Source organism: Faecalicatena fissicatena, assembly GCF_016900595.1.
GTDB lineage: Bacteria > Bacillota > Clostridia > Lachnospirales > Lachnospiraceae > Claveliimonas > Claveliimonas intestinigallinarum.
The window spans coordinates 1-115,343 of record NZ_JACLYY010000009.1 but is presented as its reverse complement, the minus strand read 5'-3'; the positions used below and the strand labels follow the sequence as shown (position 1 = coordinate 115,343).

113 protein-coding genes, 2 tRNA genes and 1 other RNA gene are annotated in these 115,343 nt (G+C 52.1%); 100 read left to right on the top strand and 16 right to left on the bottom strand.

The window, feature by feature from the left end; all coding sequences use genetic code 11:
* The first annotated feature begins 78 nt into the window (after positions 1-78).
* The 8 genes from rpmH to rsmG all read left to right on the top strand — a co-directional run bounded on the left by rpmH (position 79) and on the right by rsmG (position 7,021).
* Entirely contained in the window at positions 79-213 is a 135-nt protein-coding gene (gene rpmH / locus H7U36_RS10440) for a 50S ribosomal protein L34 (RefSeq protein WP_021859823.1), read from the top strand.
* A gap of 46 nt (positions 214-259) precedes the next feature.
* Positions 260-604 carry a ribonuclease P protein component gene (gene rnpA / locus H7U36_RS10435; protein ID WP_033126063.1) on the top strand — a complete coding sequence of 115 codons (345 nt, stop codon included), beginning with the start codon at positions 260-262 and terminating at the stop codon, positions 602-604.
* A gap of 21 nt (positions 605-625) precedes the next feature.
* Positions 626-838 carry a membrane protein insertion efficiency factor YidD gene (yidD, locus tag H7U36_RS10430; RefSeq protein ID WP_033126064.1) on the top strand — a complete coding sequence of 71 codons (213 nt, stop codon included), beginning with the start codon at positions 626-628 and terminating at the stop codon, positions 836-838.
* Positions 839-910: 72 nt separating this feature from the next.
* Positions 911-1,984 (top strand): YidC/Oxa1 family membrane protein insertase, encoded by a 1,074-nt coding sequence (locus H7U36_RS10425; protein WP_033126065.1) that lies wholly within the window; start codon positions 911-913, stop codon positions 1,982-1,984.
* A 67-nt stretch (positions 1,985-2,051) separates the two neighbouring features.
* Positions 2,052-2,936 (top strand): RNA-binding cell elongation regulator Jag/EloR, encoded by an 885-nt coding sequence (gene jag, locus H7U36_RS10420; protein ID WP_033126066.1) that lies wholly within the window; start codon positions 2,052-2,054, stop codon positions 2,934-2,936.
* Between the two features lie 58 nt (positions 2,937-2,994).
* Positions 2,995-4,392 carry a tRNA uridine-5-carboxymethylaminomethyl(34) synthesis GTPase MnmE gene (gene mnmE, locus H7U36_RS10415; protein WP_191493541.1) on the top strand — a complete coding sequence of 466 codons (1,398 nt, stop codon included), beginning with the start codon at positions 2,995-2,997 and terminating at the stop codon, positions 4,390-4,392.
* Complete coding sequence (gene mnmG / locus H7U36_RS10410; protein ID WP_191493542.1) at positions 4,358-6,280, top strand: tRNA uridine-5-carboxymethylaminomethyl(34) synthesis enzyme MnmG; 1,923 nt, start codon at positions 4,358-4,360, stop codon at positions 6,278-6,280. The genes mnmE and mnmG overlap by 35 nt, the downstream gene beginning before the upstream one ends.
* A 24-nt stretch (positions 6,281-6,304) precedes the next feature.
* Positions 6,305-7,021 (top strand): 16S rRNA (guanine(527)-N(7))-methyltransferase RsmG, encoded by a 717-nt coding sequence (gene rsmG / locus H7U36_RS10405; protein WP_138304823.1) that lies wholly within the window; start codon positions 6,305-6,307, stop codon positions 7,019-7,021.
* Positions 7,022-7,076: 55 nt separating this feature from the next.
* Here the strand turns inward: rsmG and H7U36_RS10400 are convergent, their stop codons facing one another.
* Entirely contained in the window at positions 7,077-8,033 is a 957-nt protein-coding gene (locus H7U36_RS10400; RefSeq protein WP_033126070.1) for an alpha/beta fold hydrolase, read from the bottom strand.
* A 270-nt stretch (positions 8,034-8,303) separates the two neighbouring features.
* Here H7U36_RS10400 and H7U36_RS10395 point away from each other — a divergent pair, with 270 nt between their 5' ends.
* The 7 genes from H7U36_RS10395 to H7U36_RS15590 all read left to right on the top strand — a co-directional run bounded on the left by H7U36_RS10395 (position 8,304) and on the right by H7U36_RS15590 (position 13,290).
* On the top strand, positions 8,304-9,068 hold the full coding sequence (locus H7U36_RS10395) for a ParA family protein (protein WP_033126071.1): 765 nt from the start codon (positions 8,304-8,306) through the stop codon (positions 9,066-9,068).
* Positions 9,069-9,091: 23 nt separating this feature from the next.
* Positions 9,092-10,009: a ParB/RepB/Spo0J family partition protein gene (locus tag H7U36_RS10390; protein ID WP_033126072.1), complete on the top strand. Its 918-nt coding sequence runs from the start codon at positions 9,092-9,094 to the stop codon at positions 10,007-10,009.
* Entirely contained in the window at positions 10,009-10,584 is a 576-nt protein-coding gene (locus tag H7U36_RS10385) for a DUF4446 family protein (protein ID WP_033126073.1), read from the top strand. Before H7U36_RS10390 ends, H7U36_RS10385 begins: the two co-directional genes overlap by 1 nt.
* A 3-nt stretch (positions 10,585-10,587) precedes the next feature.
* Positions 10,588-11,874 (top strand): serine--tRNA ligase, encoded by a 1,287-nt coding sequence (gene serS / locus H7U36_RS10380; RefSeq protein WP_033126074.1) that lies wholly within the window; start codon positions 10,588-10,590, stop codon positions 11,872-11,874.
* A 9-nt stretch (positions 11,875-11,883) separates the two neighbouring features.
* Positions 11,884-12,759: a DUF3881 family protein gene (locus H7U36_RS10375; protein WP_191493543.1), complete on the top strand. Its 876-nt coding sequence runs from the start codon at positions 11,884-11,886 to the stop codon at positions 12,757-12,759.
* Positions 12,760-12,843: 84 nt separating this feature from the next.
* A tRNA-Arg gene (locus tag H7U36_RS10370) sits at positions 12,844-12,915 on the top strand.
* A gap of 93 nt (positions 12,916-13,008) precedes the next feature.
* Complete coding sequence (locus tag H7U36_RS15590) at positions 13,009-13,290, top strand: DUF7724 family protein (RefSeq protein ID WP_456298514.1); 282 nt, start codon at positions 13,009-13,011, stop codon at positions 13,288-13,290.
* On the opposite strand, the gene H7U36_RS10365 is transcribed toward H7U36_RS15590, so the two are convergent.
* Complete coding sequence (locus H7U36_RS10365) at positions 13,193-14,041, bottom strand: pyridoxamine kinase (RefSeq protein WP_191493499.1); 849 nt, start codon at positions 14,039-14,041, stop codon at positions 13,193-13,195. The genes H7U36_RS15590 and H7U36_RS10365 overlap by 98 nt on opposite strands.
* A 190-nt stretch (positions 14,042-14,231) precedes the next feature.
* Here H7U36_RS10365 and H7U36_RS10360 point away from each other — a divergent pair, with 190 nt between their 5' ends.
* Complete coding sequence (locus H7U36_RS10360; protein ID WP_205156102.1) at positions 14,232-15,620, top strand: glutamate synthase-related protein; 1,389 nt, start codon at positions 14,232-14,234, stop codon at positions 15,618-15,620.
* Positions 15,621-15,736: 116 nt separating this feature from the next.
* The gene (locus tag H7U36_RS10355; protein WP_205156101.1) at positions 15,737-17,419 is read left to right on the top strand and encodes a phospho-sugar mutase; all 1,683 of its coding nucleotides are present in this window, start codon (positions 15,737-15,739) and stop codon (positions 17,417-17,419) included.
* Positions 17,420-17,566: 147 nt separating this feature from the next.
* Here H7U36_RS10355 and H7U36_RS10350 read toward each other — a convergent pair whose 3' ends face one another.
* Entirely contained in the window at positions 17,567-18,241 is a 675-nt protein-coding gene (locus H7U36_RS10350; protein WP_191493497.1) for a Crp/Fnr family transcriptional regulator, read from the bottom strand.
* Positions 18,242-18,366: 125 nt separating this feature from the next.
* On the opposite strand from H7U36_RS10350, the gene H7U36_RS10345 reads away from it, so the two are divergent.
* The 10 genes from H7U36_RS10345 (at position 18,367) to H7U36_RS10300 (ending at position 31,731) form a co-directional block, all read left to right on the top strand.
* Positions 18,367-19,239: a DUF3100 domain-containing protein gene (locus tag H7U36_RS10345; protein ID WP_033126110.1), complete on the top strand. Its 873-nt coding sequence runs from the start codon at positions 18,367-18,369 to the stop codon at positions 19,237-19,239.
* Positions 19,240-19,686: a hypothetical protein gene (locus H7U36_RS10340; protein WP_033126111.1), complete on the top strand. Its 447-nt coding sequence runs from the start codon at positions 19,240-19,242 to the stop codon at positions 19,684-19,686.
* Between the two features lie 62 nt (positions 19,687-19,748).
* Complete coding sequence (locus H7U36_RS10335) at positions 19,749-21,074, top strand: amidohydrolase family protein (protein WP_033126112.1); 1,326 nt, start codon at positions 19,749-19,751, stop codon at positions 21,072-21,074.
* Between the two features lie 33 nt (positions 21,075-21,107).
* Entirely contained in the window at positions 21,108-21,854 is a 747-nt protein-coding gene (locus H7U36_RS10330; protein ID WP_033126113.1) for a sulfite exporter TauE/SafE family protein, read from the top strand.
* A gap of 143 nt (positions 21,855-21,997) precedes the next feature.
* Complete coding sequence (locus H7U36_RS10325; protein ID WP_205156100.1) at positions 21,998-23,353, top strand: D-alanyl-D-alanine carboxypeptidase family protein; 1,356 nt, start codon at positions 21,998-22,000, stop codon at positions 23,351-23,353.
* Positions 23,354-23,824: 471 nt separating this feature from the next.
* Positions 23,825-26,971 (top strand): isoleucine--tRNA ligase, encoded by a 3,147-nt coding sequence (ileS, locus tag H7U36_RS10320; protein ID WP_205156099.1) that lies wholly within the window; start codon positions 23,825-23,827, stop codon positions 26,969-26,971.
* Between the two features lie 23 nt (positions 26,972-26,994).
* On the top strand, positions 26,995-29,475 hold the full coding sequence (locus tag H7U36_RS10315) for a glycogen/starch/alpha-glucan phosphorylase (protein ID WP_205156098.1): 2,481 nt from the start codon (positions 26,995-26,997) through the stop codon (positions 29,473-29,475).
* Between the two features lie 43 nt (positions 29,476-29,518).
* Positions 29,519-30,415 (top strand): SpoIID/LytB domain-containing protein, encoded by an 897-nt coding sequence (locus H7U36_RS10310; RefSeq protein WP_138303669.1) that lies wholly within the window; start codon positions 29,519-29,521, stop codon positions 30,413-30,415.
* A 42-nt stretch (positions 30,416-30,457) separates the two neighbouring features.
* Entirely contained in the window at positions 30,458-31,258 is an 801-nt protein-coding gene (locus tag H7U36_RS10305) for a M23 family metallopeptidase (protein ID WP_033126118.1), read from the top strand.
* A gap of 161 nt (positions 31,259-31,419) precedes the next feature.
* Positions 31,420-31,731, top strand: coding sequence for a GIY-YIG nuclease family protein (locus H7U36_RS10300; protein WP_205148695.1), 312 nt, complete (start codon positions 31,420-31,422; stop codon positions 31,729-31,731).
* Here H7U36_RS10300 and trhA read toward each other — a convergent pair.
* Positions 31,726-32,379 carry a PAQR family membrane homeostasis protein TrhA gene (gene trhA, locus H7U36_RS10295; RefSeq protein WP_033126181.1) on the bottom strand — a complete coding sequence of 218 codons (654 nt, stop codon included), beginning with the start codon at positions 32,377-32,379 and terminating at the stop codon, positions 31,726-31,728. The two genes, H7U36_RS10300 and trhA, sit on opposite strands and share 6 nt — an antisense overlap.
* Before the next feature lie 230 nt (positions 32,380-32,609).
* On the opposite strand from trhA, the gene H7U36_RS10290 reads away from it, so the two are divergent.
* Positions 32,610-33,227, top strand: a complete 618-nt coding sequence (locus H7U36_RS10290) for an ECF transporter S component (RefSeq protein ID WP_138303665.1) — start codon at positions 32,610-32,612, stop codon at positions 33,225-33,227.
* Positions 33,228-33,315: 88 nt separating this feature from the next.
* Here H7U36_RS10290 and rbr read toward each other — a convergent pair whose 3' ends face one another.
* The 3 genes from rbr to H7U36_RS10275 form a co-directional block, all read right to left on the bottom strand.
* On the bottom strand, positions 33,316-33,852 hold the full coding sequence (gene rbr, locus H7U36_RS10285) for a rubrerythrin (protein ID WP_033126119.1): 537 nt from the start codon (positions 33,850-33,852) through the stop codon (positions 33,316-33,318).
* A gap of 156 nt (positions 33,853-34,008) precedes the next feature.
* On the bottom strand, positions 34,009-34,551 hold the full coding sequence (locus tag H7U36_RS10280; protein ID WP_033126120.1) for an NADH peroxidase: 543 nt from the start codon (positions 34,549-34,551) through the stop codon (positions 34,009-34,011).
* Between the two features lie 92 nt (positions 34,552-34,643).
* Positions 34,644-35,039 carry a Fur family transcriptional regulator gene (locus H7U36_RS10275; protein ID WP_033126121.1) on the bottom strand — a complete coding sequence of 132 codons (396 nt, stop codon included), beginning with the start codon at positions 35,037-35,039 and terminating at the stop codon, positions 34,644-34,646.
* A gap of 305 nt (positions 35,040-35,344) precedes the next feature.
* On the opposite strand from H7U36_RS10275, the gene H7U36_RS10270 reads away from it, so the two are divergent.
* Both H7U36_RS10270 and H7U36_RS10265 read left to right on the top strand, forming a co-directional pair.
* A complete protein-coding gene (locus tag H7U36_RS10270) occupies positions 35,345-36,286 on the top strand; it encodes a C40 family peptidase (RefSeq protein WP_033126122.1) in 942 nt (313 codons plus the stop codon).
* Between the two features lie 550 nt (positions 36,287-36,836).
* Positions 36,837-37,037, top strand: a complete 201-nt coding sequence (locus H7U36_RS10265) for a DUF1858 domain-containing protein (protein ID WP_033126123.1) — start codon at positions 36,837-36,839, stop codon at positions 37,035-37,037.
* 109 nt (positions 37,038-37,146) lie between these two features.
* Here the strand turns inward: H7U36_RS10265 and H7U36_RS10260 are convergent, their stop codons facing one another.
* Positions 37,147-37,878, bottom strand: a complete 732-nt coding sequence (locus tag H7U36_RS10260) for an adaptor protein MecA (RefSeq protein ID WP_138303663.1) — start codon at positions 37,876-37,878, stop codon at positions 37,147-37,149.
* A gap of 475 nt (positions 37,879-38,353) precedes the next feature.
* Between H7U36_RS10260 and H7U36_RS10255 the strand changes: the two genes are divergently transcribed.
* The 6 genes from H7U36_RS10255 to H7U36_RS10230 all read left to right on the top strand — a co-directional run bounded on the left by H7U36_RS10255 (position 38,354) and on the right by H7U36_RS10230 (position 43,567).
* Entirely contained in the window at positions 38,354-38,575 is a 222-nt protein-coding gene (locus tag H7U36_RS10255) for a hypothetical protein (RefSeq protein WP_033126183.1), read from the top strand.
* Between the two features lie 121 nt (positions 38,576-38,696).
* Entirely contained in the window at positions 38,697-40,496 is a 1,800-nt protein-coding gene (locus H7U36_RS10250; protein ID WP_138303659.1) for a glycosyl hydrolase family 18 protein, read from the top strand.
* A 133-nt stretch (positions 40,497-40,629) separates the two neighbouring features.
* A complete protein-coding gene (locus H7U36_RS10245) occupies positions 40,630-41,313 on the top strand; it encodes an N-acetylmuramoyl-L-alanine amidase (protein ID WP_243127212.1) in 684 nt (227 codons plus the stop codon).
* 25 nt (positions 41,314-41,338) lie between these two features.
* Positions 41,339-42,388: an L-threonylcarbamoyladenylate synthase gene (locus tag H7U36_RS10240; protein ID WP_138303657.1), complete on the top strand. Its 1,050-nt coding sequence runs from the start codon at positions 41,339-41,341 to the stop codon at positions 42,386-42,388.
* Positions 42,389-42,408: 20 nt separating this feature from the next.
* Positions 42,409-43,038, top strand: coding sequence for a uracil phosphoribosyltransferase (gene upp / locus H7U36_RS10235; RefSeq protein WP_138303654.1), 630 nt, complete (start codon positions 42,409-42,411; stop codon positions 43,036-43,038).
* A 40-nt stretch (positions 43,039-43,078) separates the two neighbouring features.
* The gene (locus tag H7U36_RS10230) at positions 43,079-43,567 is read left to right on the top strand and encodes a deoxycytidylate deaminase (RefSeq protein WP_138303652.1); all 489 of its coding nucleotides are present in this window, start codon (positions 43,079-43,081) and stop codon (positions 43,565-43,567) included.
* Here H7U36_RS10230 and H7U36_RS10225 read toward each other — a convergent pair.
* On the bottom strand, positions 43,564-43,806 hold the full coding sequence (locus H7U36_RS10225; protein ID WP_138303650.1) for a YaaL family protein: 243 nt from the start codon (positions 43,804-43,806) through the stop codon (positions 43,564-43,566). The genes H7U36_RS10230 and H7U36_RS10225 overlap by 4 nt on opposite strands.
* 122 nt (positions 43,807-43,928) lie before the next feature.
* Here H7U36_RS10225 and H7U36_RS10220 point away from each other — a divergent pair, with 122 nt between their 5' ends.
* The 12 genes from H7U36_RS10220 to H7U36_RS10165 all read left to right on the top strand — a co-directional run bounded on the left by H7U36_RS10220 (position 43,929) and on the right by H7U36_RS10165 (position 53,667).
* Positions 43,929-44,159 (top strand): pro-sigmaK processing inhibitor BofA family protein, encoded by a 231-nt coding sequence (locus H7U36_RS10220; RefSeq protein WP_033126130.1) that lies wholly within the window; start codon positions 43,929-43,931, stop codon positions 44,157-44,159.
* Between the two features lie 249 nt (positions 44,160-44,408).
* Positions 44,409-45,383 (top strand): P-loop NTPase family protein, encoded by a 975-nt coding sequence (locus H7U36_RS10215; protein ID WP_191493580.1) that lies wholly within the window; start codon positions 44,409-44,411, stop codon positions 45,381-45,383.
* Positions 45,310-46,527 (top strand): TadA family conjugal transfer-associated ATPase, encoded by a 1,218-nt coding sequence (locus H7U36_RS10210; RefSeq protein ID WP_138303646.1) that lies wholly within the window; start codon positions 45,310-45,312, stop codon positions 46,525-46,527. Before H7U36_RS10215 ends, H7U36_RS10210 begins: the two co-directional genes overlap by 74 nt.
* A complete protein-coding gene (locus tag H7U36_RS10205) occupies positions 46,409-47,230 on the top strand; it encodes a type II secretion system F family protein (RefSeq protein WP_138303644.1) in 822 nt (273 codons plus the stop codon). The genes H7U36_RS10210 and H7U36_RS10205 overlap by 119 nt, the downstream gene beginning before the upstream one ends.
* Positions 47,167-48,453 carry a hypothetical protein gene (locus H7U36_RS10200; protein WP_243127208.1) on the top strand — a complete coding sequence of 429 codons (1,287 nt, stop codon included), beginning with the start codon at positions 47,167-47,169 and terminating at the stop codon, positions 48,451-48,453. Before H7U36_RS10205 ends, H7U36_RS10200 begins: the two co-directional genes overlap by 64 nt.
* Before the next feature lie 56 nt (positions 48,454-48,509).
* On the top strand, positions 48,510-48,686 hold the full coding sequence (locus tag H7U36_RS10195; RefSeq protein WP_081958039.1) for a Flp1 family type IVb pilin: 177 nt from the start codon (positions 48,510-48,512) through the stop codon (positions 48,684-48,686).
* Positions 48,667-50,166: a DUF5702 domain-containing protein gene (locus H7U36_RS10190; RefSeq protein WP_330637095.1), complete on the top strand. Its 1,500-nt coding sequence runs from the start codon at positions 48,667-48,669 to the stop codon at positions 50,164-50,166. Before H7U36_RS10195 ends, H7U36_RS10190 begins: the two co-directional genes overlap by 20 nt.
* Positions 50,167-50,283: 117 nt before the next feature.
* Entirely contained in the window at positions 50,284-51,132 is an 849-nt protein-coding gene (locus tag H7U36_RS10185) for a TadE/TadG family type IV pilus assembly protein (protein WP_191493582.1), read from the top strand.
* A 2-nt stretch (positions 51,133-51,134) separates the two neighbouring features.
* Positions 51,135-51,623 (top strand): prepilin peptidase, encoded by a 489-nt coding sequence (locus H7U36_RS10180; protein WP_191493583.1) that lies wholly within the window; start codon positions 51,135-51,137, stop codon positions 51,621-51,623.
* A gap of 49 nt (positions 51,624-51,672) precedes the next feature.
* Positions 51,673-52,104, top strand: coding sequence for a TadE/TadG family type IV pilus assembly protein (locus H7U36_RS10175; RefSeq protein ID WP_033126132.1), 432 nt, complete (start codon positions 51,673-51,675; stop codon positions 52,102-52,104).
* An 18-nt stretch (positions 52,105-52,122) separates the two neighbouring features.
* Positions 52,123-52,950 (top strand): DUF6382 domain-containing protein, encoded by an 828-nt coding sequence (locus tag H7U36_RS10170; RefSeq protein WP_243426750.1) that lies wholly within the window; start codon positions 52,123-52,125, stop codon positions 52,948-52,950.
* Between the two features lie 111 nt (positions 52,951-53,061).
* Entirely contained in the window at positions 53,062-53,667 is a 606-nt protein-coding gene (locus H7U36_RS10165) for a rhomboid family intramembrane serine protease (RefSeq protein WP_205156097.1), read from the top strand.
* Here the strand turns inward: H7U36_RS10165 and H7U36_RS10160 are convergent.
* Entirely contained in the window at positions 53,620-54,345 is a 726-nt protein-coding gene (locus tag H7U36_RS10160; protein ID WP_205156096.1) for a sensor histidine kinase, read from the bottom strand. The genes H7U36_RS10165 and H7U36_RS10160 overlap by 48 nt on opposite strands.
* Positions 54,346-54,435: 90 nt before the next feature.
* Between H7U36_RS10160 and H7U36_RS10155 the strand changes: the two genes are divergently transcribed.
* A complete protein-coding gene (locus H7U36_RS10155; protein ID WP_033126135.1) occupies positions 54,436-54,855 on the top strand; it encodes an HIT family protein in 420 nt (139 codons plus the stop codon).
* 21 nt (positions 54,856-54,876) lie between these two features.
* Positions 54,877-55,446, top strand: coding sequence for an RNA polymerase sigma factor (locus H7U36_RS10150; RefSeq protein ID WP_191493585.1), 570 nt, complete (start codon positions 54,877-54,879; stop codon positions 55,444-55,446).
* Positions 55,447-55,488: 42 nt separating this feature from the next.
* On the opposite strand, the gene H7U36_RS10145 is transcribed toward H7U36_RS10150, so the two are convergent.
* Positions 55,489-56,556 carry an undecaprenyldiphospho-muramoylpentapeptide beta-N-acetylglucosaminyltransferase gene (locus H7U36_RS10145; RefSeq protein WP_191429390.1) on the bottom strand — a complete coding sequence of 356 codons (1,068 nt, stop codon included), beginning with the start codon at positions 56,554-56,556 and terminating at the stop codon, positions 55,489-55,491.
* A gap of 114 nt (positions 56,557-56,670) precedes the next feature.
* Between H7U36_RS10145 and H7U36_RS10140 the strand changes: the two genes are divergently transcribed.
* Both H7U36_RS10140 and H7U36_RS10135 read left to right on the top strand, forming a co-directional pair.
* Complete coding sequence (locus H7U36_RS10140) at positions 56,671-57,582, top strand: DUF4367 domain-containing protein (RefSeq protein ID WP_205156095.1); 912 nt, start codon at positions 56,671-56,673, stop codon at positions 57,580-57,582.
* 79 nt (positions 57,583-57,661) lie between these two features.
* Positions 57,662-58,153 carry a DUF6147 family protein gene (locus tag H7U36_RS10135; protein ID WP_205156094.1) on the top strand — a complete coding sequence of 164 codons (492 nt, stop codon included), beginning with the start codon at positions 57,662-57,664 and terminating at the stop codon, positions 58,151-58,153.
* 345 nt (positions 58,154-58,498) lie between these two features.
* Here H7U36_RS10135 and H7U36_RS10130 read toward each other — a convergent pair whose 3' ends face one another.
* Both H7U36_RS10130 and H7U36_RS10125 read right to left on the bottom strand, forming a co-directional pair.
* A complete protein-coding gene (locus H7U36_RS10130; protein ID WP_033126194.1) occupies positions 58,499-58,747 on the bottom strand; it encodes a TIGR03905 family TSCPD domain-containing protein in 249 nt (82 codons plus the stop codon).
* 151 nt (positions 58,748-58,898) lie between these two features.
* Positions 58,899-59,798 carry a hypothetical protein gene (locus H7U36_RS10125; protein WP_191493587.1) on the bottom strand — a complete coding sequence of 300 codons (900 nt, stop codon included), beginning with the start codon at positions 59,796-59,798 and terminating at the stop codon, positions 58,899-58,901.
* A gap of 453 nt (positions 59,799-60,251) precedes the next feature.
* Here H7U36_RS10125 and H7U36_RS10120 point away from each other — a divergent pair, with 453 nt between their 5' ends.
* The 16 genes from H7U36_RS10120 to H7U36_RS10045 all read left to right on the top strand — a co-directional run bounded on the left by H7U36_RS10120 (position 60,252) and on the right by H7U36_RS10045 (position 77,779).
* Complete coding sequence (locus H7U36_RS10120; protein ID WP_205148421.1) at positions 60,252-60,959, top strand: 5'-methylthioadenosine/adenosylhomocysteine nucleosidase; 708 nt, start codon at positions 60,252-60,254, stop codon at positions 60,957-60,959.
* Between the two features lie 126 nt (positions 60,960-61,085).
* On the top strand, positions 61,086-62,129 hold the full coding sequence (locus H7U36_RS10115) for a cell envelope integrity TolA family protein (RefSeq protein WP_033126141.1): 1,044 nt from the start codon (positions 61,086-61,088) through the stop codon (positions 62,127-62,129).
* A gap of 123 nt (positions 62,130-62,252) precedes the next feature.
* Entirely contained in the window at positions 62,253-63,602 is a 1,350-nt protein-coding gene (locus tag H7U36_RS10110) for a glucose-6-phosphate isomerase (protein ID WP_191493589.1), read from the top strand.
* 18 nt (positions 63,603-63,620) lie between these two features.
* Positions 63,621-65,045 (top strand): aminotransferase class I/II-fold pyridoxal phosphate-dependent enzyme, encoded by a 1,425-nt coding sequence (locus tag H7U36_RS10105; protein ID WP_205156093.1) that lies wholly within the window; start codon positions 63,621-63,623, stop codon positions 65,043-65,045.
* The gene (locus tag H7U36_RS10100) at positions 65,038-65,625 is read left to right on the top strand and encodes a guanylate kinase (RefSeq protein WP_205148424.1); all 588 of its coding nucleotides are present in this window, start codon (positions 65,038-65,040) and stop codon (positions 65,623-65,625) included. Before H7U36_RS10105 ends, H7U36_RS10100 begins: the two co-directional genes overlap by 8 nt.
* Positions 65,612-66,601, top strand: a complete 990-nt coding sequence (gene holB / locus H7U36_RS10095; protein ID WP_033126145.1) for a DNA polymerase III subunit delta' — start codon at positions 65,612-65,614, stop codon at positions 66,599-66,601. Before H7U36_RS10100 ends, holB begins: the two co-directional genes overlap by 14 nt.
* Positions 66,602-66,606: 5 nt before the next feature.
* On the top strand, positions 66,607-67,518 hold the full coding sequence (locus H7U36_RS10090) for a PSP1 domain-containing protein (protein ID WP_033126146.1): 912 nt from the start codon (positions 66,607-66,609) through the stop codon (positions 67,516-67,518).
* On the top strand, positions 67,508-68,275 hold the full coding sequence (locus tag H7U36_RS10085; RefSeq protein ID WP_138303615.1) for a tRNA1(Val) (adenine(37)-N6)-methyltransferase: 768 nt from the start codon (positions 67,508-67,510) through the stop codon (positions 68,273-68,275). The genes H7U36_RS10090 and H7U36_RS10085 overlap by 11 nt, the downstream gene beginning before the upstream one ends.
* 9 nt (positions 68,276-68,284) lie before the next feature.
* Positions 68,285-69,136 (top strand): 16S rRNA (cytidine(1402)-2'-O)-methyltransferase, encoded by an 852-nt coding sequence (gene rsmI, locus H7U36_RS10080; protein WP_033126148.1) that lies wholly within the window; start codon positions 68,285-68,287, stop codon positions 69,134-69,136.
* Between the two features lie 169 nt (positions 69,137-69,305).
* Positions 69,306-70,418: an ABC transporter ATP-binding protein gene (locus tag H7U36_RS10075; RefSeq protein WP_033126149.1), complete on the top strand. Its 1,113-nt coding sequence runs from the start codon at positions 69,306-69,308 to the stop codon at positions 70,416-70,418.
* 197 nt (positions 70,419-70,615) lie between these two features.
* Entirely contained in the window at positions 70,616-71,047 is a 432-nt protein-coding gene (locus H7U36_RS10070) for a helix-turn-helix transcriptional regulator (RefSeq protein ID WP_033126150.1), read from the top strand.
* Between the two features lie 85 nt (positions 71,048-71,132).
* Positions 71,133-71,288 (top strand): hypothetical protein, encoded by a 156-nt coding sequence (locus tag H7U36_RS10065; RefSeq protein ID WP_156111852.1) that lies wholly within the window; start codon positions 71,133-71,135, stop codon positions 71,286-71,288.
* Between the two features lie 4 nt (positions 71,289-71,292).
* A complete protein-coding gene (locus H7U36_RS10060) occupies positions 71,293-72,387 on the top strand; it encodes a PucR family transcriptional regulator (RefSeq protein ID WP_033126151.1) in 1,095 nt (364 codons plus the stop codon).
* 461 nt (positions 72,388-72,848) lie between these two features.
* Complete coding sequence (locus tag H7U36_RS10055) at positions 72,849-75,128, top strand: hydratase (protein WP_191428372.1); 2,280 nt, start codon at positions 72,849-72,851, stop codon at positions 75,126-75,128.
* 157 nt (positions 75,129-75,285) lie between these two features.
* Positions 75,286-75,768 carry an RNA polymerase sigma factor gene (locus tag H7U36_RS10050; RefSeq protein ID WP_033126153.1) on the top strand — a complete coding sequence of 161 codons (483 nt, stop codon included), beginning with the start codon at positions 75,286-75,288 and terminating at the stop codon, positions 75,766-75,768.
* 16 nt (positions 75,769-75,784) lie between these two features.
* Positions 75,785-77,779, top strand: coding sequence for a beta-propeller domain-containing protein (locus H7U36_RS10045; protein ID WP_191493595.1), 1,995 nt, complete (start codon positions 75,785-75,787; stop codon positions 77,777-77,779).
* A gap of 34 nt (positions 77,780-77,813) precedes the next feature.
* Here the strand turns inward: H7U36_RS10045 and H7U36_RS10040 are convergent, their stop codons facing one another.
* On the bottom strand, positions 77,814-78,374 hold the full coding sequence (locus H7U36_RS10040) for a biotin transporter BioY (protein ID WP_033126155.1): 561 nt from the start codon (positions 78,372-78,374) through the stop codon (positions 77,814-77,816).
* A gap of 1,111 nt (positions 78,375-79,485) precedes the next feature.
* Between H7U36_RS10040 and H7U36_RS10035 the strand changes: the two genes are divergently transcribed.
* The 8 genes from H7U36_RS10035 to H7U36_RS10010 all read left to right on the top strand — a co-directional run bounded on the left by H7U36_RS10035 (position 79,486) and on the right by H7U36_RS10010 (position 89,449).
* On the top strand, positions 79,486-82,647 hold the full coding sequence (locus H7U36_RS10035) for a hypothetical protein (protein ID WP_243426749.1): 3,162 nt from the start codon (positions 79,486-79,488) through the stop codon (positions 82,645-82,647).
* 124 nt (positions 82,648-82,771) lie between these two features.
* Positions 82,772-84,691, top strand: coding sequence for a 1,4-alpha-glucan branching protein GlgB (gene glgB / locus H7U36_RS10030; RefSeq protein ID WP_033126157.1), 1,920 nt, complete (start codon positions 82,772-82,774; stop codon positions 84,689-84,691).
* Positions 84,692-84,704: 13 nt separating this feature from the next.
* The gene (locus H7U36_RS15315; RefSeq protein WP_275951602.1) at positions 84,705-84,836 is read left to right on the top strand and encodes a hypothetical protein; all 132 of its coding nucleotides are present in this window, start codon (positions 84,705-84,707) and stop codon (positions 84,834-84,836) included.
* A gap of 61 nt (positions 84,837-84,897) precedes the next feature.
* Positions 84,898-85,581: a tRNA (guanosine(46)-N7)-methyltransferase TrmB gene (gene trmB / locus H7U36_RS10025; RefSeq protein WP_205156091.1), complete on the top strand. Its 684-nt coding sequence runs from the start codon at positions 84,898-84,900 to the stop codon at positions 85,579-85,581.
* Positions 85,582-85,636: 55 nt separating this feature from the next.
* Positions 85,637-85,771, top strand: a complete 135-nt coding sequence (locus tag H7U36_RS15310) for a hypothetical protein (protein WP_255349848.1) — start codon at positions 85,637-85,639, stop codon at positions 85,769-85,771.
* Positions 85,765-86,112, top strand: a complete 348-nt coding sequence (locus H7U36_RS10020) for a thioredoxin family protein (RefSeq protein ID WP_205156090.1) — start codon at positions 85,765-85,767, stop codon at positions 86,110-86,112. The genes H7U36_RS15310 and H7U36_RS10020 overlap by 7 nt, the downstream gene beginning before the upstream one ends.
* Before the next feature lie 471 nt (positions 86,113-86,583).
* Positions 86,584-87,975: a group II intron reverse transcriptase/maturase gene (gene ltrA / locus H7U36_RS10015; protein ID WP_205156089.1), complete on the top strand. Its 1,392-nt coding sequence runs from the start codon at positions 86,584-86,586 to the stop codon at positions 87,973-87,975.
* Positions 87,976-88,201: 226 nt separating this feature from the next.
* The gene (locus H7U36_RS10010) at positions 88,202-89,449 is read left to right on the top strand and encodes a DUF1002 domain-containing protein (protein ID WP_243426748.1); all 1,248 of its coding nucleotides are present in this window, start codon (positions 88,202-88,204) and stop codon (positions 89,447-89,449) included.
* A 186-nt stretch (positions 89,450-89,635) separates the two neighbouring features.
* On the opposite strand, the gene H7U36_RS10005 is transcribed toward H7U36_RS10010, so the two are convergent.
* On the bottom strand, positions 89,636-90,151 hold the full coding sequence (locus H7U36_RS10005; RefSeq protein WP_205156088.1) for a DUF6512 family protein: 516 nt from the start codon (positions 90,149-90,151) through the stop codon (positions 89,636-89,638).
* 177 nt (positions 90,152-90,328) lie between these two features.
* Between H7U36_RS10005 and H7U36_RS10000 the strand changes: the two genes are divergently transcribed.
* The 23 genes from H7U36_RS10000 (at position 90,329) to tadA (ending at position 113,009) form a co-directional block, all read left to right on the top strand.
* Positions 90,329-90,401: transfer RNA gene (locus H7U36_RS10000), tRNA-Lys, on the top strand.
* A 134-nt stretch (positions 90,402-90,535) separates the two neighbouring features.
* On the top strand, positions 90,536-91,660 hold the full coding sequence (locus H7U36_RS09995; RefSeq protein ID WP_191428378.1) for a YncE family protein: 1,125 nt from the start codon (positions 90,536-90,538) through the stop codon (positions 91,658-91,660).
* Positions 91,661-92,316: 656 nt separating this feature from the next.
* Positions 92,317-94,269, top strand: a complete 1,953-nt coding sequence (locus H7U36_RS09990) for a MerR family transcriptional regulator (RefSeq protein ID WP_205156087.1) — start codon at positions 92,317-92,319, stop codon at positions 94,267-94,269.
* 1 nt (position 94,270) lies between these two features.
* Entirely contained in the window at positions 94,271-94,951 is a 681-nt protein-coding gene (locus H7U36_RS09985) for an ABC transporter ATP-binding protein (protein ID WP_191428380.1), read from the top strand.
* Between the two features lie 139 nt (positions 94,952-95,090).
* Positions 95,091-96,812 carry an FtsX-like permease family protein gene (locus tag H7U36_RS09980; RefSeq protein ID WP_205156086.1) on the top strand — a complete coding sequence of 574 codons (1,722 nt, stop codon included), beginning with the start codon at positions 95,091-95,093 and terminating at the stop codon, positions 96,810-96,812.
* 281 nt (positions 96,813-97,093) lie between these two features.
* Positions 97,094-97,600 carry a DUF2798 domain-containing protein gene (locus tag H7U36_RS09975; protein ID WP_205148431.1) on the top strand — a complete coding sequence of 169 codons (507 nt, stop codon included), beginning with the start codon at positions 97,094-97,096 and terminating at the stop codon, positions 97,598-97,600.
* A 394-nt stretch (positions 97,601-97,994) separates the two neighbouring features.
* Positions 97,995-98,657, top strand: coding sequence for a F0F1 ATP synthase subunit A (locus tag H7U36_RS09970; RefSeq protein WP_033126163.1), 663 nt, complete (start codon positions 97,995-97,997; stop codon positions 98,655-98,657).
* Between the two features lie 37 nt (positions 98,658-98,694).
* The gene (atpE, locus tag H7U36_RS09965) at positions 98,695-98,922 is read left to right on the top strand and encodes an ATP synthase F0 subunit C (RefSeq protein ID WP_033126164.1); all 228 of its coding nucleotides are present in this window, start codon (positions 98,695-98,697) and stop codon (positions 98,920-98,922) included.
* Positions 98,923-98,973: 51 nt separating this feature from the next.
* Positions 98,974-99,477: a F0F1 ATP synthase subunit B gene (gene atpF / locus H7U36_RS09960; protein WP_033126165.1), complete on the top strand. Its 504-nt coding sequence runs from the start codon at positions 98,974-98,976 to the stop codon at positions 99,475-99,477.
* The gene (gene atpH, locus H7U36_RS09955; RefSeq protein ID WP_191429105.1) at positions 99,455-99,991 is read left to right on the top strand and encodes an ATP synthase F1 subunit delta; all 537 of its coding nucleotides are present in this window, start codon (positions 99,455-99,457) and stop codon (positions 99,989-99,991) included. The genes atpF and atpH overlap by 23 nt, the downstream gene beginning before the upstream one ends.
* Positions 99,992-99,996: 5 nt before the next feature.
* Positions 99,997-101,502: a F0F1 ATP synthase subunit alpha gene (gene atpA, locus H7U36_RS09950; protein WP_033126166.1), complete on the top strand. Its 1,506-nt coding sequence runs from the start codon at positions 99,997-99,999 to the stop codon at positions 101,500-101,502.
* A 12-nt stretch (positions 101,503-101,514) separates the two neighbouring features.
* The gene (atpG, locus tag H7U36_RS09945) at positions 101,515-102,408 is read left to right on the top strand and encodes an ATP synthase F1 subunit gamma (RefSeq protein ID WP_033126167.1); all 894 of its coding nucleotides are present in this window, start codon (positions 101,515-101,517) and stop codon (positions 102,406-102,408) included.
* An 11-nt stretch (positions 102,409-102,419) separates the two neighbouring features.
* On the top strand, positions 102,420-103,817 hold the full coding sequence (gene atpD, locus H7U36_RS09940; RefSeq protein WP_205156085.1) for a F0F1 ATP synthase subunit beta: 1,398 nt from the start codon (positions 102,420-102,422) through the stop codon (positions 103,815-103,817).
* Positions 103,818-103,863: 46 nt separating this feature from the next.
* Entirely contained in the window at positions 103,864-104,280 is a 417-nt protein-coding gene (atpC, locus tag H7U36_RS09935) for an ATP synthase F1 subunit epsilon (RefSeq protein ID WP_033126169.1), read from the top strand.
* Positions 104,281-104,634: 354 nt separating this feature from the next.
* A complete protein-coding gene (locus H7U36_RS09930) occupies positions 104,635-104,973 on the top strand; it encodes a hypothetical protein (protein WP_205148433.1) in 339 nt (112 codons plus the stop codon).
* Entirely contained in the window at positions 104,934-105,650 is a 717-nt protein-coding gene (locus H7U36_RS09925) for a hypothetical protein (protein ID WP_138303587.1), read from the top strand. The genes H7U36_RS09930 and H7U36_RS09925 overlap by 40 nt, the downstream gene beginning before the upstream one ends.
* A gap of 22 nt (positions 105,651-105,672) precedes the next feature.
* On the top strand, positions 105,673-107,418 hold the full coding sequence (locus H7U36_RS09920) for a glycoside hydrolase family 2 protein (RefSeq protein ID WP_205148434.1): 1,746 nt from the start codon (positions 105,673-105,675) through the stop codon (positions 107,416-107,418).
* Entirely contained in the window at positions 107,399-107,947 is a 549-nt protein-coding gene (locus H7U36_RS09915; protein ID WP_191493627.1) for a M48 family metallopeptidase, read from the top strand. The genes H7U36_RS09920 and H7U36_RS09915 overlap by 20 nt, the downstream gene beginning before the upstream one ends.
* Complete coding sequence (locus H7U36_RS09910) at positions 107,925-108,551, top strand: 4'-phosphopantetheinyl transferase family protein (protein ID WP_191429108.1); 627 nt, start codon at positions 107,925-107,927, stop codon at positions 108,549-108,551. Before H7U36_RS09915 ends, H7U36_RS09910 begins: the two co-directional genes overlap by 23 nt.
* A gap of 185 nt (positions 108,552-108,736) precedes the next feature.
* Positions 108,737-109,909: a hypothetical protein gene (locus tag H7U36_RS09905; protein ID WP_205148435.1), complete on the top strand. Its 1,173-nt coding sequence runs from the start codon at positions 108,737-108,739 to the stop codon at positions 109,907-109,909.
* Between the two features lie 16 nt (positions 109,910-109,925).
* Positions 109,926-111,344, top strand: coding sequence for a deoxyguanosinetriphosphate triphosphohydrolase (locus tag H7U36_RS09900; protein WP_191493629.1), 1,419 nt, complete (start codon positions 109,926-109,928; stop codon positions 111,342-111,344).
* A gap of 96 nt (positions 111,345-111,440) precedes the next feature.
* Positions 111,441-112,406, top strand: a complete 966-nt coding sequence (locus tag H7U36_RS09895) for a hypothetical protein (RefSeq protein WP_243426747.1) — start codon at positions 111,441-111,443, stop codon at positions 112,404-112,406.
* A gap of 102 nt (positions 112,407-112,508) precedes the next feature.
* Complete coding sequence (gene tadA / locus H7U36_RS09890; RefSeq protein ID WP_307875385.1) at positions 112,509-113,009, top strand: tRNA adenosine(34) deaminase TadA; 501 nt, start codon at positions 112,509-112,511, stop codon at positions 113,007-113,009.
* Positions 113,010-113,117: 108 nt separating this feature from the next.
* Here the strand turns inward: tadA and ffs are convergent.
* Positions 113,118-113,379: signal recognition particle sRNA large type (gene ffs, locus H7U36_RS09885), an RNA gene on the bottom strand.
* Between the two features lie 86 nt (positions 113,380-113,465).
* On the opposite strand from ffs, the gene H7U36_RS09880 reads away from it, so the two are divergent.
* Positions 113,466-115,238, top strand: a complete 1,773-nt coding sequence (locus H7U36_RS09880; protein WP_243425717.1) for a B12-binding domain-containing radical SAM protein — start codon at positions 113,466-113,468, stop codon at positions 115,236-115,238.
* The last annotated feature ends 105 nt before the right edge of the window (positions 115,239-115,343 follow it).

Genomic DNA, 115,343 nt, shown 5'->3' with positions numbered 1-115,343 from the left:
TATTGAATATAATCAAAACTGATGTCTAAGAAAAGTGCGGGAGTATTCCTGTGTAAAATATAAGGGAGGTGGATATCTATGAAAATGACATTCCAGCCAAAAAAGAGACAGAGAGCCAAGGTTCATGGTTTCAGATCCAGAATGAGCACAGCAGGCGGAAGAAAGGTTCTTGCTGCAAGAAGAGCTAAAGGAAGAAAAAAATTATCAGCGTAGGCCGCATTATTGTGGCCTTTTCTTCTCTTAAAATCAGGAGATGAAAATGAAATTTTCCGAATCACTGAAAAAGAACAGAGATTTTCAGCATGTCTACAAAAACGGAAGATCCAATGCCAACCGGTATCTGGTCATGTATGTAACAGATAATGGTCTTGAAAAAAACAGATTGGGGATCTCCGTCAGCAAGAAGGTTGGCAACAGTATTGTCAGGCACAGACTGACAAGGTTGATACGTGAAAGCTATCGTCTGAATGAAGAATTGTTCCCATGCGGTAAAGATATAGTGGTCATAGCCAGAGCGGCGGCGAAAGGGAAAGGCTGCCGTGAAATTGAAAGCGCACTCCTGCATCTGGGGCGCCTTCACAGGATGATACAGATAAATCAATAAAATAAAACGGAGTGATGTATCGTGAAAAAGATTTTGATAGGTCTGGTGAGAGTTTATCAGAAATATCTGTCTCCTCTCAAGGGACATTCCACTTGTATCTATTTTCCTACATGCTCCCAGTATGCGGTGGAGGCAATCGAAAAGTACGGGGCGCTCAAGGGAGGGCTTCTGGCTGTCTGGAGGATACTCCGCTGCAATCCTTTTTCAAAAGGAGGCTACGATCCGGTTCCGTAGCCAGCACAAAATAACAGGTAAGAAAATGCAGGCCGGGGTGATTTGACCCTTGCGAACGGAGGAAAAGAAAATATGGAAGGTGTAGTATTGACAGCCGCGAACTGGCCCATCATAGGGCAGATCGCGGATCTGCTCGGTATAGTCATGAATTTTATCTATGAGATACTGGATAAAATTCTCCCCTCAGACGTAGGTCTGGTAGGATTGTCGATCATTCTGTACACAATACTCGTGTATATGATCATGATGCCGCTTACCATTAAGCAGCAGAGAACATCCAAGATGACTACGGTCATGAACCCTGAACTTCAGGCAATCCAGAAAAAGTACAAGAACAAGAGAGATCAGGCATCCCAGATGAAGATGCAGGAGGAGATGCAGCAGGTATATGACAAATACGGAACATCCATGACAGGAGGATGTCTCCCCATGCTCCTGCAGATGGTACTGCTGTTCTCACTGTACCCGGTGGTTTACCAGATGGAGAAATATGTACCTGCCATCAAGGACGCTCCGGCGGATGTGCAGAAATTCCTGACCATTCCGGATTTGTCCCTGTCACCTATGCAGATGTTTGCTGACAGAGCGCAGATCTCTGAGCAGTTCGGCGTGTCGGCAGTGGTACTTGTCATCACAGCTATCGCCCTTCCGGCTATATCTGTCCTGACACAGTTCCTGAGCATGAAGCTCTCACAGGCTCTCTCTGGACAGGCTATGGACAAGGACAACCCGATGTACAGCACCATGAGGACAATGAACATTACGATGCCTCTGTTCTCACTGTTTGTCGTTGTATCACTTCCGGCTGGTCTCGGTCTTTACTGGATCATCAGCGCCGTGGTAAGATGTCTGCAGCAGATATTTATCAACAAACACCTGAAGAAGATATCTGTGGACGAGCTCATCGAGAAAAATAAAGAGAAGGCTGCCAAGAAGCGTGAGAAGAGGGGCGAAAGGGCAGAGAAGATCAATGCCATGGCCCAGACAAACACGAGAAGCATCCAGAGCAAGGCAAAGACATCTGTACAGACAGACAAGGCGAAGGAAGAGAAGCTTCAGAAGGCTGCCAACAACAAAAACACGGCAAAAGAAGGAAGTCTTGCTTCCAAGGCAAATCTGGTCAAAAAGTACAACGAAAATAATTAGAACATAAGAAGGGACTTTTTCTTAGATGAAGAGGTCCCTCTAAGTGGATATAGGGAGGGAGAACATAATGGAAGGCAGACGCACAGAAGAGATTACAGTATCGGCAAAGACACTGGATGATGCCATCACAGAGGCTCTTGTTCAGCTTGGAGTGACAAGCGACAGACTGGAATATGATGTCATTGAAAAGGGAAGTCCCGGATTTCTCGGAATTGGCATGAAGCAGGCTGTGATCCGGGCCTGGAAAAAGGAGGATCCCCAGGAGGAGACTGTGGACGAGATCGCGGAGGAGCTTATAAAAGAGGCGGTTCCAAGCGATATCACTCTGGACGTAAAAGAGGAAAAGGAGTCGAAGAAGCCTGGAAGAGAAAACAGAGAGCCAAAGAAAGCCCCTCAGAAAACAGGCAAGAAGGAAACAAAAAAAGAGTCAAAGAAAGAAAATAAATCCGAAGATAAGCCGGCGATCAAACGCGAGACAGAGCTTGCAAAGGTGGAGGACGTTACCATCAGTGAGTGTGAGAAATTCCTTCACAGCGTTCTTGAGGCTATGCACATGGATGTGGAGCTCCACTCTGAGCTTGACGAGGAGGGCGCTCTTGCCATTGATATGAAGGGTGACAACATGGGAATTCTCATCGGTAAGAGAGGACAGACGCTTGACTCCCTCCAGTATCTTACAAACAGGGTTGCCAACAAGATGCAGGCCGGCTATGTGAGAGTGAAGCTGGACACAGAGGATTACAGAAGGAGAAGAAAAGAGACTCTTGAAAATCTGGCAAAAAACATTGCCCACAAGGTGAAGAGAACAAGAAAGCCGGTTACTCTTGAGCCAATGAATCCCTATGAGAGAAGGATCATCCACTCTGCTCTGCAGGGAGACAAAAATGTAACAACACACAGCGAGGGCGAGGAGCCTTACCGCCGCGTAGTAGTGACACTGGTGAGAAAATAAAAAGAAGGCAGAGGTTTTAACCTCTGCCTTTTTAACTCCGGGGAAAGGAGAAACGAGGATGTACAGTGAAAGCAGTACCATCGCCGCCATATCCACCTCCATGTCCGAGGCTGGCATAGGGATTGTAAGGATGAGCGGGGAGGAGTCATTTGAGATTGCGGACAGGATCTACAGAGGAAAAAGGAACAAGAAGCTCTCAGAGCAGAAATCCCACACGATCCACTACGGGTATATAGAGGAAGACGGGGAGACCATAGACGAAGTCCTTGTCATGCTCATGAGAGGGCCTCACACCTTTACCGGCGAGGACACAGTGGAGATCAACTGCCACGGCGGAGTCTACGTCCCCCGAAGAGTGCTGGAGGCGTGTCTGCGGGGAGGGGCCAGGCCGGCCCAGCCGGGTGAATTTACAAAGAGAGCCTTCCTGAACGGCAAGCTGGATCTCTCCCAGGCGGAGGCGGTCATCGACGTGATCCAGTCCCGGAATGACTACGCTCTGAAGAGTTCTGTCAGTCAGCTGAAGGGAAGCGTGAAGAGGAAGGTGGAGGAGATACGCAGCAAAATCCTCTATCACACTGCCTTCATTGAGTCTGCCCTGGATGACCCGGAGCATATCAGCATAGACGGGTACGGACAGACTCTGGAGAGGGATGTTGAGGAGCTGCTGGATGAAATTCAGAGACTTCTGGACTCTGCGGACGACGGCCGTATCATGAAAGAGGGAGTGCAGACCGTGATCGTGGGAAAGCCCAACGCGGGAAAGTCCTCCGTACTGAATATGCTCCTGGGAGAGGAGAGGGCCATCGTCACAGATATAGCCGGAACTACCAGGGATATCCTGCAGGAGCACATGAATCTGCACGGTATTTCCCTGAACATTGTGGATACGGCGGGGATCAGAAAGACCGACGACAAGGTGGAAAAAATCGGTGTGGACAGAGCCCTGAGCCAGGCCAGGGAGGCGGATCTCATCATTTACGTGGTGGATTCCTCCCTGCCCCTGGATGAAAACGACCGGAAGATCTTCCGGTTTATCGCCGGAAAGAAATCCATCATTCTTCTCAATAAATCGGACCTGGCACGAAGGACAGGAGATGAGGAGATCCGGCAGATGTGCAGGGAGCAGGGAATGGAAGAGCCCCCTGTCCTGTCTGTCTCCGCAAAGGAGGAAGAGGGGATAGAGGAGTTGGAGCAGGCTGTGAAGGAGATGTTCTATCACGGCGACATTTCCTTTAACAGTGAAGTGTATATCACAAACGCAAGGCAGAAGCATGCGCTGGAGAGCGCACGCCAGAGCCTGGAAAAGGTATTGGAGAGTATTCATATGGACATGCCGGAGGATTTTTATTCTATAGATCTGATGGATGCCTATGAGTCTCTTGGAACGATCACAGGAGAGACAGTAGGAGAGGATCTTGTCAATGAAATTTTCAGTAAATTCTGTATGGGAAAATAAGGATCACTATGACGTGGCGGTTATCGGGGCCGGCCATGCCGGCTGTGAGGCTGCCCTTGCCTGCGCGAGGCTCGGGCTTCGGACCATTGTGTTCACGGTCAGCGTGGACAGCATTGCCCTCATGCCCTGCAATCCGAATATAGGGGGAACCTCAAAGGGACATCTGGTGCGGGAGGTGGACGCCCTGGGAGGAGAGATGGGAAAGGTCATTGACCGCACTTTTATCCAGTCCAAGATGCTCAATAAGTCAAAGGGCCCTGCCGTTCACTCTCTTCGGGCTCAGGCCGACAAGGCCCTCTACAGCAGGACTATGCGCCAGGTTCTGGAAAATCAGGAGAACCTGGAGATCAAGCAGGCGGAAGTGGTGAACATCCTGACAGAGGATGTGGATGGCAGAAAAAAAGTGACCGGCGTGCAGACCTACTCCGGCGCCATTTTCCGGTGTCAGGCAGTCGTGCTCTGTACAGGCACCTACCTGAAGGCCAGGTGTATCTATGGGGATGTGAGCACCAACACAGGCCCCAATGGCCTCCAGGCCGCCAACTATCTGACAGAGTGCCTGAAGGAGCTGGGCATAAGGATGTATCGCTTCAAGACAGGGACTCCTGCAAGGATTGACAAAAATACAGTGGATTTCAGCAGGATGGAGGAGCAAAAAGGGGATGAGAGGATTGTTCCCTTCTCCTTCACGACAGATCCGGACAGCATCCAGAAGGATCAGGTCTCCTGCTGGCTCACCTACACGAATGAGAAGACGCATGAGATTATCAGGAAAAATCTGGACAGATCACCCCTGTTTTCCGGCATGATAGAGGGAACCGGACCAAGGTACTGTCCCTCCATCGAGGACAAGGTGGTGAAATTTGCGGACAAAAACCGGCATCAGGTCTTCATAGAGCCGGAGGGACTGGAGACAAACGAGATGTATATAGGCGGTATGTCCAGCTCTCTGCCGGAGGATGTGCAGTATGAGATGTACCGCTCTGTCCCCGGACTTGAACATGCCAGGATCGTGAGAAACGCCTACGCCATTGAGTACGACTGCATTGACGCCAGGCAACTTCGTCCCACCCTGGAATTTCGCGCCATAGACGGACTTTTCAGCGGCGGTCAGTTCAATGGCAGTTCCGGCTACGAGGAGGCGGCGGCGCAGGGACTTCTGGCGGGCATCAATGCGGCCAGGAAGCTGCAGGGGAAAGAGGGCATTATCCTGGACAGGGCGGAGGCCTACATCGGTGTGCTTGTGGATGACCTTGTCACCAAGGAGAGCCATGAGCCCTACCGGATGATGACCTCCAGGGCAGAGTACCGCCTTTTGCTCAGGCAGGATAACGCGGACCAGAGACTGACCAGGAAGGGCTACGAGATCGGTCTCATAGACAAGGCGAGATACGACAGGCTGCTGAAAAAGGAAGAACTTATCCGCAAGGAGACGGAGCGCCTGAAGAAGACCTATGTGGGAACTACGGAGGAGGTACAGAATCTTCTGGAGGAACACGGGAGCACACCCCTCACATCCGGCTGCAACCTGGCGGAGCTCATACGTCGGCCAGAGCTGTCCTACGAAATCCTCACTCCTCTGGACAGTGACAGACCAGAGTTCCCCGATGACCTTAGAGAAGAGGTACAGGAACAAGTTAACATAAATATAAAATATGAGGGATACATCTCCAGACAGAAAAAACAGGTAGAGCAGTTCAAAAAGATGGAGAACAAGAAAATACCGGAAGATATCGACTATGACAAGGTGAAAAGCCTGCGCATAGAGGCCGTGCAGAAGCTGAAGGAGTATCAGCCCGTGTCATTAGGACAGGCATCCCGCATATCCGGGGTCTCGCCGGCGGATATTTCCGTGCTTCTTGTCTATATGGAGCAGTTGAAAAGATAGAGAGTAATAACAGCAGGAGATTTTATGGAAGAGAGAATATTTGATAGAAAACTGAATCAGCTTGGGATCGTCCTGACGGAGGAAATGAAGGAGCAGTTTGACAGGTATTATGAGATGCTTGTGGAGTGGAACAAAGTGATGAATCTTACAGGGATCACGGACTATGACGAGGTAAATGACAAGCATTTTCTTGACAGCCTGGCTATCGCGAAGGTGCAGGATATGGGGAAGATATCCACAGTGATTGACATTGGAACGGGAGCCGGCTTTCCGGGGATTCCCCTGAAGATCGTTTATCCCCACCTGAAGGTCACACTTCTGGACTCTCTAAACAAGAGAATTAAATTTTTGAACTGTGTGATCCAGGAGCTTTCTTTGGAGAATATCACTGCTCTTCACGGAAGAGCGGAGGATTATGCGAAAAAGGCAGAGTACAGAGAAAGCTATGATCTCTGCGTGTCCAGGGCAGTCGCCAATCTGGCAACTCTCTCAGAGTACTGCCTTCCCTATGTAGAGAAGGGAGGGCTCTTTATCTCCTACAAATCCGGGGAGATCGATGAGGAGCTGCAAAGGTCGGAAAAGGCGTTTTCCATCCTTGGAGGAAAGGTTGAGTCGGTAGAGAAATTCTGCCTGCCGGACAGTGATATTGCCCGATCCTTTGTGAAAATCAGAAAAGAAAGAAATACTCCCGGTAAGTTTCCCAGAAAAGCCGGACTTCCTGCAAAAGAACCGCTGCACTAGCAGCGGTTCTTTTTATATCTATACTTATATATTTACCTCTATCCTATACTTTTCTCTATTCTATATTGAGGCAGATCTTTATTTGTTCCAGCAGCTTGTCTGGCGTCTCAAGCTGCGGCAGATACCCGGCTTCTGAAAGGCTGAATATCTCGATTGAGGGGAGAAGCTTTTGATATTCTTCAGCTTCGCTTTTATTCTTCTCGTCTGTCCCTGTTATAATAAATATGCTGTTGGAGAGATCCTTCAGATACAGCATTATATTTGCAGTCAGATAATTTCCGCTGAGGCTTGCAAACAGATACTTGGATGATGAATTTCCATAGTGAGCGGTCTCGTAGTAAGTCATAATATCTTCGTGTCTGATTTTACTCTTATCGAAGAAGTAGTGTTCTCTGAAAAGCTTCTCTATATTATCCTTTCTGACAAGTATGTTGTAGAGAAGGGTTCCAACAAGAGGCAGGAGAATGAGTTTTGTCAGTATACGACTCCTGTTGGTAGGAATATGGGCTGTCGTATATATATCAGCTGGGTTTATCATAATAATATTGCCGATGATATTGCTGCTGTTTTGACAGGCACCCAGAATAAAGGAGGAGGATTGTCCGGTTACAATCACATCACTCTTCTCTTTTATAATGTTTTTGATAAAGTCGTTAACGAGTTGCACATACAGATAGTTTGTGTATGTGAGATTGGGCTTTTCAGAGCGCCCGCACCCAAGGAGATCCAGTGTATAAACAGTCCTGCTCTCTGAAAGAGTCTTGACAATATTTTTCCACTCGTACTCTGAACTTGAGGTGTTTAAATCATGTATAAGCAGTACAGGAGTACCCTGTCCCTGTTTTGTGTAAAATATTTTGCCAAATTTCCAGTCATAATAAGTCTCGGTTTCGGGTTTAAGTAAATGATCTATTGTAGCCGAAATATATATTGCCTTATTTATAAGATGTATGCCAACGGAAGTTGCCCCGGCAAGAACAGTTGTAATAGTAAGGACCTTTTTCCAACTCATGAGAATTCTCCTTTCCATGATTATACTAATAGTTTATCATATCTCAGGACAGAACTAAAGGAATATCTGAATAAAATGTTTCACGTGAAACATCAGAACCTGCTGTTTGAATTTTAGACTTAACCAGAAATAAAAAATATCCAAAAGCAATATGTTTCACGTGAAACATTTATGGAAAACAGAAAAAATATGTTTCACGTGAAACATATTCTGGAATATGGAAGAGAAAGGTGATATACTATTAATAATCACTGAGAGAGGTAAAACAAAATGGGAAGAATAATAGCAATCGCCAATCAGAAAGGCGGAGTTGGAAAAACAACAACAGCCATCAATCTTTCAGCATGTCTTGCGGAAAAAGGAAAAAAAGTTCTTTCAATCGATATGGATCCCCAGGGGAATATGACCAGCGGATTGGGCGTTGACAAAGACAGCGTTGAAAAGACAGTGTATGATCTCATTATAGGTGAAGCACAGATAGAAGAGATAATCTGCAAGAATGTATTGGAAAATCTGGATGTTCTGCCGACAAATATAGATCTTTCAGCTGCTGAGATAGAATTGATAGGTATTGACAACAAGGAATACATCATTAAGAATGAAGTTGATAAAGTAAAAGACAACTATGATTTTGTTATTATCGATTGTCCGCCTTCCCTGAGTATGCTGACGATCAATGCGATGACGACGGCAGACTCGGTACTTGTACCTATTCAATGTGAATACTATGCACTGGAAGGTTTGAGCCAGCTCATACATACGATAGAGCTTGTGAAAGAACGTTTGAATTCAAACCTGGAAATAGAAGGTGTCGTATTTACAATGTATGATGCCAGGACAAATCTTTCTCTTCAAGTTGTTGAAAACGTGAAGGATAATTTAAACCAGAATATCTACAAGACGATTATACCAAGAAATATTCGGCTGGCAGAGGCGCCCAGCTATGGTATGCCTATCAATCAGTATGACCCAAAATCATCCGGAGCTGAGAGCTACAGACTTCTTGCGGATGAAGTGATAGAGAGAGAAGAGTAGCACTAAAAAAGTGGAGGAAACATATGGCGGCAAAAAGAATGGGGCTGGGAAAAGGGCTGGATAGTCTGATCCCAGATAACAAATCTGCGAAGACGCCGAAGACGGAAAAAAAGAAGGCAGAGGAGACCGCAGAACTGAAAAGCGGCGAGCAGATGATGAAGATCAATATGGTGGAGCCTAACAGGGATCAGCCGAGAAGAAATTTTGAGGAGGATGCGCTCCTTGAACTGGCTGACTCCATTAAACAGTACGGTGTGCTCCAGCCTCTGATCGTCAGAAAGAGAAATGATTACTATGAGATCATTGCGGGCGAGAGAAGATGGCGGGCCGCAAAAATGGCGGGAGTAAAGGAAGTTCCTGTCATTATAAAAGAATATAATGAGCAGGAAATCCTGGAGATCGCGCTCATTGAGAACATTCAGAGAGAAAACCTCAATCCCATCGAGGAAGCTATGGCCTTTAAAAAACTCCTTGAGGAGTTCAACCTGAAGCAGGATGAGGTGGCGGAGAGAGTCTCAAAGAGCAGAACGGCTGTCACAAACTCTATGCGTCTTCTGAAGCTGGATCAGAGAGTACAGCAGATGATCATAGACGATATGATCAGCACAGGGCATGCGAGAGCGCTTCTCGCCATCGACGACCCGGAGCAGCAGTATGCACTGGCCAACAAGATCTTTGATGAGAAGTTGAGCGTCCGTGAGACTGAAAAGCTTATCAAGGAGATCAAAAACCCGAAAAAGCCCAAAGAAAAGAAGGCTGTTGAGAACGCCTTCATATATGAAGACATAGAAGATAAGATGAAGCAGGTACTGGGAACAAAGGTTCATGTGGCGTCAAAGGGAAAAGGAAAAGGAAAAATAGAAATAGAATATTATTCGGACAAGGAATTAGAACGCATGTTCGACATGATCATGTCCATAGGAAAAGGAGAACAGATTTAATGGAAAGCGCAATCTTGGCAAAATTGGGGATTGATCCGGCATTTATCTTTCTTTTTATGCTGATACTGATCATTGCCCTTTTTGTACTGTACGTGAATGTCAGTATGAAATATGACCGGCTGAAAAACAGCTACAACTCGTTTATGAAGGGGAAAGATGGAAAGACTTTAGAGGAGAGTCTCCTCTCCAAATTTTCTGAGATAGACGGGCTTGCAAAGCTCACTAAGCAGAACAGACAGGATGTCAAGGACATTTACCGCAAGATGGAGAAGGACTTCAAAAAAGTCGGCATCGTCAAGTATGACGCATTTAACGAGATGGGCGGCAAACTGAGCTTTGCCCTGGCCATGCTGGACGGGAACAACAGCGGATGGGTGATCAACGCCATGCACAGCAGAGAAGGCTGCTATACCTATATAAAAGAGATCGTCAAAGGAGAGAGCTACGTGGAGTTGGCAGAAGAGGAGACGGAGGCTCTTGACCGCGCGATCTTCAGCGAGGCCTACAGCATGGATGTAAAGGAAACAAAGGACAACAAGAAGAGAACGAATAAGAGTGAAAAGGATGAGGTGTAAGAAATGCTTGATATCAAATTTGTAAGAAATAACCCGGATGTAGTAAAAGAGAATATAAAAAAGAAATTCCAGGATGAGAAGCTTCCCCTTGTGGATGAGGTTCTGGAGCTGGATAAGAGAAACAGGGAGATCAAGCAGGAGGTAGAGGCCCTGCGAGCTGAGAGAAACAAGATTTCAAAGGAAATCGGCGCCTGCATGGCACAGGGAAAGAAGGAGGAGGCCGAGGAGCTGAAGAAAAAAGTCCAGGTCAACGCCGACAGAGTGGAAAGCCTTTCTGCTGAGGAGAAGGATGTGGAGGCAAACATCAAAAAGATCATGATGACTATTCCGAATATCATCGATCCCTCTGTACCTATCGGAAAGGATGACAGCGAGAATGTGGAGATTGAGAAGTTCGGCGATCCGGTAGTTCCGGATTTTGAGATTCCTTACCATACAGATATCATGGAGAGCTTTAATGGCATCGATCTGGAGAGCGCCGGAAGAGTGGCCGGAAACGGTTTCTACTATCTAATGGGAGACATCGCCAGACTTCACTCCGCAGTCCTGGCCTATGCCAGAGATTTCATGATTGACAGAGGATTTACCTACTGCGTTCCTCCTTTCATGATCAGAAGCAATGTAGTGACAGGCGTTATGAGCTTTGCCGAGATGGATTCCATGATGTACAAGATCGAGGGAGAGGATCTGTACCTCATCGGTACAAGCGAGCACTCCATGATCGGAAAATTCATCGACACGATGCTGGAGGAGGATCAGCTTCCGCAGACCCTCACATCCTACTCACCCTGCTTCCGCAAGGAGAAGGGAGCACACGGCATCGAGGAAAGAGGTGTCTACAGGATCCATCAGTTTGAGAAGCAGGAGATGATCGTTGTCTGCAAGCCCGAGGACAGCATGATGTGGTATGATAAGCTGTGGCAGAACACAGTGGATCTGTTCCGCTCTCTTGATATCCCCGTGCGCACGCTGGAGTGCTGCTCCGGCGACCTGGCGGATCTGAAGGTGAAATCCTGCGACGTGGAGGCGTGGTCCCCGAGACAGAAAAAATATTTTGAGGTAGGAAGCTGCTCCAACCTTGGAGACGCTCAGGCCAGAAGACTTGGCATCCGCGTAAAGGGAGCAGACGGAAAATATTTTGCCCACACACTGAACAACACAGTAGTAGCGCCGCCGAGAATGTTGATCGCCTTCCTGGAAAACAACCTGCAGGCAGATGGCTCTGTGAGAATTCCGGAAGTGTTGCGTCCCTACATGGGCGGCCATGATAAGATTGAAAAGAAAAAATAAAGGTGACAGATGCATAAATATTTAAGGTCAATTGGTTATGGCTGTATCAGGTCAAGGACAGAATTAAATGAATTTCTGAAGAGGATAGAAAGCGACTATACCTGCCATGAACTGGTTTCTCTTGACGAGGAAGCAGACTTCTGCGAATATCAGAGAGAATGTGGGGCAGGTATAGGAGTTGCCGTGTGCGGGGATATGGATATGCGCGAGACATTTTACAGACAGTACTATTATCCCTATTTCATCGGAAGCGGCATCTCCTCCTACGCGGACATCGTCGTCGAGAAGCGGATGGACCGGGAGGCCTATGTGGGAATCTGCGAGGATGTGAAGGTGGGCGTCAGCCTGATCTTCCACCTGCAGAACACTGTGGAGTACATCGAAGAGAGACAGCTCTCCGGAGACAGACTGAAGTTTGGCTCCGTGACGCTGGCGGGACTTTGCAATTCCGGCACCGTCCTTCTTCCTGTCATGAAGAGCAAGGAGATGGAGCAAAGAAGGCGGGAGGAGTCCCGAAACCGGATGATGCTCCTGAGCGCGGCCAGAAACGGAGACCAGGCCGCCATGGAGAGTCTGACTCTGGACGACATTGACATCTATACAAAGGTTTCCAGGCGGCTTGTGACAGAGGATGTGTTCAGCATCGTGGACACCTATTTCATGCCCTACGGGGTGGAGTGTGACAGATACTCCATCCTGGGGGAAATCCTGAGTGTACATAGGATCCAGAACCAGGAGACAGGGGAAGACCTCTATGTCATGAAGCTGGATGTGAACGAGCTGGAGTTTGACGTCTGCGTGCCGGCAAAGAATGTCTTCGGCGAACCGGCCCAGGGACGCCGGTTTAAGGCGAACATGTGGCTCCAGGGAAGGATCAATTTCTAGAAATTGATCCGGAAATTGAAAATAACTGTTGATTTTAGACCTGCAAGATGCTAAAATATCTAAGTACGGTATAAATACAGTTATGTTCCCTTAGTAAAATGGATATTACGGATCCCTCCTAAGGATCAAGTGCAGGTTCGATTCCTGCAGGGAACGGGATGAGGACAGAGCTTCTGCGTTTGTGGGGGCTCTGTTTTTTTACAGTAGGGAAAACTTCTTTGTTCCCGGAAGAAAAAAGTTTGACTTCACATTCCTATTACAGCAAAATACAAACATAAATATATTGATCTTGAACCCATTTTAAACAACTCATATTTTGATGCTGACAAGGTGCTGGACAGTATGAAGAAAGTGAAGATGAGTATGATTAATATAAAAAATTTTAAATCTAAAAATAACCTGGTCAGGTTCCGAAAAACCGACCAGGTTATTTTTATTTCTCTTTTCCAAGTCTCTCCTCCAGTTCCCTGCACAGCCAAGGGATCTGGGACTCGAACTCCGCGCCGTACCATCTGGCCTCGGACGACCTAGCGGTGACTTCAATGCAGGCCACCACATAGTCTGCTGACAGGGAAAGGGCATCGCCCAGGGAGAGCCCCCGCATCAGTCCGCCGAAGGCGGTGGAGGAATAGAGATCCCCTGTACCGTGATAGCTCTGAGGACATTTTTTTGTAAAGTAGGAAAAGGCGTTCCCCTTGCTGTCCAGGCTGGCCACCCCGAGTCGGTCCGGCTCATAGCTGACTCCCGTGAGGACCGCTGCGCCGCATCCCAGCTCCAGGAGCCGCTGCAGAAGCTCTGTGATGTAGGAGTCATCATACTCGGTCCGGTAGGGCATGCCGGTGAGAAGGCATCCCTCGGTGATGTTGGGGAGGATTACATCCGCACCTGCGCAGACCTTTGCCATGGAGGCAGGGAAGCTCTCGTCAAAGGCAGGGTAGAGCTTTCCGTTGTCCGCCATGGCAGGATCCACAAGGATCAGGTTCTTCTCTGTGCGGAACCGATTAAAGAACTCTCTGACCTGACCGCACTGCTGGCCGGAGGCCAGGTACCCGGTGTAGATCCCGTCAAAGAAGATGCCCTCCTTCTCCCAGGCATCGGAGATGGGATCGATCTGGTCAGACAGATCCTTGCAGGTGAAATTCCGGAACATGGTGTGGGTGGAGAGAACCGCCGTGGGGAGGATGCCGCACTCCACGCCCATAGCTGAGATGACAGGGAGGGCCACTGTGGTTGAGCAGCGCCCCACACAGGAAATATCCTGAAGAGTAACAATTCGTTTCATGACTAAATACCGCCTCCTGATCTGTAGATTGTATTGGAAATATAACAGAAAGTGAACTGGTCAGCAATAGCCAAAACTGTAAAAAGTGACCAGTCCAGTTTGCGGCAGGGAGAAATCATGCTATACTGAAGCTATCAGAGATAAAAGACGAAATGAGACAGAAACAAATACATTTCAGGAGGTGGAAGGAATGGCAAAGTACAGATGCACGGTGTGTGGGTATATTTACGATGAGGAGCGGGAGAAAGCGCCTTTCTCCAGGCTGAAGGAGTGTCCTGTCTGTCACCAGCCCACGGAGAAGTTTGCGGTCTACGAGGAGGAGCAGGGTGCGGAGCCGCCCCGGGAAAAGGAGCTGAAACTGGACTATCCGAAGGAGTTTGTGCGCAGGGACGAGTCCTGCAGGTACATGAAGGAAATTCACGAGATGGCAGTGACTGGGAAGAGCATCTCAGCTTCCATGGGAACGGAGCTGCCTATGCCGTCCTGGGAAGATATTCTCATTCTGGGAGCCCAGCTGGATCCCATGCCTCTGGATGAGAACGCGCCTGTCCGGACGACCACAGTGATCGGAAAGCATGCGGCCAGGCCTCTGATGCTGGAAAATCCGGTCTATGTATCCCACATGTCCTTTGGCGCCCTCTCCAGGGAGGCAAAGGTGTCCCTGGCAAGAGGCTCGGCCATGGCAGGAAGCGCCATGTGCTCAGGAGAGGGGGGCATACTCCCGGAGGAGATGGAGGCAGCCGACAAGTACATCTTTGAGTATGTGGGCAACCTCTACAGCGTAACGCCGGAAAATCTGAGAAACGCGGATGCCATAGAGATCAAGATCGGGCAGGGGACAAAGCCGGGCATGGGGGGCCATCTCCCGGGGGAAAAGGTGACCCGTGAGATCAGTCAGGTGAGGAATAAGCCTATGGGAAAGGATGTGATCGCGCCATCCAGATTTCCCGGCATTGAGACAAAGGAGGATTTGAAAAATCTGATCACTCAGCTGCGATATGCCTCCGAGGGGCGGCCCATCGGCGTGAAGATAGCGGCCGGAAGGATCGAGAGGGATCTGGCCTTCTGCGTGTACGCGGAGCCGGATTTCATCACCATAGACGGGAGAGGCGGGGCAATCGGATCCTCTCCGAAGCTCCTGAGAGACTCTGCCAGTGTGCCTACCATCTATGCCCTCCACAGGGCGAGAAAATACCTGGACAGCATCCACTCGGACATCAGCCTTGTCATCACCGGCGGACTGAGGGTGTCCTCGGATTTCGCCAAGGCTATCGCCATGGGAGCGGACGCGGTGGCAGTGGCGTCCGCGGCCCTCATTGCCATGGCTTGTCAGCAGTATAAGATCTGCGGAACAGGCATGTGTCCCATGGGCATCGCCACCCAGGATCAGGACCTGCGGGCACGGCTCCACGAGGATGCGGCGGCAGCCAGGGTGGCCAACTTTCTGAACGTCTCCCTGGAGGAGCTGAAGATGTTCGCCCGGATCACAGGGCATGCGGATCTCCATGACCTGTCTGTGGAGGATTTGTGCACCATCAGCCGGGAGATCAGCGAGTACACAGACATCCCCCACGCATAATTTCCTGCCAGGGGGCGATATATTGATTGCCGTTCAGCGGTAAACATGGTATATTATTACTAAGTGTTGTAATTTTTACACAAAAAATCAATAAGCAAGTAGTAGGAGTGGTAAAAATGTATCAGGAAGATTACAAGCGTTGGCTGGAAGCGGACCTGGAGGATGCAGATCTTCATCCTGAGCTGGCCCGGATCGAGGGAAATGACGAGGAGATAAAGGAGCGCTTTGCAGTGGCGCTGAAATTCGGTACAGCCGGACTTCGGGGTGTGCTGGGAGCCGGGACGAACCGCATGAACATCTATGTGGTGCGCCAGGCTACGCAGGGACTTGCAAACTGGGTGAAGACACAGGGGGGCACACAGACTGTTGCCATCAGCTATGACAGCCGTCTCAAGAGCGATGTGTTCGCAAAGAACGCGGCGGGAGTCCTGGCCGCAAACGGTATCAAGGTGCGGATCTACGACGCGCTCATGCCTGTGCCGGCGCTCTCCTTTGCGACTCGTTATTATAACTGCAATGCGGGCATCATGGTGACAGCCTCACACAACCCTGCAAAATACAACGGATACAAGGCCTACGGGCCGGACGGCTGCCAGATGACAGACGATGCGGCGGCCATCGTATACGAGGAGATACAGAAGACGGACGTGCTGACAGGCGCAAAGTATATGTCCTTTGCAGCCGGCGTGGAGGAAGGACTGATCCGCTTTGTGGGCGATGATTGTAAGAGGGCCCTCTATGACGCTATCGAGTCCAGACAGGTCCGTCCGGGACTTTGCAGTACAGCAGGGCTGAAGCTTGTGTACAGCCCCCTGAACGGCTCCGGACTTGTGCCGGTGACACAGGTGTTAAAGGATATCGGTGTGACAGATATCACGATCGTCCCGGACCAGGAGTACCCCAACGGATACTTTACCACATGCAGCTACCCCAACCCTGAAATTTTTGAGGCCCTTGAGCAGGGACTGAACCTGGCGAAGGAGACAGGTGCGGATCTGATGCTGGCCACAGACCCGGACGCAGACCGGGTGGGCATTGCCATGAAGTGCCCGGACGGTTCCTATGAGCTGGTGAGCGGAAATGAGGTGGGCGTGCTGCTTCTGGATTACATCTGCGCGGGACGCATTGAGAAGGGAACCATGCCTGAGAAGGCAGTTGCTGTGAAGTCCATCGTATCCACACCGCTGGCAGATGCAGTGGCAGAGCACTACGGCGTGGAGCTGCGCAGCGTGCTGACAGGATTTAAGTGGATCGGCGACCAGATTGCGCAGCTGGAGGAAGCAGGAGAAGTGGACCGCTTCATCTTCGGATTTGAGGAGAGCTACGGATATCTGGCAGGCCCCTATGTGCGTGATAAGGACGCAGTCATCGGCTCTATGCTGATCTGCGAGATGGCAGCCTACTACAGGAGCATCGGAAGCTCCCTGAAGCAGAGGATGGAGGAGATCTATGCTCAGTACGGCCGCTACCTCAACAAGGTGGACAGCTTTGAGTTCCCGGGACTGAGCGGCATGGACAAGATGGCAGGCATCATGCAGAGCCTGAGGGACAACCCGCTGACAGAGATCGCGGGGTACAAGGTAGCCTCTGTGACGGACTACACAAAGCCGGAGGAGACAGGACTTCCCTCAGCCAACGTGCTGATCTACAAGCTGGAGAACAGCGAGACAGTCATCGTCCGCCCCTCCGGAACAGAGCCGAAGATCAAGATCTACTACACAACGCTCGGAAAGGATCTGGCAGAGGCCCAGGCCGAGAAAGACAAGCTGGCAGAGGCTATGAAGTCTGTGATGGCATAGGAGCGGGAAAAGAAATATACGCAGCATAAAAATACATAAAGAGCAGCTAAGAAAGGGACAGGGAGATCTGTCCCTTTCCTGGCTGTTGGGAAGAAAAAGCTGAAGCCCACATTTGAGTGCGGGAAGCAGTTTGTGGACATGATCTGTCTACTCTCTCTTCAGATATTCCCTGGCCATCGCCTGCTGCTCCCTGGTCATGGACACCTTCCCCTTGGTGATTCCCACAAGCCCCTCCTCCTTCAGCTTTCGGATGGTCCGGTTCAGCGTCTTCACGGAGATGCCGGTCTCCTCGTGTATTTCCTCCCGGGTCCTTTTTACAACGCAGGAGCCGTATTCCTCTATGTACTGGAGAATATAGGCCAGAAGAAGATGCTGGGGCGGGTAGAACAGGCGGTTGCCCCGGTTGTAGGAGGAGCGGTACAGCTTGTAGGCCACCTTCTGGGACACCAGCCGCAGAAAATGAATGTCCTTTGAGATCCAGTTCTCGAAATCCTTTCTGGAGAAATACAGAACCGTGCACTCTGTGGTGGTCTCTAAGGTGACGGAGGTGCGGGGCTTTCCGGCAAGGATGGACACCTCCCCCACAAAGTCAATGGGATCGTTTCTTTCGATCATAAAAACATTTCCATTTTCAAATTCATTGATGACCCGGTGATAGCCCTCGCAGACAATGCCGAAGTAGTCCAGCTCGGCGTCCTTCTGGTGGATGATGGTTCCGGGCGGATAGGTGCGGACCGTACAGCGGTCCCGCAGCTCATCGGGCATATAGCGGATATAATTTTCCAGTTCCGGTACTCTTATGAGCAGTTCTGACAGTGTCATGACAAATCCCCCTCTTTTTTTACAGTATACATCAAAAACAGCCCATTTGTCCTTTTTTTATACAAGTTATTCTTATATAATACGTGGATGTTATAAGAATTCTTAATAGAACGAGGAGAAATGAGATGAAAAAGGAGACCTACGCTTATCCATCTACCATGGCCAGACTGAAGGCGGAGTACAAGATCTTTATTCTGGCATTTGTGTTTATCGTGATCGCGGACAGCATCGGACAGATCCAGGTTCCGCTTGGACCGGGGACGCTGATCCTGTTCCCGATCTTTTACTCCCTCATCATGGGAGTGATCTCAGGGCCGGAGGTGCTGAAGATCTTTAATAAGAAGGAGGTAAAGGCGGCGTCCAAGCTGGTCATCGTGGCCATCTGTCCCTTTATCGCTAAGCTGGGCATCAATGCAGGAGCCAGCATTGAAGTGATCCTCTCGGCAGGGCCTGCCCTGATTCTGCAGGAGATCGGCAATCTGGGAACCATTTTTCTGGCCCTTCCCTTTGCCCTGCTCCTGGGCCTGAAGAGGGAGGCCATCGGAGCCACCCATTCCATCAACAGAGAGTCCAACCTGGCTCTGATCACGGACATGTTCGGTCCGGACTCGCCGGAGACGAGAGGAAGCCTGTCTATCTATGTAGTCGGGGGCATGGTGGGAACGATCTACTTTGGCTTCATGACCACCATGGTGGCGGCGCTTCACATTTTCCATCCCTACGCTCTGGGCATGGCCTCAGGTGTGGGAGCCGGCATTCTCATGGCCAGCGCTACAGCCAGCCTGGCTCTCATCTACCCGAATATGGCGGCGGAGCTGTCCGCTCTGGCGAGCACCAGCGAGACCATATCCGGAATCACCGGCATCTATGTGGCGATCTTTGTGGGCATACCGCTGACGAAGAAGCTGTATCAGCTGCTGGAGCCGCCCATCGCTCGGCTGCGTCGGGAGCCAAGCGAGGTGCTGGAGAGCAGAAAAAAGACAGAGGAGGAAAGATAGATGAGATACGCAGAGTGGGGAATTTTATTAGTTATATCAGGACTTGGCATTGCCCTGGCCAACTTTATCGGGTTTGATGTGGGCTTTATGGAGTCCCTTCCGGGAATCCTCATCTTACTAGGCATCTCCGCTGCCGCAGTGGTAGTCAGCAAGCTGGTGCCTCTGCGCCTGCCCATCGTGGCCTACTGCTCCATCATCGGGCTGCTCGTGGCAAGCCCCTTATGTCCGGCCAGGGAGTTCGTCATCGCGTCGGCGAACAGCATCAATTTTACAGCGCCCCTCACACTGGTGGGAGCCTACGCGGGCATCTCCATCGGGGATCAGATCAAATCCTTTGTAAAGCAGGGCTGGAAGATGATCATAGTGGGCGTACTTGTCATGACAGGCACCTTTCTAGGATCAGCCTGCATTGCGCAGATCGTCCTGTCACTGACCAACGCTATATAGATGGATGATACTGAAAAACTATTGCGGACCATTGCAAGTGTGAGTTTGATAGGGAGAAAGAAATGGATAGGAAAATAGAAGCGGATCTTCTGATCCGGGACAGCGATTATCTGGATGAAGATTTTGAGCTGGTGGAAGGAAAAAGTATCCTCATAAAGGACGGAAGAATAGAAGCAATTGACACGGCCGAAAGGCTGAGGAAAAGCTATGACTGGAAGGAGGAGCTGGACGGGAGAGGCTGCGTGTACATGCCCGGGCTTGTGGACAGCCACATGCACACAGGGCAGCAGCTCCTGCGGGGGAGAGTGCTGGATGAGATGCCCATGATCTGGACACGTATCATGCTGCCCTACGAGAGTACCCTGACACCGGAGAAGATGAGGCTCAGCGCCCGGATGGCGGCAGTGGAGATGATCCACGCGGGGACAACGGGATTTATCGACGCGGGCAGCTATTTTATGGAGGAGGCAGCAGGCGTCTATGCCCGCAGTGGGCTGCGGGGAGTCCTCTCCTACTCCACCATGGACCAGAAGGGTCTGCCTGCGTCCATCGCCATGGATGCGGAGACAGCTATTCGAAAAACGGATGAACTATATAAAGAATTTCATGGACAAGAAAATTTAAAAGTTTACTATTCTCTCAGATCTCTTATATCCTGTTCGGAGGAACTGATCCTCATGGCGGCTGAGAGAGCGAAGGAAAACCAGACCATGCTGCAGGCCCACATGAACGAGTACCCGGGAGAGATCAATTTTTACATGGAAAGAAAGCAGCTGCGCCCCTACGAGTATCTGGACAGCCTGGGTGTGCTGGGGCCGGATTTCCTGGGGGCACACAGCCTGCTCCTGTCGGAGAGTGAGATCCGTCTGCTGGAAAAGCGGGGAGTGAAGGTCTGCCACTGTCCCTTCAGCAACTGCGGCAAGGCCGCGCCCCGGACACCGGAGCTCCTTGAGAGAGGTATTACGGTGGGGCTGGGGACAGACGGGGCTGCCCACGGGGGCCTGAGTCTGTTCCAGGAGATGAAGATCTTCCGGTCCGTCATGAACCTGACCTGGGGCGTGCCCCTGTCGGAGCCCGCCATCATGCCGGCCAGGACCATACTCGACATGGCCACCCGGGGCGGACAGGCATGCCTGGGAGGAGACCCGGACAGAGACGGGAGGATTCTGCCTGGAGCCAGGGCCGATATCATAGGAATTGACAGGAAGCGGATCTACATGGCTGTGTACGGGCACATGGCCAACACAGTGCTGGAGAGCGTGGGGGCCGGCGACGTGAGGGATTCAGTGTGTGGGGGAAAGGTACTCATGAGAGACTACCAGATTCAGACGTTGGATGAGGAGGAGATTTACCGGGAGGCAGTCTCCTACAGAAATAATTTTGCATAAAATCCTGCAAAAAACAGAAAGGATACAGACCTAATGGTGGAATATTTGATCGTTATTCTTGCAAATCTTCTGGTGGGAGGTATGATCGGGCTGACAGGAATTGCCGGATTTCTCCTGCCCATGCTGTACTCCGGGTTCATGGGCATGCCGGCGGCCCAGGGGATGGCGCTCAGCTTTTTTGCTTTCCTCATCTCCGGCGTGCTGGGAGCGTGGAATTATCACAGAGCGAAAAATCTGGATGTCAGGCTGGGACTTCTGATCAGCGCCGGGAGCCTTATAGGGGCGTCTCTTGGCGTCTGGCTGAACCTTCTGATGGACGAGTCGTTGGTCAAGAGGATCCTCTACCTCGTAGTGCTGGCCTCCGGCATCTCCATTCTGCTTCGAAAGGACAGGGACAGGAAGACAGGGGGGAGGGAAAAGCTTCCGGCGTGGGGAATGGTCGCCTTTGGACTTGTGACCGGAGCCCTGTGCGCTCTCTCCGGTGCGGGAGGTCCCATTCTTGTGATGCCTCTGCTGGTAGTGCTGGGCGTGCCTGTGAAGACCGCGGTGGGTGTGGCTCTTTTTAACTCTATTTTCATCGCCATTCCCTCCTGCATCGGATACAGCCTCCAGTGTGATCCGGGAACCTTTCTTTCCCTCCTGGCGGTCTCCATGATCAGCCACGGCGCCGGGGTCTGGGCGGGAAGCAGAAATACCTCCTTCCTGAAGCCGGAGCCTCTAAAAAAGGGCGTAGCCGTATTTTCTGTATGTATCGCGGTTTTTAAGCTGATCACCGGGTAAGCGGATTTCCGGCGGGGACGGAGAAAGGTTTTCTGTCGTATTGGAGTAAGCGGCAAATACGGGATGGGCTGTTTTTCTGGTTGTAGAAAAAGAAAAAATAGCCTATAATAATAGACGCAAATTCTTTTAGGAGACTGTTGAAGATGAAAAAAGGTTTACGGACAGCGGGCTGTCTGCTCATGTCAGTAATGATCGCTATAACAGCAGTGCCGCATACAGCCTGCGCCACTGCCCCGGCGGACACAGCTCAGCCCCAGGACGGAGCTCAGGCCGAAGAGGGGAAGGATCCCTATCAGAAGCAGCTGGAGGACACCTACAAGCAGGAGGTACAGACAAACCATCTGAAGGAGTGGCCCCAGGGACCCGGCATTTACGGTGACGCGGGAATTGTGATGGACGCAGAGACAGGGGCTGTATTATATGGAAAGAATATTGATCAGCAGGAGTACCCGGCCAGCATCACCAAGCTTTTGACTGCCCTGCTGGCCTTTGAATACTGTGATATGACGGAGGACGTGGTGATCACGGCGGAAAGCCTGACCTGCTTAGGGAGCGGCTATGCCTCCATCGGCCTGAAGGAGGGAAATGTCATCTCCATGGAGCAGGCCCTCTACGCTATGCTCCTGGCCTCGTCCAATGAAGTAGCCTACGCGGTGGGAGAGACGGTGGCGAAGACCCAGGGAGAGGACTACCAGTGGTTTATAGATGAGATGAACCGCAAGGTGGAAGAGCTGGGGGGAACCAATTCCAACTTTGTCAACACAAACGGCGTGCAGGACGAAAATCACTATACCTGCGCAAGGGATATGGCGCTGATCGCAAAAGAGCTGTTTAACTATCCGGAGTTTTTTACCATCTGCCAGACGGCAAACTATACCATACCGGCATCTGCCACCACAGAGGAACATATTTTCCAGCAGAAGCATGAGATGCTGGTGCCGGGCTACAGCGATTACTATGAGTACGCGGTGGGAGGAAAGACGGGCTACACGACCGAGGCGAACAATACTCTGGTGACCATGGCGGACAATGGAAACATGAAGCTTGTCTGCGTCACCTTGAAGGTGTTCCCGGGGCATGTCTACTCTGACACAACGGCGCTTCTGGAGTACGGATTTAACAATTTTCAGCACGCTTCTATTGACGCGGGTGACAATGAGGCCATAGAAAAGATACTGGACTCAGCCAATGTCACCATCCCATCCGGGTTTAAGCTGTCCAGCCTGGATGCAAAGCTGGAACAGGTCACGGGGGGAAACAGCACGTCGTTCCTGGACTACACCTATGAGGACAACCCGGTGGGCCGGATCAAGGTTCAGGTGAACAAAAACGCCTCCTTCCAGGAGGCGGAGGCGCAGGAGGAAGAGGCCGGGGGAATCAGCGTGTGGAAGATCCTTATGGTCGTGGCGGCAGTCATTATCCTGATCCTGGCTGTGCTTATCCTCTTTACTACCTGGTGCAGGCGGCAGAGGCGCAGGAGACGCAGGCGAAGACCCTGACAGAGGACTGGCCGGGAATATAACGCAGAATGTCGAAAATAAAAGGGAAACCCTTGACTTATCAGGGGTTTCCTATTATAATTTTTACCGTGTAAAAAGTAATAGTCTTAGAAAACCATATGAGAAAGACCGTGACGAAGACAGTAGGGCATGCGGGAACGTCAAAGCGAGCCGGCGGCGGTGTGAGGCCGGTACAAGTAGGGTGTGCCTGAACATCACTTCAGAGTCGCAGCTTCCGAAAAGAGTATGAGTAAGAGCTGACGGAGTCCGCCGTTACCGGAAGGCATATGATAGTATGTTAGGTGGTTTATAAATGAGGGAATACGACTTTCATCCTAATCGGGTGGAGGTCTTTTTTTTCATAAATGTTCCAAACAATATACACAATAACACAGGAGTTAGTGTAAGTTCAGACGTAATACTTTTTAAAAGTATTACGTCCCCTGTTAACATTTTCACAAGGAGGAAGCCATGTACAAGAAAGTTCCAACAGACCTGAACTTTGTGGACCGCGAGAAAGAGGTTGAGAAGTTCTGGGAAGACAATCACATTTTTGAGAAGAGTATGGATAACAGGAAGGAGGGCGAGACCTACACCTTCTACGACGGGCCGCCGACAGCCAACGGCAAGCCCCACATCGGCCACGTGCTGACCCGTGTCATCAAGGACATGATCCCAAGATACCGGACTATGAAGGGATATATGGTGCCAAGGAAGGCCGGATGGGACACCCACGGCCTGCCGGTGGAGCTGGAGGTGGAGAAGTCTCTCGGCCTGGACGGCAAGGATCAGATCGAGGAGTACGGCCTGGAGCCATTTATCAACAAATGTAAGGAGAGCGTCTGGAAGTACAAGGGCATGTGGGAGGATTTCTCCAACACAGTCGGCTTCTGGGCAGATATGGAGCATCCTTACGTTACCTATGACAATGATTTCATCGAGTCCGAGTGGTGGGCGCTGAAGAAAATCTGGGACAAGGGCCTTCTCTACAAGGGCTTCAAGATCGTTCCCTACTGCCCCCGCTGCGGCACGCCTCTGTCCGCCCAGGAGGTGGCGCAGGGCTACAAGGATGTAAAGGAGCGCTCCGCCATTGTCCGCTTTAAGGTGAAGGACGAGGACGCTTACTTCCTGGCATGGACCACCACGCCCTGGACACTGCCCTCCAACATCGGCCTCTGTGTGAACCCGGACGAGGACTACGCAAAGGTAAAGGCCGCGGACGGCTATGTGTACTACATGGCGCAGGCCCTGCTGGACACAGTCCTTGGAAGGCTGGCCACAGAGGGACAGCCGGCCTACGAGGTGCTGGAGACCTACAAGGGAAAAGAGCTGGAGTACAAGGAGTACGAGCCCCTGTATCAGTGCGCCTACGACTGCGCTGCAAAGCAGAACAAGAAAGCATTCTTCGTGACATGCGACAGCTACGTAACCCTGACAGACGGTACCGGCGTGGTTCACATCGCCCCTGCCTTTGGTGAGGACGACGCCAAGGTGGGCCGCAAGTACGACATGCCCTTTGTGCAGCTGGTAGATGAAAAGGGAAATATGGGCGAGACCACACCCTTTGCCGGCCTGTTTGTCAAGAAGGCGGACCCGGAGGTATTGAAGGATCTGGACGCAAGAGGACTTCTCTTCGACGCACCCAAATTTGAGCACAGCTATCCCCACTGCTGGAGATGCGACACACCGCTCATCTACTACGCTCGCGAGTCCTGGTTTATCAAGATGACGGCTGTGAAGGACGAGCTCATCGCCAACAACAACACCATCAACTGGATCCCGGAGAGCATCGGCAAAGGCCGTTTCGGCGACTGGCTGGAAAATGTCCAGGACTGGGGCATCAGCCGGAACCGCTACTGGGGAACTCCGTTAAATATCTGGGAGTGCGAGTGCGGACACCAGCACTCCATCGGCAGCATCGAAGAACTGAAATCCATGTCCGACAACTGCCCGGACGACATCGAGCTGCACCGCCCCTACATCGATGATGTGACCATTAAGTGCCCCAAGTGCGGCAAGGAGATGCACCGTGTGCCGGAGGTTATCGACTGCTGGTTCGACTCAGGCTCCATGCCCTTTGCGCAGCACCACTATCCGTTTGAAAATCAGGAGCTCTTTGAGCAGCAGTTCCCGGCAGATTTTATCTCCGAGGCTGTGGATCAGACAAGAGGCTGGTTCTACTCCCTGCTGGCAGTGTCCACCCTGATCTTCAACAAGGCGCCCTACAAAAATGTAATCGTCCTGGGACATGTGCAGGATGAGAACGGCCAGAAGATGAGCAAGTCCAAGGGCAATGCGGTGGATCCCTTCGACGCTCTGGAGAAATACGGCGCGGATGCCATCCGCTGGTACTTCTACGTGAACAGCGCTCCCTGGCTGCCTAACCGCTTCCACGGCAAAGCCGTTGTGGAGGGACAGCGCAAGTTCATGGGCACTCTCTGGAACACCTACGCGTTCTTTGTGCTCTACGCGAATATTGACGAGTTTGACGCAACAAAATATACATTGGACTACGACAAGCTGCCTGTCATGGACAAATGGCTCCTGTCCAAGATGAACACACTGGTGAAAGAGGTGGACGATCACCTTGGCAATTACAGGATCCCCGAGGCTGCCAGAGCGCTCCAGGATTTCGTGGATGACATGAGCAACTGGTACGTGAGAAGGAGCCGTGAGCGCTTCTGGGCAAAGGGAATGCCCCAGGATAAGATCAATGCCTACATGACGCTGTACACAGCTCTTGTTACATTCTGCAAGACAGCAGCGCCCATGATCCCCTTCATGACAGAGGAGATCTATCAGAACCTTGTCCGCAGCATCGATCCCTCCGCACCGGAGAGCATCCACCTGTGCGACTTCCCGACAGTAAAGGAAGAGTGGATCGACAAGGAGCTGGAGGCCAATATGGACGAGGTGCTGAAGGTGGTCGTTATGGGCCGTGCATGCAGAAATACAGCCAACATCAAGAACCGCCAGCCCATCGGCCAGATGTTCGTAAAGAGCAGTGCGCAGCTTCCGGAGTTTTACCAGGATATCATCAAAGATGAGCTGAATGTGAAGAAGCTGACCTTTACAGACGATGTGCGTGCCTTTACTTCATATACATTTAAACCACAGTTAAAGACAGTTGGGCCAAAATATGGTAAAATGTTAGGTGGCATCAAGGCGGCCCTGGACGCGGTCGACGGAAACGCGGCCATGGACGAGGTAAATGCCACAGGAGCATTAAAGCTGGATGTAAACGGACAGGAGATCACTCTGTTCAAGGAGGATCTTCTGATCGACACAGCACAGATGGAGGGCTATGTGTCTGAGGACAACAATGGCATCACCGTTGTGCTGGATACAAATCTGACACCGGAGCTTCTTGAGGAAGGATTTGTCCGCGAGATCATCAGCAAAGTACAGACCATGAGAAAAGAGGCCGATTTCGAAGTGACCGACAAGATCCATATCACCTATCAGGGAAGCGAGAAAGCCGAGAAGGTGTTCGCTGACCACAGGGAGGAGATTGGAAGCGAGACACTTGCCCTCTCCGTTGAGAAAGCCGAGCCTGCAGGCTATGTGAAGGAGTGGAAGATCAACGGCGAGAAAGTGACCATCGGTGTCGAAAGATAAGGCTCTAAGAAAGGAATGGAAAAATGTATAATCCCAGATTTGAAAAAAAGGCTTTTAAGAAGGAAGTAGAACACAATGTAAAGACCCTCTACCGCAAGACCATCGACGAGGCCACGCCACAGCAGCTCTTTCAGGCTGTGTCCTACGCGGTAAAGGAGGTCATCATCGACGACTGGATCGCCACACAGGACCAGTTCAAGAAGGATGACCCGAAGACAGTTTACTATATGTCTATGGAGTTCCTCATGGGCAGGGCCCTGGGGAATAACCTGATCAATATGACAGCCTACCGGGAGGTAAAGGAGGCTCTGGACGAGATGGGCATTGACCTCAATGCCATCGAGGATCAGGAGCCGGATCCGGCCCTCGGCAATGGCGGTCTGGGACGCCTGGCAGCCTGCTTTCTGGACTCCCTGGCAACCCTTGGATACGCAGCCTACGGCTGCGGCATCCGCTACCGCTACGGCATGTTCAAGCAGAAGATCGAGAACGGCTATCAGGTAGAGACGCCGGACGATTGGCTCAAGGAGGGCAATCCCTTTGAGCTGCGCCGGGAGGAGTACGCAAAGGAAGTCCGATTTGGCGGAAACATCCGCGTAGAGTACGATGACGCCACGAACCGGACAAAATTCGTCCAGGAGAACTATGAGTCAGTCCTGGCTATCCCCTACGATATGCCTGTCGTGGGCTACGGCAACCATCATGTAAATACCCTCAGAATCTGGGATGCCCAGGCTATTACCAACTTCCAGCTGGACTCCTTTGACAGGGGCGACTACCACAAGGCAGTGGAGCAGGAGAACCTGGCAAAGACCATCGTGGAGGTGCTCTATCCCAATGACAACCACTACGCTGGAAAAGAGCTCCGACTGAAGCAGCAGTATTTCTTCGTGTCAGCCAGCATCCAGGCGGCTATCTCGAAGTATAAAAAGTCACACGATGACCTGCACAAGCTGCCGGAGAAGGTGGTCTTCCAGATGAACGACACCCATCCAACAGTGGCGGTGGCAGAGCTTATGCGCATCCTTCTGGATGAGGAGGGGCTGGGCTGGAACGAGGCCTGGGATATCACCACCCACTGCTGCGCCTACACGAACCACACCATCATGGCGGAAGCCCTGGAGAAATGGCCCATTGACCTGTTCTCCAAGCTGCTCCCGAGAGTGTACCAGATCATCCAGGAGATTGACCGCCGTTTCCTCATCCAGGTGAGAGAGATGTATCCGGGCAATGAGGAGAAGGTCAGGAAGATGGCCATTCTCTACAACGGGCAGGTGCGCATGGCACATCTGGCCATCGTGGCGGGCTTCTCTGTAAATGGCGTTGCAAGGCTCCATACAGAGATCCTGAAGCACCAGGAGCTGAAGGATTTCTACGAGATGATGCCGGAGAAGTTCAACAACAAGACAAACGGCATCACCCAGAGGCGCTTCCTGATGCATGGCAATCCGCTTCTGGCAGACTGGGTAACAGAGAAGCTGGGCACAAAGAACTGGATCACAGACCTGTCTCTTATGTCCGGATTAAAGAAATACGCGGATGATCCGAAGGCGCTGGCTGAGTTCATGGACATCAAGTACAGGAACAAAGAGCGCCTCGCGGCCTACATTTTAAAACACAACGGCATTGAGGTGGATCCCCGGTCCATCTTTGACGTGCAGGTGAAGCGTCTCCACGAGTACAAGAGACAGCTTCTCAATATCCTCCATGTGATGTACCTGTACAACCAGATCAAGGAGCACCCGGAGATGTCCTTCTATCCAAGGACCTTTATCTTCGGCGCAAAGGCTTCCGCGGGATACATCCGGGCCAAGGAGATCATCAAGCTGATCAACTCCGTGGGAGACGTGGTGAACAATGACCGCAGCATCAACGGAAAGCTGAAGGTTGTATTTATCGAGGACTACCGCGTGTCCAACGCGGAGATCATCTTCGCGGCGGCGGACGTCAGCGAGCAGATTTCCACAGCCTCCAAGGAGGCTTCCGGAACCGGAAACATGAAGTTTATGCTGAACGGAGCCCCCACGCTGGGAACTATGGACGGCGCTAACGTGGAGATCGTGGAGGAAGTGGGCGCGGAGAACGCCTTCATCTTCGGACTGAGCTCTGAGGAGGTTATCAACTACGAGAACTACGGCGGCTATCATCCCCAGGATATCTATCACAATGACCAGGATATCCACAAGGTGGTGGATCAGCTGGTGGACGGCACCTACTCAAACGGCGACACGGAGATGTACCGCGACCTGTACAATTCCCTTCTCACAAACCAGGGCGGCAGCCGGGCGGATATGTATTTTATCCTGAAGGATTTCCGCTCCTACGCGGAGGCCCAGAAGAAGGTGGAGGAGGCCTACAAGGACACAGAGGGCTGGGCAAAGAAGGCTCTTCTCAACACAGCCTGCTGCGGCAAATTCACCTCCGACAGAACCATCCAGGAATATGTGGATGACATCTGGCATCTTGACAAGATCAAAGTGGAAGTGGAGACAGAAGAAGAATAAACAGACAAACCCTCTCATACACTACTGTATGGGAGGGTTTTTTATGCGCAACAGACTGAAAAAAATCGGCTGCTACATCATCATTATCGTGCTGCTTCCCTATATAGTCACCGTCTTCATGAACGGCCCGGCCATCCCGGCGGACACGGCCGTGAAAACCACCTGTGTGAAGGTGAAAAAGGACGACACAGAGCTGGAGCTGCCGCTGGACGAGTACTGCATCGGCCGTATGGCAAAGGAGATACCCGCGGACTACGAGGAGGAGGCCCTGAAAGCCCAGGCAGTGCTGGTGCGCACCTCTGTCTATAAGAGTATAAAGGAGGGCGGAACCCAGGTTCTTCTGGAGGACGATTTCTGGACAGAGGAGGAGATGAGGCAGCAGTGGGGGGACAGCAGATACTCCGGATACCACAGGAAGATGGAGGAGGCATGGGATGACACGGAGGGACAAGTTGTCATGTACGGGGAGGATCTGGCCAACACGCCATTTACCAGGCTGACCAACGGAAACACCCGGGATGGCAGCGAGGTTCTGGGGAGCGGGGATTACCCCTACCTGAAGATCAAGGATTGTCCGCTTGATATAGAATCTCCTGAGCAGATTCAGACAGTGACTGTGGACGACATGGACGCAGAGGTGACGGCCATGGACACGGCGGGATATGTGACCTCAGTGCGGGTGGGGCAGGAGACGGTGAACGGAGAGGAGTTCCGGCAGACCTACGGCCTGGCCTCCAGCTGTTTTATTCTGCAGAAGTACGATGGCAAGCTGCGAATTACCACAAGAGGGGTGGGCCATGGCCTTGGGCTGTCCCAGTACACCGCAAACGAGATGGCAAAAGAGGGGAAAGACGCAGCGGAAATCCTGCAGTACTTTTTTGAGGGAACCGAGATCCGGGAGGTGGCAGAAATCGTTACAAATTCCCAGGATACAGAATAATGCACCCTGCTTCTGGCAAAAATATAGCCAGAGGTGATGAATATGAATAAGAGACAGAAGCCCTCAAAATCCAGAAGAGGAGCAGGCATTACCCTCGCTGTGTGCTTTGTGGCTGCCGCGGTCATGGTGGGAACATATACACTTCGGAACTATCAGGAGGCAAAGCAGCAGGAGCAGGCGCTGGCGGAGGAAAATGCGGATACAAAGGAGAAGGAGAGCCAGGAGGAGGCGGGCAGCAGCCTGGTCATCAACACAGAGGAGGATCCGGCAGACGGGGCGGCCGCAGGAGAGGACCAGGGCAGCGCGGCACAAGGAGCCGCAGGTGAGGCAGCGGAGGGCCAGACCGGCGGGGCAGGCACTTCCCAGGGAACAGCCTCCGGGGCTTCAGCCTCTTCCCAGACAGCGGGCAGTGCCGGGAACGTGAGCTTTAACGGTGAGAGTATCCTGCTGTGGCCTGTGGACGGCAACGTGATCATGAACTACAGTATGGACAAGACGGTCTATTTTTCCACCCTGGATCAGTACAAGTATAATCCGGCGCTGATCATTTCCGGGGCGGAGGGCGATCAGGTGATCAGCTCCACTACAGGGATCGTAAAATCCATCGATGAGAACGCCCAGACAGGTACAACGGTCAATATCGACATCGGGAACGGCTACGAGCTGTTCTACGGCCAGCTCAAGGATGTGACGGTCAGCACAGGGGACTACGTGGAGGCGAAGACAGTCATCGGCTATGTGGCACAGCCGACCAAGTACTACAGCGTGGAGGGCTGTAACGTGTACTTTGAGATGAGGAAGGACGGGCAGCCGGTCAATCCCATGGACTACATGGCTGACTAAGGGCTGATTGAGATGTCCGGCAGGCAGGAAAAAGGGACGCAAGGGAGCGCCCCTTTTTTTACGCCTTGCCAGAAAAGCACTGCTTCCATTATAATAAAAAGCAGTGGAAAAAAAGGCGGCTCCATGGAAAATGCTGTCGCAATATGGGGATAATTTGTGTAATGAATGTGGAAAAGGTGGATAACTCTGTGGATAATGTGGAAAAGCCCGTGGATAAAAAGGGAAAAAACAATTATACATACATTGTGAAATGCAGAGACGGCAGCCTCTACACGGGGTGGACCAACGACCTGAAAAAGAGGATCAGGGTCCACAACGAGGGAAAAGGAGCCAAATATACAAAGAGCCGCCGGCCCGTCACCCTCGTCCACTGTGAAGCCTTTGGGACGAAGGAGGAGGCCATGCGGCGTGAGTACGAGATCAAGCATATGACCAGGAGTGAGAAGGAAATGCTCATAAGAGAGAGCTTATAACACGAAAGCGTACATGACTACAAAGTGGCAGGCGCTTCCGGCCATCACAAAGAGGTGGAAGATCTCGTGGCTTCCGAAGTACTTGTGCTTTCCGTTAAAGATGGGGAGCTTCAGCGCGTAGATGACCCCGCCTATAGTGTAGATGATGCCCCCTGCCAGAAGCCATCCAAAGGCCGCCGGCGACATGGAGTTAAGGATCTGTGTAAAAGCCAGCACGCAGGTCCAGCCCATACCGATGTACAGGACGGAGGACACCCATTTGGGGCAGTACACCCAGAAGGCCTTCAGCACAATGCCCAGGATGGCGATCCCCCACACGATGGAGAGGAGAATGATGCCGGTCCGGTTCCGAAGGACCAGAAGACAGATGGGCGTGTAGCTTCCCGCTATGAGTACAAAGATCATCATGTGATCTATCTTTTTCAGTATTGTGTTCACCTTTTTGGAGCGGTCGAATGTGTGGTAGGTGGTGCTGGCCGCGTAGAGAAGGATCAGACTTACCGCGTAGACCGCTATGGATATCACATAAATTCTGCTGGGCTCGTGCATCGCCTTGATGAGAAGCGGAACTGCCGCGAAAATAGCCATCAGCATGCCGATGAAGTGTGTGATTGCGCTTCCAGGATCTTTTACATGTGTCTTAATCATCTGTGTCATAACCGTACCTCCTAGAAATGAATATTATTGAAAGCGGTTTTCAAAACTACATTATATGTTTATATCTATTATACCCCTTCATATGAAAAAAGCAACAGAAGGAATAGAAAATTTTTTCTTAATTTTAAAACTGGTATGGTCAAAAAAAACAAAACTGGATGTTTATACAGAACCAGAGCGGTGCTATCATAGACATACGATATAGGAAAGGAAGTAATCGTATGGAACAGAGAAATCAGACCGTCATGAAGCTTGCCCAGACGGCCATACTGGCCGCCCTGTGCTATGTGTCATTTACCTATCTTCAGATAAAGATCCCCATGCCGGGAGGAGATGCCACCTCCCTCCACATAGGAAATGCCTTCTGTGTGCTGGGCGCACTCCTTCTGGGCGGATGGTACGGCGGACTGGCGGGAGCCATCGGGATGGGCATTGCGGATGTCATGGATCCCATCTACATCACCGGTGCGCCCAAGACCTTCTTTCTGAAGCTCTGTATCGGACTTATCACTGGCCTGGTGGCCCACAGGATCGCGAAGATCAACGAGAGCAGCGACAGGGCCTACGTGGCAAAGTGGAGCACCATCGCGGCAATCGCGGGGCTTGCCTTCAACGTGGTGGCAGACCCGGTGGTGGGATATTTCTATAAGATGTACATTCTGGGCCAGCCCCAGCAGATGGCAGAGGTGCTGGCAAAGTGGAGCACAGCGACCACATTTGTAAATGCCATTGTCTCCACAGTGCTGGTGAGCTTCCTGTACAATGCGGTGCGTCCCATTCTCCTTCGGAGCGGCCTTCTGACAGGGCCGACAGGGCACACAAGGCCCATGGCGCAGTAGCTGATACAGGACAGAAGGCCAGAAGGGCGGCTGCCCGGGGAAACAGGATCTCCGGACAGCCGCCCTTTTTTGCGTTTGTATTTTGCTTTTAGTAGTTCTCAGCCTTTCTCTCGAAGTAAGCCTTGGGATGATTGCATACCGGGCATACCTCCGGCGCCTCCTCACCGTAGTAGATGAAGCCGCAGTTTCCGCATTTCCATCCAAGAGGAGCCTCGCCCTTGAAGGTAGTTCCGTCCAGATAGTGCTCCAGGAGCCTCTTGTAGCGGGCCTCGTGAGCGGCCTCCACTCTGGCCACGCCCTCGAATTTCTGAGCCAACTCTTCAAAGCCTTCTTCCCTTGCCTCCTGGGCCATGCGCTTGTACATGTCTGTCCACTCGTAGTTCTCGCCCTCAGCGGCGTCCTTTAAGTTCTCGGCAGTGTCACCGATGCCGTGGAACTCCTTGAACCACATTTTTGCGTGCTCCTTCTCCTGGTTGGCAGTCTCCTCAAAAATGTTGGCCATCTGTACAAAGCCGGCCTTCCGTGCGGCACTGGCATAGTAGGTGTATTTGTTGCGTGCCTGGGATTCGCCTGAAAATGCCTCCATAAGGTTCTTCTCTGTTTTTGTTCCTGCGTACTTGGACATATTTTCTTCCTCCTTTGCTTTGTGAATATATTTTGGAATATAGTAAAACCATGCTATAAATGTAAAAGGAGGCCTGCAGAACTGTCATCCTGCAAGCCTCTGTTTAAGCGTATGTCGTTGACGACAAGTATATTTGACTGTATTGACCGACCGATCTTAGCCAAAGTATCTCTTGAGGAGTCCCTCAAATGCTTTTCCATGACGAGCCTCGTCTCTTGCCATCTCGTGAACTGTGTCATGGATTGCGTCAAGGTTGGCAGCCTTCGCACGTTTTGCAAGATCAAATTTTCCAGCTGTAGCGCCGTTCTCGGCCTCTACGCGCATTTCAAGGTTCTTCTTTGTGCTGTCAGTAACAACCTCGCCAAGCAGCTCAGCGAACTTAGCAGCATGCTCTGCCTCTTCGTAAGCAGCCTTCTCCCAGTACAGGCCGATCTCCGGATAGCCCTCTCTGTGAGCAACTCTTGCCATTGCCAGGTACATACCAACCTCAGAGCACTCTCCCTCGAAGTTAGCGCGCAGATCTGCAAGGATGTCCTCGCTTACGCCCTGTGCAACGCCTACAACGTGCTCAGCAGCCCACTCTCTGTCGCCTGTCTGCTCTTTGAACTTCTCAGCAGGTGCATGACAGACTGGACACTCAGCCGGAGCTGCCTCTCCCTCGTAAACATAGCCACATACTGTACAAACAAATTTTTTCATGATCTTCTACTTCCTTTCTTTATTTTTATATTTTTAATATTAGTAACAATTACTAATATTAAATTACACCTTTGCGCGCTGATTGTCAATACCTATTTTGTATTCTTTTTCAAACAATCACCGCATGTTCCGTAGAACAGAGCCGTGTGGTGGTCTATACACCCATCAAAACACTTTTCGGCCAGTTTGTCAATGGTATCCAGCGGGTCCATCTCCAAATCTATCACCCTGCCGCAGGAGGTACATATTACATGGTAATGTGGACTGGTCACTGCGTCAAATCGGTCGCCGCCGTCCGGTGTAGTGATCTTCGTGATCTCTCCGATGTCGGCGAGTAGGTTCAGATTGCGGTAGACAGTTCCCAGACTGATGCGGGGAAATTCTTCGCGCACATGCATGTAGACAGTGTCAGCGGTAGGATGTTCTTTTGTGCCTGCAAGAAATTCCTTGATAGCCTCCCTCTGCCGGCTGTATTTCAGAGTTGCCATATGCCAGCCTCCTTCCTTTTTAAGATGAAAACAATAACCAATAATAATAATGATTACTGTAATTTGATTATAGCAGCTCTGAGCAAAAAGTCAACCGGGAAATTTGAATGTAACAATTTGTAACATTTATCGACAGGAAAATAATGGCAAATTAAGAAAAACATAATAATATGACGCTTAAAATCCGGGGGTATTGTGTTGACAAAGCTGTTTTACGTTGTTATAATTTTACCGTAACATTTGTAACAATTCTGTAATATTTACAAAAGATAAGAAAACATAAACAAGAAGTTAGGAGGCTGTTTATGAATTCTTCTTTTAAAAGAGGATTGTTCATCGTTACTTTAACTGGAGTAATCTCAATTTCCGGGGAGACGGCGGAGGCGTCTGACGATCATGTGGAGATGTCCCTGCCCGGAGTGGGAATTGAGGCGGTGCTGGATGACTGCCGCGCAGCGGACAGCGATATAGACGTGGAGAGTTATCTTGTGCCGAGTGAAAAGGGTGAGTATTCAAATATGGCGTTCGCGAACGTGGACACAGACACATTTCTGTTTGTGCGGAGCGAACCAACAACAGAGAGCGAATGGGTTGGAAAGCTGTACACGGATTATGCGGCGAAGATCACAGGCCCTGTAGGCGAGTGGACGCAGATCGAGAGCGGATCCGTCACAGGCTATGTGTACACGCAGTATATTATAATAGGAAATAACGCACAGCAGAAAGCCCAGGAGCTGATACAGTCTTCCGAGGGCCAGAGCGAAGAGAGCGCCTTTCACTACGCGGTCTCCAGGCAGGAGGAAGAGGAGAGGATCGCCAGGGAGGCAGCCGAGGCAGCGGCCGCTCAGGCGGAGGCAGAAAGGCAGGCCGCCGAGGCTGCGGCCCAGGTCCAGGCTTCCCAGGCGGGGACAGGACAGGCTATTGTGGATTACGCCTGTCAGTTTATCGGAAACCCCTACGTCTGGGGAGGGACAAGCCTGACAGACGGAGCGGACTGTTCCGGATTTGTACAGTCCGTGTATGCCCACTTTGGCATTAGTCTTCCCAGGACCACCTGGGATCAGGAGTACGCAGGCACGGCTGTCAGCTATGACCAGGCCATGCCCGGGGACCTGATCCTGTACGAGGGCCATGTGGGGATCTATATGGGAGACGGACAGATCGTAAACGCTATCAATCCCTCCAAGGGGATCGGCGTCATACCCGCCACGTGCATGCAGATCAAGACTGTGCGGCGGGTCATCTGAAAAAGAACGGCATGGGGCCGGGCGGAACAGAACAGGTTCCGCCCGGTTTTTTGTGCGGATACGCCCGGAGGGCGACCGCCGTGCTCGCACGAGCGGGCATCCGACGGTCAACGGTCATCGAGCGGCAATGCCGCGAGATGAGCCCGGCCCGGCGATAAACATAGGGATAAATTTATTATGTCGTCTTGCGAAAATCGAAATAATGTGCAATTTACACAAATTTGTAAAATGCTGTAAAAATTTGGAAAAAACACTTATCCAAGTTATCCACAGAAAAAAACATGAAAAAGGTGGAAAAACCGGAGTTTTTGAAAACTTATCCACATTATCCACATCGAAATCCCCCATTTTGGTGGATTATTTATGGTAAACAAAAGAACGGATGTTTTGTGGAGAAATGATAAAAATTTGTTTTTGTCGAAAAAACGGGGATGAAAACTTGACAAATAAATAACCAGAAATTTACGAGAAATTAATTTTAAATGTTTACACAATGGGTCAAAGCGGATATAATAAGGAATACCGAAAGATAAAGGAGGCGTAACAGAAGATGGTAACGAAAGAAATGACTATCGGCGAAGTGCTGAACATCAACATGGACATTGCACCGATCCTCATGGAAATCGGAATGCACTGCCTGGGCTGCCCTGCATCACAGGGAGAGTCACTGGAAGAGGCAGCAATGGTACATGGCATTGACGCAGATTTACTGGTAGAGAAGATCAATGCATTTCTGAAGGCGAATGCATAGGGATTGAAAAAAGTATTTCTGAGAAATATATTTTAAATGCAAAGAACGGGAAGCGTCCGATAGTCCGGAGCTTCCCGTTCTTATTTTGGCTTTCTGTTTTATCGTTGTCTTAAATCTCCGCCAGCTGCTGCACGGCGTCGCCTGACACCAGCATCTCGCAGTGCTCCTCGAGGAAGGCCAGGGAGGCGCTGGACGCCTTCTCCAGGGAACCATACTCGGAGAGCATGTTGCAGATCCTGTTGAAATCCCTTGTCTTCAGATCAGACTGTGTCAGCACAAGGATATAGAGGTCTGCTTTCTGGTCTTTGTATAATGTGTTGGAACCGAAATAGATGGATTTCAGCAGATGGGCTGCCTGGATCACCTGGTCCATGGTCTCAAAGGAGAAGAACCGGAGCGACGGCTTCTTTTCCTCCTCGGCAGTTTCCTTGGAGGGCTTCTCCGACAGAGCGGAGACGCTTTCCTTCACTTTGCCGATCAGGTTCAGAAGTTCTTCTGCCCCCTCCAGCTTCTCAAGAGCGCTTTCTTTTGCGGACTCCCAGTCACCTCCGGGTGAGGGAGCAAATTTAGAAAATCTGGTATCCAGTTCCTCCGGATCCTCGACTTTCGTGATTATCAGCACAATGGAGTCGGCTGACGCGGGGATCGCTTCTATCATAAGAGGGATATCGTCCGCTTCAAAGCCAAACTCAAATGCCGCTTGTTGCATCATATCATGGAAAAGTGATTTTGCTTTTTCAGTTCCGTAGGCCAGCTCACTAAGCTGGAGCTGCCTGGCTGCCAGATCGGCGCGGGTAAGAGTGCATCGGATCTGGTTGTCATTGATCTTCTCAATCTTCATAATATCACTTCCTTTTTCACAGTATAGCATAAGGGATAAGTTAAGTTCAATAAAATAAAAATAAAAAAAGCTTGCGTCAACATAATGGCTGGTGTATAATACAGTCACAGAAATTAGTATTCCCATTTCATTTATTCTTAGAATGGATCTGCAGGTCAGATTTATTTATCAGGGATTTTCAGAACAAGATCAGGTAACCTATCAACCATTTATTTCCAAAAAAGTCAGATAAGACAAGTATTTATTCAGTTTAAAGATTTTAATCAGATTTATCATTTTTTGCCCGGTCGGATTTTCGGCAGGAGCAGATCCAGAGGGCAGCATGGCGGCCCAAGAGAATACGGTTTCTGTGTGAAGGCCTATCCTGATATATCATGCACTTCCAAAAGGAGATATGCCTTCAGATGTTTTAGTTATATTCCATTTTATACGGCGGGCGGGAAAAGTTTCGTCCGGGCAGAAAAAGGAGGCTGTTATGCCGGAGGACACGAAGGAATTTCAGGAGCTGTTCAGGGAGCTGAGCGGCTACGAGAAAAAGGGAGTATACATAGAACTTGAGGGGAAACCGGCAAGCCCGACACAGATTGTACAGGCGCATATGCTGCGGGAGGATTCCGGCTATATGCGGGATTATGTGCTCAACGAGAAAGGAGATCTGAAAGCGCTGTACTTCAATCACATTGAAAAGGAACAGTAGACAATAAAAAAGACCGAACAGTGCGGACACCCCTCGCAAAAGTCTTGAAAATGTCGAAATATATAATGACGTGTGCGGGAAACATTGGTATAATAATGTATATGTGTGTGGGAGGTGCAGCATGGATCAGAGACGCAGAAGGAGGAGGACTGCGCGCGGACGGAAACAGTCAAGGCGCAGAAGGAAGAGAAATCTTATCCTGAAGACAGGATTTTTTATTATAGTGATCATAGCGGCTGTTGCAGCGTTCTTTTTGTGGAGGCGGTATGGCCCCTCAGATGAGCAGGCTGACAGGAATGAATATTATGGAATAGAAAGTGACGGTCAGCTGGCTATTGTCGTGAATAATGAGATCCTTGAACCCAGGGGGATGATCTCCGATGGAAGAGCCTATGTGGAGTACGCAACCGTGCGGGACTATATCAACTCCAGATTTTACTGGGATCCAGGTGAGAATGTGCTGCTCTACACGCTGCCTACTGACACGGTCAGCGTGGGCGTGGGAGCCAGCGAGTACACTCTCGCAAATCAGAAAACGAGCACAGACTACGTCATTTTAAGGACAGAGGGAAGTACAGCGTACATTGCGCTTGATTTTGTGGCTCAGTACACAGACATGTCCTACGAAGTTTTCACCGACCCGGACAGAGCGGTGGTGGTGACAGAGAAGGAAGAGAAAGTGGCGGAGGTGAAAAGAGACACCCAGGTGCGTTATCAGGGCGGGGTGAAGAGTCCCATCCTGACGGAGGTCTCCAAGGGAGACACTGTGGCTGTCATCGAGGACGAGGGCGACTGGAAGAAGGTGCGCACCCAGGATGGCTTCATCGGATATGTGAAGAAGAACAGGCTCCGGAACGAGAAAAAGACAACCTACGACAGAGGCTTCGAGGAGCCTGTATATACAAATATTTCCGAGGATTACGTGATCAACATGGCATGGCACAACGTGACCAACTCTGACGCCAATAGCAGCGTCCTGGAGATGATCGCCAACACAAAGGGGCTGACTACTATCTCTCCAACCTGGTTCCACGTGGCGGACACGTCCGGCAACCTGGAGTCTATCGCCAGCTCGGAGTATGTGAACTATGCCCATCAGTCCAATATCGAGGTGTGGGCGGCTATTCGGGATTTCGACGGAGGCATCAGCTCCCAGGAGGAGTCCTATGCGCTGCTCTCCAGCACTTCAAGCAGGACAAACCTGATCAACCAGCTGATGGCGGCCGTGTTCCAGACCGGGATCGACGGCATCAATGTGGACTTTGAGATGATCTCAGAGGAGTGCGGTGAGCACTATATCCAGTTTATCCGGGAGCTGTCCGTGCAGTGCAGGAAGAACAACATCGTGCTCTCCGTGGACAATTACGTTCCTCAGAGCTACAACCAGCAGTACCACCGGGAGGAGCAGGGCGCAGTGGCGGACTACGTGGTCATCATGGGCTACGACGAGCACTACGGCGGCTCACCTGAGGCGGGCTCAGTGGCCTCCTACGATTTTGTGAAGGCAGGCATTGAGAACACGCTGAAGGAGGTTCCGGCTGAGAAGGTGATCAATGCGGTGCCCTTCTTTACACGAGTGTGGGAGGAGACTCCCAAGACGGAGGAGGAGATCGCTGCTGACCAGGGCACGGACGCGGCTGAGTACACCACGAATGTGACCAGCACCGCCTACGGGATGGCGGACGCCAGGGCTGTGGTGGAGCAGGCGGGAGCCGAGATCACCTGGGATGAGACGACACAGCAGAATTACGCTACCTGGGAGGCGAACGGAGTCACCTACGAAGTGTGGCTCGAGGACGCCCAGTCACTGGAGCCCCGGCTGAAGCTCATGAAGGACTACGGGCTGGCCGGCACAGCCGCATGGCGTCTGGGACAGGAGACATCGGACATCTGGGAGCTGATACTGCAGTATGTAAATTAACGTAAAGTAAAATCATGTCAGGCAAGGCAGGAGCAGTCTGGCGACGGCATTAATAAGCGCCCTCCGGGCGGCATATACTATAGACGGATAAGAAAATGATCGTTTTGGTATATGCTGACAGGGGGGTGCTTTTTTGCTGAAAAGGATCATGGAGCTGCTGTTTGCGCTGGCTGTGCTGGCCGGTCTTCTCTTCGCCGGGGGAAAGGTCCGCACATATGTCAGCGTGCAGCAGGAGAATGTCAGGAGAAATCTGGTCGTTCTGGATCCAGGGCACGGCGGGAGGGATCCCGGCAAGATCGGGGCAAATGAGGAGTTGGAAAAGGACATCAACCTGGCCATCTCCCTGAAGGTGAAGGAGAAGCTGGAGAAGGACGGGATGGAGGTTGTGATGACAAGGGAGGAGGACGCTATGCTGGCAGATGAGGATGCGGACAACAAGAAGCTGGAGGATTTGAACAACAGGATCAGTATCATCAATGAGCGCCAGCCGGCCATCGCTGTCAGCATCCACCAGAACAGCTATCCCGACCCTTCCGTAAAAGGAGCCCAGATCTTCTATTTCACCCACTCGGACAAAGGAAAGCAGGCGGCGGAGGCGCTGCAGAAGGAGCTGCTGGAATTTGATCAGGAAAATACGAGGGACATCAAGGCAAACGACACCTACTACCTGCTGAAAAAGACGGAGGTACCCACTGTGATTGTGGAGTGTGGCTTTCTCTCCAGCCCCGAGGAGACGGCTCTTTTGACAGACGAGTCGTACCAGGAGAAGCTGGCTGGGGCCATTGCCAAAGGCATTGAAAGCTGGGTGGTAAAATAGGCGGATTGATGCTATAATAAAGGGCATGAAGACAAGAGTAGAAAAAATAGACAAAGCACAAATGAATATGGATATCATAGATGCAGCCGGGCAGATCCTGAGGCAGGGCGGACTGGTTGCATTTCCTACGGAAACAGTGTACGGACTGGGGGCTAATGCCCTGGACGAGGAGGCGGCCAGAAAGACCTACGCCGCCAAGGGAAGGCCCTCCGACAATCCACTTATCGTCCACATCGCCGACCTTAAGGACCTGTATCCCATCACAAAAGGAGTGCCGGAGAAGGCGGTGGCACTGGCGGAGAAATTCTGGCCCGGCCCGCTGACCATGATCTTTGAGAAAAGTGAAATTGTCCCCCACGGGACAACGGGGGGACTGGACACAGTGGCTGTGCGCATGCCTGACGACACGGTAACGCTGGCTCTCATCAAGGCGGCGGGAGGCTACGTGTCAGGCCCAAGCGCCAACACCTCCGGAAGGCCAAGCCCCACCACGGCGCAGCATGTTCTGGACGACCTGGATGGAAAGATCAATATGATCCTGGATGGTGGCCCTGTCCACATCGGCGTGGAGTCCACTATCGTGGACATGACGGTGGAGCCGCCCATGATCCTGCGGCCGGGGGCTGTCACGAAGGAGATGCTGGAGGAGACGGTGGGGGAGGTGTCTGTGGACCACACCATCCTCACGGCGGACAGCAAGACCCCGCCCAAGGCCCCGGGAATGAAGTACCGCCACTATGCGCCCAGGGCAGAGATGACTGTCGTGGAGGGATCTCTTGAGAAGGTGGTGGACAAGATCAGCGAGCTTGCAGCCGCCCGGGAGAGGGAAGGACACCGCACCGGCATTATAGCCACCCGGGAGACCATGGACAGGTACACCAGCAGGAATGTGAAGTGCATCGGCACCAGGGAGGATGAGAGTACAGTGGCGGCCAATCTGTACGCCATCCTGCGTGATTTTGACGATGACGGGACAGAGTTTATCTACAGCGAAGCATTTGCGTCTGACGGAATCGGGAGCGCTGTCATGAACAGGCTTCTGAAGGCCGCAGGGCATCATGTGATAAATGTTTAAAAATGCAGGAGGAAAAAAGAATGTCAAATGTGTACGTAATGGATCACCCGCTGATCCAGCATAAGATCGGGCTGCTCCGGAGAGAGGAGACAGGATCCAGGGATTTCAGAGCCCTTGTGGAGGAGATCGCTATGCTCATGTGCTATGAGGCCACGAGGGACCTGAAGCTGGAGGATGTGAAGATCACCACCCCCATCTGTGAGACCACAGCCAAGCAGCTGGAGGGAAAAAAGCTGGCCATTGTCCCCATCCTCAGGGCGGGCATCGGCATGGTGGAGGGTATGCTGGCACTGATACCGGCGGCCAAGGTGGGGCATATCGGCCTGTACCGGGATCCGGAGACGCTGGAGCCGGTGGAGTACTACTGCAAGCTGCCTGCAGACTGCGACGAGAGGGAGGTCTTTGTGGTGGATCCCATGCTGGCCACAGGAGGCTCCTGTGCGGCGGCCATTGAGCTCCTGAAGGCAAAGGGGGTAAAGAAGATCCGCTTCCTGTGCACCATCGCGGCGCCGGAGGGCGTGGAGCGGATGCAGAAGGAACACCCGGATGTGGATCTCTACATCGGGGCCCTGGACGATCATCTGAACGATCACGGCTACATCGTGCCCGGCCTTGGAGACGCGGGAGACCGCATTTTCGGAACAAAATAGGAGAACAGAGTGTCAGGGAAATGGAACGGGAGGCATTTTTATGGCAAATAAAAGAGAAGACTATATAACCTGGGATGAGTATTTCATGGGAGTTGCGATCCTGTCCGGACAGCGGTCCAAGGATCCCAACACCCAGGTGGGGTGCTGCATCGTGAGCCAGGACAACAAGATCCTGTCCATGGGCTACAACGGGCTCCCCATAGGCTGCTCCGACGAGGAGTTTCCCTGGAACAGGGAGGGGGAGGATCCCCTGGAGACCAAGTATGTATATACCGTCCACAGCGAGCTCAATGCCATCCTGAACTACAGGGGCGGCAGCCTGGAGGGGGCCAAGCTGTATGTGTCCCTCTTCCCCTGCAACGAGTGCGCCAAGGCGATCATCCAGAGCGGCATCAAGGAAGTCATCTATGACTGCAACAAATACAAAGGGACTCCGTCCGTGGCTGCATCCATGCGGATGTTCGACGCGGCCGGAGTCAAATACCACCCCTACCGAAGGACCGGCAGGAAAATCGAGATCGAGCTTTAGGACTGGATGGCCTTTGCCTGGCGGAGAAGGAAACAGTAGCGCTTCCATGCTGCGTTTCCCCGGTAAATATAGCAGTCGATCAGGTCGGGATCGCAGGCGTTCTGAAAGTTGTTGTAGGCGTCTTCGATCTCCTGCCTGGCCTGCGCGATCTCCTCGGCAATGTCAAAATTGTCCCGGTCAAAGGACAGCCTTTTGTAGATGTCTTCCTCGGCTGCCCGTCCCCGCTGAAACAGCTTCATGTGCAGTCACCTCCACAGTCATTTCTCTTTATTTCCAGTATAGCCAGATTTTGAGAATAAAATACCTGAAGCCTGTCATATATATGTAAAAATGAGCAGGCAGGGAGCGTCGGGCAGGGCGTATGGAAGACGGGAGAGAGTATGGGCCGGGAGAAAAGACAGGATGGGTGCTGAACTTTGTGATACGCGCGATGGTGGGGATGGCTGTCATTTTCTTTGTAAATTATTTCCTTGACTTGCGGGGAATAGACATGGCGGTGGGCCTGAGTCCGGTGTCCTTTTTGACATCCGGAGTCCTTGGAATACCTGGGGTTGCGCTCCTTTACGGGATTGTGATCTACCAATCTTTGTGAGAATTTCACAAAGAAAAAATATTTCTGAAAAAGCTATGGACATTTGTGCGGTGTAGGGCTATAATACATCGTACAAGTTTTCATAACTTGTATCTGATTAAATCTTGTTGAAAATCTGACAAATGTTTCTGTAATTCAAGGCCTTTTCGGCAGAGAATTCAAAAACAGACAAGCACAACTAAATATGGAACTGTAAACAGAACAAGCAAGTAGTTTTACGCATGCGCAAAGCGTGTGGGGAGGATGTATGTGAGCAGCAGAAATTTGGTCATCTGCGATCCGGAGACAGAGTACGCTGCCAGGCTTGCCGGGTTTCTGAACGGGAAAAGGGAACTTGCCTTTCAAGTAAAAATATGTAAAAGTCCCGATCAGATCCAGGAGGCAGCAGGGCAGATGCCGATCGACATCCTGCTGATTTCTGAGGATCTCAGGGAGCTGTACGATCTTCAGGGCGAAGGGGAAAAGGCGGCCAAGACCGTTCTTCTCACGTCAGAGAGAGGCGAGGGCAAGGACATGGACACCATTTTCAAATATCAGTCAGGGGAACAGATCTGTATGTGTCTGATGCAACTTCTGGCAAGAGGGGAGAAGGCGGAGCTTCTCCGGATACGCAAGAAAGGAAATGGAAGAATCATAGGATTTTATTCGCCTGTGCGCCGGCTCGGGCAGACAAGAATGGCTCTCCGGAAGGGGAGAGAGCTGTCCCGCACAGAGAACGTGCTGTACTTAAACATGGAGGTTTATGCGGGGACAGGCTCGTATTTTCCGGAGGAGAGGCAGAAGAACATGTCTGAGCTTCTCTACTACGCAAAGCAGGAGTCGAGGAAGCTGGCGGGTGTCCTGGCAGGGCTGGTAAAGAGCCTGGAGGGCGTGGACTATGTGCCGCCGGCAGTCATACCGGATGACATCAGAGACGTGTCCCCGGGAGAATGGATCTGGCTATTTGAGGAGATCCTGCGGACAAGCATCTATGACACCCTTGTGCTGGACATCGGCGACAGCGTGCAGGGGCTGTACAGAATACTGGAAGCCTGTGATGAGATCTATATGTCTGCGGCAGATGACCCTGCGGCCTCCTCCAAGATACGGCAGTTCGAGGAAGCCCTTGAACAGGCCGGCTGCGGGCATGTGGCAGAAAGGGTGGTACGATGTGATATCAGAAGAACAGCTCCAGGAAAAGGTACTGGCCAGACTGGATCTGTCAAGAGAGATCGGAGACGATGAGCTGACAGAGCTGATCTTCCGGGTGCTGGACGAGGAGAGCGCAGGAGAGTATATTCCTCTCCAGAAGAAGGCGGAGCTGGGGCGGGAGCTTTACAATGCCTTTCGCCGGCTGGACCTTCTGCAGGATCTGATCGAGGACCAGGAGATTACGGAGATCATGATCAACGGCACACAGAATATTTTCGTGGAGAAAAAAGGGAAGATATACATGACAGACAAGCGCTTCCCCTCCCGGAGCAGGCTGGAGGACGTGATCCAGCAGATCGTGGCGGGGGCCAACCGCATGGTCAACGAGTCGGTGCCCATCGCCGATGCGCGCCTTTCAGATGGATCCAGAGTCAATGTGGTCCTCTATCCTGTGGCCCTCAACGGGCCGGTGGTGACGATCCGGAAATTTCCCTCAGAGCAGATCACCATGCAGGACCTGGTCCGCCTGGGAGCCCTCAGCGAGGAGACGGCGGGCTTTCTGAAGATGCTGGTCGTAGCCGGGTACAATATCTTCATCAGCGGAGGCACCGGTTCCGGCAAGACCACGCTTCTCAACGCCCTGTCCCAGTTCATACCGTCGGAGGAGAGAGTCATTACCATCGAAGACAACGCGGAGCTTCAGATCCAGGGAGTGCCCAATCTGGTGAGGATGGAGGCCAAAAATCCAAACATGGAGGGAGCCGGGGAGATCACCATCCGGCAGCTTATCCGGACTGCCCTCAGGATGCGGCCGGACCGCATCATCGTGGGGGAGGTCAGAGGAGCAGAGACTATTGACATGATACAGGCTATGTCCACCGGACATAAGGGTAGCCTCAGCACTGGCCACTCCGACAGCCCCAGAGACATGCTGCGGAGACTGGAGACCATGGTGCTCATGGGGATGGACATTCCCCTGGCGGCCATACAGAGGCAGATCGCCTCTGCCATTGACATCATCATCCACGTGGGGCGGCTTCGGGATAAGAGCAGAAAGGTGCTGGAGATCGTGGAGGTGCTGGACTATGAGGACGGGGAAATTCAGACAGGCTGTCTCTATGAATTTCAGGAGACAAAATGCAGGAGGACAGACGGCGTCATCGAGGGAAGATGGCAGAAGGTCCGGCCGCTCCTGCACACAGAAAAATTACTTTCAGCAGGATATCAGACCCCATGAGTATATTCTTGCGGTCTTAAAATATGCAGGATTTCTTGCAGCGGTTGCCTGGCTCTACTATGAATCGATATGGGCCTTTCTCCTGTGCGCACCGGGAGTCTTTCTGTATCTCAGATACTGGAAGGCAGAGTGCCTGGAAAAGAAGAAAAGAGAATTTGCCCTCCAGTTTCAGGAGGCGATCCGCTCTCTTGCGGCAGCTCTGAACGTGGGGTATTCCCTGGAAAATGCCATAAAAGAAACAAAAAAAGATATTAATATATTATATAGTGAACAGACGGCCATAAGCCGGGAGTTTGATTACATGATCCGGCAGATTTATCTGCAGATCCCCATGGATCAGATCCTGTACGAGTGGGCCCGGAGGATAGACCAGGAGGATCTCCAGAGCTTCGTCAATGTCTTTGTCACGGCAAAAAAGAGCGGAGGTGACTCCCTGAAGGTCATCCGGGATTCCATTGCCCAGATTCGGGACAAGATGGAGATGCAAAGAGAGATTGACACCATTCTTGCAGCCAGAAAATATGAGTTCAGGGTGATGTCCGTGATTCCCTTTGGCATCGTGGCTTACATGAAGCTGAGCTTTCCGGAATTTATGGGCGCGCTGTACGGAAATCTCATAGGAGCAGGAGTGATGAGCGCATGTCTGGCAGTGTATTTGGCAGCCTGGTATCTCGGGCGAAAAATTGTAAATATAGAAATCTGATCCTTCTTGTCACAGTCCTTTCTGTCCTGGGCGCTATGGCCCTGCTGGTGTCAGATGCAGGCAGAGCGGCAGCAGACCAGAGCCAGATAGAGAGAAACAGCTACGGGAAGGGAGAGAAGAGTGAAAGCTTCCGGGTTACAGCGGACGGAGAAGAGGCCAAAGAGAGGCTGGATGTCACCGTGGGAGAGCGGCAGTACACAGCGGAGGAGCTGCAGGAGATATTTGACAGGGCAGCCGAAGAGCTGGAGGTGCTGGTGCTGGGAGAAAATGAGAGTCTGGACAAGGTGACGGCGGATCTGTCCCTGGTAACAGAGCTGCCGGACCTTCCCATCGCCGTGGAGTGGGAGCTGGACAGGTACGAGGTTCTGAATGTAAGCGGTGAGATCCAGGAGGAGGCCCTGCGGGAAGCGCTGGTGGAGGAGAGAGAAGGCGTGCTTGTGAACCTGAAGGCCTTTATGACCTACACCCAGGACCAGACCAGGCAGGCGGTTCACGAGATAACGGTCAGGCTCTGCCCTGCCGCCAGGACAAAGGAGGAGAAGCTGATCGAGAAGATCAGAGCCTGGATTGCAGAGTATGACAATGAAAACAAGACGAAAGAAACGATAAAATTACCGAAAGAGGTGGATGGACAGAAGATCAGCTACCACTACCCCATGGACACAAGAGGGGCAGTGATCCTGGCGATGGGACTTATGACCGTGGTTCTTCTGTTCTGCCTGGAAAAGCAGAATGAGAAAAAGGACGAGGAGAAGAGAAAGCAGCAGATGATGATGGACTACCCCCAGATCGTCAGCCAGCTGAACCTTCTTCTGGGAGCGGGCATGAGCAGCAAGAGCGCTTGGAAGAAGATTGTGGACGACTACCAGAGGAGAAAGCCGGCAAGAGGGGAGCGGGCCGCCTACGAGGAGATGGCCGCCGCCTGGAACGAGATGTGCGGAGGTGTCCCGGAGAAGGACTGCTATGAGAGCTTTGGCGGCAGGTGCGGCCTGCAGGCCTACATGAAGCTGGGAGCCCTCCTGTCTCAGAATCTGCGGAGAGGGACAAAGGGGCTGGCGGATGCTCTGCGGCTGGAAGGCATCCACGCCTTTGAGGAGCGGAAGGCTCTTGCCAGGCGCCGGGGCGAGGAGGCGGGGACTAAGTTATTGCTCCCCATGTTCCTTATGCTGGCCGTGGTGCTGGTCATTGTCATCGTCCCGGCTTTTTTGTCCATCTCGCTTTAGCTTTCCGGCGGCTTTGATTTGGCGAAAGATAAATCCGAGAAAAAGGAGGAAAACATATGTGGAGAATCTATTATCTGATGCATTTGATGAAGGATAAAAAGGGGATTGGCGTGGTGGAGGTCATTCTGATTTTGGTGGTGCTTATCGGACTCGTGATCATATTCAAGTCCCAGCTCACAAGCCTGGTACAGACTATCTTTGAGAAGATTACAAGTGAAAGCGCAGGTATATAGGGAGATCCGCAGGGACCTCTCTGGCAGGCCCGGCGGGGATTTCCCGGGGATGGTGCGGCCGGCCAAGGCTCTGCCGGGAGAGATGACAGCCTTTTTGGCCCTCATATTCATCCTTCTCATCGCCTTTGCAGGCTCCCTTATGGAGAGCGCCTCCATCCAGTCGGCCAAGAATTACAGGCGGGCGGACATGAACCGGGCTATTGAATCGGTCTTTGCGGAATATCAGAAGGATTTGCTGGAGGAGTATGAGCTGTTTGCTCTTGAGGGAAGCTATGAGAGCGGAAGCTACAGTGAGGAAAAGGTGTTTGACCGGCTGGCCTACTACGGGGCGTCCAATATGGATCACACCATGGCCAGGCTCCAGCTTCTCACCGACGACGGGGGCGGTCCCTTCCTGTCCCAGGTCAGCGACTGGGTGAAGTACAGGTACGGGCTGGACAAGCTGGAGGGACTTTTGGGAAGCGCTCAGACCTGGAAATCCCAGGATGAGGGGATCAGGGACTACCAGGAGCAGGAACAGGAGGGCAGTCGGGAGCTCTCTTCCCTTCTGGAGGAGCAAGAGCAGAGCCTTCCCTCAGAGGACAACCCGCTGGAAACGGTGGAGCAGTTAAAGCAGTCTCCTCTTCTTGCCCTTGTAATGCCAAAGGACAGGCAGGTGTCCCGGAAGCAGATTTCCCTGGCAGAGCAGCCCTCCGGGAGGGCGCTGCAGCAGGGGTACGGTTCCTTCGAGGATGTGGCGGAGCAGGGGGAGGCCTCCAGACTGGCCCTGGGCGTGTACCTGATGGATCATTTTTCCTCGGCGGTTCCGGAGGGGACGGGAACAGCGGGCGCCGGACAGACGGCACTGTCAGGAGAGGCCAAAGCCTTGGGGAGCGGGCTGGACTACCAGCTGGAGTATGTGGTCAGCGGCCAGGCGTCAGATGCGGAAAATCTGGAAAAGACAGTCCAGAGGCTGCTCCTGATCCGGCTTGTGTCCAATTTTGCCTACATCCAGACCGACAGCGCCAAAAGGGCCGAGGCAGCGGCCATGGCGGCCACCCTCTGTACTCTGCTGGCAGTGCCTGCCATCATAGAGGCGGTCACCCAGGCTTTCCTTTTCGCCTGGTCCTTCGGTGAGAGCATCGTAGACCTGCGGGCCCTGCTGAAGGGCAGTCGCGTTCCCCTTGTGAAGGACAGTGAGAGCTGGCAGCTCCAGCTCTCCGGGCTTCTGACTCTGGGAAGTGAGGACGAGTGGAATGAGGGAAAGGACACCCAGGGCGGCATGAGCTATGAAGAGTACCTGCAGATCCTTCTCTTCCTCACGGACACAGACGAGGCGGCTATGCGGAGCCTGGATCTTATCGAGCAGCACATGCGGCTGGGGAAGGGGCTGGAATGGTTTCGCATCGACCACTGCATCACAAAGATGGAGTTGGACAGCAGCTGTAGTCTGCGCAGAGGGATCACGTACAGCTTTTCCACCTATTTTGGTTACCGATGACGGCGGGCCGCGTGACTGGCCGGCTGGTGAGACGGCAAGGCTGCCGGCCACAGGAAGGGAGTGCACAGGGGCGCCCTCCTGTATTCTTTTAATATTTGGTCAGAAAGGAGCTTTGGCATGATACTCCCATATAACGTCAAAAACATACTCTCATATTTTTATTCAGGTAATCCTCCTTGGAAGGATTTCCCTGCCACCAGGAGGGCGCCCCTGTGCACTCCCGGAAAACATACGAAGGGCAGCATCACGGTAGAGGCGGCGCTTGCCATGCCCCTCTTCTTTTTCGCAGTGCTCGTTCTCTGCTATATGTCTGAGGTCATGGCGATACGGACAAGTATCCGAAGCGGCCTTCAGTACGCGGGGAAGATTGCAGCCGAGAGTTCCTATGGAAAACCATTGCTTCTGCCGGGCAGCATAGAGAAGGAGCTTGTGAACGCAGTGGGTGCGGAGCGGCTGGACCGGAGCATTGTGGAGAACGGAAGCAGCGGCGTGCACTGTGAAAAATCCTATATGTCCATGAGTACCGGGATCATGGAGCTGAAGGCCAGCTACCGTGTGTATCTGCCGCTCCCCGTTTTCGGGAGCGCGGTGGTGCCCATGGAGGAGAGCTGCCGGGTCAAGGGATGGACCGGCTATGAGCGGGCGGGCTTTCTGGCAGAGAATGAGGAAACCGTCTACATTACGGAGACGGGCATGGTGTATCATCGGGATTATCACTGCAGCTATCTGGAGCTTTCCATACGGATGGTGCCTGCAGAGAGTGTAGAGCATCTGCGAAACGAAAGCCAGGGAAAGTACTATCCATGTGAGACCTGTGCCCGGAGAGGAACCGCAGGCGGAGTGTATATCACTGATTACGGAGACCGATATCACAGTAGCTTGAACTGCAGTGGGCTGAAGAGGACCATCTATGCGGTCCCTCTGTCTGAGGCGGTGGGGAAGGGGGCTTGTTCCAAGTGTGGATAGAAATGGAAAAGTTACAGGAAGTATTGTCGGTGGAAAATCTGATCTGCCTTGCCTTTCTGCTGGGCATCTCGGTCTATGATATCTATTTTCACAGGATCTCCAAAGCAGTCCTTGTACTGGCCAACCTGCTGGCAGCCTTTCGCACGCTGTACACGCTGACAATGGCGGAAGGAAAACTGGGTAGGGCGGATGAGATGGATCTGATCTGGGCAGCAGCGGGAGCCGGAGCCGGGCTGCTTTTACTGGGAGTCGCCCGGCTCACGGGAGAGGCTGTGGGATACGGGGACGGCTGGCTGGTCATGGCGCTGGGGATCTACCTTGGCCTCTGGGGGCTTATGGAGGTGCTCGCTGTCGCCTGGGTGCTGCTGGCGGCTGCTGCGGCAGTGTGCCTGGTCAAAAAGAAGTGGTCACGCAAGGCAGTCCTGCCCATGACACCGTTTCTAACGGCAGGCTTTGTGATCCTGCTGGCAGGAGAATATTTCCGGGCGTAGAAGGGAAGAGGCTGCCCGGCGGGGAAAGGAGTCTGAGGAGTGAAAAAATATGGGAAAGAAGTATGGAGAGAAAAGGAAGGAGAGAGACCCGGGAGGCTGCCAAGGAAGCTTGACCGTGGAGGCTGCCTGCCTGATGCCCCTTGTGGGATTGATCCTTGTGAGCAGCATATTGTTATTATTTTATTTTCATGACAAGAATATAATTTCTTCCTGTGCCTATGAGACGGCAGTTGTAGGCAGCACAAAGGCCAGAGAGAAGGAGGGAGTGGAGGCGTCCCTCCTGAACCAGGCCTTTCAGGAACGGATACATGGGAAATGTATCTTCTTTCCGGGGGCCAGCGCGGATATCCAGGTGGGAGAGGATGAGATCACAGTCACTGCCTCGGCTTCCAGAAGATATTTCAGTTTGCGGGTTGTCCAGCGGGCGGCTGTGACAGAACCGGAAGATCATATAAGAAGAATACGGAGAATTACAGGATGAAAAAGAGGAAGAGAAAAAATGGATGTAAAAGAATATGGAATAAAGCAGGTCGGCATACGAAGAGGACTGGATACTACTTTTCTCGTGGTGGAGTGCGAAGGAGAGTATACAGAAGATTACCAGATGCGTATGCTGGAGGAAAACGATATGGAAGGGCTCTTGTGTCTGCGCGGCCATGGCGAAGAGGGCACCAGTATGTACGAGTATGATATCAGTGGGAAGACCTCGCTGAAGACAAGATACAAAGAAATAAAAATAGATATGAAAGAAATGATAAAGTTTATAACGGAACTGCTGAATGTGATTAGAGAGATCAATGCCCATCTTCTGGATGCGGATCACCTGCTCCTGGATCCGGAGTATATCTTCTGGGAGGACGGGGCATACTACTTTTGCTACTATCCTGGCGGGGGCTGGAATGTGTGGGAAGCTTTTCATCGCCTGACAGAGCAGTTTGTACAGTGGACAGATTTCAGGGATGACGCCAGCGTGCGCACTTCCTTCCTTCTCCACAAGGAGACAATGAAGGAAAACTACAGTCTGCATAAGATTGCCAGGCAGATAGAGGCCATGCAGGAGGAAGAAGTGAAAAAGAGGAGAGCCGGGGAGGAGAGGCCGGGTCAGACAGGATGGCCCGAAGACAGGGGCGGCGAGGCGCTGACGGCTGCTCCCGGTTCCGCCTACGACACATCAGAGCACGACTGGATCGCAAAGCAGGAAGCGGGGAGCAGCATTATGCGGGAGACGGAAAATATGTGGCGGCCGGTCCGGGATTTCCTCCGACGTCACAAAAAGCCAGCCTGGAGAGACTGGGATGGCATTTATATAGATGAGGAGGAGCTGTAGGCTTCAATATGTTGATTTTTTAAGAAAGATATCCGGAAAATGGGAATATATGGTATAATGGAACAAATGTGACACAGACATAACAATGCGGAAAGTGAAAGGGAGTCTTGCATGTGCCGAAAAAAAGCACCCTGTACGGTCGCTCTGATCGTGGTGAATGTGGCAGTGTTTATTTTTCTCAGCTTTGGAGGGATGACAGAGGATGCATACTATATGCTTCAGAACGGAGCCATGTATCTTCCCCTTTTGCAGCAGGGAGAGTACTATCGGCTGATCACATCCATTTTTCTGCATTTTGGATTTTCCCATCTGGTCAACAATATGCTTATGCTGGGTGTGATGGGCTGGCAGCTGGAGCTGGTGGTCGGGAAGATTAAATTTCTGATCATCTATTTCGCGGCGGGCATTGGCGGCAATATGCTGTCTGCTCTGGTAGAGATGAGAACCGGGGATTTTGCTGTGAGCGCAGGGGCGTCCGGCGCTATATTCGGAATCATAGGAGCCCTTCTTTATATTGCGGTGCGCAACCACGGTCAGATTGGCAATGTTTCCGGCCAGGGCATCCTTGTCATGATCGCCCTGACTTTGTACTATGGGTTTACCAGTTCGGGGGTAGATAATTTTGCTCACATCGGCGGGCTGGCGGTGGGATTTGTGCTGGCGGTTCTCCTATACAGGAAGAGAGACACGGAATTCCGTTCCGGCATTTACCGCTGATGTCACAGAAATCTTTCCTCCGTGGGCCCGGACTGTCCGGTCCGCAATGGCGAGGCCCAGCCCGGTGCCTCCTTTTTTGAAGGTGACAAAGGGCTCAAAGATATGATCCAGATGTTCCTGGCTGATGCCGCAGCCGGTATCCCGGATGGCGACGACAATTTCAGATGAAGAACAGGCTGCATCCAGACGGATAGAGCCTTTTCCGTCAATAGACTCCCGCGCGTTTCGAAGAAGGTTTAAGAAGACCTCTCTTAATTTGACCCGATCCCCCCTGAAAGAGGGAAGGTCCGGCGCCAGCCGGGAAGTGAACTCAACGGGGCTCTCGGCGCAGGAGGCGGCAAAGGAGAGAACAATCTGTTCCATAAAAGAGCGGAAGGAAAATTCTGTCAAAAAGAGTGAGCGGCTGTGGTTCAGAGAAGACAGATCTGTCAGGAGCTGCTGCATATATTCTACATCCTCCCGCATGGATACCCAGTACCGGTCTGATGCAATCCCGGGATGCCGGGACTCCAGAAGCTGGAGGGTGCTGTATACAAGAGTCAGAGGATTCCGGATCTCATGGCTGATGGTGGACAGCGACTCCTCATGGGAAGCCAGAAGCTTCTCGATGAGGGCGCGGTTCTCCGGGGATTTTGCCATAAGCTGCTGTAATTTGTCGTAATCTGTACTTGTAAACATAGGTTCATTACCGCCTTTCTGAAGTAAAAGTTTAGCATCGGCGGTTAAAATATTCAATCACAATTTTAGGAAAGAAAGAGGGAAAAGAAGATGAGAGATGACAACTGTATTTTCTGCAAAATAGCAAACGGAGAAATTCCGTCAGCGACAATCTATGAGGACGATGATTTCCGGGCTATCCTGGACCTTGGCCCGGCGTCAAAGGGACATGCGCTGCTTCTCCCGAAGGAGCACTATGCGGATCTCTATGCCCTGCCGGATGAGACAGCGGCAAAGGTGCTTCCAACAGCCAAGAAGATCGTATCCCGCATGAAGGACGTGCTGGGCTGTGACGGCTACAATCTGGTGCAGAACAATGGAGAGTGCGCGGGGCAGACAGTCTTCCACTTCCATCTGCACATGATCCCCCGCTATAAGGATGACGAGGTTGGGCTTGGCTGGAAGATGGGCGAGCTCAGCGATGCGGACAGAGATGAAATCCTGGCAAAATTGAGAGAAGGCCAGCAGTAATCCGGAAAAGAAAAACTGAAGATGAAGGAAAATGATGTGGGAATTGAGTTCATAGGCAGACAGGGATTCGATGCTGTTTACGAAAAGTACAAGAACCTCATTTTCCAGACGGCGTTTCTGTACATAAAAGAGTGGTACGCGGCAGAAGATATCATGCAGGAAACCTTTCTGCGGTACTACATTTACATGGAACACACGAGAGTGGAGAACACAAAATACTGGCTTCTCACCACTGCAAAGAATATTACGCTGAATTATATCAGAGATAACAGCCGCAGTACTGTCCTCGACATGGAGGATGAAGAGGAGGGAGTATATGGTTCTGTGGAAGGCGGCGAGGAAATCTTCTTTGACAAGCTGTGGAGGAAAGAAGTGCTTGAGGCCGCTGACACCATCCTGGATGCGCTTTACCGCAAGAACAGAAGATGGTATGACGCGGTTACCCTTGTGTATTGTATGGAGAAACCTCAGAAGGAGGTCGCTGCGTGTATGGATATGAGTCTGGAAAGTCTGCAGAGTATGCTGTATAGAGCAAGAAACTGGATAAAGAAAAATTACAGAGAAGAATTTGACCACATCCATGAAGCATAAAAACAGGTGTCGTTCTGACACCTGTTTTTTAAGGATGCGCGTCTATTCATTGACAGCAGACTCTATTAAATCAATAATAGTATCAATAGAATTCTGCTGATGGGATTTGGACATGGCCTCAATGTACTGCTGTCTGTTCTCGTAGAGAGTATGGACGCAGGAGAGGAATTTTTCGTTTGTAATGTCTTCTTCCTCCAATACCATGCTGAAGCCCTGGCGCTCAAAGGAGCGGGCGTTCAGGATCTGGTCGCCACGGCTCGCATTTGCGGAGAGGGGGATCAGCAGATTCGGCTTGTGCAGTGCGAGAAGCTCACAGATGGCATTGGCTCCCGCCCTGGAAATGACGATGTCTGTCAGGGCAAAGAGGTCTTTCAGTTCATCCTTGATGTATTCATATTGGACATAGCCGTTCAGATTGTTTAGGGTGGGGTCAAGCTTGCCTCTGCCGCACAGGTGGATGATCTGAAAATCCTTCAGAAGCTCCGGGAGATTGCTCCGCACCGCATTGTTCACAGCTACAGCTCCCAGGCTTCCGCCGATTACGAGAATGACCGGCTTATCAGACGTAAAGCCCGTGAAACTCCTTGCTTTTTCAGCATCTCCCTCAAGAAGCTCCTGGCGGATGGGGGATCCGGTCAGAACAGCCTTGTCGGCAGGAAGAAGATCCACTGTCTCCGGGAAATTGCAGCACACCTTCACTGCGGAAGGTATGGAAAGCTTGTTGGCAAGTCCAGGCGTCATGTCGGACTCGTGGATAATTACGGGGACTTTACACTGTTTCCCTGCCACGACCACCGGGACAGACACAAATCCTCCCTTGGAGAAGATCACATCCGGTTTGAGAAGCCTGATCAGCTTTTTCGCTTCGCCAAAGCCCTTCAGCACCCGGAAAGGATCTGTAAAGTTCTGGACGCTGAAGTAGCGGCGCAGTTTTCCGGAGGAGATCCCGTGGTAAGGAATTCCGAACTGTTCGATCAGCTCCTTCTCAATGCCATTGTAGGAGCCGATGTAGTGAATATCATATTGTAACTCCCGCAGCCGGGGAAGCAGTGCGATATTCGGGGTGACGTGGCCCGCAGTACCGCCGCCAGTTAAAATAATACGTTTCATGATATCTGTATTCCTCCGATTTTAATTTCTATTAACAATTGTAAACGTAAGTACGTCGGGGGTCAAGGAAAAGTAGCAATCACAGTACGAAAGAAATAGTCAGAGAGGTGGCCGATGAGAGAATATTCTAATAATGAACAGTCCTGCGAGGAGCAGAGAGAGGAAGAGCAGTTCAAGGCTCTCCTGGAAAAGCAGATGCGCAGAGAAGCTGAGCAGATTGAAGAGGAACTGGAAAATAATCCCGAGATTGCCGGGCTGTCCCCTGACGACAGCGCTAAGGAGAAGCTGTACGAAAAAATAGAGGAGTATGAGCGGCAGCAGGCTGTGCGCAGACTGTCTCCGGAGGATCAGGAGGCGCTGCGTCTTGGGCGGCAGATCCAGAAGGAGAAGGCCCTGGAGAGGAAAAACACAGTCGATTCCAAATCCGGATCCAGGCATGGGAAAAAGCGCTTCTTCAAGCGCCTGGCCGGTGTTGCGGCAGTGTTCGTCATTGTGGCTGCTGTGGGGATCACAGGTGTCGGCGGACCGGCTAGGGTGATGGAGGTTCTGCAGCAGGTGGTGGGGAGTAGGGAGATGACAAAAGTCAATTCTGATGAAGAGGATTTGTTGGATTCAGGAGAGAACCAGGAGGAGAGGATATACCAAGAGATAAAAAATGCGTTTGCTATAGATCCGGTAAGAATCATTAAATTGTTACCTGAAATGGAATTTTTGGATGCGCAAATCGACACAGATTTGCAGGTGGTAAATATGTTTTTTGAAAAAGACGGAGACATTATTTCGTATATTATGAACTTTTCTCAAGAAGATATTGCTTGGGGAGCAGACATAGAAGATATCTTTATACACGAATATAAATATCCCTTAAATATGGTCGAAGTCACCATTCAAGAATATGAAATAAAAGAAACCGGAAAGAAAAAATATTCGGCTAGTTTTGATTACCAAGACGTTCACTATCAACTTACAGGTATTATGGAAAAAGGAGAAATAGAAGAAATTTTAAATAATTTATATTTTTTCTAAAAAACGCGTCAGTTTTTGTAAAGTTATGTGTCTTACTATATGGAAAGAAAAGCAGAACAAGGAAAAGGAGGGACATTTTTTGAAAAAGAGACTGATATCTGTATGCTTCGCAGCTATGTTGATGATGGGCCTTACAATAACCGCAGAATTCCCAACAAAAGCAAATGAAAGCAAGCCTATGTTAGACGGCTCATACCTGACATGCGAAGATGAATCTACAGGTATTGCGGGCGCAATGACCAGAGGTGTGGATCTGCAGACAGGGTATTCCAAAATTAGAGAGTTAGGCCCTGGACAAATTTATGCCGGTGGCACGACGATTGCTCAGCACGAGGTAGAGCTTGTAAAAGTGGCTGTTATTGTGGAAAGAGCAAAAGATGAAAATGACACTTGGCATTATGTGGATTCCTGGCAGAAGGAGAATAAGAATACTTATGTTGCCAGTACAAGTAAACTGCTGGAAGTAGAGGGAGACTGGTACTACAGAGTACGCTGTGTCCATTCAGCAGGAAATGACTTGAGCAGTTCCTATACTGATGGTTTATATATTCATGAGCCCGAAGAAGACTAAAAAACAAAAAGAAATAATTAAAAAACCAAACCAAGAGAACATTTTAAACTCGATCTTTTGATCGAAAAGCCCAATGGGCACCAAACCATCCTGCCGAGCTGCTGTATCTGCTGCTTCGTGGCGCACCTGGAAACAATAATCAAATAACAATTTTATTTTTTCCTTACATTGAGAAGCCGTCATACAGGCCCGAAAGGGCTAAAGACGTCGTGAAGCAGCAGATACAGCAGCTTGGCGGGACATAAGAGAACGCACACAAAAAAAGAAAAAACTAAACGAAAGAGAGGGCGCTGCCACAAATAAGAGTGGCGGAGGGCCCTCTCTTTCCAATTTAGTGCTTTTGCATTAGTTCTCCTGTGCCTTTGCCATGCGGAGAGCCTTGGCAAGCTGGTCCGGACAGGATGTGGGTTTAAAGCCGCACTGGATGCCCTCGATACGGGAGATGGCCTCGTCTACATTCATGCCCTCCACAAGCCGGGCAACTCCCTGGGTGTTTCCGGCGCATCCGCCTACGAATTCTACGGATTTGATGGTGTCGCCGTCCAGCTCTACATTGATGAGCTGTGAACAGACGCCCTGTGGTCTGAACTGTATCATGATAGAAACCTCCTTATCCTTTGCACTCCCTGTACAGAGATCTGTACAGAGGAGAAGATGTCTTTCATCGAAGAAATTATATCAAAAAGGCAGGTTGAAATCAACGGCTGGGTCAGCACCCAGCTATTCGTCCAGCCATATGGCCAGGTCAGAGCCCATATTTCTGATAAAGCTCCTCCCTGTACGAAGAGTCGGATGCAGCCTTTATGATCTGATCTTCTTTTTTCTCTTTGTTTAGAATAAGGATTAATTTGCTGTAGCGGTCGGATGCCTGCTGCCGCCCAATGGCCTCACCCTGCTGCCTTCCAATCCGCGTCCACTCCTCGCGCCCCTTCTCTATGGCGTCATCCCATATCATCTGTCCAAGTTTTGTCATGGCAATCGCCTCCTTTATTGCTTCCAGGTCATCGTCCTTCAAAAATTTCACTGCGAAAGCGTAGAGTATCGCTTCCATCTTCTGGATCTCCTCCGGGTCAAAGGAGCTCTCGGCTGCCCGCAGGAGCTGAATGGCCTGCAGGATCCGGTTCTTCTGTCTGAGACTGCCTCCCATCAGGGGAGAGAGGAGCAGGGGAATGATGTCTTCCCTCGACACAGAAGAGGCACCATTTTCAGCAAGCCGGGAAAAGAGCTGGTCTGAGTTGTCGTCCTTTAATCGGATCAGGCGGACCCGGTACGTGTTAATCCCCTCTGTGATGCTGTCCCGGAGCTTTTTGGCCCTGTCGGAGCAGATGACGTAGGTGATCACCGGCCCGCCGAGCCGCCGGGAGGCGGACGCCTCATACTCCCGGAACCGCCGCATATCGCTGACGGAGACTGAGTCGCTCTCAAATTCAAAGTGATACCAGAGACCGTTTTCCATCTCGTAGAGAAAATCCTGGTACATGTGTCGGGTCTCCAGCTCCACTATTTCCGTGGGCGCTGACCGGACGGCCTTCTCCGGGATACCCAGCCAGTGGATCAGCTCATCGCCAAAGTAGTCCGCGGCGGACTTGAAAGCCAGATCCTCAAGATGAGAAAGATCCGTGTTCAGTTTGTTTGCTTCCTGCAATATGTCCCTCCGTTTCCGGCGGCACAGGAACTGTTTTCATATCCTTATCATACCATACCAGATAGCAGATTGCCTTTATTTTATCGTAAATGTACAAAATATTCGTTGGATATCTGTCCGATGCGGACTGAGATATTCAGATAAATGCAGCTAGAAAATATCTGCAGCTGAAATGTGCGGCAGATGATCTTGATTGACAGGAAAACAGCGCTGTGCGGCTGCTATCTGTACTATCTACGATACCATGGGAGACGGAGAAAAGCAATACCTTCCCCTGCAATTATAGCAACCATTTGAAATCCCGGCCGCAACGCCCTGAGCCACCTGGTCGCGACACTCTGATCCTATCCAGTCACAACCCTGATTGCAAACCACCTTCTCCCACGCTATAATGAAAGGGCATTAAAAAGGATGATCAGACATGATTATTATAAGGTAGAAAGGATGAGCAAAATGATTGGAATTATAGGAGCAATGGAGGAGGAGGTCTCCGCCTTAAAGGAGGAAATGCAGACGGAGGAGATAAAGGAGATCGCGGGTATGACCTTTGTGAAGGGCGTTCTCTGCGGCCGGAATGTGGTGGTGGTGCGCAGCGGCATCGGCAAGGTCAACGCGGCTCTGTGCGCCCAGATACTGGCCTCCGAGTTCGGCGTGGACGCGCTGATCAACACAGGCATCGCCGGTTCCCTTGACGCCCGCATTGACATTGGGGATATAGTGATCTCCACGGACTCCCTGTACCACGACATGGACGCCTCCAAGTTCGGCGACCCGATGGGACAGATCCCAAGGATGGACGTGTTTTCCTTTGAGGCGGATCCCCGCCTGGTAGAGCTGGCAAAAGAGGCCAACCAGGAGGCAAACCCGGACATCCACACATTTACGGGAAGGGTAGTGTCAGGCGACCAGTTTATCTCAGACGCCAAGGACAAGGAGAGGATCAAGCGCAATTTCGATCCTCTGTGCACGGAGATGGAGGGAGCGGGCATTGCCCACGCCGCCTACCTGAACGGAATTTCGTATGTCATTATCCGAGCGATTTCTGACAAAGCCGACAACAGCGCCTCTGTAGACTATCCGGTCTTTGAAAAACAGGCTATCGCCCACAGCGTAAGGCTTGTGAAGGCCCTCCTTTTGAAACTGCCGGAAAAGGGTCTGTAAAAGCAGCGGCACAGCTCGCCAGAAAGCGCCGGAAATCCCCTGTTTCCGGGCAGAAACTGTAGAACGGTTTTTCTGGTTTCCCTTCCGGATTTGAGTATAATCAAATCAAAGAAGGAGGGTTAGATCATGTTAGAAGTGGTATTGGACAGACATATTATGGTTATCCTTATGGGGATAGCCGCGGCTGTGGGGGTGATCAGCAAGATCGCGGCCGGCATTTCTCTGAAGAGACTGGTCCGGGCGGCCGGCAGTATGAATAAGAGCGGACATCCCCTGGTTCGCCTGGTGAAGGCAAAATTTGAACATGCCTGCATGGTGAGCGACCGGGTTCAGAACGTGGAGGTGTTTGTGGAAAAATATCTGCATGAGTACCGGGCCGGAGGGCTCAGGCTTCACACCTGGAGACGCCTGGAGAAGGCGGGCGTGTGGCTGTGCCTTCTGTTTGGACTGGCCGGCGCGGGTGCCTGGTACGCGTCCCGGGGCATGGCGGACCAGGTGATCCAGTACGGCGCGGCGGGAGCGGGAGGAGCCATTCTTCTCTTCCTGTTCCAGCTCACAAGCGATGAGAAGTACCAGCTTGGAGTCATCAGAAACTATATGGTGGATTATCTGGAAAATGTCTGCGCACACCGGTATGAGAAGGCGCAGGCGGACAGAGTGAAGGAAGAGTGGAAGGCCATGGCTCCGCCGGACACAAATTCCCGGTCTGAGGAGATCCAGCCGGCACGGGAGATCCAGCCGGAGATCCTGCAGCCGGCAGAGGGCCCGCAGCCTGAAATCCGCCAGCCGGAGATGAGCCGGCCGGAGATGCATCAGCCGGAAATGCGCCAGTCAGAGATGGGTCAGCCACAGAACCTGCGGGAGGCGCAGGAAGAGAAGGCGCAGGCGGCAGAAGGCAGGGAGCCGGCCTGGGAGCCGGTTCAGAAAGCTGCACAGGAAGCAGTCCGGGAGACAGCCGCCCGGGAGCCGGCTCAGGAGCAGAGAGAGCAGCGGCTGCGCTTCCAGGAGGAAGCCTCCAGAGAGCTGGCTGCTGACGCGAAAAAACGCCAGAGCGGAAAGGACAGGCCTGTAAGGGAGACAAAAGCGGCCCGGACGAGGACCGGAAAAGAGGAGGACGAGGTCTCAAAGGAGGTCCGCATCCGGGAGATACTGGAGGAGTTTTTGGCTTGATTATAAAGGGTAATACTGGTAAAATAGACTTGATATGAGCTGAAGCGGGCCTGTCTGCCTTGCCTAAGAGCTGTATCGTGTATCATAAGTATACAATAACGAAGAGAGAAAGAAGGGTTTACCATGAGCAGTAAAGTTACATTCGACTATTCAAAGGCAATGACATTTATCAAAGAGCATGAAATAGACTCCATGAAAGAGATCGTAGGAAACGCCAAGGACGTCCTGGTGAGCGGAACAGGAGCCGGCAACGACTATATTGGCTGGGTAAATCTCCCTGTAGATTACGATAAAGAAGAGTTCGCGCGCATCCAGAAGGCGGCAGAGAAGATTCAGAGCGACTCCGAGGTACTGATCGTCATCGGTATCGGCGGCTCCTACCTGGGAGCAAGAGCTGCCATCGAGTTCCTGCGCCACGGCTTCTACAACAATGTATCCAAAGAGATCCGCAAGACACCGGAGATCTACTATGCAGGAAACAGCATCAGCAGCACCTATCTGAAGGGGCTCATCGACGTGATCGGCGACAGAGATTTCTCCGTAAATATCATCTCCAAGTCCGGAACGACCACAGAGCCGGCCATCGCCTTCCGCGTGTTCAAGGAGATGCTGGAGAAGAAATACGGCAAAGAGGAAGCGGCCAAGAGGATTTACGCCACCACGGACAAGGCAAGGGGAGCCCTGAAGAACCTGGCTACAGAGGAGGGCTACGAGTCCTTCGTTGTGCCGGACGATGTAGGAGGACGCTTCTCCGTTCTGACAGCTGTGGGACTTCTGCCCATCGCAGTCAGCGGCGCAGACATCGAGAAGCTGATGGAGGGCGCAGCGGCAGGAAGAGAGCTGGCGCTGAACAAGCCATTTGAGGAAAATGACGCCCTGCAGTACGCGGCTGTCCGCAACATCCTTCACAGAAAGGGCAAATCCGTAGAGGTGCTGGCGAACTACGAGCCGAGCCTTCACTATGTATCTGAGTGGTGGAAGCAGCTCTACGGCGAGAGCGAGGGAAAAGACCAGAAGGGTATCTTCCCGGCATCCGTGGATCTTACTACAGACCTCCACTCCATGGGCCAGTTCATCCAGGACGGCAGCCGCATCATGTATGAGACAGTCCTGAATGTGGAGACATCCAGAGAGGAAATCCTCATTAACGAGGAGCCGGTGGATCTGGACGGCCTGAACTACCTGGCGGGAAAGAGCATGGACTTTGTAAACAAGAGCGCCATGAACGGAACAGTCCTGGCCCACACAGATGGCAATGTGCCGAACCTGATGGTGAATATTCCGGAGCAGAATGAATTTTATCTGGGTGAGCTCTTCTACTTCTTCGAGTTTGCCTGCGGCGTCAGCGGCTATGTATCCGGCGTCAATCCGTTCAACCAGCCGGGCGTTGAGAGCTACAAGTCAAACATGTTCGCTCTCCTCGGAAAGCCGGGCTATGAAAAAGAGAGAGAAGAGCTGCTGAAGAGATTGTAAGCTATACGAGGCTATCAGATGACTGAACTTTACGCCAGACTGCAAAGATACAGCGTTTCTGACTATTACGGGTTTCACATGCCGGGGCACAAGCGGAACACAGCGCGCTTCGGCAGTGATCTTCCCTACGGGATCGACATCACTGAGATCGAGGGATTTGACGACCTCCACCACCCGGACGGGATCCTGAAGGAAGCGCAGGAGAAGGCCTCCCGGATCTACGGGACCGGCGAGACGAGATTTCTCGTGAACGGAAGCACAGCGGGGATATTAAGCGCCATCCTGGGGTGCACCCGGAAGGGAGATCAGGTGCTGGTGGGCCGGAACTGTCACAAATCCGTGTATCACGCCATCTATATGAACGAGCTGGAGCCGGTGTACCTGTACCCCGGTTTCCGACCGGATATTCAGTTGAATACAGAAATATCTGTAAGCGCAGTGAAAGCTGCGCTTAATGAACATTCCAGGGTAAAGGCGGTGATCCTGGTCTCCCCCACCTATGACGGCGTCGTCTCGGACATCCGGGGCATTGTCGGGGAGGTCCATAAGAGGGGAATTCCCCTGATCGTGGACGAGGCACACGGGGCCCACTTTGGCTTCCACCCCTATTTTCCGGAGAGCGCCCTGGGACAGGGGGCGGACGTGGTGATCCACAGTCTCCACAAGACGCTGCCGGCTCTGACCCAGACGGCCCTCCTCCACGTGGACGGGCCCTTTGCAGATCGGGAGCGGATCTTCCGCTATCTGGACATGCTCCAGTCCAGCAGCCCCTCCTATGTGCTCATGGCTGGCATCGACAGGTGTATCCATCTGCTGGGGGAGAAGAGGGAGGAGCTCTTTGGCCCCTATGTGGAGCAGCTTAAGAGGCTCAGAGAGCGGCTGAGACATCTGGAAAAGCTCTCCCTTGTACAGACAGAGCGCTACGACCGGTCCAAGCTGGTCCTGTCTGTAGGCAGGGCGGACATGACCGGAAGAGAGCTGTATCTGTGGCTTCTTAGGGATTATCATCTGCAGCTTGAGATGGCCGCCGGCTCCTACGCCTTGGCCATGACAAGCGTGGGGGATACGCAGGAGGGCTTCCGCCGGCTGGGGGACGCCCTGGAGGAGATTGACAGATCCGCGAGGGAGAGAGCGGCAGCAGTCCCCTGCCAGGCCGGCGGCCTGCCGCGGAATGAGATAGTCTGCACAAGCGCCCGGATGGAGGAGTTGGCCCGGGAGACGAGCCCTGTGAAGGGACAGGTGAAAAAAGTGCTCCTGGAGGAGAGCGAGGGACTGGTGTCCACAGAGTACGCCTACCTCTATCCGCCGGGCATTCCGCTCATCGTTCCGGGAGAGCGCATCAGCCGGGAGAGTGTGGAATTGCTGCTCACAAGCAGAAGCCAGGGATTTTCCCTGGAAGGTATGGAAGAAGAAGGAAGCATCAGGGTCTGGATAAATGGGTAAAATATACTACATAATAGGAAAAAGTTCATCAGGCAAGGACACTATTTTCAAGGAGCTTCTGTCCCGCATCCCGGAGCTGAAGCAGGTGGTGCCCTACACTACAAGGCCCCGCCGGGAGGGGGAGAAAGACGGGGTGGAGTATTTCTTCACAGACGAGAAGCGGACAGAGGAGCTGGAGCGGGCGGGCCGCATCATTGAGCTCCGGGCATACGATACAGCCTGCGGCGTGTGGAAATATTTTACAGCTGACGACGGACAGATCGATCTGGAGACGGGAAATTATCTCATGATCGGGACTTTGGAATCCTACGAAAAAATGGTACAATACTACGGGGCGGAGAACATCCTGCCCCTCTATATAGAAGTGGAGGACGGAGAGCGGCTTTCCCGGGCGCTTGCCAGGGAGAGGCAGCAGGCGCAGCCAAAGTACAAAGAGCTGTGCCGCCGTTTTCTTGCGGACGAGGAGGACTTTTCGGAGGAAAAGCTGCGCCGGCTGGGCATACAGCGCCGGTTCCGCAACGAAGATAAAGAACACTGTTTAGAAGAAATCACAGAGGTAATATACAATGGGAAGCTTTAAAGACGTAGTAGGACACAAGGACATTATCAACTATATACGCAATGCCGTGACAGAGAACAAGGTGTCACATGCCTATATCCTGAACGGGGAGAGAGGCTCCGGCAAGAAAATGCTGGCGAACCTGTTTGCCACTACGCTCTTGTGCGAGGAGCAGGGGCCGGATCCCTGCAATAAATGCCACTCCTGTCACCAGGCGGAGAGTGGGAACCATCCGGACATCATCCGGGTAACCCACGAGAAGCCGAATACCATCAGCGTGGACGACATCCGCAGGCAGGTCAACGAGGACATTCAGATCAAGCCCTACCAGGGCCCCTACAAGATCTACATTATAGCGGAGGCGGACCTGATGACCGTGCAGGCTCAGAACGCCCTTCTCAAGACCATCGAGGAGCCCCCTGCCTACGCGGTGATCTTTCTTCTCACAGAGAACGCGGAGGCCCTGCTTCCCACCATCACCTCCCGGTGCGTGATGCTGAAGCTGCGTAACATCAAGGATACCCTGATCCGCAAGTACCTCATGGAGACTATGCATGTGCCGGACTACAAGGCGGACATGTGCACAGCCTTTGCCCAGGGAAATATGGGGCGGGCGATCATGCTGGCCAGCTCGGATCACTTTAACGAGATCCGGGAGGAGGCGGTCCAGCTTCTGAAATACATCAACGAGATGGACATCAGTGAGATCACGAAGGCCATCAAGAAGATTAACACTTATAAACTCGAGATCAACGACTACCTGGACATCATCATGATATGGTACAGGGACGTGTTGCTATATAAGGCGACAAAGGATATGGACAAGGTCGTGTTCAAAGACCAGATCAGCTACATCCAGGAGCGGGCAAAGAAGAGCTCCTACGAGGGCATTGAGCTGATACTGGAGAGTCTGGAGAAGGCCAAGACACGCCTCAAGGCAAATGTAAATTTTGACCTTGTCATGGAGCTTTTGCTGCTGACGATAAAGGAGAACTGACAGATATGACAAAGGTGATTGGAGTAAGATTTCGCAGGGCGGGGAAGGTCTATTTCTTCTCCCCCGGAAAACTGGAGATCCACCATGGGGACAATGTGATCGTGGAGACCGCCAGGGGCGTGGAGTTCGGAAATGTTGTGACCGGGCCGCGAGAGGTGGAGGAGGAGAGGATCAGCCAGCCTCTCAAATCCGTCATCCGCATCGCAAACAAGGACGACTACCGCCGGGAGGAGAAGAACCGGGAGAAGGAGAAAGAGGCCTTCAGCATCTGCCAGGAGAAGATCCGCAAGCACGGGCTGGAGATGAAGCTCATCGATGCGGAGTACACATTTGACAACAATAAAGTGCTGTTCTACTTCACCGCAGACGGAAGGATCGACTTCCGGGAGCTGGTAAAGGACCTGGCCAGCGTGTTCCGCACAAGGATCGAGCTGCGCCAGATCGGCGTGCGGGACGAGACTAAGATCCGGGGAGGCATCGGCATCTGCGGCCGGGAGCTGTGCTGTCATACATACCTGACAGAGTTTGCCCCAGTGTCCATCAAGATGGCCAAGGAGCAGAATTTGTCCCTCAACCCCAGCAAGATTTCGGGCGTGTGCGGCAGGCTCATGTGCTGCCTCACCAATGAGGAACAAAACTACGAGGAGCTGAACAGCCGTCTGCCGGCGGTGGGAGACACAGTCACTACGCCGGAGAAGCTGAAAGGCGACGTGCAGGCCGTCAATGTGCTGCGCCAGCTGGTGAAGGTGGTCGTTACCCTGGACAACGATGAGAAGGAGGTCCGGGAGTACAAGGCAGCGGAGCTGCGCTTCAAGCCCCGCCGGAAGAAGAAGGACACAAAGATCTCCAGGGAGGAGATGGCGCAGCTGAAGGCACTGGAGGAGAAGAACGGAGCGTCGAAGCTGGATGACAAGTAAGAGTACAGTGGATTTAAAGCCGGGGGAACGCCTGGACGACCTGCAGATCAAGGGGTACCGGATCATCCAGTCCCCGGGCCGGTTCTGCTTTGGCATGGACGCGGTCCTGCTGTCCGCCTTCGCAAAGGTAAAAAAGGGTGAGCGGGCGCTGGATCTGGGGACCGGGACAGGCATCCTCCCCATTCTGCTGGAGGCAAAAAACGAGGGGGAGTCCTACACCGGCCTGGAGATTCAGGAGGAGAGCGCGGACATGGCCCGCCGCAGCGTCCTTGTCAACCACCTGGAGGACAGGGTCCGCATTGTCACGGGAGATATCAGAGAGGCAGCCGCCCTTTTCGGCGCCGCCTCTTTTCACGTAGTCACAGTCAACCCGCCTTACATGATCGGAGATCACGGCCTGAAAAATGCCAACGAGGCCAAGTACATTGCCCGCCACGAGGTGCTCTGCACCCTGGAGGACGTGCTAAGAGAGAGCGCCAGGCTCCTGGAAAATAAAGGTCGGTTTTATATGGTGCACCGCCCCTTCCGGCTGGCCGAGATCCTCGCCGGCATGAGCCGCCACCGGATCGAGCCGAAGCGGATGCGTCTTGTCCACCCCTACATAGACAGGGAGCCAAACATGGTGCTCCTGGAGGGAGTGAAGGACGCGAGCCCAAGGATGACCGTGGAGCCGCCCCTGGTGGTGTACAACAAAGACGGAACCTACACAGACGAGCTGTTAAAGCTGTACGGTCTGGACAGACAGGAGAAACATTAGGAGAGAAATATGGCAGGAACACTGTATCTGTGCGCCACCCCCATCGGGAACCTGGAGGATATGACCTTCCGGGCCGTGCGCACACTGAAGGAGGCAGATCTCATAGCCGCGGAGGACACCCGCAACAGCATCAAGCTGCTGAACCACTTTGAGATACGGACTCCCATGACCAGCTACCACGAATACAACAAGATTGAGAAAGGAAAGAAGCTCACAGCGCTTCTCCTGGAGGGAAAAAATATCGCCCTCATCACGGACGCCGGCACGCCGGGAATCTCGGATCCCGGGGAGGAGCTTGTGAAAATGTGCCATGAGGCGGGGATCACGGTCACAGCCGTGCCCGGAGCCGCCGCCTGCGTGACTGCCCTGACTATATCCGGGCTGCCCACAAGGCGGTTTGCCTTTGAGGCTTTCCTCCCCTCCGACAAAAAGGAGAGAAGGGACGTGCTGGAGGAGCTGAAGGACGAGACCAGGACCATTGTGATCTATGAGGCGCCCCATCGCCTCCTGCGGACGCTGGAGGAGCTTCTGGAAGCGCTGGGAGACCGGCAGGTGTCCGTCTGCCGGGAGCTGACCAAAAAGCACGAGACCGTCTATCGGTCCACCCTGGAGGAGGCCTGCGCTTACTACAAAGCCCAGGAGCCCCGGGGAGAGTGCGTTCTTGTTATCCGGGGAAAGAGCCGGGAGGAGCTGCGCCGCCAGTCCCAGAAGAAGTGGGAGGAGATGTCCCTGGAGGAGCACATGGCATACTACACGGATCAGGGCGTGGAGCGGAAAGAGGCCATGAAAAAGGTGGCAAAGGACAGAGGCGTCAGCAAGAGGGAGATTTACCAGGCGCTTCTGCAAAGAGAAGAGGAATGATCTGTCAGAATGACGGAAGAGAAGAAGGGACCGTTGGTCAAGTTGTATAGAAATCAAAAAAAAGATTGTTCAACTTGGGCATGGCGAAATCCCTTCTTTTTTTATATACTGGGTAACAGATAAAGAACGTCGGCTCCGGCCGTGCACCATTAACAGGAGGAACAAAACAATGGCAAGTTTATCATTAAAGCACATTAACAAAACATATCCTAACGGATTTGAAGCTGTAAAAGATTTCAACCTTGAGATCGAGGATAAAGAATTTATCATCTTTGTAGGACCTTCCGGATGTGGAAAATCCACCACGCTCCGTATGATCGCAGGTCTTGAGGAGATCACATCCGGCGAGCTGAAGATCGGTGACAGAGTCGTAAACGACGTTGAGCCGAAGGACCGCGATATCGCAATGGTATTCCAGAACTACGCTCTGTATCCGCATATGACAGTATATGATAACATGGCATTTGGTCTGAAACTGAGAAAAGTTCCGAAAGATCAGATCGACAAGATGGTTCGCGAGGCTGCCAAGATCCTTGACCTGGAAGCTCTTCTGGATCGTAAACCAAAGGCTCTTTCCGGTGGACAGAGACAGCGTGTTGCCATGGGACGTGCGATCGTTCGTAACCCCAAGGTATTCCTTATGGACGAGCCTCTCTCCAACCTGGATGCAAAACTTCGTGGACAGATGCGTGTTGAGATCTCCAAGCTGCACCAGAGACTGGGCACAACCATCATCTACGTAACACATGACCAGACAGAGGCTATGACACTTGGTACAAGAATCGTAGTTATGAACGCTGGTGTTGTACAGCAGGTAGATACACCGCAGACACTGTACGATTATCCTTGCAATATGTTCGTTGCTGGATTCATCGGATCTCCGCAGATGAACTTTATCGATGCTACATGCAAAGTTGAGGGAGACAAAGTTTCTCTTGTAACAGGACCTCATACAATCGCTCTTCCGCCTGCAAAAGCAAAAGCGCTCAAAGAAGGCGGCTATGATGGAAAGACAGTTGTTCTCGGTATCCGTCCTGAGGATGTTCACGATGAGCAGATGTTCATCGAAGCTTCTCCTGACACAGTGATCGAGGCCAAGATCCGTGTATACGAGATGCTCGGCGCAGAGGTTCTCCTCTACTTCGACTATGAGGGAGCAAGCATGACAGCAAGAGTTGATCCCAGAACAACAGCAAGATCCGGCGACACAGTGAAATTCGCTCTGGATGCTGAGAAGATCCATATCTTTGACAAAGAGACAGAGCTGACGATCACAAACTAGTCAGACGCTTTGAAATGAATATGTGAAAAGGAAGAGAGATGCCTGGAAGGGTGTCTCTCTTTTTTTGGTTCCCATCTGGCTGTCTGCCGCGGTATGCAACGAATTGTTAATTGTTTATCATTCTGACATAATGTATAATTGTTTTTAACATATACCTAAAAAGAGATAATGGACACACAGGGATAAAAAGAGCAACGTTGGAATGGGAATACAATAAGGCCAGGGAGGAGCTGCTGTGGAGAAACCGGAAGGAAGAGGAGGAGAAGGTTCTGCGTCAGTGGGGGATGGACGAGGAGGAGATACAGATGCTCCGGGAATACGACTGGGATATCTTCAAATCCGAGCGCCGGTTCCTGGAGCACTGGGCTCCCTGGGAGGACTATGAGGCGGAAGGATGGATGCGGGATTACAGGAGAGCTGTCATGAAGTATTTTGATATGGAGGACAGCCGATTTTTCTCAGAGAGGACAGAGCGTGTTCTTAAAGGCCTGGACCAGGTCGGAAAAGAAATCCTGTATTTGAAAATAAACGGTTATGAGACGAGAGAGATTTCTGCTATAATAGGTATTACAGAAAAAGCCATATACCGGAGAATGGACCGGATCAAAGAAAAATTGAAAAAAATCTGACGCCAGAGGGGAAAATCGACACTGTTCGACGGCTATATAATGTAGGATGGTTTCGAAGGTGAGGAGAAAGTGGAGGGAGATTAGCATGAAGAAAATCCTTTTGTACCTTACCCTGATTCTGCTGCCTGTGGCAGGCGGACTCTTTCTGGCTGAGAGATTTCAGACAGATCTGGAAATCAGCGTATTTGACTGCCAGATGAAAGAATGGAAAAGACGGGAGCAGAGCCCGGAAAGGATGTGACAAGTTGCTGCCAAATCAGACGATACAGAAACTGATACAGGAGATCAAGAGAATATCAGGCTTTGACTGTTCCATATGGAATGAAAAGGCAGAGTGCCTGGCCATGACAAACGTAAAAGCGCGGCCCCGGCAGGCAGATGTGGAGGAACTGATCCAACAATATAACAGCCAGGGGAAGGAGGAGTCCACAGGAGAGGAGAGCCTGTTCCTGCTGGAAAACGCAGAGCATTTCTACGTACTGGCTGTGGCCGGGACAGACGACAAAGCAGTGATGGCGGGGCGCTTCGGCCTCAGCCATCTGGAGAGCCTGGCCTCCATGAATCGCAATAAAATGGACAAGAATCGGTTTATCCAGAGCCTTCTTCTGGACAATCTCCTCCTGGTGGACATCTACAACCAGGCCAAGAGACTGAAGATCCCGGTGCTGCAGCGGAGGGTCGTGTTCCTGGTTGAGCCCAAAAACGCGGACGACAACCTGGTGCTGGAGACACTGAAGGGCCTTTTTTCCATCGGCATCAAGGACTTTGCCACCTCTGTCGAGGAGAGGCATATTATCCTTGTGAAGGCCCTGGAGCCCACAGAGGACTACGAGGATATCCAGCACATGGCGGATGTCATCGTGGATACCCTGGGCATGGAGGCCATGGTCGGTGTCCGGGTCTCCTACGGCACCATTGTGGAGGAGCTCAAGGACGTGTCCCGCTCCTACAAGGAGGCGGATATGGCCATGGAGGTGGGGCGCATCTTCTACTCCCAGCGGCGCGTGCTGTCCTACAGAGTGCTGGGCATAGGCCGGCTCATACACCAGCTTCCGGCTTCCCTGTGCGAGATGTTCCTGGACGAGGTCTTCGAGGGGAACGCCATGGAGAGCTTTGAGGAGGAGGAGCTGGCGGCGGTCTACACCTTCTTCGAGAATAATCTGAACATCTCGGAGACGGCGAGAAAGCTGTATGTGCACCGGAATACCCTGGTGTATCGTCTTGAGAAGATCCAGAAAAAGACAGGTCTGGACGTCCGGGTGTTTGAGGACGCCATGACATTCAAGATTGCCCTGATGGTGGAAAAGCATATGAGGGCGATGAAGGAGAAGGAAAGCTGAAACGCTGCAAAGAGACAGCCGGCCAAAACGGACGCGGACCCTGCCTGGAAGGAGGCTGATCCACTTGTGTTTGAGGTGTTGAAACTGTCATTTTAGTGTGATATAGTAGATATAGAAAAGGAACAACCGCCCACAAAGTGGTTAGCCTCCAAGATGTGGCATAAGCCTACCTGACCGCCAAGTACAAGGTAGGCTTATTTATTTTCGCTTATATGTATCCATCTGCACCACCTCCCCTCTGCTTTATGAGTATAGGGAGGCTGCCACCTTGTATCACAGTTGTTCCGTATGCAGAGTATAACATAATGAAAGTTTACAATATTTTCGTTATAGTTAACCAGATTTCTTTATAACCTTCACGCGTATCGCATATATATCCACCCGTTTAAATTGACTTTTCCCCGGAACCGGGATAAAATAAACTGACGAAGTAAAATCAAAAACAGGAGGAATATGGAAAGATGATAAAGCTCTACGACAAAGGCGTTTATCTTGTGAACGGCACAGAGATCATGGAAGATGCGGCCGAAGTGCAGCAGAAGACCGGCCGGGCTGTGACACAGGAAGAAGCAGCAGCGCAGACAATGGCATACAATATACTGAAGGATCACAACACCTCCGGCAATATGGAGCGCCTTCAGATCAAATTCGATAAACTCACATCCCACGACATCACTTTTGTGGGTATTATCCAGACAGCCCGGGCTTCAGGACTGGAGAAATTTCCGGTTCCCTACGTGCTGACCAACTGCCACAACTCCCTGTGCGCGGTGGGCGGGACCATCAACGAGGATGACCACATGTTCGGCCTCACATGCGCTAAGAAGTACGGTGGCGTGTATGTGCCCCCTCACCAGGCGGTCATCCACCAGTTTGCAAGGGAAATGCTGGCCGGCGGCGGAAAGATGATCCTTGGCTCTGACAGCCACACCCGCTACGGTGCCCTGGGAACCATGGCCATGGGCGAGGGCGGACCGGAGCTTGTAAAGCAGCTTCTGGGCAAGACCTACGACATTAAGATGCCGGGCGTCATCGGCATTTACCTGGACGGAGAGCCCATCAAGGGCGTCGGCCCCCAGGACGTGGCTCTGGCCATCATCGGCGCTACTTTTGCCAACGGCTATGTGAACAACAAGGTAATGGAGTTTGTGGGCCCCGGCGTGGACAAGCTGAGCGCGGACTTCCGTATCGGCATCGACGTCATGACCACTGAGACCACCTGTCTGTCCTCCATCTGGAAGACGGATGAGACTATTCGCGAGTTCTTTGAGATCCACGGACGGCCGGAGGACTATAGAGAGCTTCAGCCAGGAGCAGTGACCTACTACGACGGCATGGTGTACGTGAACCTGAGCGAGATCCGCCCCATGATCGCCATGCCTTTCCATCCCTCTAACGTATATACCATTGACGAAGTCAATGCAAACTTAAAGGACGTGCTCCACGATGTAGAGCAGAAGGCCCTGGTGAGCCTGGACGGCGTGGTGGACTACTCTCTCCAGAGCAAGATCGTGGACGGAAAGCTCTACGTGGACCAGGGCATCATCGCCGGATGCGCGGGCGGAGGATTTGAAAATATCTGCGCCGCAGCGGACATCATCCGCGGAAAATACATCGGCGCGGACGAGTTCACCTTCAGCGTTTACCCGGCCAGCACGCCCATCTACATGGAGCTTGTGAAGAACGGCGCAGTGGCAGACCTGATGGAGGCGGGAACCATTGTGAAGACTGCCTTCTGCGGACCTTGCTTTGGCGCGGGAGACACGCCGGCCAACAACGCCTTCTCCATCCGCCACTCCACAAGGAACTTCCCCAACAGGGAGGGCTCCAAGCTGCAGAGCGGACAGATCGCTTCCGTGGCCCTCATGGACGCCCGCTCCATCGCGGCCACAGCGGCAAACAAGGGCTTCCTGACACCGGCCACGGCCATGGATGTGGAGTACAGAGGACCCAAGTATCATTTTGACAAAAATATTTACGCGAACCGCGTGTTTGACAGCCACGGCGTGGCAGACCCCTCTGTGGAGATCAAGTTTGGCCCCAACATCAAGGACTGGCCGGAAATGCCGGCTCTCCCGGAGAACCTGATCCTGAAGGTGGTTTCCGAGATCCACGATCCGGTCACCACTACAGACGAGCTGATCCCCTCCGGAGAGACATCCTCCTACCGCTCCAACCCCCTGGGGCTGGCGGAGTTTGCCCTCTCAAGGAAGGATCCCGCCTATGTAGGACGGGCCAAGGAAGTCCAGAAGGCCCAGAAGGCCATCGAGGCCGGAGAGTGTCCGCTTAATGCCCTGGAGGAGTTAAAGCCTGTCATGGCAAAGATCCAGGAGACCTACCCGGAGGTGGGCAAGGGCAATATCGGCGTTGGAAGCACCATTTTCGCGGTGAAGCCGGGAGACGGCTCCGCCAGGGAGCAGGCCGCGTCCTGCCAGAAGGTGCTGGGCGGCTGGGCGAATATCGCCATTGAGTACGCCACAAAGAGATACCGCTCCAACCTGATCAACTGGGGCATGCTCCCCTTCCTCACCAAGGAAGACCATGAGCACCTGAGCTTTAAGAACGGCGATTACATTTTCGTTCCGGACATCCGCAGGGCTGTGGAGGAGAAGGACGATGTGATCAAGGCCTACCTGGTGGGCGACAGCTTAAAAGAGCTGGAGTTTACCATGGGCGACCTGACAGATACAGAGAGAGAGATCATCCTGAAGGGATGCCTCATCAACTACTACAGAGGATAAGAGCTGGAACACAGGCAGCTCCGTGTCAGACAAAAAAATCTGGCCGGGGCTGCCTGTTATTTTACAGAAAAAAATATTTTCTATGCAACAAAAAGGCCTGCCCAAAGACTCTAATCTATATAAGAAGCAGACAGGCAGATACGAGGGAGGAAATACTATGAAGTGTGATGCAGAAGGCTTTGCTGCCCTGTACAGCACTGTGTACACAGACATGTACCGTTTCGCACTCTGCATGATGAAGAGCTCTCACGACGCGGAGGACGCCGTCAGCGAGGCGGTGATACAGGCCTATGAGCACATCGGTTCCCTGCGCAGCGAGGAGTCCTTTAAGAGCTGGATTTTTACAATTCTGGCAAACACGTGCAGAAAGAAATGGCGGCAGCAGGAAAGAGACCAGAAAAAGGCGGAATTGTCCTTTTTCTCGGGAGAGGATGAGAGCGCCCCGGACTGGGACCAGGCCGTGGACGTGAGAAATGCCTTCGCCATCCTGGCGGAGGAGGAGCAGCTCATCGTGGGACTGTCGGTTTTCGGCGGATACACAAGCGGGGAGATCGGGGAGCTTCTGGAGAAGAGCCCTTCCACCGTGCGCTCAAAGATGAGCAGGGCTCTGGCAAAAATGAGTCTGATACTGAAGGAGTAGGAAAGGAGAGATCTGCATGGAAAAGAAAGAACAGGAAATGCTTGAAAAGATACGGTCTGCCTCAGAAGAGCTCCGGGTACCGGAGTCGCTGGAGCCTGCGCGCGTGAGAGAGCTGCTGGAAAAGCACGACAGGGAAAAGCAAGCAGGCAGGAGCAGGAAGCAGGGAAAGGCCGGTCGGTTCCTGCGCTCGGTCCGGGGACGGCAGGTGACGGCGCTGGCGGCGGGGCTGGCTTTGGTGTGCCTGGCGGGAGCTGCCTACACCCTCAGCGTCCGAGAAAGCGGCGGAGCGGGAGAGGCAGACTCCGAAGCGGCCTCCGGGGCTGCGGCTTCCGGGAGCGGACAAAGCTCCGGGAAAACAGGGGAGGGAGAGCTGCGGGCAGCAGGCAGCTACGATGATGTCTACGCTTATCTGGAGGAGTATCAGGAGAAGCAGGAAGAAATAGAAGAGTCCTCCGGCATCTGGGGAGGCGCGCAGCTTGAGTCTGCGTCGGGAGGTGCGACGTCCTCCTCTTCCGGAGTGGCGGAGAGATCCCAGGCGGACAGCGCCTCTGCCGCGGCAGACAGCGGCGCGGACTCCTACAGCGGCAGCTACTCTGACACCAACGTCCGCCAGGCCGGTGTGGACGAGGGGGACGTGGTGAAGACTGACGGCCGCTATATCTACACTCTCACAGATGAGGGGGAAATCACCATCGTGGACACGGAGGGCGGAATGAAAGAGGCCGGCGTGATCAGCGAGGACAGACAGATTCTGGAGTTCTACGTGGCGGATACAAGGCTTATGCTCCTGGCGGGCGCTGTGAATGATATGGGGGAGTATACGGACGGGACGGCCCTTGTCACCTACGATATCTCTGACCGAACGGAGCCCAGGAAGCTGGGGGAGGTGACCCAGAGCGGAAGCTACCGGTCCTCCCGCATGGTGGGGGATTACGTGTACGTGTTTACCACCTTTTACGCGGATATGTTCGCGGCGCAGGAGGCCAGAGAGTCCTACGTTCCCCAGGCGGGCGGCGGCCTGATCCCGGAGAGCTCCATTTACCTGCCTGAGACAGACAGCCCCAGCCAGTATCTGGTCATGACGTCAACGGATATAAAGGCTCCGGACAGAATTGCTGACAGCAAGGCTCTCTTTGCGGGATACGGGGAGCTGTACGTGAGCAACGAAAACATTTACTGGTATGAAAACACATCCGAACACAACGGATTTAGCTGGGAGTACAGTACCCTCATCCGTAAAATTTCTTATAAAGAGGGCAGGCTGGAGGCTGTGGCCAAGGGTTCTGTGCCGGGCACCATAGACGACTCATTTTCCATAGACGAGTATGAGGGAAATCTACGGGTGGTGACTACGGATGAGAGCGCCAACGGGCTCTATATACTGGACCCGGACCTGAAAGAGATAGGGCGCCTCGACAATCTGGCAAAGGGGGAGCAGGTCTACTCCGCCCGGCTGATGGGGGACACCGGGTATTTTGTCACCTTCCGTAACACGGATCCCCTCTTCTCGGCAGACCTGTCAGATCCGGAAAACCCACAGATTCTGGGAGAACTGAAGATCCCTGGCTTCTCGGAGTATCTTCACCCCTACGGAGAAGGGCGGCTCCTTGGAATCGGCATGGACGCGGACGAGGAGACAGGGGCAACGGGAGGTGTGAAGCTGAGCATGTTCAATGTCAGCGACCCTGCTGACGTGAAGGAGGAGCACACGCTGATCCTGGAAAATGTCTACAGCGCCGATGTGCTCTACGACTACAGGGCAGCTCTCATAGATACGGACAGGAACATCATCGGCTTTTCCGCCTACAAGGGAGCCCAGGAAAAATACTACCTGTTCTCATATGACCCGGACAAAGGATTTACCTGCCTCCTGGAGGAGCAGGTCAACGGGAGCAGTCAGAGAGCGGGCAGAGGCCTCTATATAGAAAATGTGCTCTACGTGGTCAAGGGAAATATCATTGAGTCCTACGGGATGGATGATTTTAAGAAGACAGGAGACATTATCCTGTAGAGAGAAAGAAAAAGAGGGTGCGCAGGCCCGAATGTCAGCGCACTCTCTTTTTCAGGACAGGTCCAAGGATCACCGTGAGGGCGATTTTGACCGCATCCCCCGGCAGATAGGGGATGACGCCGATGAGAAGACCTTCCATGACGCCCAGGTTCATCTGCACGCACAGCCATGCCGTGCCGAAGGCGTAGGTCACAGCCATGCCGAGCACAAGTCCGGCCACGCAGGCGCTCCGCCTCCAGTGGAAATGCTCGGCGATCAGTCCTCCGATTACAGTGAGGAAGATAAAGCCGATCAGGTAGCCGCCGGTGGGACCTGCGAATTTCCCTACGCCCCCCGAAAAGCCGGAGAAAACGGGGAGGCCGCACAGGCCCAGAAGCAGATAGATGATGCAGCTGGCCGTGGCCTTCTTCCAACCCAGCAGAAAAATGGAAAATCCCAGCACAAGATTGGTCAGCGTCAGCGGCACCGGGCTGAGCGGGATGGGGATGGACAGAGGTGCCAGTATACATGTGACAGCGGTCATAAGGGCGATGAGCACCAGACTCTGGGTGGAGAACCGGGAGCTGGATGAAGCCTTTTCGTTCGTTATGGACATAGATGTGATCCTCCTTCTGCTGCGACAAAAGGCAGCGCTGTGTTAAAAGCTGATTGCAGTATATAATAAAAACTAACTGATTGTCAACTTAAAAATAAATAGTAGTTAACAATTATATGTCGGAGAAATTAAAAATATCAGAATTATTTATTGCAATAAGAAAATTATAAATTAATTTAAATGAATAAAACAAATAGTGTTGACAAATCAAAGCCCCGGTGCTATTATATAGTCAATCCAAAAGAAATCCATTCCGAAACAAAGCTTCTGACGAGAAAGGAAGCTTTAAAAACAAAAAGGAAGGGTTTCAAAGCATAAATATTATATATTTCATATGTCGGTGAGATATATAGTATTTACCGGGAAATCAAAAGGAAGGAGGCTTAATCCATTGGACAATTCAGAATTTCATTTTCCATATGTCGGTGGTATGGCAGCAGATAGTTCCCAGAGAGTAAGCCTTTATAATAGAGGGACCGATAAAGTTTTATAAGGAAAGTTGATCGGAGAGTACAAAATATCGGTACAAAAAATAATCGATAAAGCTGCAGACATATCGGAACAGATACCACATATAGTTCAAAGATATTAGAGGATGCGTAAAGAAGCATCGAATAATATATCAGAATTTATATCAGGGAGCTGTGTAAAATATAAGTTATAGAAGGAATAGCTCAATATGGTTACAGACAAAGTTATCGTAATAAGGGATGAGGCTGTAACAGCAACGGCTATAGATATTATAATAACTGAGGATATATTTTATACAGATGATTATGAGGGCGATATAAATAAGTGATTTTGGAGATTTTGATCCGGACTTTGAGTTATAAATGTTCGAAGAGAAAGAGCAAAGGCGGGAACTTGATAAAATCGACATTCTATCCTCCGAGATAATATAAAATATGATAAAATTTAATAAAAGATAGCCACTATGACCAATAAAATGATCGTAGTGGCTATTTTTGTGATATATTTTGACATTGACTACCCTGTATGATACACTAAAAGAGTTAAAATATATACATTGTTATATAGAAACATATTTGTTGAGGTGAGAATATTGGATAAATACGAATATCGGGTTAAAACAGAGCAGATGCTTGAATACATGGAAAAAAAGCAGTACAAGAAAGCCATGGAGATCGCTGACACGATCGACTGGCGCCGTGTGAAAAACGCGTCCATGCTCAACAATGTAAGCGAGATTTATGAATATAACGGGGAGTATCAGAAGAGCAGGGATGTGCTGTTTATGGCCTATGACAGGGCTCCGGGGAGCAGGAAGACTGTCTACAGGCTGGGAACACTTGCTTTGAAGATCAATGACACAGATGAGGCTTCGGACTGCTATGAAGAGTTTGTCAGACTGGCGCCGAAGGACCCCAATCAGTTCATCTTAAAATATAAAATACTGAAGGCGCGCCGTGCGCCCCTGTCTGAGCAGATCGAGGCACTGGAGGATTTCAAAAAAGCGGAGTATGTGGAGAAATGGGCCTATGAGCTGGCAAAGCTCTACCATGAGGCCGGCATGACCGCAGAGTGCCTGGAGGAGTGTGATGATCTCATCCTCTGGTTCAGTGAAGGAAAATATGTCTATCAGGCCATGGAGCTGAAGATGAAATACAAGCCTCTGACTCCTCTGCAGCAGGAGAAGTACGACAGCATGAGAGGCGCGTCCACACACGCCGCTCACAGAGACAGGCTGGCTGAGGAGGAAGCGCCTGTGGAGGAGCAGGAAGAGACTGCGGCCCAGGAGGCCCCGGAAGCCGGGACAGGCATGGAGGACGCAGTGGAGACAGTCCAGGAGGAGCCTTCCCGGAACCCATCTGAGCAGAGAACTCCCGAGACACCCGGCACCATCGACGCGGAGACAAGAGAGATCCGGCTGGATGAACTCCGGGCAGCGAGAGAGCAGGCCGCGCAGGCGGACGCCGCTTCTGAAGAGGAGACGACCGAGGCGGAGGAGCCGAGGAAAAAACGCAGGAAAGTGAAGGAGGAGTCTCCTATCCGTAAGACAGTCAAGGGCGCTACCCTGGCTGAAGCTCTGGCCAACGGCGTCAAGGTCGCCAGCGGCATGGACATAGAGGACATTGAGAAGAAGGCCAGCCCCAAGCGGGACGAGGATATGCGCATCACGGGCCAGATGAAGATTGAGGAGATCCTGGCGGCCTGGGAGGCAAAGCAGAAGGATAATGCCGAGGCCATCGAGGCCCAGAAGAAACGGGATGAAGAGAAGCTTGCCGAGAAGAAGCGGGAGGCGCAGCGCCGCCGCGAGGAGGAGGCAAGAAGGATAGAGGAGCAGCAGAGAGCCGCTGAGGAGGCAAGAAGGATCGCCGAGCAGAAGGCGGCTGAGGAGGCCAGAAGGTTGGCTGAGGAGCAGGCTGAGCAGGAGCGGATCCTGGCAAAGCAGAAAGCCGACGAGGAGAAGCGCCTCGCCCGCCAGAAGGCGGAAGAGGAGGAAGCCCTTCTGGACCGCATCGCTTCCGGACAGGTGACAGCCGAGCTGAAGGAGGCTGTGAAGAACGCTGTTCCCCAGGAGGAGGCAGAGGAACCTGCTGAGGAAGAGACAGTTGAGTCAGAGCTGGAGACAGAGATGACCGGCGGCATCGTGGAGACCGAGGAGGCCGATTACGAGGAAGCCGATTATGAGGAGGCGCCTTTAGAGGAGACCCGGGAGCCGGAGCAGGAAGAGACCGATTATGAGGAGTCGGACTATGAGGACGAAGACGACTATGAAGAGGAGCCAACGGAGCCTGCAGGGAAGTCTGATACTGAGCCGGAGGAGAAGGAGGATAATCCTGTCACCGGCATGACAGCCGACCTGCGACAGCTCATGGAAGAACTGGAGGCTGAGGAGAGACAGTCCCGCAGAAAGGATGAGCCGGCAGATTTTGACGATGAATTCCAGGCAGCCTTTGCGGAGGAGTCCTACGAGGATGCGGATCTGGAAGACGAGGATGATTACGACGAGGCAGACTTCGAGGATGAAGACGACTATGAAGAGGAGTCGGCGGAGCCTGCGGATGAGGCCGGCAGCTATGAGGAAGATGACTATGACGAGGCCGATTACGAGGAAGATGATTACGACGAGGCTGGCTATGACGAAGATGACTATGACGAGGATGACTACGAGGAAGCCGGCTATGATGAGGACGACTATGACGAGGATGATCTTGTAGACGACTATGAGGACTACGACGACATAGACGATGAGGATTACGATGACGGCTTCTTCGACGAGGATGAAGAGGAGGAGCCGGAGGAAGAGGAAGGAATTCCCGCGGAGCCTGAGAACAAGCTGACAAGAAAAGAGAAGAGGGCCCAGAAGAAGGCGGAGAAAGAGGCCGCCAAGCAGGCGAGAAAGACAGAGGAGCTTGTCATCGAGGAGCCCACTGAGGAGGAGATCCAGAGAAGGATCCAGAAGGGAAAGGGCGGCGTGCCCTTTGACACTGGATTTGTGGTGACTGGACGTTACGACCTGAGCGCTACCAGCGAGATCGGTCTGAAGGCCGGACTCACGGAGGAGCAGAAGCAGCTCTTCTCCTACTTCGTTCCTGTCCGGGGCATGAGCGAGCAGATCGTGGAGGTACTGGACAATGACCGGAGAGAGAGGAGAGGCGGCACATCCCGCACCGGCAACATTCTGGTCATCGGCCACAAGGGATCCGGAAAGACAGTCCTCGCTGTGGACATGGTGAAGGCCATCCAGAAGCAGAGGAACCTGAAGCAGGGCAAGGTGGCTATCGTGACTGGCGAGTCCCTGAACAAGAAGGATATCCCCAACATCATCCAGAAGCTGCGGGGCGGCGCTATCATCATCGAGAAGGCAGGAAAGCTCAACGCAAGGACAGTCCGGGAGCTGAATATCCTGATGGAGAAGAAGACCGGAGAACTGCTCTTTGTCCTGGAGGATCAGAAGAAAGCGCTGGAGAGACTGTTTACAGCCAATCCGGAATTCAAGAAGAAATTTACATCCAGGCTGGAGCTTCCGGTATTTATCAACGACGAGCTGGTTACCTTCGGGCAGACCTACGCCAAGGAGAACGGCTACAAGCTGGATGAGATGGGTATCCTGGCCCTCTACAGCAGGATCGATGTGATGCAGAGAGAGGATCACGCTGTTTCTGTAGCTGAGGTGAAGGAGATCATGGATGCGGCTATTGACCACTCCCAGAAGGCAAATGTCAAGCATCTCGCCCGTCGGATGTTCCGGAAGGGGACAGACGAGTCAGATCGTATTATCCTAAAGGAAGACGATTTCAAGATCTAAAAACTGTATAAAATGTATAAAAAAGAAGGAGTTTTGACAAAATAGATTGTTCAAAACTCTTTCTTTTTATGGGGTGATAAAGTATAATAGATGTATTAGAAATTGAACATGAGAGGGTGAAATCATGGCAGTAAAGAAGAACATAAAACCTTATGAGATCGGGGAACTTGACCATTATCTGTTCGGGCAGGGAACCCATTACGAGATATACAGGAAGCTGGGCGCCCACCGGGTAAAGGACGGAGATCAGGAGGGCGTTTATTTTGCTGTCTGGGCTCCCCACGCTCAGGGTGTTTCCGTGGTGGGCGACTTCAACGGTTGGAACAGGGAGGCAAATCCCATGGAAAGAGGAGAGCCTCTCGGCATTTACACCTGCTTTGTGCCGGATCTGCCGGAGATGTCACTGTACAAATACTGTATCAAGACCTACAAGGGCGAGTACATCCTGAAGGCGGATCCGTTTGCCAACTATGCGGAGAAGAGGCCGGGGACGGCGTCCAGAGTTGTGGATCTGTCCCATATCTCCTGGACGGACAGTGAGTGGATGGAGAAGCGCAGGACGTGGGATCACACGGTAGAGCCCATGTCCATCTATGAGGTTCATATCGGATCCTGGAAGAAACACCCGCTGACAGAGGACGATGAGGATGGCTTCTACAATTACCGGGAATTTGCTAAAGAGATCGTGAAATATGTGAAATACATGGGCTACACCCACGTTGAGATCATGGGGATCGCGGAGCATCCCTTTGACGGCTCCTGGGGCTACCAGGTGACAGGCTACTTTGCCCCCACATCCCGGTACGGCACGCCGGAGGATTTTGCCTGGATGATCAACTACCTGCACCGCAACAAGATCGGCGTTATCCTGGATTGGGTGCCCGCTCATTTCCCGAGGGATGCTCACGGGCTTGCGGATTTTGATGGAACCCCCACATTTGAGTACGCGGATCCCAGGAAGGGAGAGCATCCGGACTGGGGTACGAAGATTTTCGATTACGGGAAAAACGAGGTGCAGAACTTCCTCATATCCAACGCCCTTTTCTGGATCGAGAATTATCATGTGGACGGGCTTCGGGTAGACGCGGTGGCGTCCATGCTCTATCTGGATTACGGGAAGCAGGATGGCCAGTGGGTTGCCAACAAGTATGGCGGCAATAAGAACCTGGAGGCTATCGGATTTTTCAAGCATCTGAATTCTGTGGTGCTGGGGAGAAATCCGGGTGCGGTGATGATCGCGGAGGAGTCCACCGCATGGCCCAAGGTGACGGGCAAGGTGGAGGACGACGGCCTTGGCTTCAGCCTGAAGTGGAATATGGGCTGGATGCATGATTTCACTGAGTACATGAAGCTGGATCCCTATTTCCGTAAAGGGGCCCACAATCTGATGACATTTGCCATGAGCTATGCCTACAGTGAGAATTACATCCTTGTTCTCTCCCACGATGAGGTAGTCCATCTGAAATGCTCCATGCTGAACAAGATGCCCGGGCTTGGATTTGACAAGTACGCCAACCTGAAGGCAGGCTACGCCTTCATGATCGGACATGCAGGCAAGAAGCTGCTCTTTATGGGGCAGGAGTTCGCCCAGCTCAGGGAGTGGAGCGAGAAGAGGGAGCTGGACTGGTTCCTTCTGGCGGAGCCGGAGCACCAGGCCATCCAGAACTGGATGAGAGACCTGCTCCATTTGTACAGGAAGAACAGAGCCCTCTACGATCAGGACAGCACCTGGGAGGGATTCGAGTGGATCAACGCGGACGACAGGGACAGGAGCATTTACAGCTTCATGCGCCACGGAAAAGGCGGCAAGAAGAATCTGCTCTTTGTCATCAATTTCACCCCCATGGCCAGGGACGACTACCGGGTGGGTGTTCCCAGGAGGAAGCAGTACAAGCTGATCATGAACAGTGATGACCTGCAGTACGGCGGAAAGGGCGAGGTGAGGCCCAAGGTCTACAAGGCTGTGAAGTCCGAGTGCGACGGAAGGCCCTACTCATTTGCCTACAAGCTGCCTCCCTACGGAGTGGCAATCTTTGAATTTTAGAGAGAGTTATGATATGATCTACAGGCGGAAGGAGAGATCCATCCGCCTGTATTTTGGTGTGATACGCCCGGAGGACGTTCGATTAGCGCCGGCCGTGGCGGAGACCATCGAGCGGCAATGCCGGGAGATGAGCGAGATGTCATGATGAGAGGGCAGGGGAAGGGAGCTTTCTCTACCTGATTAAAAGAGGAAAGGAGACAGACAAAATGCGTCTGAGAAATATACCGCGGGCAGAGAGCGTGCTGGAGGCCCACGATAAAGTGATCAAAAATGAGAAGGAGTTAAAGGGCAGGTGGAAGGAAGTCTTTGGAAATGACAACCCTGTCTATATAGAGATTGGCATGGGAAAAGGGCAGTTCCTCACAGAGATGGCGGCCCGGCATCCAGATCGGAACTATATCGGTATCGAGAGGTATTCCAGTGTCCTTCTCCGGGCGGTGGAGAGGCTGGACAAGCTGGAGGCGGACAGCCGGGCTTTGAAAAATATCCGGTTCATCTGCATGGATGCGGCTCAGATCGGCGAGGTGTTTGGGAAGGGGGAGGTGCGGGGCATTTACCTCAATTTCTCTGATCCCTGGCCCAAGAAGAGGCATGCCAGACGGCGACTCACATCCAGGGGATTTTTTGCCAGGTACGACCAGGTGTTGGCGCCGGAGGGCCGGGTAGAGTTTAAGACTGACAACCAGGATCTGTTCCGGTTTTCTCTGGAAGAGGCGGACGAGGCCGGCTGGAGAGTGCTCATGAGCACCTGGGATCTTCACAGCGACCCGGACATGAACAGAGGAAATGTGATGACAGAGTATGAAGAAAAATTTTCTGCAAAGGGAAATCCCATCTGCAAGCTGATTGCCGGAAGGCAGAGATCCTTCCGGGAGGGGGAAAGTCAATAGGCGGAACCCTTCTGCATACTATATAGGGAGAAGATTTTGCGAAGGAGACTGGCATATGGGGAAGAGAAGACCGGGAGGTATCTCCAGGTGGAGCTGCACAATGTACCGGCTCAGAAAGAGAAACCGTCTCATTGACTGCTTTCACAGATCTATGCGTGAGGTGTACCGCATACTCAATCCCAGATGCTGACCCAGGAGAGCGGAAAGGATGTTCTGATGTATCACCTGACAGAGGAGAGCTTTGATATAGAGGTCCTGAGAGAGAAGGGGGCTGTAGTTGTCATGTTTTACGAAAGATGGTGTCCGAAATGCTCCATGACAAAGCCTATTGTGGAGGAGATGGAGAAAAAATACAGAGGAAGGATCAAGTTCTGCGAGGTGGAGGTGGCGGAAAATCCCCGCCTTGCGGCCGCCTGCGGGGCAGACATTGTGCCTGCGTTTCTGTTTGTGAAAGGGGGCGTGGTGGAGGCCTCCATGAAGGGCACCACCGGAGAGAAAATACTGGAAAAAAGGCTGAAGGAATTGCTCTGAGGGGCAGTTCCTTTCTTTTTTCGTGCGCCTGGCGGCGCACGTTTCTTAAGGGTGAAAGTCCCAAATCCGCCCGGTAGCGGGAAGGATATAGCCGAAGGCAAGGGTGCCCATCGTGAGGTGGGATCTGAAGGAAGCCGGATGTGGGGAACATACTAACCCACGGGCAAACCTCTGGTCTGACGGACAGAAATCGCATATAAGGCTGTACATGGGGGTAAGTCTGCGAGACAAGATAAAGCCCGATAGCTACACGGAACCATGTGCAGTAAATGCGGCAGATAGATGGAGGGAAAGAAACGTGTGGTACCCAGGGAGGTCTGTACGGAAAGCCCTGAAAAGGGTAACCATTACCGAGAGGTAATGCTGAGCGTACAGAAGTCAGCAGAGGTCATAGTAGCTGGAAAAAAATTTTTAGCAAAGGACCAAATCAATAGGAGTCCTTAGTACGACTGGGAAAGGAGGAATGGGCAGATGGGTACAGAAAACAGAGAAAGCTGCTCACAAAGAGATAGCGCGGAACGTAAAGGGTATGTGAGAGCGCACCGCTCATTCAACCGGATATGGAAGGAAAGGGACAGTGCAGAGCCGGACATCCTGAGTAAGATACTGGATAAGAATAACCTGAACAGAGCTTACAAGAGGGTGAAGGCAAACAAGGGAGCGCCGGGAGTCGATGGGATGACCATCGAGGAGGCGCTGCCATGGCTGAAGGAACACAACCACGGATTGACGGAGAGGATACGGAGGGGGAAATACACCCCGTCCCCCGTCAGGCGAGTGGAAATCCTGAAGCCGGACGGGGGGATGCGAAGGCTTGGTATCCCTACCGTGATAGACCGCATCATCCAGCAGGCAATGCTCCAACAGCTGATGCCAATCTATAAACCATTGTTCTCGGAGGACAGCTTTGGCTATCGTCCGGGACGGGGAGCAAAAGATGCCATTCTCAGGATAAAGGAGTATATCAAACAGGGATACACGAGGGCAGTTGTGCTCGACTTGTCGAAATACTTTGATACGCTGAACCATACGATACTGCTGAACCTGCTGAGAAAACAGGTAAAAGATGAAAGAGTGGTGCAGATGGTGAAGCGGTACCTGAAAAGCGGAGTGATGGAAGACGGTGTTGTGACAGAGACGAAAGAAGGTACACCACAAGGAGGAAACCTGTCCCCCCTGTTGGCAAACGTGTATCTGAATGAATTCGACTGGGAGTTCCACAGACGTGGCGTACCGTGTATCCGATATGCAGACGATATCGTGCTGCTGGCGAAAAGCGAACGTGCCGCAGAACGACTGCTGGAATCCAGTACGAAGTATCTGGAGGAAACTCTGAAACTGAAAGTGAACCGGGAAAAGAGCCGGACAGTCAGCGTATTCGCCATCCGAAATTTTAAGTATCTTGGCTTTTGTTATGGGAAGAACGGGAAAGGGATATGCATCCGTGTCCATGGGAAGTCATGGAAGAAAGCCAAGGATAAACTGCGCCAGTTCACTTCCCGGAGCAGGTGCGGGAGTATCATCCGAACCATGGAAAAGATAAAAGTATACATGAGGGGATGGCTGAACTACTATGGGATAGCGGACATGAAGAACAACATCATAGGCCTGAATAAATGGCTGTACCGCCGGATACGGATGTGTATCTGGAAACAGTGGAAACAGCCCAGAACCAGAATGAGGAAACTCATAGGACTGGGAGTGGACAGTCATTATGCGGCAACGATAGCCTACGACCGCAAAGGATACTGGTTCAATGCCGGAAACAGGGTAGTCAACTGGGCATTAAGTAAAGAAAGACTGATAAACTGGGGCTTCTATGATTTAGCCACAGCCTATCAGTCTGTGCACGTCAACTATTGAAAGCGCCGGATACGTGAACCGTATGTCCGGTGCTGTGAGAGGACGGGAGCTAATCACTCCCTCCTACTCGATTTCATCCATTTTTAAGAAAAGTTTCGTGTACAATCTGGCCGGAATGTGTTATATTGAGTACGGTAAAGATTAGCGTCGGCGCGTTTCGGCGCTGCATCGGCCAGAAAATAATTAAAAAGGGAGACAAGGTTTTTTAACCGAACAGACTATGAAAATGAAGAAAGTTTTGCCACTTCTTATGGCGGCGGTAATGATGACATCCGGCATTCCCATGGCAGTGTCTGCCTCAGAGACGGGGAGCACCTCGCAGGATGCGGGAAGCGCAGAGTCAGGAACAGGCGATGCAGACGGAACGGGCAGCACTTCCGGGGAGACGGGTTCCCAGAGCGGAACGAATAGCGGAGGTGACGTGACAGGCGGAACCACATCTGACGGAACCGGGCAGAGCAGTACAGATACAGACGGAACCGGACAGGGAACAGGAAGCGCGGACGGCACTGTGACAGAGGATGAACAGCAGAAGGACGATGCTGCAGATGAGAACACAGATGCAGAAGAAGAGGATACAGATACCTCCGAGGGAAACACGGACAGCGGAAAGGTGGTCACTCTCGGCGAGAACTTAAATGAGGAGCAGAGGGCTTCCATGTACGAGTATTTTGGCACATCTCCGGATGAGGTACAGACTATTGTCGTCACACATGCGGACGAGGTGCAGTACATGGAGGGGATTGCCACAGACGAGCAGATCGGACCTACCACAAACAGCTGTGCCTATGTGGAGCCCACAGACTCCGGCGGCATCAAGGTGAAGACGGCCAACCTGAACTTTGTGACGAGCGCTATGATCGCCAGTACCCTGACCACAGCGGGTATGGAGAACTGCAATGTCATCGCGGCCTGCCCCTTTGAGGTGTCCGGCACCGGAGCCCTGACAGGTATTATCATGGCCTACGAGACAGCCAGCGGCGAGGAACTGGACGAGGGACAGAAGGAAGCCGCCATGGAGGAGCTCGTGACGACAGGCGACCTGGCTGACAGCGTAGGCCAGGAGAAGGCTACAGAGGTCATCAAGGATGTCAAGACAGAGGTCATCGATGAGGGACTGACTGATCCGGAGGAAATCGGAGAGGCTGTTGACAATATTGCGGAAGATAACGATATCACGTTGACAGATGACCAGAGAGACCAGGTAGTGGCCCTGATGGAAAAGATTTCCCAGTATGATTACGACGTGAACGCCCTAAAGGACACGCTGAATAATCTGACCGGCGACAGCGGCGTGCTCTCCAACATCTGGAATTCCGTCAAGACCTTCTTTGTGGGATCAAACGACGGCATTCTTAGCGACACAAACGATGAGGCCCTTGGATCCGATGTCATCACTGACAGCACAGTCAATGAGGGCGGATTCAAAGACGGTCTGCTCACAAGAATTAAGAATTTTTTCACAGGTGAATAATATTGCAAAAGCAGACGTAATACTTTTTAAAAGTATTACGTCTGCTTTTGCAGTTGCTGGTGTCCTGTTGTGTCGTCAGCCCCGCTCCATTGTGTCAATTGTTCCGTTGGCTGTGGAAATTCTCCGGCGCAGGCTAGGGAAATCCTGCTTTTGTCAGAGTATTCTCCTGTGAAAAACAGACAGGCCTCAGGCGGAACCGCTCTGGGGCGGATAGAAGAGAAAAAGGTCCGGCGGGAAACAGGTGAAAGAGAAGAACAGGAGGGCGATGAGGAGCCAGCCCAGGAAAATGAGCATGGGGTCAGCCTGGCGGAAGCTCCGGAGCAGGTGGCCGGAGATGACGTAGGAAAAGCAGACTCCGATCAGGAAGATGAGGATGTCGGCCACGAAGAAATCCCTCCCCAGGATAAAGGTGTACAGATAGTATAAAACTACAATGATGGCCATGCCGGCTGTGACGCCTGCCAGCCTGGCGCCAAACAGAGCCCGGGGATTGGGACGCCGGATGAAATACTCCACTGCAGTCAGGAACAGGATGGGGAAAAACAGGAGCTTTAAATGCTCCCACACGGACTCGTTGACTGGTGAAATGAGCGCGGCAAAAGGATTTTTGCCGGAAAAATCATACAGGAAATGAAAGGCGCTTCCCAGGAGCGCCGCCGAGAGCATATAGAGGAAATCCCTCCGTCTGCAGATCTGAAGCAATGCTTGTCCCTCCTTGTCCGGTCCGGCCGGATGTGGCCGGTTGTATTGTTATAAAGTATATATATGCGGGCATAAAGAAAAAAAGAAGAAAAAATTAAAAAAACTGCTTGCATTATTCGAGGAACTGTTATATAATATTTCTTGCGTTGAGGAGTGACTCGACAGAAAATAAAAGATGCGCGATTAGCTCAGCTGGCAGAGCACCTGACTCTTAATCAGGGTGTCCAGGGTTCGAACCCCTGATCGCGCATTCAAAAATCGCTGATTTTAAGGACGTAGAAGCCTTGGGGTCGGCGGTTTTTTTCTGCTCTTTTTTATCGCATTACAGAGAAAAGTCTGTGCGGAATGAGGTATAATAATGTCAGATGGAAAGGCAGATTGAACATGAAGGATAAAGAGACCAGGAAAAAACGGAAAAAGACAAAATGGAAAAGAAGAGTGCTGGCAGTCTGTCTTGTGCTCATTCTGATCCCGGCCGGATATATAGGGGCGATCTTTAGCTGGATGGGGAAGGTGGAGCCGGAGACAGATGCAGTCAGCACAAATACAGAGAGCTCCCTGTACACGCTGGAAGAATTTTCAGAGCGCCTGGAGCCATACAGCGGACTCTATGAGGAGGCTGTCCTCGCCCATGCAGATGAGCCGGACAGCGGAACGTATGTGATACCCGGCCTTGAGTCTGCCCGGACGTTGACCAACAACAGGGCAGAGAGTTTTTCCATCTGTACGAGTATGACACCCCAGGGGATCGCCGTGTCGGAGCGGTATCTCTTTATCAGCGCTTACTGCCAGTCAAAGACCCACAATTCGGTCATCTTCATGATCGACAAGGAGACTCACGAATTTGTCAAGGAGATCGTCCTGCCGGGCAAGGCCCATGTGGGAAGTCTTGCTTACGACGCCCAGAACAATAATCTGTGGGTGTGCGGGAGCCGCAGCGGCATTGCCCAGGTGAACGCCCTGGCCATGGAGAGCATAGAGGAGTATGATTTTTCCGAGAGCTGGAATCCCATCAGCTTCCTCCATGTAAATAACATCCTGGATATACCAAGAAGCTCCTTTATGGCCTATCAGGCGCCTTATCTGTATGTGGGCTACTATTCCACAAAGGAGGACAGCACCATCAAGAAGTATGAGGTGCAGGATGACGGAAATATTCAGAGCGTTCCCATAGAGCACCGCACGTCCAGGATCCGACAGGGGGTGGCGGAGGAAGAGGATCTGAAGATCTCCCCCTATGCCCAGGGCATGACCTTTCTGGGAGACATTCTTTTCCTGTCCTATTCCATGGGTATTGTTCCCTCCCGGCTGGCAGCCTATCAGGTGTCGGACGGGATCCGTGATTTCACGGATGAGATGGCGCTGGAGGATATACGCCTTCCCTACATGCTGGAGCAGATCTGCATGGACGGGGGAACCATGTACCTCCTCTTTGAGTCAGGGGCCTATCCATACCGGTATCTTCCGGGGCTTTCTGTGGACCGGGTGCTGAAGATCGACCTGCTGTGATCTGGAAAATCATTTTTGGAAAATATGTTCTGAAGACAGCGAAAACCCGCTGGCCCTTCGGCCGGCGGGTTTTCGTCGTTGTTATAGTTATCTAAAGGAATGAGAGTAAAGTGTGATGCCTGTTGTCTGGCATCTGTACTTAATGAGGGGGGAAGATAGTTGATGTGTTCTTCAACTATCTGATCTTTATTATAGAGGGAAAATATGTCCAAAGTATGGAGGAAAACTTAAAGAACACGAAAATTTCTTAAAGCGAGATTAAGAAAATCTAAAAACCGTCTGTAAAGTCTACAGAGTCTGCGCGGCACAGCCGCGGGCTTTCCTGCCCGGATGTGCCGCGCCGGGAAGGGACAACGGAAAAACCCGCCGGCCGCTGCGGCCGACGGGTCTGTCTGTTTTTATAACTATTAAAGGAATGAGAGTAAAGTGTGGTGCATCGAAGGGGAGGACCCTTCGATGCGTCTACTTTATGAGGGGGGAGATAGTTGATGTGTTCTTCAACTATCTGTCCTTTATTATACAGAGAAAATGTGTTCAAAATGTGTTTTCTTTCAAAAAGAAACGAAAAAAATATAAAAAACATCTAAAGTAAAGATAAATGAAATCTAAAAGAGAGCATATTTCCTTGACTGTATGACCGCTATACACTTTATGATATGATTGATTTATATAGAGACAGGGAGGTGGGGAGCGTGAACACCCAGCAGGTGGAAAAAGAGACAGGGGTCACTCGCCAGAATATCCGCTATTATGAGAAGGCGGGACTGCTTCATCCGGAACGTGATAAGGGAAATGCGTACCGCATTTATTCAGAAGAAGATGTGGAAGCTCTGAAGATCATTAAAATGCTCCGCATGCTGGATATGCCGCTGGAAGATATACGCAGAGTACTGGAGCGGGAGGAGACCATTACCGAGGCGGTAGCAAGACAGCGGGAGCTCCTTCTGGCACGCCAGAGACAGCTGAAAGCGGCAGTGGACATGTGTGACAGAATACGGAAGGAAGGAGACGAGAAATTCAATGTAGATGCCTGCCTGAACCAGATGGAGGAGATGGAGAGACAGGGAAGCGTTTTCGCCAGGATCGTGGAGGACTACAGGAAGGTAGCCCGGATGGAAGAAAAGAGAGAAATCTGTTTCCATGTCGAAAGGAAAGCAGAACATCCAAAAGACATTATAAAAGAGGTGGAAAAATACGGGGAAGCGAACGGGCTGGATATACAGAGAATAAAAGGGGAAAAGGGAGCGGTATTTTTTCTGGATGGAGAAAAATACGAAGCGAAAACAGTTCGGCTGAGAAAATCGGATATACGAGACGGAAAGAAATACCTGGTTTTGTGCAGAAGATGTTGCTCGCCGGAGGCTGAGAGAGCGGAGGTGCACATGGAGCCGGGAAGGATGAAATTTTTCCAGGCAGTCCATATGATCGTCCGCAATATCGGCAGGCAGAAACAAAAAAGCGTCCTGAATATTCTTGTGTGCATAGTTTCTATTTCTCTTGCGGCTTTTTACCAGACAAACATTGACAGCTGCAGGCAGCAGCGAGATGAGCTGGATCAGATTTATACAATACGCGGAGAGGTCTGGAACTATAATGGAGGAGTAAATTCCGGCCTGAAAATCGGAGAACAGTATGCTTCTGCTTTGAGAGAGAGCCCTTATATTTCAGAACTTCAGGAAAGCGTGGATCTTTGCGGGACGGCGGGTGAAGCGGAAACCTATGTACAGGCAAAGGGGATAAACTGTCTTGCGGCCGCACAGCTTAGGGACAGGGATCTTGCGTGGGAGCCGGGCATGAATGAAGAGACGTTCCTGAAAGGGGAGCGGCCGGATTGCTGCATTGCGGACGACAGATTTCTTTCTGAAAATGGACTGAAGATAGGAGATACACTGTGTGCGCAGATGTTTTACTACACAGAGACAGAGGATGCTCTTGGACTGACGGCAGAGCCCCTCGGCGCTGTGAGGATGGAAATTGTCGGGAGCGGGGACATGGCCGCCGAAGGGGCGCTGCTGTGCCCTTTGCGGGCAGTGCGGAGCAGGTTTGAGGAAAATGGGGCTGTCTACATGCCTTCCAGGATGAGCTTTGCCCTGGAGAGCGGGAAACATCTTGATGCCTTTAAGCGGGAAATGGATCAAGCAGGATTTATGGAAGTGACTGACGGAAGCGGGGCGGCAGGATACTATAAGGGAAATGCCCTTGTCATTGATGACAGCGCCTATTTGGAGGCTTTGGAAAATGTAGAAAAAAACATGCGGTTTTTGCAGGCGTTTTACCCGCTTGCCCTTCTGCTTATGATGGCAGTGGGCTATATTATCTCCTATCTGCTTATGCAGAACAGGAGAATGGAAATGGCGATCATGCAGGCCCTCGGGACAGGGAAGCATAGGATAGCGTTTCAGATCTTTGCCGAGCATGTGACTGTTGCTGCGATGGGATGCCTGTTTGGAGCGTCATTTGCGCTTGCGGCGGGGATTGGCAATGGAATATCTGTGCTGAAAGCGGCGGGATTGTTTCTGCTGTGCTACAGTATGGGCACGTGGATTTCACTGATGATAACAGGAAAATTCAGTGTGATCGCAGCGCTTATGGGAAAGGAGAGGGGATGAGATGGCAATGATAAAAGTAGAGGATGTAAGCTATTCCTATATCAGCAAATACCAGAAGATTGAAGCCTTGAAACACGTGTCCTGCTCCTTTGAGGCAGGAAAAATGTATGCAGTCATAGGAGAGTCCGGAAGCGGAAAGAGCACACTTTTGTCTTTGCTTGCGGGGCTGGATCTCCCGGCGGAGGGGAAGATATACATAGAAGGAAAAGATATGGTTTCGATGGACAGGGATGCCTACAGGAGAAATAAGGCGTCTGTAGTCTACCAGTCGTTCCATCTGTTCCCCCTCCTCACAGCCTGGGAGAATGTCATGTATCCCATGGAGCTGAAGGGGATTTCCGAAAAAGAGGCAAAGACCCGGGCAAAAGGATATTTGTCTCAGGTGGGGCTCCCGGAGAAAATACTGCATCAGTACCCGAAGATGATGAGCGGCGGGGAGCAGCAGAGAGTTGCCATTGCCAGAGCGCTGGCTGCCGAGGGCAGAATTCTTCTGGCGGATGAGCCTACGGGAAATCTGGATACGGAAAATGAGGAGATCATCGCAGATATCCTCCTGAAGTGCGCGCGTGAAAAAGGATATCTCGTCATTGTCGTGACCCACAATCTGATCCTGGCGGAAAAAGCAGACAAGATCTATTCAATGAAGGATGGAAGGATGATGACATATGATCGTGAAAAATAGTATTCGGCAGATGCTCAGGACTCCTGCGCGGACAGCTCTGTTTTTCGTCCTGATACTCGTGTCAATGGCTCTGCTTTCAGTTGGATTGGATTTATGGTATATAAATCGGGACTGTATCAGAGAACTGGAACAGGGATATATGACCATAGCCACTGTGGAGCAAAAAAGGGAAAATGTCAGCTATATGCCTTTGTGGGATGCCGGCACCAAGGATTACAGCTATGTCTTTTCCTCTTCCGATGGCAGGTGGATTGATCCGGAAGAGCTTGACTTTGAGGGGGCTGATTATATCCAAAAGCCAAAGAAACGGGTTTTCTTCGGCGCCTATATGCCGGAGTATGTTCTTTACAACACGGAGGACGGGTATGATTTTGACTACATGATGGAGTCAGGCAATCGCTCTATCATTGCAGAGGTGGAACCGCTGTGGACCGGTAAGGCGGCTCCTGTCAAGGTGCGGGTCAAGCGTCTGCTGATGGGGAATGAAAACCTGTTCCTGGGAGATCTGTGGATCTGTGATCACTATAATCCTGACCCGCCCGTCCTGGAGAGGGGAAAGACATATATTGTGAGTCTTGTATCTGGTATGACCCGGCATGACACAGGAAATGATGAGGATCTTTCGTCGGAATATACCTTTTCTGAGCTTCGCTCGACCCAGTGCACTGCACAGGGAGAGCAGGTGACGGGCAGCTTTGAGGGGCTGAAGATCGATGAGGTCACGGACGGCTTTTATGAGACGGAGAAAGGCAGACAGTGGCTGGCAGTGCTGGATGAGCAGTATCTTTTGGTCAATACAGTCCCGGTACAGCCGGTAGATGATCTGAGGCTTCTCAGAGGATTTTATGAGGGAAATGCCTATGTGGAAGAGGGGAGAGAGTTTACAGAGGAGGAGTATAAAGAAGGGGCATCGGTATGTCTCGTGCCTGACCTGTTTGCGAAAATGAACGGGCTGCAGGTGGGAGATAAGATCACTCTCCCTTTGATCTATGCGAATTATGTTTCTCCGGCGAATGTGTATCCGCCATCCGGCAGCGGGATTGCGGGGGGCTTTTCGTTGATTGATGCCGATGGACAGCTCTATCAGCCATTTGCCGAAGAGACGTGTGAGATCGTGGGGATCTATGCGCAGGATACAAGACGGGATTTTGCGGACGATGCGATTGCCTTCAATGAGATCATCATCCCCGGGATGCTGGTGGAGGGCGGCTGGTCGGAAAATATCGTGGAAGCCAGCCCTATGCGCGCGGACAATACATCCTTCCAGATACCAAACGGCACGATAGCGAAATATATGAAGGGATTTCAGCAGCTTGGATATGATGACCTAAAGATACGTTTCTATGACAATGGGTATTCGGACATGCAGGAGGGAATAGAAAATAGAAAGATCAGCTCGTATACATTTCTGGCAGGAGGAGTCCTGATGACTGTGCTGGTGCTTCTACTTTTCGGCTACCTGTTTATCGGGAGACAGGAACAGAGAACGGCCATCGAGAGGTGCCTGGGAATGACAAGGAGGGGATGCTCGCTCTCTCTGATGTCGGGGATGATGCTTCTGGTGGCGGCTGGGATTATTGCTGGAGGCGTGGCCGGTGCAGCGGGTGTCGCATTGATCGCGAAAGAGGCTGGACAGGAGACGGATTATAATACTATGTACAGTCAGAGCAGCCTTTCTGCCGGACTGGAGGAGGCGCAGGGGGAAACAGATCAGGAAGAGACAGATGTGAACCTGCCCCTTTGCGGAGTGATACCGGCTGCTGTGGCTGTTGCGGTAGTATCTGTGGCAGTCATCGGAGGATTTGCGTACAGGAATTTAAGAAGAGAACCTCTTGTGCTGCTGGAACAATATGAAGAGTAGAGAAAACTGCAGGTCCTCTGCCTTGCCGGATGGTGTGGCGGAGGATCTGTTTTTGTGCAAAATGACAGTTTTTCCTGTGAAAAGAAGAGAAAAAAGATCTTTCGTTTGTGTAAAATTTGTCTGACCTGAGCTGAAATGACCGACTATATATTCTTTCTGCTGAATTTGAAAATCCCACTTATTTGCACCGGCGCCCGGGTGATAAGATAGTACAGCAAAAATGCGCAGGCATTTTTGACAGCACACTGAATCATTATTATAGAAGCAACAGGAGGAGAAATATGCCAAAGAATAAGAGAGAGAGTCTGATTTATACAGTTTTGATGTGTTTTACAATGGTGCTGTGGATGAGCATTTATAATGTAGCAATCCATCAGGGAGAGCTTTCCCTGTCTGTCCTTAAGGACGCCTGGATGGGCCTTCCCATCGCCTACGTGTTCGCTATGGCCTGCGACTGGTTCCTTGTGTCGGGGCTGGCCAAGGGGTTTGCCTTCCGCTATCTGGTGAAGCCCGGAGTTTCCAGCCCTCTGAAGACAGTCATCGCTGTGTCCAGCTGCATGGTAGTGCCCATGGTTATCATCATGTCCTTCTACGGGGCGGCGGAGACCTGCGTGAGGACAGGACAGTGGAGCCCGGTGCTCTTCATCTGGCTGACAAACATTCCGAAGAACTTTGTCATGGCGCTGCCCTTCCAGCTTTTGATCGCTGGGCCGCTGGTGCGTTTCCTGTTCAGAAAAGCCTTCCCGGAGGGCTGTATTCTGATGGAGGCGGCACAGCCGGAGATGTAGCAGAGCGCTGCGACGGGACGGCAGTTTGTAAAAAACAGGGAAATCCCCCCGGAATTTTTGGGTGAACATAGCGGTATTGCATATCGTTGAAAAAATATGACAGGGAAAAATGCATCGAAATGCCGAAAATGAAAATTTAAAAAAGTGATAAATTGGTAAAAAATAATCTTGAAAAAAATGCATTTGCGGATAAGGCGATTTTCCTTGCAAAAAACACATAATTTTGTGCGGAAAGAAAGAAAAAAAGCAGAAAAAATCCATAAAAAAACAATGAAAATCCGGGGCGAAAGCTAAAAGCAAAATTTGTTGACAAATGAATTTGTTAGCAGTAATATTCACAAGAAAAAAATAAGAGAAGGAAGGGGATAATACGGGAGAATTAACTGAAAAACTGATGGAAGAACTGAATTGTACGCCGGTTTTTGAGATCCCCGTTTTCGGCGGTATTGCCGTGAATGAGTCCATTGTTGTGACGTGGATCATCATGGCGGTCCTGACGGTCCTGTCTGTCATCTTTGTTAGAAACTTAAAAGTGGAAAATCCCGGGAAAGTCCAGCTTGCGCTGGAGTCAGCAGTCGGATGGGCGCAGGATTTCTTTGAAGGCATCATTGGAAAAGAAAACAGGCGCTATATCCCTTATCTGATTACCGTGGCCCTCTACCTTGCGGTTTCCAATGTGATCGGACTGGTAGGCTTTAAACCGCCCACAAAGGATCTGAATGTGACGGCAGCGCTGGCCATTATGAGTATGCTCCTCATTGAGTATTCGGGCATACACAGAAACGGCCTGAAACACTGGGTTGGACATTTTGCCAAGCCCGTTCCCTTTGTTGCGCCGATCATGGTGATGGAGGTCTTTATCCGCCCCCTGTCGCTGTGTATGCGGCTTTTCGGCAACATGCTGGGAGGATTTGTGGTAATGGAGCTGGTCAAAGCGGTGGTTCCATTATTAGTACCTATTCCGTTGAGTTTCTATTTTGATATATTCGACGGACTTCTGCAGGCGTATGTGTTTGTATTTTTGACTGCCCTGTTTATGAATGAAGAGATGGAATAGTAAGCAAAGAGATTAAAAGAAAAGGAGATTGAAGATTATGTCAGGAACAATTATTGCAATCGGAGCAGCTATCGCTGTACTTACAGGTATTGGAGCAGGTGTAGGTATCGGTATCGCAACAGGAAAGGCAGCAGAGGCCATTGCGAGACAGCCTGAGGCTGAGGGCAAGATCAGCAAGACACTGATCCTTGGATGTGCCCTTGCGGAGGCAACAGCTATCTACGGCTTCATCATCGGCCTTCTTGTGATCTTCTTCCTTCAGTAGAAATATTGTCAGAACATGAAGTTGGATTACAGGAAAGGCAGGTACTAGAAAGTGCTGAGTTTAGACTTTAATTTTGTCCTGGAAATGATAAACCTGGTCATTCTCTATCTGCTGCTGCGCAAATTTCTGATCGGTCCGATCATGAATATCATGGAGAAGCGCAGGGCGATGATCGCTGACGGTATCCAGAATGCCAACGACCAGCAGGCCAAGGCAATGGAGCTTAAAAGTCAGTATGAGGATGCCTTGAGCGGAGCAAAGGATGAGTCCCGGCGTATGATCGAACAGGCCAAAGCAGACGCTAAGAAGGAGTATGACCGCATACTGAAGGATGCGGACAACGAGGCCGGAAAGATCATGAAGACAGCCAGGGAGACCATTGATCTTGAGAGAGAACAGACACTGAGACAGATGAAGACAGAGGTCGCGGGGCTTGCCATGGACGCTGCAAAGAAGATCATGATGGACAGCTGCAGCGAGAAGGACAGCCAGGCTGTCTACGACCAATTTCTGAAAGAAGCAGGTGATCCCCATGAAGACAGCGAAGACAAATAAAACTGCGTACTGCTCTATGGCGGCGATCCGCTATGCCAGGGTGCTGTTTGACATGGAGCTCCCGGAGGATGTGATCGGGGGGACGGAAGAGATATTTTCAGAGGCCCCCGCTCTTGTCTCGGTTTTGGAAAGTCCTATCGTGACAAAAGACCAGAAGCATAAGGTCATTGACCGGATCTTTGACGAGAGAATACGGAATTTCCTGAAGGTGGCCACAGACTACGGGAAGGCCGGCATCATGCAGGAGATTTTCAGGGCATATCATCAGTATAAAAATGAGATGGCCGGCATCGTGACCGCTCATCTGGCCTATGTGGTTCCGCCCACCGAGGAACAGAAAAAGGGTATGGAGCAGTTTGTGCGCAGAGAATTTCACGCGAAAGGCGTGGTCTGGGAGATGGAAGAGAGGCCGTCGCTGATCGGCGGATTTCTTCTCCTTGTGAATGGCCGGGAGTATGATTACAGCATGCAGGGACGGCTGAAACGATTAGAACAAAAATTGACCTGGAGGTGAAAAACTTGAGTTCGATCAACTCAGATGAGATTATCTCTATCATTAAGGAAGAGATAGAAAATTATGATGTGATCAGCAGAGACCAGGAAGTTGGCTATGTTGTCTCTGTTGGAGATGGAATTGCCTCCGTTTACGGAATAGACCATGCCATGTACGGTGAGATCGTCACCCTGGAGACAGGGCTGAAGGGCATGGTGCAGGATATCAAGACAAATGAAGTGAGCTGTATCCTGTTTGGAGACGACTCCGATATCAGAGAGGGGACAAAGGTAGCCCGCACCGGAAAGAAAGCCGGTATCCCCGTGGGAGAGGGGTACATTGGAAGGGTTGTGGACGCCCTCGGTTCCCCTATAGACGGAAAAGGCGAGATCAAGGCGGACGGATACCGTCCGGTGGAGGAGGAGGCGCCCGGAATTGTGGAGAGAAAATCAGTCAGCGTGCCGCTGGAGACAGGCATCCTCTCCATTGATTCCATGTTCCCTATCGGCCGTGGACAGCGTGAGCTGATCATCGGCGACAGGCAGACGGGCAAGACCTCCATTGCTACAGACACCATCATCAACCAGAAGGGGAAGGATGTGATCTGTATCTATGTGGCTATTGGACAGAAGGCATCCACAGTGGCCCAGCTTGTAAACACGCTGCGGTCCCACGACGCCATGGACTACACTACGGTGTTCTGTTCAACGGCCAGCGAGTGCGCGCCGCTGCAGTACATTGTGCCCTATGCGGCAACCGCGCTGGCGGAATATTTTATGTATCAGGGAAAGGACGTGCTGATCGTGTACGACGATCTGTCCAAGCATGCGGTGGCCTACCGTGCCATTTCCCTGCTGCTGGGACGCTCTCCGGGACGTGAGGCGTACCCCGGAGATGTCTTCTATCTCCACTCCAGACTGCTGGAGAGAAGCAGCCGCCTGAGCGAGAAGGCGGGGGGCGGCTCCATCACGGCGCTGCCTATCATTGAGACCCAGGCGGGTGATGTTTCCGCCTACATTCCGACAAACGTGATCTCCATCACGGACGGACAGATCTTCCTGGAGAGCGACCTTTTCAACGCCGGTATGCGTCCGGCTGTCAACGTGGGACTTTCTGTGTCCCGTGTGGGAGGCGCTGCCCAGACTAAGGCTATGAAGAAGGCGTCCGGAAGCGTGCGTATCGACCTGGCTCAGGCCAGGGAGCTGGAGTCCTTTACCCAGTTCAGCTCGGATCTGGACGATGTCACAAAGACCCAGCTGAAATACGGAAGCTGCCTGACAGAGCTTCTGAAGCAGCCTCTTGGAAATCCGCTGAGCCTTCACGAGCAGGTTATCACACTGTGCGTAGCCACCCACAAGCTCATGCTGGATGTAGATACAGACAAGGTAAAACAGTTCCAGACAGATATGCTTGCATTTTTTGAGAACAGTCATCCTGAGATCTGTCAGACCATTGAGGAGAAGAAGATCCTGGATGATGAGCTGACAGAGCAGATTTTAAATGCCGCAAAGGAATTTAAAGAGAAAAGGTAAGCAGGTGTTATTATGGCAAATGCAAGAGAATTGAAAGAGAGGATGGCCAGCATCCAGGAGACAAAGAAGATCACCAACGCCATGTACCTGATCTCCTCCTCCAAGATGAAGCAGGCGAAGAAAAAGCTGGCGGACACAGAGCCCTTTTTCTACGCCATGCAGGCGGAGATCACCCGGATCCTGCGGCACGTGCCGGATATGCACAGCCATTTCTTTGACCGCAGGGAGAAGATCCCGGCAAAGGACAGGAAGGTCGGATGTATTGTCATCACGGCGGATAAAGGTCTTGCCGGGGCATACAACCACAATGTGCTGAAGATGGCGGAGGAGCTGATCGGGCAGCCGGGAAAACACAAGATGTTTGTCCTGGGTGAAGTGGGAAGGCAGTATTTCTCTAAGAGAGAGGATGAGCTGGATTCTGAATTCAAGTATACCGTGCAGGATCCGAACCTGTACCGGGCCAGAGTGATCGCCGTCAAGATGGTGGAGCTTTTTGAGGCGGGAGAGCTGGATGACATTTATATCATCTACACCCGGATGAAAAACGCGCTCCAGGCTGAGACGCAGCAGATCAAGCTTCTGCCTCTGCAGAGAGTCAACTTTGCGTCCGACAAGATGGCGGCCATGGCCGGCGTGTACAGAGAGGCAGTCACCCTGTACCCCTCCGCCCACAAGGTCATGGACAATATTGTCCCCAACTATCTGATCGGCATCATTTACGGCTGCCTCGTGGAGTCTTACTGCAGCGAGCAGAATTCCCGTATGCAGGCAATGCAGAATGCCACGGACAGCGCCACGGATATGCTGAATGAATTAAATGTAACCTATAACCGTGTAAGGCAGGCGGACATCACCCAGGAGCTGACAGAGGTGATCGGCGGTGCCAACGCACAGAAAAGGAAGTGAGATAAAACACTATGACAAAAGGAAGAATTGTACAGGTCATGGGACCTGTTGTAGACGTTGAGTTCGATAGCAGGGAAGATCTTCCATTTATCAAGGATGCACTGGAAGTGGACAACGGTGGAAAGCGCTGTGTCATGGAGGTGGCTCAGCATGTTGGAAACAATGTTGCGCGCTGCATCATGCTTGCTTCCAGCGACGGCCTCTACAAAGGGATGGAGGTGACAGCCACCGGGGAGGGCATCAAGGTTCCGGTTGGCGAGCGGACCCTTGGAAGACTTTTCAACGTGCTGGGAGAAACCATCGACGATAAGGAGAAGATTCCGGAGGATTCAGAACACTGGGTAATCCACAGAAAGGCGCCCAGCTTTGAGGATCAGAGCCCGGCTGTGGAGGTGCTGGAGACAGGCATCAAGGTCATCGACCTTCTGACCCCCTACGCAAAGGGCGGAAAGATCGGCTTGTTCGGAGGCGCCGGTGTGGGAAAGACAGTCCTGATCCAGGAGCTGATCCACAACATCGCCACGGAGCACGGCGGATATTCTATCTTTACCGGCGTGGGCGAGCGTTCCAGGGAGGGAAATGACCTCTGGACAGAGATGAGCGAGTCAGGAGTCCTGAATAAGACAGCCCTTGTGTTCGGACAGATGAACGAACCACCCGGAGCCCGTATGAGAGTGGCGGAGACAGGGCTTACTATGGCTGAGTATTTCCGTGACGAGGAGCACCAGAACGTGCTGCTGTTTATTGACAATATTTTCCGTTTTGTGCAGGCCGGTTCTGAGGTGTCCGCCCTTCTTGGACGTATGCCGTCAGCCGTGGGATATCAGCCCACTCTGGCAAATGAGATGGGCGCTCTCCAGGAGCGTATCGCCTCCACGAAGAACGGGTCAGTCACATCTGTGCAGGCTGTGTACGTGCCTGCGGACGACCTGACAGACCCGGCTCCGGCTACCACATTCTCCCATCTGGATGCCACTACAGTTCTTTCCAGAAAGATCGTGGAGCAGGGTATCTATCCGGCTGTAGATCCGCTGGAGTCCACCTCCCGTATTCTGGAGGCTGACGTGGTGGGCGAGGAGCACTACCAAGTGGCCAGAAGGGTGCAGGAGATTCTCCAGAAGTATAAGGAGCTGCAGGATATCATCGCCATCCTCGGTATGGAGGAGCTGTCAGAGGAGGATAAGCTGACAGTCAGCAGGGCCAGAAAGATCCAGAGGTTCCTGTCACAGCCCTTCTCTGTGGCTGAGACATTTACCGGAACACCGGGAAAATATGTGCCTCTGTCGGAGACCATCCGCGGCTTTAAGGCTATCATCGATGGCGAGATGGACGAGTATCCGGAGAATGCGTTCTTTAATGTCGGAACTATTGACGAGGTTATCGAGAAGGCAAAGGCTGAGCAGGCTTAAGCGCGGCCGCGCAGTGCCTTTTGTCCGGCAGAAGGAGTGAAATTAGATGAACACATTTTTTTTGAAGGTTATATCCAGCGACAAGGTTTTTTACGAGGGAAAATGCCAGAACCTGATCCTTCCCATTGAGGACGGAGAGTTCAGTGTCCTGGCCCATCATGAAAACATGATCGTGGCAGTGGTAAACGGGGAGCTCCATCTGAAGACTCCTGAGGGCGAATGGATCACAGCCGCTGTGTCCCGGGGGTTTGCTGAGATCATCAACAACCGTGTCTCCGTCCTTGTGAACTCGGCGGAGCGGCCTGAGGACATTGATGTAAAGCGAGCCGAGGAAGCCCGCCAGAGAGCTGAGGAGCGCCTGCGCCAGAAGCAGAGCATCCAGGAATACTACCTGTCCCAGGCATCCCTGGCCCGCGCCATGACCCGCCTAAAAACCTCCCGAGATAAACATTGGAATATCTGATGGCAATGAGCCATGCGGAAGTATACGGAAAAGGACTCACATCGTGCTTGCACGTAGGGGAGTCCTTTTTTGTATGCTTCCATAGGGCGAACGCCCGAGACTGACACGGAGCGAAGCGTAGTGGAAGTCGGCATGGCGGAGTAGATCTGGTCGACACTTCATGCCAGCCCAACAGCTGCTTGACGTTCTTAGAAAATTGTGTTATGTTAATACTATCTTAAGCGGCATGGCATTTCGCCGTTCATAAGCCGCTTGATTATGAATTGGTCGTTCTTTTGCTTCGGCTTCTGAAGCAGAATATCAGCCTTGTGACATGTAGTAAATTTCGCTATAATTGAAGAAAGGAAATTGCCTATGAGAAATATGCTTGCGGAGGATATCGCGCTGGCAGAAGGAAAGTCTCAGTATGACGCCCAGTGTAAGAAAGTGCTGTCAAACAGGACGATCCTTGCCTGGATATTGAAGCGCACAGTGCAGGAGTGTCAGGAGCTGTCTGTATCTCAGATAAAAGCATGTATATGCGGAGAGCCTGAAGTGTCCAACGTGTGGGTGGAGCCTGGAAGGACGAACAGACTGCCGGAGCAGGTGGTCGGAGATGCAAACGAAGACAGCAGCCGGATGAAGGAGCCATTTATTTTGATATACGGCTTCACATGCTCATTCCCGCCCGGAGAAAAACAGAGATTAAGCTGATCATCAATATTGAAGCACAAAAAGAATTTTATCCGGGTTATAACCTTGTTACACGGGGAATATTTTATGGGGCCAGGCTGATTTCATCGCAATTGGGAACGGAATTTACAGGTTCAGATTATGACAGTATAAAGAAGGTTTACTCCATATGGATTTGTATGAATGCCCCAAAGTACATAGGAAATGCCATTTCCATATATTCAATCGGAAAGAAGGATATTGTACCGGGGATTCCGGATCGTCCAGGCAGCTATGACAAGCTGTCAGTGATCTGCATTTGTTTGTGTGACGGGGCGGAAGACGGGCAGGAGCTAACGAGGATGCTGAATGTACTTCTGTCTCCGTCTTTGAGAACGGGAGATAAAATTGAAAAACTGGAAAATGATTTCCAGATAGAGATGGAGTACAGCCTTGGAAAGGAGCTGGAGCAAATGTGCAATCTGAGTGATTATGTAGAAGAAATCGGGATAGAAAAGGGAATAGAAAAAGGGAGAGACGAAGGGAAAAATCTAAACCTTATTGAGCTTATCCAAAAGAAATGCAGGAGAAATAAAAGCCTGGAAGAAACGGCGGCAGATCTGGAGGAAGAACCCCAGGCCATTGAGGCGATTTACAGGATCGTGCAAAAATATCCCCATGCATCCTGCGAGGAGATATTAATGAAGCTGAAGGAATGACAGAAGCGGAGGTGCGGCAGACATGAAGAAACTGAAAACCCGCTGGACAGACCAGGTGCTGGAGCACCCGGACCAGGTACTGGCAGAATATCCACGGCCTTCCATGCGAAGGGAGAGCTATGTCAATCTGAACGGATACTGGGATTATGTGATCACCGGGAAAGGAAAGAGGCCGGAGCGGTACGCGGGGCGTATCCTTGTGCCTTTTTCCCCGGAGGCCCCCCTATCGGGGGTGGAGAGGAGCCTTCATCCGAGCCAGGTGCTCTGGTACAGACGGATGCTGCCGGGAGAGGTGGAGAGAAGATCGGGCAGGCGCTGGCTCCTCCACTTTGGCGCAGTGGATCAGTTCGCCGCTGTCTACGTCAACAAGAGACTGGCGAAAAAGCATCTGGGAGGTTATCTGCCTTTTTCCGTGGATGTGACAGATTTCCTGAGGAAGGGAGAAAATGAGCTCATCGTGGGCGTGCGGGATTTTACGGATCAGTCCTACTACAGCAGAGGAAAACAGAAGCTGCAGAGGGGAGGCATGTTCTACACAGCTCAGAGCGGGATCTGGCAGACTGTGTGGATGGAGGAAGTGTCGGAGGCGCACGTGGACAGGCTGAAGATCACGCCTCTCTACGATGAGAAAATGGTGGAGGTCACGGTCTGCTGCGCCGACCGGGGCCAGGTTTCTGTTGCTGTGTCTTCGGAGGAGACGCAGCCCTGGGAGGTGGAGGGGGAAGCCAATGAGCCCATCCGCATACCGGTGCCCCGGATGCATCCCTGGACACCGGAGGATCCATTTCTTTATTTCCTGAGCGTCACCTTTGGGGAGGACCGGGTTGACAGCTATTTTGCCATGAGAAAGATTTCCGTTTCTTTAGATGCGGAGGGTATCCCTAGGACATTTCTCAACGGCAGGCCCTATTTCCAGAGGGGCGTTTTGGATCAGGGGTACTGGCCCGACGGACTGTACACGGCGCCATGCGATGAGGCCCTGGAATTTGACATCAGGGAAATGAAGCGTCTCGGGTTCAATATGCTCAGAAAGCACATCAAGATCGAGCCGGAAAGATGGTACTATCACTGTGACCGGCTTGGGATGCTGGTGTGGCAGGACATGGTCTGCGGAGGCCGTCCTTACAGGAAATGGTATGTCACCTACCTGGCAAACGGATTGGAGAAATTTCATATCCGTATGACAGACCGTACCTACGGGCTTCTGGGACGGAAGGAGGAGAAGGGACGGCAGCAGTTTGTGGAGGAGATGAAGGAGACGATCCGCCTGCTCTGGAACCATCCCTCCATTGTCACCTGGGTTCTGTTCAATGAGGGCTGGGGACAGTTTGACGCAAAGGAAGTGACGCGGCTGGCCAGGGAGATGGATCCTTCCCGGCTCATTGACCAGGCAAGCGGATGGTTTGACCAGGGCGGCGGAGATTTCCGGAGCATACATAACTATTTTTTTAAGCTGCGCTTCTGGAGGGAAGAACGCGTCCAGGCGCTGACGGAATTCGGCGGCTTCTGCTGGAGGTGCAGGGAGCACAGCATGTCGGGAAAGGTCTACGGCTACAGAATTTACGGGAGCAAAAAGGAGCTAAGCGCGGGCTATGGCCAGCTGATAAAGGAGGTTGCCTCTCATATAGGCGAAGGGCTGTCCGTTACCATCTATACCCAGCTCTCAGATGTAGAGGAGGAAGTAAACGGCATTTACACCTATGACAGGGAGATACTGAAGATAGATGAGAATGTGCTGAAAGAGTGGAATGAAAAATGCAGTATTTGATATCCATGGGATCAAAGTCCGCATGGAGTATCGGAAAATAAAAAATATGAATCTGTATGTGCGCCCGGAACAGGGTGAAGTGTTGGTGACAGTCCCCTTTAGGACGCCCAGGGAGCGGGTGGAGCGGTTCCTGTACGAGAAGGAGGGCTGGATGCGCCGGCATCTGGAGCGGACCCGGGTGACCTGCGAGTACCCGCCTGTGTCGGAGGAGCAGATAGAAAAAATGAAAAGGCAGGTTTTTGGCTATGCCCAAAAGTGGGAGACGATCATGGGCGTCCATGCGTCCGGCTGGACCCTGCGGGATATGAAGACAAGGTGGGGAAGCTGTACTGTGAGCACGGGGCGTATCCGGCTGAATACCAGACTTGTCTTTTGTCCGGAGGAGTGCCTAGAGTATGTGATCGTGCACGAGCTCTGCCACCTGATTGAGCCCAGCCACAACCAGCGGTTTAAGAGCTGTATGACAAAATTTCTGCCGGACTGGAAGGAGAGAAAGAAGAAATTAAATGGTTTACACGTGGATAGCTGATATTTCTCCTCTCAGGGAGGAGCAAATTTACAGGAAATACTATGAGAAGGCGCCGGATTTCCGCAGGGAGAAGGCGGATCAACTCCGTTTTCCCCAGGACCGGGCACAGAGCGTGGGCGTCTGGGCGCTGTTGGAGAAGATGCGGAAGCGATACGGGGCCGGCCCGGATCAGGTCTTTAACCTGTCCCACTCCGGGGACTATGTGCTGTGCAGCATTTCTACAGAGAGGGAGGAGAAGGTGGGGTGCGACATTGAGACCGTGAAGGAGGCCCGGATGCGGGTGGCCCGACGTTTTTTCCTTCCCTCTGAGACTGCCTGGGTCGAGGGACAGCCGTCAGAGCGGGAGAGGGCGGAGGCTTTCTACCGCTTGTGGGTACTGAAGGAGAGCTTTATGAAGGCAGTGCGCAGAGGGATGGGACTGGATACGAGGAGCTTTGAGATAGGCTTTGACGGAGAAGATCGTCCTTTCCTTGTGAGGAAGCCCTGGCAGTATCCGGAAAGATATTATTACAGGGAGTATCAAGTGTCGGGGATCAATGCCAGGATTGCCGTGTGCAGCACAGACGGAGCGTTCGGGGAGATATATCAGGAGCTGCTGGAGTAAAGGCGCGGAGCAAAGCAGACAGGGGAAGGTTTATGGAGCAAAACCCGGATTGACGTACAGTATATGTTTTGCTAAAATAAGAAAAGGGAAAAGCATAGGTTTATGAAGAAACTCTGAAGTTTACAAAACGAAGAGCCATAAGCTGTGCAGGGTGAGTATAATTTAATTGAATAAGGAGGAATATCATGTTAGATCTTACATTCGGAGAACAGGTCAAAATTATCTTAAGCCGGAAAGGCATGACGATCAAAGAACTCGCGGAAATGATAGAAGAGCGGACGGGGAAGAAGATGTCCAGGCAGAATCTTACGCAGCGCCTTGGAAGGGACAATTTCCAGGAGCAGGACATGCGCATGATCGCGGAGATACTTGGCTGTCCGTTTCAGCTGAATATACTTGGTGACGCAAGGCAGCCGGAGAACACAGATGAGGAGAGTGTTCATGTCACGGAGGCCGAGTTGATGCGCCTCGAAAAGAAGAAGGGAAAGAAACACCGTCATCCTGTGGAGCGGGATATCACCATCGGTGAGCTGGTGGATCTAAACAGTGGTCTGGATCAGCTCCTGGAGGAAAAGGAAGAGCTCCTGGGTGAAGAGATTGCTTTGGATGCTGCCCGGCCGGAGGCGGAGCAGGAGGACGCGGCAGAAGCTGTCGTGGCGGAAGAGCGTGTGACGGAAGCTGCTGTGGCAGAGGAGCAAACAGAGGAGGCGGCGGCGTCAGTGGAGGCGGCTTCAGAAGAAGCAATGCCGGAAGATGCCGCGCCGGAAGAGACTGTACCGGAAGAGATGGCGGCAGAAGCAACGGTAGAAGAGACAGTAGAAGAAACAGTAGAGGAAGTACCGGCGGAAGAGACGCCTCAGGAGCGCCCGGCCAAAAAGGCAAGGGGAAGCTGGAGAGATTTCTTTCAGAGACGTACCAGAAAAGAGCCTAAAGAGCATGTCGCCCAGGCAGAGGCAGAGCGGCAGGCTGCTTCCCCGGCTGCAGCCCGTGAGGATGTAAAGCTTCAGGAGGAGCCGGAAGAGGTTCCTGATGAGGCACTGGAGACGGCCGCAGAGGAGACCCTGGAAGAAAGAGCGGCAGAGACGCCGGTGTATACCCAGGAGACGAGAGAAGAGATGCTGCAGGCTGGCGGAGATGAGGAAGAGGATCTGGAAAAGGGAGAGGTTAATCCCTACACAGGGCATGAGTATGAGTCCAATACTGTGCGCATGCATCCCAAGAGGATTGGGTACGTTCAGGTGTATGACAGGAGCAGCCACCAGTGGACAGACATGACAGAGTGGGCCTTCCTCGGCTATCAGGAGAGGAAGAAGGCTCTTCTTGGAAATGACTACGAGCCGCCCATTTATCTCGATTAAAGAAAGGAAGAGGACCGTGAACTGGGAGCAGCTTTTATCTCCGAAGAGAAGCAGGGGGAGTGGCCAGAGACATCCTGGCTCTTCGGATCTGCGCAGCGAATTTGAAAAGGATTATCACCGGATCATCGGGAGTGCCTCCTTCAGGAGACTGCAGGACAAGACTCAGGTGTTTCCGCTGGATAAGAGTGATTTCATAAGAACCCGGCTGACTCATTCTCTGGAGGTGTCCTCCCTGGCCAAGTCGCTGGGACAGAATATCGGCGAAAATATTCTTACATATAAAAAGGATCCTTCCTTTACCCCGCAGATGAAGGAAGATATCTGCAGCATCCTGCAGTGCGCCGGGCTGATCCACGACATCGGCAACCCGCCCTTTGGACATTTCGGCGAGGTGGCCATACGGGAGTGGTTTGAGAGAAATCTTCCCCGGCTGATCTTCAGAGGAGAGCCGGTGGAGCAGGTACTGACAGAGCAGATGAAGCAGGATTTTTACCATTTTGAGGGAAATGCCCAGGCCTTCCGGCTTGTGACAAAGCTGCATTTTCTCGTAGATGAGAATGGGATGAACCTCACTTACGCCCTGCTGAACACCATCGTGAAGTATCCGGTCTCCTCGCTGGGGATCGACGCTGACTGCGGCGATATCAAGAGGAAAAAGATCGGCTACTATCTGGCGGATGAGGAGCTGTTTCACCGGATTGAGCGGGAGACAGGGACAAACGGGAGACGGCATCCGCTGACCTTTATCCTGGAGGCGGCAGACGACATCGCCTACAAGACGGCGGACATAGAGGACGCCTTTGTCAAGGGATTTATCTCCTACCATATGCTGATGGAGGAGTTGAAGAAACTGAAAAGTATTCAAAACAACAATAAAGTCATCTTTGACCCGGCGGGAAAGCTGGAGGAGCTGTACCGGCGGGGTGTGGAGAAGGGAGTGGACCATCCGGAGGAGTATGCGGTCAAGAACTGGATCGTCCGGGTGCAGGGCTTCCTCATCTCCTGCGCCACGTACGGATTTACCTCTAACTACGAGGCGATCATGGAGGGGAGCTACTCTTCGGACCTGTTTTACCATACGTTTGCAGAGGAGCTGATGGAGCTGCTGGGAGACGTGGCTATGAGGCGTGTGTTTTCCACCAGGCAGATCTATCTCATGGAGCTGGTGGAGGCGGGCATACTGGACTATCTCATGGACAGCTTCGTGAGGGCGGTCATCCACTATGACGAGGACGACAGCGCCTTAAATTCTATTGACAGGAGACTTGTGTATTTTATTTCCAGCAACTACAAGGACGCCTACCACTATCATGCAAGAAGAAAGACTGATACGGAAAAGCTGTACCTGCGGCTTCTCCTTGTCACGGATTTTATCTGCGGCATGACAGACAGCTACGCCAAGAGACTGTACCAGGAGCTGAAGGCGATCCTCTGACAAAGGGAGAACAGGTATTTTCCGGTATCCAGGCGAATAGATTGTGATAACCAGACAAAGAATGGAAGTGGAGGTTTGAAACGATTTATTCGCTATTTGTATGAATATCAGGATGGAAAACGCATCCGCAACGTGGGCTTTGTGAAGGTGGAGCAGACGGATGAGTCCACGATAGTGCATATTCATGGAAAAGGGCTGCACCTCACGGAAGACAAAAGGCTAAAGGTGTACATTTTTTATGTGAAGGAAGGACAGTGTATCGGGCTCTGGCAGGGAGACATCGACCATGTGAACCCGGCTGTCAATTCCCGGCTGACTTTTACTCCGGAGGACACCGGGCGGCCGTCCAACTATCCGCTGATCGAGGGCGTTATACTGGAAAATGCAGGACACAGGAGATTTGCCGCCGTCTGGGATGACATGCCTGTGGCGGTGGAGCGGATGCAGGTCTTTAGAGACGAGCCGGAGCCGGATCTTGCCAGTCTGGCGGCCCGGAAGGCTGCGCAGGACGAGGAAGAAATGCGGAAGAGAAGTTCCCCGGAGGAGAGTGGAGAGGATGTCCCGGGTGAAGATATTCCGGATGGCAATGTCCCGGACACAAACGGGACTAGCGGCGAGGACAGCTCCATGGATTTGGCGGACAGCCAGGAAGAGGCGGAGCCGGAAGCGCTGGCCTCAGAGGAGGAGACAGACATTCCGGAGGAAATGCCCCGGCAGGAGCGCCCGAACAGGACCGGGGGAGACCCGCCTATTGGATCCCTGCGCTGTATCAAGATCCAGCGCAGGGATATCGCTCAGCTGAAGCGCTGCGAGTGGCGGCTGGCCAACAACAGCTTTCTCCTCCACGGATACTACAGCTATCATCACCTTCTGCTGATACAGGAGGGAGAAAAGTGCTGGCTTGGAGTGCCCGGCATCTATCATCCCCGGGAGGCGCAGGCGGCGGAGGCCTTCGGTTTTCCAAGATTTGTCCGGCCGGATGAGGGGGACGTGGAGCTGACCGAAGAGGAGACAAACAGGGAGGAAGACTTCGGATACTGGTGCCGCCCGGTGAGGCGGTGACACAATTGGAACAATTTCAATTCCAGACGTAATACTTTTTAAAAGTATTACGTCTGGAATGAAAAAACTGGTGTACAATTTTGGATAAAGTGGTGTGTAAATGTGCAAAGTGTAGATGAAAAATATATGAAAGAGGCAATTAAACAGGCAAAGAAGGCGTACGCGCTGGACGAGACCCCGATCGGCTGCGTGATCGTATATGAGGGAAAGATCATCAGCCGGGGCTACAACCGGCGGAACACAGACAAAAATCCTCTGGCCCACGCGGAGATCACGGCCATCCGCAAGGCCAGCCGTAGGATGGGGGACTGGCGGCTGGAGGGATGCACCATGTATGTGACGCTGGAGCCCTGCCAGATGTGCGCGGGCGCCATTGTCCAGTCCCGGATGGACCGGGTGGTGATCGGGTGCATGAACCCCAAGGCGGGGTGCGCCGGCTCTATTCTAAATCTGCTCCAGATGGACAGGTTCAACCATCAGGCTCAGATCACGTCTGGTGTGCTGGAGGAAGAGTGCAGCTCCCTCATGAAGCAGTTCTTCCGGGAGCTGAGGGAGAGAAAGAAAAAAGAGAAAAAGAGCAGCGTCCCATCTGTGGCGGATTGACTGATCCGTAGCAGATGGGACGCTGCTCTCTTTTCCCTAAAAAATGTGAATGGATTTATAGTTTATATATGACCACCCTGCCCGCGGCAGCATGGCAGAAAGCTTTTTTCGTGCATTGCGCTTCGAACCAGGCCAACAGACGTTACCTTGGCAGTTTACTCAACCCAGGCACCCTCACGGCACCCGAAAGGTTCCGCTTAGTGCTGCTTCGTTCCCGACCTGACACGGTTCACGGATTTCCGTCGCGTGAGACCCGGATATCAACGTCACTTACCAAGGGCAGCTCTGCCAGCTTTCGCCCTCCGCGCAATATCACCCCTGCTATAGCGGACTGCAGGTACAAGGCACCGCTACCGCCCCGGCTGCACGAGTCTATATTTTACCCTGTTTTTTTGAAAATGTCAATGGATGCGGGATTTATTGTAAAACCCGATGGAATATAGTAAAATAACAGGCATGATGAGAAAGATATTGTTAGCAGCAGTCAATGCAAAATATATTCACTCCAACCTGGCCGTGTACAGCCTGAAAGCCTATGCGGACGCGAGATTGCGACAGAGCAAAAGCCCTGTCAGTTCTGCCGGCCATGCCGCCGGCGAAGTGGAAATTGAGATCGGCGAGTACACCATCAACCAACAGCCGGACCGCATTATGGAAGACATTTATAAAAGAAGGCCGGACCTTCTCTGTTTTTCCTGCTACATCTGGAATATCCAGATGATCCGCTCCCTTCTGCCTGAGCTTGGGAAGGTGCTGCCGGACACGGAAATCTGGCTGGGAGGGCCGGAGGTGTCCTACGACCCGGTACGGCTGCTGGAGCAGTTTCCCCAGGTGACAGGGATCATGAAGGGCGAGGGGGAAGAGACCTTCGCGGTTCTGGCGGGAGCCCTGGCAGCAAGAGAAGCGGGCCCGGGGACAGATTTGGAGGACGCAGAGGGCATCACCTGGCGTGACAGCCGGGGGCAGATCCGGGATAATCCGTGGAGACAGCCTCTGGACATGGATCAAATTCCCTTTGTCTACCAGGATATGACAGATTTCAGGCACAGGATCGTATATTATGAGAGCAGCAGAGGCTGCCCCTTTTCCTGCAGCTACTGCCTGTCCTCTGTTGACAAGAGACTCCGGTTCCGAAGCCTTTCTCTGGTGAAACGGGAGCTTCAGTTTTTCCTGGACGCAGGGACAGAGCAGGTGAAATTCGTGGACCGGACCTTCAACTGCCGCCACGACCACGCCTTGGAGATATGGAAATACATCCGCCGGCATGACAACGGAATCACGAATTTCCATTTTGAGGTCTCGGCGGACCTTTTGAACGAGGAGGAACTGGAGTTGATCCGATCCATGAGACCCGGGCTGATCCAGCTGGAGATTGGCGTCCAGTCCACCAACCCGGAGACCATCCGGGAAATCCGAAGGACCATGGATCTTGCCCGCCTGGAGGAAAATGTGAGAAACGTGCGGGAAGGGAGAAACGTGCACCAGCACCTGGATCTCATCGCCGGTCTCCCCTGGGAGGATCTGGAGAGCTTCGGGCGCTCCTTTGACAGGGTCTACGCCCTCCGTCCCGACCAGCTGCAGCTCGGCTTTCTCAAGATCCTGAAGGGCTCCCGCATGGAGAAAATGAAGGAGGCATACGGCCTGCTCTGCCGCGACACCCCGCCCTATGAGGTGCTCTCCACAAGGTGGCTGTCCTACGGGGATGTGCTGATCCTAAAAGGGGTGGAGGAGATGACTGAGCTCTACTATAACAGCGGCCAGTTCAGGACAGCCCTGGAGCTGCTGGAGCTGCGGGAGCCCTCGCCCTTTGCCCTCTACAGGAGGCTTGCGGCTTTCTATGAGCGGGAGGGGCTGGATCAGGTGCAGCACGCCCGGGCGGCCCGCTATGAGATCCTCCTTGACTTTGTCAGGGAAAACTGGCCGGAGGATGCCGGGGAGATGAGGGAGCGGCTCATTTTTGACTACTATCTTCGGGAGAACGCCAAAAGCCGGCCGGCCTTTGCGGGTGAGTCCCGGGCGGACGGACAGTGGGTCCGCGGCTTTTATGAGACAGAAGCCCGGGAGCACAGATTTCTGGAGGACTGCGAAGGGGCAGATAAAAATCAGCTCCGCAGGATGACCCACCTGGAGTATTTTCCCCTGAAGGGGGAGTATGTGCTCTTTGACTACAGACACAGGGATCCCCTCACAAATGACGGAAGAGGAATTCATATTGCAATTGAAAAATAAAACGTTTACAATGTAGGGAGCGGCTGAAAAATAAGACTAACTATTAAAGAAAGTCAAGTAAAAAAGTGGCAACGACTTTTCGTTGCAATCAGTACCTTGAAAACT

Excerpts from the sequence above, each read along its gene's own strand:
- rpmH (WP_021859823.1), top strand. The coding sequence starts at position 79 with ATGAAAATGACATTCCAGCCAAAAAAGAGACAGAGAGCCAAGGTTCAT.
- rnpA (WP_033126063.1), top strand. The coding sequence starts at position 260 with ATGAAATTTTCCGAATCACTGAAAAAGAACAGAGATTTTCAGCATGTC.
- H7U36_RS10425 (WP_033126065.1), top strand. The coding sequence starts at position 911 with ATGGAAGGTGTAGTATTGACAGCCGCGAACTGGCCCATCATAGGGCAG.
- jag (WP_033126066.1), top strand. The coding sequence starts at position 2,052 with ATGGAAGGCAGACGCACAGAAGAGATTACAGTATCGGCAAAGACACTG.
- mnmE (WP_191493541.1), top strand. The coding sequence starts at position 2,995 with ATGTACAGTGAAAGCAGTACCATCGCCGCCATATCCACCTCCATGTCC.
- mnmG (WP_191493542.1), top strand. The coding sequence starts at position 4,358 with ATGAAATTTTCAGTAAATTCTGTATGGGAAAATAAGGATCACTATGAC.
- rsmG (WP_138304823.1), top strand. The coding sequence starts at position 6,305 with ATGGAAGAGAGAATATTTGATAGAAAACTGAATCAGCTTGGGATCGTC.
- H7U36_RS10400 (WP_033126070.1), bottom strand. The coding sequence starts at position 8,033 with ATGAGTTGGAAAAAGGTCCTTACTATTACAACTGTTCTTGCCGGGGCA.
- H7U36_RS10395 (WP_033126071.1), top strand. The coding sequence starts at position 8,304 with ATGGGAAGAATAATAGCAATCGCCAATCAGAAAGGCGGAGTTGGAAAA.
- H7U36_RS10390 (WP_033126072.1), top strand. The coding sequence starts at position 9,092 with ATGGCGGCAAAAAGAATGGGGCTGGGAAAAGGGCTGGATAGTCTGATC.
- H7U36_RS10385 (WP_033126073.1), top strand. The coding sequence starts at position 10,009 with ATGGAAAGCGCAATCTTGGCAAAATTGGGGATTGATCCGGCATTTATC.
- serS (WP_033126074.1), top strand. The coding sequence starts at position 10,588 with ATGCTTGATATCAAATTTGTAAGAAATAACCCGGATGTAGTAAAAGAG.
- H7U36_RS10375 (WP_191493543.1), top strand. The coding sequence starts at position 11,884 with ATGCATAAATATTTAAGGTCAATTGGTTATGGCTGTATCAGGTCAAGG.
- H7U36_RS10365 (WP_191493499.1), bottom strand. The coding sequence starts at position 14,041 with ATGAAACGAATTGTTACTCTTCAGGATATTTCCTGTGTGGGGCGCTGC.
- H7U36_RS10360 (WP_205156102.1), top strand. The coding sequence starts at position 14,232 with ATGGCAAAGTACAGATGCACGGTGTGTGGGTATATTTACGATGAGGAG.
- H7U36_RS10355 (WP_205156101.1), top strand. The coding sequence starts at position 15,737 with ATGTATCAGGAAGATTACAAGCGTTGGCTGGAAGCGGACCTGGAGGAT.
- H7U36_RS10350 (WP_191493497.1), bottom strand. The coding sequence starts at position 18,241 with ATGACACTGTCAGAACTGCTCATAAGAGTACCGGAACTGGAAAATTAT.
- H7U36_RS10345 (WP_033126110.1), top strand. The coding sequence starts at position 18,367 with ATGAAAAAGGAGACCTACGCTTATCCATCTACCATGGCCAGACTGAAG.
- H7U36_RS10340 (WP_033126111.1), top strand. The coding sequence starts at position 19,240 with ATGAGATACGCAGAGTGGGGAATTTTATTAGTTATATCAGGACTTGGC.
- H7U36_RS10335 (WP_033126112.1), top strand. The coding sequence starts at position 19,749 with ATGGATAGGAAAATAGAAGCGGATCTTCTGATCCGGGACAGCGATTAT.
- H7U36_RS10330 (WP_033126113.1), top strand. The coding sequence starts at position 21,108 with ATGGTGGAATATTTGATCGTTATTCTTGCAAATCTTCTGGTGGGAGGT.
- H7U36_RS10325 (WP_205156100.1), top strand. The coding sequence starts at position 21,998 with ATGAAAAAAGGTTTACGGACAGCGGGCTGTCTGCTCATGTCAGTAATG.
- ileS (WP_205156099.1), top strand. The coding sequence starts at position 23,825 with ATGTACAAGAAAGTTCCAACAGACCTGAACTTTGTGGACCGCGAGAAA.
- H7U36_RS10315 (WP_205156098.1), top strand. The coding sequence starts at position 26,995 with ATGTATAATCCCAGATTTGAAAAAAAGGCTTTTAAGAAGGAAGTAGAA.
- H7U36_RS10310 (WP_138303669.1), top strand. The coding sequence starts at position 29,519 with ATGCGCAACAGACTGAAAAAAATCGGCTGCTACATCATCATTATCGTG.
- H7U36_RS10305 (WP_033126118.1), top strand. The coding sequence starts at position 30,458 with ATGAATAAGAGACAGAAGCCCTCAAAATCCAGAAGAGGAGCAGGCATT.
- H7U36_RS10300 (WP_205148695.1), top strand. The coding sequence starts at position 31,420 with ATGAATGTGGAAAAGGTGGATAACTCTGTGGATAATGTGGAAAAGCCC.
- trhA (WP_033126181.1), bottom strand. The coding sequence starts at position 32,379 with ATGATTAAGACACATGTAAAAGATCCTGGAAGCGCAATCACACACTTC.
- H7U36_RS10290 (WP_138303665.1), top strand. The coding sequence starts at position 32,610 with ATGGAACAGAGAAATCAGACCGTCATGAAGCTTGCCCAGACGGCCATA.
- rbr (WP_033126119.1), bottom strand. The coding sequence starts at position 33,852 with ATGTCCAAGTACGCAGGAACAAAAACAGAGAAGAACCTTATGGAGGCA.
- H7U36_RS10280 (WP_033126120.1), bottom strand. The coding sequence starts at position 34,551 with ATGAAAAAATTTGTTTGTACAGTATGTGGCTATGTTTACGAGGGAGAG.
- H7U36_RS10275 (WP_033126121.1), bottom strand. The coding sequence starts at position 35,039 with ATGGCAACTCTGAAATACAGCCGGCAGAGGGAGGCTATCAAGGAATTT.
- H7U36_RS10270 (WP_033126122.1), top strand. The coding sequence starts at position 35,345 with ATGAATTCTTCTTTTAAAAGAGGATTGTTCATCGTTACTTTAACTGGA.
- H7U36_RS10265 (WP_033126123.1), top strand. The coding sequence starts at position 36,837 with ATGGTAACGAAAGAAATGACTATCGGCGAAGTGCTGAACATCAACATG.
- H7U36_RS10260 (WP_138303663.1), bottom strand. The coding sequence starts at position 37,878 with ATGAAGATTGAGAAGATCAATGACAACCAGATCCGATGCACTCTTACC.
- H7U36_RS10255 (WP_033126183.1), top strand. The coding sequence starts at position 38,354 with ATGCCGGAGGACACGAAGGAATTTCAGGAGCTGTTCAGGGAGCTGAGC.
- H7U36_RS10250 (WP_138303659.1), top strand. The coding sequence starts at position 38,697 with ATGGATCAGAGACGCAGAAGGAGGAGGACTGCGCGCGGACGGAAACAG.
- H7U36_RS10240 (WP_138303657.1), top strand. The coding sequence starts at position 41,339 with ATGAAGACAAGAGTAGAAAAAATAGACAAAGCACAAATGAATATGGAT.
- upp (WP_138303654.1), top strand. The coding sequence starts at position 42,409 with ATGTCAAATGTGTACGTAATGGATCACCCGCTGATCCAGCATAAGATC.
- H7U36_RS10230 (WP_138303652.1), top strand. The coding sequence starts at position 43,079 with ATGGCAAATAAAAGAGAAGACTATATAACCTGGGATGAGTATTTCATG.
- H7U36_RS10225 (WP_138303650.1), bottom strand. The coding sequence starts at position 43,806 with ATGAAGCTGTTTCAGCGGGGACGGGCAGCCGAGGAAGACATCTACAAA.
- H7U36_RS10220 (WP_033126130.1), top strand. The coding sequence starts at position 43,929 with ATGGAAGACGGGAGAGAGTATGGGCCGGGAGAAAAGACAGGATGGGTG.
- H7U36_RS10205 (WP_138303644.1), top strand. The coding sequence starts at position 46,409 with ATGAATTTCAGGAGACAAAATGCAGGAGGACAGACGGCGTCATCGAGG.
- H7U36_RS10200 (WP_243127208.1), top strand. The coding sequence starts at position 47,167 with ATGTCTGGCAGTGTATTTGGCAGCCTGGTATCTCGGGCGAAAAATTGT.
- H7U36_RS10195 (WP_081958039.1), top strand. The coding sequence starts at position 48,510 with ATGTGGAGAATCTATTATCTGATGCATTTGATGAAGGATAAAAAGGGG.
- H7U36_RS10185 (WP_191493582.1), top strand. The coding sequence starts at position 50,284 with ATGATACTCCCATATAACGTCAAAAACATACTCTCATATTTTTATTCA.
- H7U36_RS10180 (WP_191493583.1), top strand. The coding sequence starts at position 51,135 with ATGGAAAAGTTACAGGAAGTATTGTCGGTGGAAAATCTGATCTGCCTT.
- H7U36_RS10175 (WP_033126132.1), top strand. The coding sequence starts at position 51,673 with ATGGGAAAGAAGTATGGAGAGAAAAGGAAGGAGAGAGACCCGGGAGGC.
- H7U36_RS10170 (WP_243426750.1), top strand. The coding sequence starts at position 52,123 with ATGGATGTAAAAGAATATGGAATAAAGCAGGTCGGCATACGAAGAGGA.
- H7U36_RS10165 (WP_205156097.1), top strand. The coding sequence starts at position 53,062 with ATGTGCCGAAAAAAAGCACCCTGTACGGTCGCTCTGATCGTGGTGAAT.
- H7U36_RS10160 (WP_205156096.1), bottom strand. The coding sequence starts at position 54,345 with ATGTTTACAAGTACAGATTACGACAAATTACAGCAGCTTATGGCAAAA.
- H7U36_RS10155 (WP_033126135.1), top strand. The coding sequence starts at position 54,436 with ATGAGAGATGACAACTGTATTTTCTGCAAAATAGCAAACGGAGAAATT.
- H7U36_RS10150 (WP_191493585.1), top strand. The coding sequence starts at position 54,877 with ATGAAGGAAAATGATGTGGGAATTGAGTTCATAGGCAGACAGGGATTC.
- H7U36_RS10145 (WP_191429390.1), bottom strand. The coding sequence starts at position 56,556 with ATGAAACGTATTATTTTAACTGGCGGCGGTACTGCGGGCCACGTCACC.
- H7U36_RS10140 (WP_205156095.1), top strand. The coding sequence starts at position 56,671 with ATGAGAGAATATTCTAATAATGAACAGTCCTGCGAGGAGCAGAGAGAG.
- H7U36_RS10120 (WP_205148421.1), top strand. The coding sequence starts at position 60,252 with ATGATTGGAATTATAGGAGCAATGGAGGAGGAGGTCTCCGCCTTAAAG.
- H7U36_RS10115 (WP_033126141.1), top strand. The coding sequence starts at position 61,086 with ATGTTAGAAGTGGTATTGGACAGACATATTATGGTTATCCTTATGGGG.
- H7U36_RS10110 (WP_191493589.1), top strand. The coding sequence starts at position 62,253 with ATGAGCAGTAAAGTTACATTCGACTATTCAAAGGCAATGACATTTATC.
- H7U36_RS10105 (WP_205156093.1), top strand. The coding sequence starts at position 63,621 with ATGACTGAACTTTACGCCAGACTGCAAAGATACAGCGTTTCTGACTAT.
- H7U36_RS10100 (WP_205148424.1), top strand. The coding sequence starts at position 65,038 with ATGGGTAAAATATACTACATAATAGGAAAAAGTTCATCAGGCAAGGAC.
- holB (WP_033126145.1), top strand. The coding sequence starts at position 65,612 with ATGGGAAGCTTTAAAGACGTAGTAGGACACAAGGACATTATCAACTAT.
- H7U36_RS10090 (WP_033126146.1), top strand. The coding sequence starts at position 66,607 with ATGACAAAGGTGATTGGAGTAAGATTTCGCAGGGCGGGGAAGGTCTAT.
- H7U36_RS10085 (WP_138303615.1), top strand. The coding sequence starts at position 67,508 with ATGACAAGTAAGAGTACAGTGGATTTAAAGCCGGGGGAACGCCTGGAC.
- rsmI (WP_033126148.1), top strand. The coding sequence starts at position 68,285 with ATGGCAGGAACACTGTATCTGTGCGCCACCCCCATCGGGAACCTGGAG.
- H7U36_RS10075 (WP_033126149.1), top strand. The coding sequence starts at position 69,306 with ATGGCAAGTTTATCATTAAAGCACATTAACAAAACATATCCTAACGGA.
- H7U36_RS10065 (WP_156111852.1), top strand. The coding sequence starts at position 71,133 with ATGAAGAAAATCCTTTTGTACCTTACCCTGATTCTGCTGCCTGTGGCA.
- H7U36_RS10055 (WP_191428372.1), top strand. The coding sequence starts at position 72,849 with ATGATAAAGCTCTACGACAAAGGCGTTTATCTTGTGAACGGCACAGAG.
- H7U36_RS10050 (WP_033126153.1), top strand. The coding sequence starts at position 75,286 with ATGAAGTGTGATGCAGAAGGCTTTGCTGCCCTGTACAGCACTGTGTAC.
- H7U36_RS10045 (WP_191493595.1), top strand. The coding sequence starts at position 75,785 with ATGGAAAAGAAAGAACAGGAAATGCTTGAAAAGATACGGTCTGCCTCA.
- H7U36_RS10040 (WP_033126155.1), bottom strand. The coding sequence starts at position 78,374 with ATGTCCATAACGAACGAAAAGGCTTCATCCAGCTCCCGGTTCTCCACC.
- H7U36_RS10035 (WP_243426749.1), top strand. The coding sequence starts at position 79,486 with ATGGAAAAAAAGCAGTACAAGAAAGCCATGGAGATCGCTGACACGATC.
- glgB (WP_033126157.1), top strand. The coding sequence starts at position 82,772 with ATGGCAGTAAAGAAGAACATAAAACCTTATGAGATCGGGGAACTTGAC.
- H7U36_RS15315 (WP_275951602.1), top strand. The coding sequence starts at position 84,705 with ATGATCTACAGGCGGAAGGAGAGATCCATCCGCCTGTATTTTGGTGTG.
- trmB (WP_205156091.1), top strand. The coding sequence starts at position 84,898 with ATGCGTCTGAGAAATATACCGCGGGCAGAGAGCGTGCTGGAGGCCCAC.
- H7U36_RS15310 (WP_255349848.1), top strand. The coding sequence starts at position 85,637 with ATGGGGAAGAGAAGACCGGGAGGTATCTCCAGGTGGAGCTGCACAATG.
- H7U36_RS10020 (WP_205156090.1), top strand. The coding sequence starts at position 85,765 with ATGCTGACCCAGGAGAGCGGAAAGGATGTTCTGATGTATCACCTGACA.
- ltrA (WP_205156089.1), top strand. The coding sequence starts at position 86,584 with ATGGGTACAGAAAACAGAGAAAGCTGCTCACAAAGAGATAGCGCGGAA.
- H7U36_RS10010 (WP_243426748.1), top strand. The coding sequence starts at position 88,202 with ATGAAGAAAGTTTTGCCACTTCTTATGGCGGCGGTAATGATGACATCC.
- H7U36_RS09995 (WP_191428378.1), top strand. The coding sequence starts at position 90,536 with ATGAAGGATAAAGAGACCAGGAAAAAACGGAAAAAGACAAAATGGAAA.
- H7U36_RS09990 (WP_205156087.1), top strand. The coding sequence starts at position 92,317 with ATGATTGATTTATATAGAGACAGGGAGGTGGGGAGCGTGAACACCCAG.
- H7U36_RS09985 (WP_191428380.1), top strand. The coding sequence starts at position 94,271 with ATGGCAATGATAAAAGTAGAGGATGTAAGCTATTCCTATATCAGCAAA.
- H7U36_RS09980 (WP_205156086.1), top strand. The coding sequence starts at position 95,091 with ATGACCATAGCCACTGTGGAGCAAAAAAGGGAAAATGTCAGCTATATG.
- H7U36_RS09975 (WP_205148431.1), top strand. The coding sequence starts at position 97,094 with ATGCCAAAGAATAAGAGAGAGAGTCTGATTTATACAGTTTTGATGTGT.
- H7U36_RS09970 (WP_033126163.1), top strand. The coding sequence starts at position 97,995 with ATGGAAGAACTGAATTGTACGCCGGTTTTTGAGATCCCCGTTTTCGGC.
- atpE (WP_033126164.1), top strand. The coding sequence starts at position 98,695 with ATGTCAGGAACAATTATTGCAATCGGAGCAGCTATCGCTGTACTTACA.
- atpH (WP_191429105.1), top strand. The coding sequence starts at position 99,455 with ATGAAGACAGCGAAGACAAATAAAACTGCGTACTGCTCTATGGCGGCG.
- atpG (WP_033126167.1), top strand. The coding sequence starts at position 101,515 with ATGGCAAATGCAAGAGAATTGAAAGAGAGGATGGCCAGCATCCAGGAG.
- atpD (WP_205156085.1), top strand. The coding sequence starts at position 102,420 with ATGACAAAAGGAAGAATTGTACAGGTCATGGGACCTGTTGTAGACGTT.
- atpC (WP_033126169.1), top strand. The coding sequence starts at position 103,864 with ATGAACACATTTTTTTTGAAGGTTATATCCAGCGACAAGGTTTTTTAC.
- H7U36_RS09930 (WP_205148433.1), top strand. The coding sequence starts at position 104,635 with ATGAGAAATATGCTTGCGGAGGATATCGCGCTGGCAGAAGGAAAGTCT.
- H7U36_RS09925 (WP_138303587.1), top strand. The coding sequence starts at position 104,934 with ATGCTCATTCCCGCCCGGAGAAAAACAGAGATTAAGCTGATCATCAAT.
- H7U36_RS09920 (WP_205148434.1), top strand. The coding sequence starts at position 105,673 with ATGAAGAAACTGAAAACCCGCTGGACAGACCAGGTGCTGGAGCACCCG.
- H7U36_RS09915 (WP_191493627.1), top strand. The coding sequence starts at position 107,399 with ATGAAAAATGCAGTATTTGATATCCATGGGATCAAAGTCCGCATGGAG.
- H7U36_RS09910 (WP_191429108.1), top strand. The coding sequence starts at position 107,925 with ATGGTTTACACGTGGATAGCTGATATTTCTCCTCTCAGGGAGGAGCAA.
- H7U36_RS09905 (WP_205148435.1), top strand. The coding sequence starts at position 108,737 with ATGTTAGATCTTACATTCGGAGAACAGGTCAAAATTATCTTAAGCCGG.
- H7U36_RS09880 (WP_243425717.1), top strand. The coding sequence starts at position 113,466 with ATGATGAGAAAGATATTGTTAGCAGCAGTCAATGCAAAATATATTCAC.